This is a genomic window from Terrabacter sp. 2RAF25 (genome assembly GCF_052115265.1).
Taxonomy (GTDB): domain Bacteria; phylum Actinomycetota; class Actinomycetes; order Actinomycetales; family Dermatophilaceae; genus Terrabacter.
In genome coordinates, this window is record NZ_JBFRGJ010000005.1 from 171,781 (window position 1) to 287,123 (window position 115,343).

Sequence of the window (115,343 nt, forward strand, 5' to 3'; positions counted from 1 at the left end):
TCGTCCAACGCCCGCACCGCTCTCGACTGGGCCTTCGAGCAGGTCGGCGGCGTCGGGCTCGAGGGCACCGGCACCGGCACTGGCACCGGCACTGGCAAGGTCCTCTTCCTGCCCGACCAGCACCTCGGGCGCAACACGGCCGTGCGCGAGCTCGGCCTCTCCCTCGACGACTGCGTGGTCTGGGACCCGCACCGCCCGAACGGCGGCCTGACGCGCGAGCAGCTCGAGGCCGCCCGGATGATCCTGTGGCGCGGCCACTGCTCCGTGCACGGCCGATTTTCCGTCGAGGCCGTCGAGGCAGCCCGTCGCGAGATCCCCGACGTCAAGGTGATCGTCCACCCCGAGTGCCGCTACGAGGTCGTCGACCTCGCCGACGAGGTCGGCTCGACCGAGAAGATCATCCAGACGATCGCCGCGGCGCCCGACGGGACGTCATGGGTCGTGGGCACCGAGCTCAACCTCGTGCGTCGCCTTGCCGCGCAGTTCCCGAACCAGCGGATCTCCTTCCTGGAGAAGAACGTCTGCTACTGCTCCACGATGAACCGCATCGACCTTCCGCACCTGGTGTGGGCGCTCGAGTCGCTCGTCGAGGGTCGGGTGGTCAACCCGATCCGCGTCGACCCGACCGTCGCGGCCGAGGCCCGCGCCGCGCTCGACCGGATGCTCGCCCTTCCCGGCAAGACCCACAAGGACTGAACCCGTGGCGCTGCCGCTCGACCGCATCGCCGTCATCTCCGACGTCCACGGCAACGTCACCGCCCTCGAGGCCGTCCTCGCCGACATCGAGGCGCGCGGCATCACCCGGGTGCTCAACCTCGGCGACGTGGTCGGCAAGGGTCCCCGCGGCGCCGAGGCGATCAAGCGGACGCGTGACACGTGCGAGGTCACGGTTCGCGGCAACTGGGACTCGCTCATCGGGGACTGGGAGGGCTTCGTGGCCCGCGGCGACGTGCCGCGCTTCGTCGCCGGCCGGTGGACGCGCGACGAGCTCAGCGACGAGGACGCCGAGTGGCTCGTGTCGCTGCCCAACGCGTACGACCTCGTCATGAGCGGCAAGCGCATCCGCCTGTTCCACGCGTCGCAGACGAGCGAGTTCGTGCGGGTGCGCTGGGAGCACACGATGGACGAGTTCCGCGGCATGTTCACCAACACCGACTTCACCGGCCCCTGGGCCCCCGACCTCCAGGGGCACCCGTCCGACGCGTGGCCGGAGGGCACGACCCCGGACGTCGTCGGCTACGGCGACATCCACGGCGCCTACCTCGAGGCCGACGAAGGGCTGCTGCTCTTCAACGCCGGGGCCGTCGGCAACCACCTCGACGGGCCCACCGCGCCCTACTGCATCTTCGAGGGCGTCACCGACTCCCTCGTGCCGCAGAGCTTCTCGGTCAACTTCGTCCGCGTGCCCTACGACATCGAAGCCGAGGTCGCCGCGGCCCGCGAGCTCGGGATGCCCGACGTCGACGCGTATGCCCTCGAGCTGCGCGAGCAGCGCTACCGCGGCGCCAGCAAGCCCACCTCCTGACGAGGCGGGCCGGCCGGGCGACCTGCGGGTCAGCCGCGCGGCAACGCCCCCAGACGGGCGAGGAAGACCGCCTCGGCCACGCAGACCTTCTCGAACTCGCCGAGGTGCAGGGACTCGTTGGCCCCGTGGGCACGCGTGTCGGGGTCCTCGACGCCCGTGACGATGATCGCGGCCTCCGGGAAGCGCGCAGAGAAGTCGGAGATGAACGGGATCGACCCGCCGACGCCCATGTCGACCGGCTCGGTTCCCCACGCGTCGGCGAACGACGACCTCGCCTGGTCGTAGACGGGCCCGTCGGCGTCGGCCGCGAAACCAGCGCCGTGCTCCTCGAGCTCGATCGACACCCGGGCGCCCCAGGGGGCGTTGGCCTCGAGGTGCTCGCGCACGCGCTCGAACGCAGCCATCGGGTCCTGCGTCGGAGCCAGGCGCACCGAGATCTTCGCGGCGGCCTTCGCGGACAAGGTGTTCGAGGCCTTGTCGATGCTCGTCGCATCGATGCCGATGGTCGTGATCGAGGGCTTGTTCCACAGGCGCGAGAGGATCGAGCCTGAGCCGATGAGCGAGACGCCGTCGAGCAGGCCGGACTCGCTGCGGAAGCGCTGCTCGTCGTACGCGATGTCGGCAGCCTCGCCCGCGTCGAGGCCCGCGACGGCCACGTTGCCCGCGTCGTCGTGGAGTGACGAGAGCAGGCGCACGAGGGCCGTGACCGCGTCGGGTGCGGCACCGCCGAACATGCCCGAGTGCACGGAGTGGTCGAGCGTCTGCACCCGGACGACGACGCGGATGCCGCCGCGCAGCGTCGTCGTCAGCGCCGGTGTGCCGATGTCCCAGTTGCCGGAGTCGGCGATCACGATCGCGTCGGCCGCGAGCCGGTCGCCGTGCTTCTCCAGGATGGTGCCAAGCGACGGGGAGCCGGACTCCTCCTCGCCCTCGACGAAGACCGTCACGCCGACAGGCAGGTCGCCCGAGTGCGCCCTCAGGGCCGCGATGTGCGCCATCACCCCCGCCTTGTCGTCGGCCGCGCCGCGCCCGTAGAGCCTGCCGTCGCGCTCCTCCGGCTCGAACGGGGCGCTGTCCCAGTCGGTCTCGTCGCCCGGAGGCTGTACGTCGTGGTGGGCGTAGAGGGTGACGGTCGGGGCGCCCTCGGGCCCGGCGATGTGGCCGATGACGGCCGGACGACCGCCCTCGACGACGACCTCGACGTCGAGGCCCTCGCGGCGCAGCAGCTCCGCCACGGCGTCGGCGCTGCGGGCGACGTTGCTCTGGTCGAACGACGCAGCCGAGACGCTCGGGATGCGCACGAGCTCCTCGAGGTCGGCGCGGACCTGGGGCATCAGCCCCGCCACGCGGTCGCGGAGCTGCTGGATCTGGTCGGGGGTGAGTGCGTCGGTGGTCACGGAGCGACCCTACCGAGGCGGGCCCGGCCGCCGTGGGTGGTGGTGTGTACGTTCACCCGATGGCAGACAACACGTTCCTGGCCGGCCAGCGACCCTGGCTCCAACGGCTGGGCAACCTCCGCAACGTCGTCCGTCAGGAGATGGTCACCCGGCAGCTGGCCGCGCACCTGCCTCGCGGTCCACTGAGGGTGCTCGACGTCGGCGCCGGTCAGGGCACCCAGGCGCTGCACCTCGCGCGGCTCGGGCACGCCGTGACGGCCGTCGAGCCCGACGGCCGGATGAGGGCTGCGTTCGAGGAGGCGGCTCGGAACCTGACCGACTCCCAGCGCGACCACGTGACGCTCCTCGCGTCCGACCTGGCCGGGCTGGCCAGCGTGACGCAGCCGACGGCATACGACGTCGTCATGTGCCACGGCGTGCTGATGTACCTCCCCGAGAGCCGACCTGCCGTCGCGGCGCTCGCCCGAAGGGTCGCTCCGGGAGGCATCGTCTCGCTGGTCGCCCGCAACGGCGACGCCATGGCCTGGCGTCCAGCGGCCCGCCACGACTGGCCGGCTGCCCTCGCGGTCCTCGAGGAGGTGCGCCGCGCGGTCGAAGAGGGCCGAAGCGCCGACTACCGCAACGAGATCGGCGTCGACGCCCGCGCCGACACCAGGGCGTCGCTGACGGCTGACTGCGAGGCGGCCGGGCTCGAGCTCACCGCCTGGTACGGCATTCGTGTCGCGAGCGACAACGTGCCGGTCGACGAGCCGGCCCCCGAGGGCGACCACCTCGCCGTCCTCCTCGACGTCGAGGAGCGGCTGGGGTCGACCGACCCCTACCGCGCCCTGGGCAGCCTCGTGCACGTCGTCGCCCGCCGCAGGGGCTGACTGGGCCGCCCTGTCGTGCTTGGCTCGGAGCATGGACGCCGTGGATCCCGTCGCCGCCGCCTTCGAGGCGGTGCGGCGCGAGGGGTTCCTGCCCCGCAGGGCACGGTCACGGGCCGACCACGACGGCCCGATCCTCATCGGTCACGGGCAGACCAACTCGCAGCCGCGCACCGTCGCCGACATGCTCCGCCTCCTCGACGTGCGCCCGGGCCAGCGGGTCCTCGACGTCGGCTCCGGCTCAGGCTGGACGACGGCGTTGCTCGCCCACCTGACCGGTCCGGAGGGCGCCGTCGTCGGCGTGGAACTGGAGCCCGACCTCGCCCGATGGGGGGCCGAGAACGTCGCAGCCGTGGGTATGCCGTGGGCCAGCGTGCGCGAGTCCCTGCCGGGTGTGCTCGGTGACCCCGAGCACGCGCCGTGGGACCGCATCCTCGTCTCCGCCGAGGCCGACGAGCTGCCACCGTCACTGGTCGGGCAGCTCGCCGACCCGGGGCGTCTCGTCATCCCCGTCGCCGGCACCATGACCCTCGTCGTGCGCGCCGGCGGCGACGTGTCGACGAGCGGGCACGGTCGCTACCGCTTCGTCCCGCTGAGGCAGCCTCGCCCCGGCGGGTCCTGAGGCCCCCGTGCCGCGGGTCGGGCACGCCCGGCTCGCGATCAGCACCGACCACCCGGCGGGACGCCAACGGCGCCGTGGAGCAGAGGGAGACGCGACCCGGGTGCCGGGCCGAGCTGGTACGCCCTCCGTCACCACACCGTCCTCGCCACCTGGGCGCGATGCGGGGCTACCGCGCGGTTCGGCTTAGAGTGGCTCCGTGTTCGGACGCAAGAAGACCCTCAACGACGAGCTCGCCACCCAGGTCGAGACCGACCCGGCCCGGCCCGGCGCCAAGAACCGGCCCACGCCGAAGCGGCGCGAGCAGGAGGCCCTCAACAAGCGTCCGCTCATCGTCACCGACCGCAAGGCGGCCACGAAGCAGGACAAGACCGCGCGACGCGAGGCGATGGCCAAGCAGCGGGCCGGCATGCTCGTCGGCGACGAGAAGTACCTCCCGGCCCGCGACAAGGGTCCACGCCGGCGCTTCATCCGCGACTCCGTCGACTCCCGCTGGAACATCGGCGAGTTCATGCTGCCGATCATGCTCATCGTGCTGCTGCTGAGCTTCGTCCGCACGAACTGGGCGCTGCTGCTCGTCTTCGTGCTGGTCTACGGCCTGATCCTCGTGGCCATCGGCGACGCACTGCTGATGTGGCGCCGCACCCGCCGCAAGGTCGAGGACAAGTTCGGCCAGGCCGAGAAGGGCGACGCGTGGTACGCCATCATGCGCGCCTTCCAGATGCGCCGCACGCGGATGCCCAAGCCGCAGATCGACCGCGGCAACCCCCCGGCCTGAGCCACCCCCGCAGCCGCCGCAGCTCCCCCTGCGGGGCGGCCAGTGAGCGGTCAGCTCATCAGGTCGGCGAACGCGAGGGGCTCTCGCGTGACGGCATACGTGGCGAAGTAGAGCTTCTGGACCGAGCCGTCACCGTCCCGGACGACGTCGAGCACCTCGCCGCGCTCGCGGCCCTCGACGGCGCGGTAGCGGTCGGGCCCCTCTGCGGCATACCTCGTCTCCGCCAGGGGGTCGTCGTCGCCCAGCCGTGACCACAGCTGGCCACCGCGCACGAAGAAGGTGAGCGGCGAGCCCTCGGACCACCAGAGCCCGAGCAGCTCGGTGAGCGCGGGCTGGTCGGCCTCGGGGACCCAGGCGTCCTGCAGCGGCGGCTCGGCGTCGACGACGGCCTCGACCAGGTCGGTCGCGAGGGCCAGGGTCAGGGCTCCCGACGTTGCGTTGGCGAAGACGACGGCCCCGATGCCCTCCTTGCGGCGCACCCGCAGCCCGGTGAGGAAGCCGGGCATCGCTCCCCCGTGCCCGACGAAGACCCGGTCGCCGCGCCGGCCCATGCCGAAACCGAGGCCGTAGGCGCCGCTCCAGCCGTCGACGTCGGTCATGATGATCGGCCGGCACATCTCGTCGATCGTCTCGGGCCTGACCACCCGGTCGTCGGGCGTCGCGACGTAGGCGGCGTAGCGGGCCATGTCGGCCACGGTGGACCAGAGACCTCCGAGCGGCGCCGTGGCGTTGAGGATGAAGAGCGGCTCCTCGCGGGCGGTGCCGGCATACGGGTCGACCTGGTAGCCGAGGGCGCGGTCGCCGGCCGGCGCCAGGCCCGTGCGCGTCATGCCGAGCGGGTCGAGCACCCGCTCGCGCACGACTGCCTCCCAGCCCTGTCCGGTGACGCGCTCGACGACCTGGCCGAGCAGCCCGTACGCGAGGTTGGAGTAGTGGAAGGCGTGGTGGGCGGGCAGCACCTGCTCGGCCTCCTCGACGCCCGCGAGGAACGCCTCGCGCTCGGGCGCCTCGAGGGTCTCCCAGATGTTGCCGACCGGCTCGCGCTGCAGGCCTGAGGCGTGGGCGAGCATCTGCCGCAAGGGAACCCGTGCGTGCCTGCTGCCGGGGACGTACGCGTCGAGGGTGTCGTCGAGCGACAGCCGGCCCTCGTCACGCAGTGACATGACCGCCAGCGCCGTGAACGTCTTCGTGACGGATCCGATCATGAACTGGGTGTCGTCACCGGCCGGCGCCGGCGTGTCACCGAGACGCGCCGACCCGACGTGGGCCGACCAGACGAGGGCTCCGTCGCGCACGACGCCGACGCTGACGCCGGGCGCACGCCAGGACCGCTGGGCGGTGACGACGCGGGTGAGCAGGTCGCGCTCGAGGCCGGCCGACAGCGCCGCGGTCGCCGGTCGGCTCACTCGGACGCCCGCAGGCTCATCGGGCCGTAGACGACGGTGCCGTCCTCGCGCAGCGTGACCGCCTCGACACCGCCCTCGAGCAGCTCTCGCCACGACTCGCCGAGATAGCTCTCGGCATCGCTCTGGGTCGGGAAGCCGCTCGTCGTGAGCCCCTCCCCCTGCATCGGCTCGCCGTGGGCGTCGAGGAACAGCCAGGTCCAGTCAGCGCTCATGCGGCCACCCTAGACGGCGCCGTGTTTGACGTGTGGCGGGCCACCGTGCCACGGTTCGCCTAACCGAAGGACGATGGGGCAAGCCGGTGCGACTCCGGCGCTGACCCGCAACCGTGATGCCGACCCCTGCCGCTGCGCGGCCCGGGCCGACCAGCCGGAAAACCCGCGTCCCACCGGCTCCTTTGTCAGTCTGTCGTGGAATGCGGACCGGAGTCACCCGCCGGGCCGGCAGCAGCCACCAACCCGACACGGTGTCCGACCCGCGAGGAGGAAACGTGTCCGCTGTCCATCGTGCCCGTCGTGCCCCGTTGCGAGTCGTGCTCGCCGCCCTCGTGGCGGCCGGCCTCGCGGCCCTGACCGTCGCCCCGGCTCACGCCGCAGCCTTCCGGTTCTGGGGCTTCTACCAGCTCACGAACGGTGCCTGGGCCTTCGCCCAGAAGGGCTCGGACCAGACCGTGCCCAAGGACGGCAGCGTCGACGGCTGGCGCTTCGCCGTCGCCGACGAGGCCTCGACCCGTTTCCCCCGGGCCGTGCTGACCTTCGACCAGATCTGTGCCACGACCCCCGCCGAGACGGGCAAGAAGCGCGTCGGGGTCGTCGTCGACTTCGGGCGGGCCGCCGACTCGTCCGACAACGCGACGCCCCCCGAGCCCAGGGCGCTGTGCGCCGTCGTGGCAACGGACGCGACGAGCTCCGTCGTGCTCGCAGCCGCGGGCGAGGTGCGCACCGAGAAGGGTCTCGTCTGCGGTGTCGCGGGCTTCCCGGCGACGGAGTGTGGCGCGCCCGTCAAGACCGTCACCCCGGAGGCGAAGGCCGCGGACCAGCCCGTGACGATCGCAGCGCCCGCCGCGACACCTTCTGCAGCCGCGTCGACGCCGGCGTCGGCGGGCACCGGCTCCGACGTCGCCGGGGCACCCGCCGCGGCGAGCTCGGGGACGAACACGACGGCATACGTCATCGCGGTGATCGTGCTGCTCGCACTCATCGGCTACCTCGTCGTCCGCTCGCGCTCCCGCGCCCGCCGGGACGCCTGAGACCGCGGAGGCGACGCCGGCGTGACGCAGCAGCGTGCTCGGCTCCAGCACCCAGCAGCCTGGTGGCTGTGGGGGCTGGGCCTCGCGACCGCAGCGTCACGCACGACCAACCCGGTCGTGCTCCTGCTCGTCATCGGCGTCTGCGTGCTCGTCGTCAGCGAACGTCACGACCCGGCCACGCCGAACCCGCTGCCCGCCTTCCTCGTGATCGGCACGGTCATCCTCGCGTTCCGCCTCGTCATGACCGCCGTGCTCGGCAACGGCATCGTCGGTGACACGGTGGTCGTCACCCTCCCCCGTGTCCCGCTCCCCGACTGGGCGGCGAACGTCCGGCTGGGCGGCGCGGTCACGCTCGAGGCGCTGCTGTATGCCGCCTACGACGCCCTCCGGCTCGCCGCGATCCTCGCGTGCCTCGGTGCCGCCAACGCCCTGGCGAGCCCGCGCCGGCTCCTTCGCTACCTGCCCGCCACGCTCTACGACGTCGGCACCGCAGTCGTGGTCGGCCTGACGTTCGCGCCGCAGCTGCTCACCGACGCGCGCGACGTCCGGGCCGCCCGCACCCTTCGCGGTCGCGACGGCCGCGGCCTGCGCGAGACGGCCCGGCTCGCCGTGCCGGTGCTCGAGACGGCGTTCGAGCGGTCGCTGGGGCTTGCGGCGTCGATGGAGTCGCGCGGATACGGGCGCGCCGTCAGGTCGTCGTCCACCAGCCGCCGCACGGCCACCGGTCTGGCGCTCGCCGGACTGGTCGGGGTGCTTGCCGGGCTGTACGGGCTGCTCGACGCCTCGGCCGGTGGCCTGCTCGGCCTGCCGGTGCTGGTGCTGGGGGCGGCCCTCGCGACGGCGAGCCTCGTGGTGGGCGCCTCGCGCGACGTGCGCTCGGGCCACCGCCGTGACCGCTGGGCGTGGACCGAGACCGTGACCGTGGCATCCGGGCTGGTGCCGGCGGCGGTGCTCGTCGTCGGGTCGGTGCGGGGCTGGGACGGCGTCGTGCCGTCGCAGCAGGCCGAGCTGCCGGCCCTGCCCCTGCTCGCGGTGGTCGCCGTGCTGGTCGCCGCCATCCCCGCCTGGGTGACCCCACCGCCGCGAGAGGCCGTGCCGTGATCACCTTCGACCACGTGTCGGTCCAGTACGCCGACGCTGCGTCCCCGAGCCTGCACGACGTCACGCTCGAGATCCCCGAGGGCGAGCTGGTGCTCGTCGTCGGGCCCACCGGCAGCGGCAAGTCGACGCTGCTGCGCACCGTCAACGGCCTCGTCCCGCATTTCAGCGGAGGCACCCTGACCGGCCGGGTCACCGTCGACGGCCTCGACACCGCCGAGCACCGCCCTCGCGACCTCGCCACGGTCGTCGGTCTGGTCGAGCAGAACCCGACATCGACGTTCGTCACCGACGTCGTCGAGGACGAGGTCGCCTACGGCATGGAGACGATGGGTCTGGACCCGACGACGATCCGCCGCCGCGTCGAGGAGACCCTCGACCTCTTCGGGCTGACGCCGCTGCGCGGGCGGTCCTTGCGCGCGCTCTCGGGCGGCCAGCAGCAGCGGGTGGCGATCGCAGCCCTTTTCGCTGCGGGTCCGCGGGTCCTCGTGCTCGACGAACCCACCTCAGCACTGGATCCCGTTGCGGCAGAAGAGGTCCTCGCGTCGCTGCACCGCATCGTCCATGACCTCGGGGTCACCGTCGTGCTGGCCGAGCACCGCCTCGAACGGGTGGTGCACCACGCCGACCGGGTGCTGCTCGTCGACGACGGCCACGTGTCCGAACTGCTCGAGCCCGCCGAGGCCATGCTCCGCTCGCAGATCTTCCCGCCCGTCGTCGGGCTCTCGCGGCTCGTCGGCTGGTCGCCCACCCCGCTGTCGATCCGGGACGCCCGTCGCAAGGCTGCCTCGCTGCGTGAGGCGCTGGGAGGCTCCACACCCGTCACGACGTCAGACCTTCGGGTCATCGGTCCCGACGACGCGGTCGTGCTCGACGGGGTGCGGGTCGTGCGCGGCGGCAGGACGGTGCTCGACGCGATCGACCTCACCGTCTCGCGAGGCTCGGTCACCACGCTCATGGGCCGCAACGGGGCCGGCAAGTCGACCCTGCTCGGCGCCGTCGCCGCCCAGCACCGGGTCGCCGCCGGCCGCGTCAGGGTCGGGGCCGCGGCGACGGACCCCCATGCCACGCCGCCCAGAGACCGGGTGCGCACCGTCGGGCTGGTGCCGCAGCAGCCCGAGCTGCTTCTCTACGCCGACACGGTGGCGAGCGAGTGCGCCGCGGCGGACGCCGACTTCGGCGCAGCGGCCGGCACCTGCCGGGCGCTCCTGGACCGCATCTCCGGAGGCATGGACCCCACCACGCACCCTCGTGACCTGTCGGAGGGACAGCGTCTCGAGCTCGCCCTCGCGGTGATCCTGTCCGGCTCCCCCGAGGTGCTGCTGCTCGACGAGCCCACCCGCGGGCTCGACTACGGCGCGAAGCGGCGGCTCGGTGAGGTGCTGACAGGGCTAGCCGCGGGCGGCACCACCGTCGTGCTCGCCACCCACGACGTGGAGCTGGCTGCGGAGATCGCCGACCGCGTCGTCATCCTGGCCGACGGCGAGGTCGTCACCGACGGATCCGCCCGAGAGGTGCTCTCGTCCTCGCCGGCCTTCGCCCCCCAGGTGACCAAGGTGCTGCTCCCCCAGACCTGGCTCACCGTCGCAGAGGTCGCGGGCGCCCTGGAGAAGATCGCATGACCACCCGTCGCGTCATCCCGCTGCGCTGGCCGGCCGTCGCGGCAGTCGCGGTGGTCGGGGTCGTCGGGCTGGTCGCGTTCACCTGGCCCTTCTTCGTCACGGGCGACTTCGCCCGCGACCACGGCAACGACGCGCCGTGGCTGTTCGCGCTGCTGCTGGCCCTGCTCGCCGTCGTGTGCCTCGCCGAGGTCACCGCCGGACGCCTCGACGCGAAGACCATCGCCGTGCTCGGCGTGGCGGCCGCCGCCGGTGGCGCGCTGCGTCTGCTCAGCGCCGGGACGGCCGGCCTCGAGCCGATGTTCTTCATCGTGATCGTCGCGGGGTGCGTGCTCGGTCCCGGGGTCGGCTTCGTGTCCGGCGCGCTGGCCGTGACGACCGGCGCCCTGCTGACCGGCGGTGTGGGGCCCTGGCTGCCGTTCCAGATGATCTGCGCGGGCGGCATCGGGCTCGGGGCGGGGCTGCTGCCGGTGCGCGCGGGCGGGCGCGCCGAGCGCTGGGTCGTGGCGGCATACGCCCTCGTGACCGGGCTGGTCTACGGCGTCTTCATGAACCTCTGGTTCTGGCCCTTCCTCGGCACGAGCGCGCCGACCGGGATGGGCTTCGTGCCCGGCGCCTCGCTCGCCGACAACATCGGTCACTACGCGCTCTTCTACGTGACCACCTCCCTCGGTTGGGACCTTCCGCGCGGAGTGCTCAACGCCGTGCTCGTGCTGCTGGCCGGTCCAGCCCTGCTCCGCGTCTTCCGTCGGGGCGCCCGACGTGCCGCGTTCGGGGTGCCCGTCGTCTTCGCACCCACAGTCGAGAAGCCCTTGCAGGACGCCGGAGGGCCGCGATGACCACCGTGCCGCCGCGTCGGGCCGTCACCACGACCCTGGTCACCGGACCCGTGCGCAGCGGGAAGAGCCGCCACGCCGAGGACCTGCTGTGGCTGTCCGAGTCGGTCACCTACGTCGCGGCCGGCCGCCGCGCGACGCCTGACGACCCCGAGTGGAGCCGTCGGGTGGCAGACCACCAGTCGCGCAGGCCGGACTCGTGGCGCACCGTCGAGACCGCAGACGTCGCGGCCACGATCGCGGCCACCGCAGGGCCCCTGCTCGTCGACTGCCTCGGCACCTGGCTGACGGCCCTCGTCGACGAAGCCGGGTGGGACGACCTCGAGGCTGCGGCCGAGGTCGTCCGCGCTGCCGGTGACCGCCTCGTCGAGTCACTCTGCGCCACCACTGTTCCGGTCGTCGTCGTCACCAACGAGGTCGGCTGGTCGCTCGTCGCGACGACCGCCTCCGGGCGCTTCTTCCAGGACGAGCTCGGGCGCCTGAACGCGCAGGTCGCGTCCGTGGCGGCGGGCGTCCACCTCGTGGTGGCCGGTCGCGTGGTCGACCTGTCGGACGCACCGGTGGTGCCGACGCAGCCACGCTCGAGGACGCTCGATGCGTGATGCCTGGCGGCTCGCGCTCGGCACCTTCACCGCCCTCCGCATCGGGCCGCCGCGGCGAGTCGACGGGCGAGCACTTGGTGGGGCGATGCTGCTCGCACCGCTCACGGCTCTTCCCGCCGCACTCGTCTGGGCCGGTCTCGGGCTGCTGGCAGGCGTCTCGGTGCTGCCGGCCGCAGTCGCGGCAGCCCTCGCGCTCGTGGTGACCGCCCTGATCTCACGAGCCCTGCACCTCGACGGCCTCGCCGACCTCGCGGACGGCCTGACCTCCGGCCACGACTCTGCGCGCTCGCTCGAGGTCATGCGTCGAGGCGACACCGGGCCGGCCGGCGCTGCTGCCCTGGTGCTCACGCTGCTTCTCCACGCTGCCTGTCTCGCAGCGCTCTTCAGCACGGGCGTCGGGTCCTCGCTGGCAGTCACAGCCCTGGTCGCCAGCAGGCTCGCGTGCGCGTTGTGTGCCCGACACGGCATACCAGCCGCTCGGCCTGAGGGACTGGGACAGGGCGTGGCCGGCACCGTCTCCCGGCGCGCCCTGGCAGTCCTGGTCGGCGTCGCCGGTGTCATCGCCGTCGGTGCCGGTGCGCTGGTCGGGCACGCCACCGCCCAGTCGCCGTATGCCGTCGCGGGAGCTCATGCGGTCGTCGTGTCGGTCGCCGTCGGTTGCGCAGTCGTCGTCCGTCGGCACGCCGTGCGGCGGCTGGGAGGCGTGACCGGCGACGTCATCGGCGCGGGGATCGAGATCTCGCTGGGCGCTGCCCTCGTCGCCGCCTCGGTGGTCGTCAGCCGCCTGGCCTGACGGACTGGGCGACACGCAGCGAGCCCGACCGACCGTCGGGAGATCACGAGTGTCCGCCTCATCCACATGGAGAGGTCACGGGTGGGCGCGGCCGCGCCCACCCGGCATACGGCCTCGGCGCCCGGCGTCAGCCCTCGCGGACCTGCACCTGGACGAACGGCGGCTTGACGACCGTCGCCTCGAGCGCGCGACCGCGCACGTCGATCGAGACGGTCTCACCGTCGGCGACGTCAGGGTGCAGCAGCGCCAGGGCAATTCCCTGCTTGAGGGTCGGCGAGAAGGTGCCCGAGGTGACCTCGCCGACGCTGTCTCCGTCGCGCGACACCGCGCAGTGCGCCCGCGGGATGCCGCGCCCCGTCACGAGCAACCCGCGCATGAGACGGGTGGGGTTGGCCTTCTCCGCCTCGAGAGCCTCCTTGCCCCAGAAGGCGTCCTTCTTCCAGCCGACGGCCCATCCTGCACGGGCCTGGACCGGTGAGATGTCGAGCGAAAGGTCTTGTCCGTGAAGGGGATAGCCCATCTCGGTGCGCAGCGTGTCACGTGAGCCCAGACCGCACGGCTTGCCCTCGAACGGCTCGATGGCCGCGACGAGCGCGTCCCAGAGGGCGGGGGCGTCGTCCCAGCGCGGCACGAGCTCGTAGCCACGCTCGCCGGTGTAGCCGGTGCGGCACACGATGACCGGGTGACCCTGCCAGTCGGCCTCGACGAACGACATGTAGTCGTGGCCCGTCGGCAGCCCCAGCGAGCCGAGGACCTCGTCGCTGTCGGTTCCCTGGACCGCGATGACGCCGTAGTCCCGGTGCAGGTTGGTCACGGTGATCCCCTCGGGCGCCGCCGCCTCGAGGCGTCGCACGACCTCGGCAGTGTTGGCGGCGTTGGGGATGAGGAAGACGTCGTCGTCGGACTTGAGGTAGACGATGAGGTCGTCGACCACGCCGCCCGACTCGTCGCAACAGAGGGTGTACTGCGCCGAGCCCGGCTGGATGCGCCGCAGGTCGTTGGTGAGGCAGGAGTTGACGAAGTCGGCCGCACCGGGGCCCACCACCGATGCCTTGCCGAGGTGGCTCACGTCGAAGACGCCCACTCGCTCACGCACCGCCGTGTGCTCCGCGACGACGCCCCCACCGGGGTACTCGATCGGCATGTCCCAGCCACCGAAGTCGGCCATCTTCGCGCCGAGGGCGACGTGGCGGTCGTGCAGGGGTGAGGTCAGCGGGGAGGTGGTCCCCGACGTCGCTGTCGTCATGGGCGCCAACCTACCGCTCGCCGAGAGTGCCGCTCCCGCTCGTTATCATCGAACGCCGCCACCAGCGGCAGCATGGTGCGCCCGACCTCGGGCGCACGCGCACCCCGACGCATCCTGAGGGCGCGCCCTCATCGCCGTCCGGACGCACACCCGACAAAGGAGTCCTCGTGGCCAACCTGACCATCTCGAACCGCTCGGCCGCCGACACGCCCTGTGACGCGCTCGTCGTCGCGATCGTGCCGGGCGAGAGCGGCGCCGGCCTGGCTCCCGGGCACGGGCTGCCGCGCAAGACGGTCTCTCACCTCAAGTCGGTCGTCGCCGACCTCGGGCTCGCCGGCAAGGTCGGCGAGGTCACGACCCTCGCCGCGGTGCCCGAGGTGACGGCCAAGATCGTGGTCCTCGCCGGGGTCGGCGCCCTGTCGTCCGCGCCCGCGGCTCTCGAGGAGGTGCGCAAGGGCCTCGGCTGCGCCGTCCGCGGCCTGGGCAAGAAGAAGAAGGTCGCGGTCGTCGTGCCGGGCACGTCGGTCGAGCTCGTCTCTGCCGTCGCCGAGGGGGCTGCCCTCGGCGCGTATGCCGTCTCGAAGGCGGGCACGACCAGCACCGACGCCGTCGGCGTCGTTGCGCTCGTCGGTCCCGCCGACGCGGCCTCGCGCAGGGCCGTCAAGCGGGCCGCGGCGCTGGGTGACGCCGTCGCCTACACCCGCGACCTGGTGAACCTGCCGCCCAACCTGCTCTACCCCGAGACGTTCGTCGACTCGCTGGCCGAGCGCATCAAGGGCACCAAGGTGAAGCTGAAGTCCTACGACATGAAGGCCCTGCGCGCCGGCGGCTTCGGCGGCACGGTCGGCGTCGGTCAGGGTTCGGCGAACGAGCCGCGCATCGCCGTCCTGAGCTACTCCCCCAGCCGCCCGAAGGCGTCGATCGCCTTCGTGGGCAAGGGCATCACGTTCGACTCCGGCGGCCTGTGCATCAAGCCGGCCAACGGCATGCTCACCATGAAGTGCGACATGGCCGGTGCCGCAGCCGTCGCCGGGGCCGTCCTGGCCATCGCCGAGCTCGGCCTGCCGATTGCCGTCACCGGCTACCTCGGTCTCGCCGAGAACATGCCGAGCTCGACGGCCCAGCGCCCGAGCGACGTCGTGACGATGCGGGGCGGCAAGACCGTCGAGGTGCTCAACACCGACGCCGAGGGTCGCATGGTGCTCGGCGACTGCATCGCGCTGGCCTCCGAGACCATGCCCGACGCGATCGTCGACGTCGCCACCCTGACCGGCGCGCAGGTCATCGCCCTGGCCAACACGGCAGCCGTCATGTCGAACGACGACGCGTTCCGCGCTCGCGTGCTCGACGCGGCACAGTCGGTCGGCGAGGCCATGTGGCCGATGCCGCTCCCGGTCGAGCTGCGCCCCGGCCTGGAGTCGATCAACGCCGACCTCGCCCACAAGGGCGGCCCCGAGGGGGGCATGCTCACGGCCGGCCTCTTCCTGCAGGAGTTCGTCGGCGAGGGCATCCCGTGGAGCCACCTCGACATCGCCGGTCCGGCCTTCAACGACAAGGCCCCCGCCGGCTACTGGCCCAAGGGCGGCACCGGCTTCGGCGTGCGCACCCTGGTCGGTGTCGCCGAGTCCTACCTCTGACAGCCACCTCAACCGTCGAGAGGCCACTCGTGGCCCTCTCGTGACAGTCGAAAGGCCAGGACGCGCGGCGCGTCCTGGCCTTTCGACACCGGTGAGGCGACACATCGTGGCCTCTCGACGGTTGAGGAGCGGGCTCTCAGCCGCCCGACTTGCGGCGGAACATCTGCTGCGCCTTGGCGGGCCCGTGCGCGCCGTGCACCTTCGAGCGGTCGTTGTCGTCGGAGACGTCCTTGCCGCCGTGCGCGTGCTTCTTGTCGAGCGCCGCACGGAACTTGGCCTTCATCTCTTCGCTCGGGCCGCTCTCTGAGCCGTCCTGCTGGGACATCGGTGGACCTCCTGTGTGCTGTGCGCCGGATCCGGCACGGACTGAACTCTTTTCACCCTGTCAGGCAGAGGCGGACGGGTCCACCCCTTTAGGTCACGCGTCGCCCTGCCGGCGACGCTTGCTCCACTCGCGCATGCGGTTGGGGTAGCCGGTCTTGTTGACGTCGTAGACGGGGACTCCCAGCTTCTGGCTGATCTCGAAGCCGTCCTTCGCCGACCCGACCGCGCGGCGGGTCCATTCGCCGTCCCAGGCGATGAGGACGATGGTCGTCGTGGTGACGCTGGTGGCGGGCTCGACGTACGCCTCCACGCCGCGCTTGGACTCGACGAAGGCGCGCAGGTGCGCCTCTACCGCCTTGCGGTCGATCGCCATCTGCGGACCGTCGGACCGGCCCTGACGGCCGTCGCCCTTGCGGCTGCCGCGTCGCGAGAACCAGCCCATGGCCGCACTGTACGTGGTCCGACGGTGCCTTCGAGCAGACCTCGCCGCGAGGCGTGACCTGCCTGTGACGTCCCAGACGATCAATGACAAGATGCTGTGTGCACGCCCACCCGTACGTCCATTCGCACGTCCCGGACTCCGCTGCACGACGGTCGGAACCGGCGATCCACCAGAAGGAGCCCATGCATGTCGGCTGATGCCGCAGGCGACTACGACGTCGTCATCCTCGGTGGGGGGTCGGGCGGCTACGCCTGTGCCCTCCGGTCGGCAGAGCTGGGCCTCTCGGTGGCCCTCGTCGAGAAGGGCCGGTTGGGCGGCACGTGCCTGCACCAGGGGTGCATCCCCACCAAGGCCCTGCTGCACGCCGCAGAGGTCGCCGATGTCGCTCGTGAGGGCGCCTCCTTCGGCGTCAAGACGACCTTCGAGTCCGTCGACATGTCCGGCGTGAACGCATACAAAAACGGTGTCGTCACCCGACTCCACAAGGGTCTGCAGGGGCTCGTGAAGGCCGCCAAGATCGAGTACGTCGAGGGCGCCGGTGTCCTCGACGGGCCCCACACCGTCGTCGTCGGCGACCGACGCGTCACCGGCCGCAACGTCGTGCTCGCCACCGGCAGCTACGCGAAGTCGCTGCCCGGTCTCGAGATCGGCGGCCGCATCATGACGAGCGAGCAGGCGCTCTCGATCGACCACGTTCCGGCGCGGGTGGTCGTGCTCGGCGGCGGGGTCATCGGCGTCGAGTTCGCCTCTGTCTTCAAGAGCTTCGGCTCCGAGGTGACGATCGTCGAGGCGCTGCCGCGGCTCGTGGCGGCTGAGGACGAAACCATCAGCAAGCAGCTCGAGCGCTCCTTCCGCAAGCGCAAGATCGCCTTCAAGACCGGAGTCCGCTTCGCCGGCGCGACCCAGCAGGGCGACGTCGTCACCGTGTCGCTCGAGTCGGGCGAGACCCTCGACGCAGACCTGCTCCTCGTGGCCGTCGGCCGAGGCCCGGTCACCGAAGGCCTCGGCTACGAGGCCGCCGGCGTGAGCGTCGACCGCGGGTTCGTGCCCACCGACGAGCGCCTCCGCACCAGCGTCGCGGGCGTGTATGCCGTCGGCGACATCGTCCCCGGGCTCCAGCTCGCCCACCGGGGCTTCGCCCAGGGCATCTTCGTCGCCGAGGAGATCGCGGGACTCGCACCCGCCGTCATCGAGGAGTCGGGCATCCCCCGGGTCACCTACTGCGACCCCGAGATCGCCAGCGTCGGCCTCACCGAGGCCCAGGCGCGCGAGAAGCACGGCGACGTCTCGACCTACGAGTACAACCTCGGCGGCAACGGCAAGTCGCAGATCCTCGGCACGCAGGGCTTCGTCAAGCTGGTCCGCCAGGTCGACGGCCCCGTGGTCGGGGTCCACATGATCGGCGCCCGCATGGGCGAGCAGATCGGCGAGGCACAGCTCATCGTGAACTGGGAAGCGCACCCCGAGGACGTCGCCGGTCTCATCCACGCGCACCCCACACAGAACGAGGCGCTCGGCGAGGCACACTTGGCCTTGGCGGGGAAGCCCCTGCACGCACACGCTTGAGCCAGACACTGGGAAGAGGAGAAAACACGTCATGTCAGAACGCGTGACCATGCCGGCCCTGGGTGAGTCCGTCACCGAGGGGACCGTCACCCGCTGGCTGAAGAACGTCGGTGACCAGGTGGAGATCGACGAGCCGCTGCTCGAGGTCTCGACCGACAAAGTCGACACCGAGATCCCGTCCCCCGTGGCGGGCACGCTGCAGGAGATCCTGGCCCAGGAGGACGACACCGTCCCCGTGGGCGCCGACCTCGCGGTCATCGGCGACGGCGCAGCCCCCTCCGGCGGGGGCGACGCGCCAGCGGCCGAGTCGGCTCCCGAGCCCGAGGCAGCACCTGCTCCGAGCGCTCCCGAGGCGCCCAGCACCGAGCAGGAGCCCCAGGCCGCCACGAGCGAGCCCGAGGCGGCCCAGGCGGAGCAGCCGCAGGCGGGCGCGTCGTCGTCCGAGGGCGGCGAGGGCCAGACGGTGACGATGCCCGCCCTGGGCGAGTCGGTCACCGAGGGAACCGTCACCCGGTGGCTCAAGGCCGAGGGCGACGAGGTCGCCGTCGACGAGCCGCTGCTCGAGGTCTCGACCGACAAGGTCGACACCGAGATCCCCTCTCCCGTCGCCGGCACCCTGACCAAGATCCTCGTCCAGGAGGACGACACCGTGCCGGTCGGCGCGGACCTGGCCGTCATCGGCGGGGCCCAGGGTTCTGCTCCCGCTCAGGAGGCTCCGGAGCAGGAGGCCCCCCAGCAGAAGGCCCCCCAGCAGAAGGCCCCCCAGCAGAAGGCCCCCCAGCAGGAGGCCCCCCAGCAGGAAGCCCCCCAGCAGGCAGCGTCGGCGCCGGCCGACTCGGCAGCCGCGCAGCAGGCCGCCGCCCCGTCGCCGGCCGCCCAGGCACCTGCTCAGGCAGCAGCCGAGTCGGGCGAGCAGCAGGCAGCCGGTCTGCCCGCGGACGCAGCGCGCCCGGCGGCGCAGCAGTCGCCCGAGACGGACGCACCCGCCGCGACCTCCTCCCGTGACGACGCGGCCGCATACGTCACTCCCCTGGTGCGCAAGCTCGCCTCCCAGCACGGTGTCGACCTCGGCTCCATCACGGGCACCGGTGTGGGCGGACGCATCCGCAAGCAGGACGTGCTCGACGCCGCCGAGGCCGCCAAGGCCGCCAAGGCCGCCAAGGCCCCGGCCGAGCCCGCCCCCGCCGCGGCCCCGGCTGCCGCTCCGTCGGCCGCGCCGAGCGCTCCGGCGGCCGCTGCGTCGCAGGTCTCGCCCAAGCGAGGCACCCGCGAGAAGATGAGCCGGCTGCGCAAGGTCATCGCGACCCGCATGGTCGAGTCGCTCCAGGTGTCGGCGCAGCTGACCACCGTGGTCGAGGTCGACCTCACGAAGGTCGCCCGTCTACGGGCCAAGGTCAAGAACGACTTCGAGGCCCGCGAGGGTACGAAGCTCAGCTTCCTGCCGTTCCTGGCCCTGGCCGCCACCGAGGCGCTCAAGGCGCACCCGATGGTCAACGCGAGCATCGACGGCGAAGAGATCGTCTACCACGGCACCGAGAACCTCTCGATCGCCGTCGACACGGAGAAGGGCCTTATCGTCCCCGTCGTCAAGAACGCCGGAGACCTCAACATCGCCGGGCTCGCCCGGGCCATCGCCGACGTGGCCGCTCGCACGCGCAGCAACAAGATCACGCCCGACGACCTCGCTGGTGGCACCTTCACCATCACCAACACGGGCAGCCGCGGTGCCCTGTTCGACACGCCGATCATCAACCAGCCGCAGGTCGCGATCCTCGGCACCGGCGCGATCGTCAAGCGACCCGTGGTCGTCACCGACGCCGACGGCGGCGAGACGATCGCGATCCGTTCGATGATGTACCTCGCCCTGTCCTACGACCACCGCATCGTCGACGGTGCCGACGCCGCCCGCTTCCTCGGCACGATGAAGACACGGCTGGAAGAGGGCCGCTTCGAGGCCTGAGGCCCCATCCCAATGAGGAGCACGCCATGACGAGGCGCGTCGCCGTCACCGGATCTTCCGGGCTGATCGGCGGCGCGCTTCGCCGTCATCTCGAGGCGCGGGGCGACGAGGTGCTGCGCCTGATGCGACGTCCGCCGAACGGGCCCGGCGAGGTCGAGTGGGACCCCCCGAACGGCCGTCTCGACGAGGCCTCTCTCGAGGGCGTCGACGCCGTGGTCAACCTCGCCGGCGTCGGCATCGGCGACCGGCGCTGGAACGACGAGCACAAGCGAGCGATCGGACAGTCGCGCACCGACGCCACCGGCACCGTCGCCCGCGCGCTCGTGGCCCACCGTGAACGCACGGGTCGGTCGATCCGGCTCGTCAACGGCTCCGCGGTGGGCTACTACGGAGACCGTGGCGATGAGGTTCTCACCGAGCAGAGCCCGCCCGGGCAGGACTTCCTCGCAGACCTCGTGACCCGCTGGGAGCACGCGGCACAGCCCGCCGTCGATGCCGACATCCCCGTGGCCTACGTGCGCACCGGTCTCGTCATGGCACCGGACGGCGGCGCGTTCAAGCCGGTCGTGCTGCTCGGCCGGCTCGGCCTGGGGGGTCCCATGGGCTCCGGTCGTGAGTGGTGGCCCTGGATCACGCTCGACGACGAGGTTCGCGCGCTGACCCACCTCATCGACCGTCCCGAGCTGGTCGGGCCCTTCAACGCCGCCGCGCCGGGAGCCGCTCGGCAGAAGGAGATCGCCGCGACCATCGGTGCGGCGCTGTCACGACCTGCAATCCTCCCCGCCCCACGCTTCGCGCTGCGGGCCGTCATCGGCGAGTTCGCCGACTACGTCGTCGCGAGCCAGCGCCTGCAACCAGCAGCGTTGCTCGCCAGCGGCTTCACCTTCGAGCATCCCGACCTCTCGGAGGCCGTCACGTGGCTGGTGCGGTCGTGATGTCCGTGAGCCGCCAGCCCTGAGGTCCGCGGGCCAGGCTGAAGTCGAGCAGGCGGCCGGTGTCGGCCGGCCGTTGCGAGCGCGCACCGTCGCCCGACACGACGACGTATGCCGTCCAGTCGACTCGGGCGCGCAGCACTGCGTGGGCTTCGTCCCCCGAGACGTAGGACGCCTCGGCCACCTCGAGGCGGAGCCCCTCCCACCGCACCCGTGAGTCGCGCAGTCGCGTCAACAGCCCCGCGTCGCTGGTGGCGCTTGCGGAGTGCGGCGCATGGACGGCGGCCAGTGCGCGCTCGTCGAGGCTGAGCAGCGCGCCGCCCCGCCGGTCGCTGAGCGCCTGGAGGAGGTCCTCGGGCCGCTGCGCGGGACTCGTCGGGTCGAGGACGAGCTCGTCGGTGGAGCGCGAGGCCGACCCCGCCGCTGGCCCTCGGGCGCTGCTCGTCGGGTGCGAGGCGGCTTGAGGGGCAACGCTGGTCGCGGGCGCGGCGGGTGTGCGCAGCGCTGCGGGAGCGGTGGCCGGCGAGCTCGAGGGCCTCAAGGGCGTCGAGGTCGATTGCACCGCCGGGGGCGTCGTGACCACCGCGTCAGGCCGGGTGGGCCCGGGCTGCCTGGCGGCGAGGGCCCACCCGGCGAGGCCCAGCGCGGGAACGGCCACCAGCGCTGCGGCGAGGAGGCGCGTGCGCCAGCGCGCGCCGACGGCGACCGCCTCGCCAGGAGCGTCCCGTTCGGCGTCGGCGCGGAGCCGGTGGGTGAGGGCAGAGGCCTGGTCGGCCCCCACCACGACCTCGACGGGCTCGGCGGGCGCCGCCTCGTAGAACCGGAGCGCGAGTTCGGCGGCTCCCGGACGACGCTCTGGCTCGGGGTCGATGGCCTGGGCGATGACCTCTGCCAGCTCGGCACCGACGTGGCTCACGACCGTCTCGAGGTCGAGCCTGGCCATCGTGTCGGGCGCACCGTTGCCGGTCAGGCAGAACCACGCGACGGCGCCGAGCGCGTACACGTCGGCTGCGTCGCCCGGCGCGTCGCCGAGCAGCACCTCGGGTGCCACGAAGCCCGGGGTGCCGTGGACGGCGCCCGGCTCGCGGCCGGCGACGCGAGCCGCCCCGAGGTCGAGCAGGACGGGTCGGCCGGCGCCGGTGAGGGTGATGTTCGAGGGCGAGATGTCGGCGTGGATGCCGCCGGCCGAGTGCAGGTGGGCCACCGCCTCGCAGATGGGCGTGAGCACGGTGACCACCTCGCCGGGGCGCAGGTGGCCCCGGCTGCCCACCATCGCCCGCAGCACGGCGCCGCGCACGAGGTCGAACACGAGTGCCTCGCGCCCGTCGGGAAGGGGCACGACGGAGCGCAGTGGCACGAGGTGCTCGTGGTGCACCGCCGTCAGCACCTGTTGCTCGACCAGCGCCTGGTGGGCGTCCACCTCGTCGCGGACCCGGTGCGGCACCTTGACCGCCACCGGGCGGCCGGTGGCGTCGACGCCGGACCAGACGACAGCAGACGCTCCTGCGCCGACCACCGCGTCGAGGCGGTGGCCCGGCACGTCAGGGACGTCCAGCGCGTCCGGCACATCATGGACGCCCGGCACGTGACGCCTGTCAGCGATGTCGCCGTGCAGGTTCGGGGTCGCCTCCGACGCGCTCTCGTTCACCCGCTCATGCAACCAGCGTTCGCGCGACCCGCGGGCGCGCCATCCACAGGGCCGCTCAGGGCGTCTGCCCGGGCGTGACGACGTCGACCACGCGCCGGTCGCGCGCGCTGATCCGGGCGGCGTCGATGACCGCGAGCACGTGGACGGCGTCACGCGGGTCGACCGGCATGGTCACCTGGGGGTCGGCGCCCGCAAGGGCCGCCGCGACGGCCCGGTAGAAGTCGGCCTGGTCGGCACCGGTCACGACCGGCCCGGGCTCGCGCTCGTCGCCCCTGACGACCCAGCCCACGTGGTCACCGTCGTTCTCGAACTCGGTGAACGAGCTCACCTCGTCGAACTGGCGACCTATGACGTAGGCGCCCGCGGACCCGCTCACCCGGGCGCGCGGGCCCGGGGCTCCGTTGACGGCGCTCGACATGATGTGGCTGACGACGCCCGAGGTGTGACGGCAGGCGAGGAAGGTGTCGTCCTCGGCCACGGTCGTGCGCGAGTCCACCTCGGCGTAGACGGACTCCACCTCACCGTGGAGCAGCACGGCCTGGTCGACGAGGTGGCTCTGCAGGTCGAGCAGCACACCGCCGCCCTCGCTCGCTCGGGTCTGGTCGCGCCAGACCTGCCTGGCCACGGGGCGCCAACGGTCCCAACGGTATTCGGCACGCCAGATCTCACCGACGAGCTCGCCGTCGCGGACGGCGCGCAGGGCGGCGAGCTCCGGGTCGAAGCGCCGGTTGTTGAAGACGGTGAGCGGCACGCCGTGGTGGGCGGCCTGGTCGACGACGTCGAGGGCCGCGCTCGCCTCGACTGCGAGCGGCTTGTCGACGACGAGCGGCAGGCCTGCTTCGATGACCCTCCCTGCCTGCTCGGCATGCACCCCGCTCGGCGACGCGAGCACGACGAAGTCGAGGCCGTCGATGCCGAGCAGCGCCTCGAGATCCGGCACGACGCCGGCCTCGGGCAGGTCGGCCCGCACCTGGTCGGCACGGGACGCGTCGGACGTCGACACGGCGGCGACCGTGAGCCCGGCGCGGGCCAGAAGGGGGGCGTGGATGCGTCGGCCGGCCATGCCGTAGCCGACGAGCCCGACACGCAGGGAGGTGGACGGGGCCGGCTCGACTGGAGGCATTCCGGCATCGTATGCCGCACGGCGTACCCTGACCGCATGCGTCTCGTGCACCTCGGCCTCGACCCCGACTTCGTCGACTACGAGCAGGCCTGGCAGGTGCAGCGCGACACTCACGCGAGGGTCGTCGCCGGTGAGGAGCCCGACACCGTCTACCTGCTCGAGCACCGCGCGGTCTACACGGCGGGCAAGCGCACCGAGCCCCAGGAACGGCCCAACGACGGCACCCCCGTCATCGACGTCGACCGTGGCGGCAAGATCACCTGGCACGGTCCGGGCCAGATCACCGGCTACCCCATCGTGCGCCTCCCCGCGCCCATCGACGTCGTCGGCTACGTGCGCCACCTCGAGGAGATGATGATCCGGGTCTGCGCCGACTTCGGCGTCGAGGCCGGGCGCGTGCAGGGCGAGAGCGGCACGTGGATCGCCGAGGACGACCGCGGACCGCGCCGCAAGATCGGGGCCATCGGCATCCGCGTGAGCCGGCAGGTCGCGATGCACGGCTTCGCCTTCAACTGCAACCCCGACCTGTCGTGGGGCGAGGTCATCATCCCCTGCGGCATCGTGGGCGCGGGCGTCACGTCCTTGTCGTTCGAGCTCGGCCGTGACGTCCCGGTCACCGAGGTCCTCCCCCACGTCGAGAAGCACCTCGCCGACATCCTGCCGACACTGCATCCCAACCGCCGCGCACTCGCCTGACCGACCCCTTATGGTGGCGACCACCAGCCGGTCGACCCAGGGGGATCGATGGACGCCGCCGTCCGCACCGTCAACCTACGCAAGACCTACCTTTCCCGTGGCTCGCGCCGGGTCGCCGTCGCCGGCCTGTCGATGGCGGTGCCGCTCGGAGGGGTGCACGGCTTCCTCGGACCCAACGGGTCGGGCAAGACGACGACCATCCGGATGCTCCTCGGCTTGGTTCGGGCAGACTCCGGCACGGCCGAGCTCTTCGGCGAGGCGGTCCCGAGGCGACTCCCCCACGTCATCGACCGGGTCGGCGCGATCGTCGAGTCCCCCAAGTTCTTCCCCGGCTTCACCGCCCGGCAGAACCTCGGTCTCCTCGCCGGCGCCATCGGCAGTCCCCGGCAGCGGGTCGACGAGGTGCTCGAGGCCACCCACCTGGGTGACCGAGGCCGCGACCGGTATGCCGGCTTCTCCCTCGGCATGAAGCAGCGCCTCGCGATCGCGGCGACGCTTCTCAAGGACCCCGACCTCCTGATCTTCGACGAGCCCACCAACGGCCTCGACCCAGCCGGCATCCGCGAGGTCCGAGACACCATGAAGTCGCTCGGGGCTCGAGGCAAGACCGTTCTCGTCAGCTCCCACATCCTTGCCGAGGTCGAGCACGTCGCCGACACCGTCTCGATCATCGGCCACGGCGCCCTTCTGGCCGAAGGACGCGTGGCCGACATCCTCGGCGGACAGGGCCACGCGCAGGTGCGCGTCCGTGTGGCCTCCCCCGAGCGCGCCGCGCAGATCCTCCAGGCCGAGGGCTTCACCCTCACCCGCGACGGGCACGAGCTGCTCGTCGGGGCCGAGGACCCGTCCGCCATCACGCGGTCCCTGGCCGGTCACGGCCTCTACGTCAGCGAGCTCGTGCCGGTTCGCCCCGACCTCGAGTCGGCCTTCCTCGCCCTGACCGAGGACCAGGGTCTCGGGAGCGAGGCCGACCGGGCGGCCGGTGGCGCCACTGCGAGCGGCACGACCGGAGGTGGTGCGGCGTGAGCGAGACCCTGCTCCCCTCGGACGAGCGACCGCGCACGCAGCGGCGCCCGTCCGGCACGTCGTTCGCCGGTCTCGTGGGTGTCGAGCTGCGCCGCCTCTGGTGGCGACGCCTCACCAAGGTGGCCGTCGTGGCGCTCGTGCTGTTCACCGGGGCCGCCGTCTACAACGCCTACAGCTCGAGCACGCCGGAGCGCCTGGCCCAGCAGCTCGACGACTACAAGGCGCTCGTCGCGGACACGAAGCGCCAGCAGGCCGACTTCAAGGAACAGCTGCCCCAGATGCTGGCCCAGTGCCGTCAGGACCAGGCGGCCGAACGGCAACGGTCCGGCGACCAGTCCGTCGACTTCGGGTGCGACTCGATCGCCGGGCCCACCGAGCCCACGCTCGAGCAGTTCGGCCTGGTGCCACCGGTGGCCGACGTCATCACGGCCGGCATCGCGACCTCCGCCGCCTACCTCGTCGCCTTCCTCGCCTTCGTGCTCGGCGCGAGTGCCATCGGGGCCGAGTTCACCACCGGCTCCATGGGCAACTGGCTCACCTTCCAGCCACGGCGCACCCGGGTGGCGTTGACCAAGCTCGCCGCGGTCGCCCTCGGCGGCGCCGCCCTGGCGGTGGTCTTCGCGCTGCTCACCAACCTCGGTGCGCGGATGATCGCCGTGGTCAACCGGCCGGGCGAGGAGCTCGTGCTGCCCGAGCCCGCCACGGCCACCGACTCGGTCCCCCAGCTGCTCCTGCGCGTCGGGGCGGTCGCCGTCCTGGCCGGGATCTGCGGGGCCGCTCTCGCGCTGGTGCTGCGCTACACCGCCGGCGTCGTCGGGGTGCTCCTCGCGTATGCCGTCGGGGTCGAGCTCATCGCGGCGCAGGCGTTCCTGCAGGGCCGGCTCAAGCCCTGGACGGTCGGCACCAATGTCGAGGCGTTCCTCGGCAAGGGCACCACGTACTTCGCCGAGAGGTGCGAGGGCAGCACCTGCTCGTTCGCCTCCCAGTCGCTCTCGTACACCCATTCCTGGATCTTCCTGCTGGTGGTCGGGCTGGCCCTCACCGTCGTGGGCGTGCTGACGTTCCACCGGCGCGACGTGTCCTGATCGCAGCGAGATCGTCCAGCAGGAGCCGTCGATGGCGACGGGATCCGTTCGTCGTAGGGGTAGCCGGGACAACCCGGCAGACAAACGAACCAAGGAGCGACCGACATGGCCAAGTACCTCGTCCTCATCTACGGCAGCGAGCAGGAGTGGGACGCCCAGACCCCCGAGGAGTCGCAGGCCAAGGAGGCAGGCCACATCGCCTTCTCCCGCGCCGCCGGCACCGGACGACTGAGCGGTGAGGAGCTCGAGTCGGCGACGACGGCCACGACCCTGCGCGCATCCGGCAACGGCAGCCCGATCGTCACCGACGGCCCGTTCATGGAGACGAAGGAGGCGCTCGGGGGCTTCTACATCGTCGACGTGCCCGACCTCGACGCCGCCGTCACCCTCGCGCGGATGCTGCCCGAGCTGCGTGAGCAGCACGGGGCCGTCGAGGTGCGTCCGATCGTCGACCACGGCTGAGCCGGCCGTCATGACGCCCGCGCCGGCACCCGAGGTCGCCGCCGCCGTGGCGCGCGCGCACCGGGAGGAATGGGCGCGCGTTCTCGCCTCGACGGCCCGCATCACGCGCGACCTCGACATCGCCGAGGAGTGCACGCAGGACGCGTTCGAGCGAGCCCTCGAGCGGTGGCCGGCGGACGGCATACCGCAGCGGCCCGGCGGCTGGCTGACCACCGTCGCCGGCAACCGGGCCCGCGACGTGGTGCGTCGGGAGGCGCACGGCCGGCGTCTGCTCCCGATGCTCGTCGTCGACGAGCAGGAGGCCGAGCCGTGTGCCGTGGCCGAGCGCACGGTGCCCGACGACCGACTGCGCCTCGTGTTCACCTGCTGCCACCCGGCGCTCGCACCGGAGGCGCAGGTCGCGCTCACCCTGCGCCTCGTCTGCGGCCTGTCGACCGCGGACGTCGCGCGGGCCTTCCTCGTGCAGGAGACGACGATGGCCGCCCGGATCACTCGCGCCAAGAAGAAGATCGCGGCTGCTCGCATCCCGTATCGCGTCCCACCTCCCGAGGAGCTGTCGGCCCGCCTCGGACCTGTCACGGCCGTCCTGCACCTCGTGTTCACGACCGGACACACGGCGCCGAGCGGCGGTGCCCTCGTGCGCCAGGACCTCGTGGACGTCGCGATCCGCATGGGCCGGATGCTGCACGGCCTCCTGCCCGGAGCGACGGGCGTGACGGGTCTGCTCGCGCTCATGCTGCTCGCCGATGCGCGACGCGACACCCGGGTCGACCACGACGGAGCGCTCGTGCTGCTCGCCGACCAGGACCGGTCACGGTGGGACCGCGAGCTGGTCGCCGAGGGGGCCGCGCTCGTCGGCGAAGCCCTCGCCCAGGGGCCGCCCGACCGGTTCACGGTCGAGGCGGCCATCGCCGCGGTCCACGCCGAGGCCCCGACCTGGGAGGCGACCGACTGGGGCGAGGTCGTCGGCCTCTACGACGTGCTCCTCGGCCTCTGGCCCTCTCCGGTCGTGGCGCTCGGCCGAGCGGCCGCGGTCGGTTTCCGCGACGGACCGGAGGCCGGACTCGAGGCGATCGCACCGCTCCTCGACGACCCGACCGTGGCCACCTACCCGTACCTCAGCGCCAGCCGGGCCGACCTGCTCCGCCGCCTCGGGGCCTGGTCGGAGGCAGCGACCGCCTACGAGGAGGCGTTGGCCCTCGCGGGCAACGACGCCGAGCACGCGTTCCTGTCTGCGCGCCTCACGGAGGTGCGCGCGCACCGGGACGGCTGAGCGGGCCCGACGGCATACGGGCATGGTCGGGGGCGTTGTCGATGAGGCGTAACCTGTCCGGAGCAGCAAATCCCGACCAAGGAGCCCCTGTGTCTGTCGTTCCCGACGGCCGTCGTCTGCTGCGCGTCGAGGCGCGCAACGCCGAGACCCCCATCGAGCGCAAGCCCTCGTGGATCCGCACGACCGCGAAGATGGGCCCCGAGTACACCGCGCTCCACTCGATGGTGAAGTCCGAGGGCCTGCACACGGTGTGCCAGGAGGCCGCGTGCCCCAACATCTTCGAGTGCTGGGAGGACAAGGAGGCCACCTTCCTCATCGGTGGCGACGTCTGCACCCGGCGCTGCGACTTCTGCGACATCGCGACGGGCCGTCCCACCTCTCTGGACCTCGACGAGCCCCGCCGCGTGGCCGAGTCCGTGGCCCAGATGGGCCTGCGCTACTCCACCGTCACCGGCGTCGCCCGCGACGACCAGCCCGACGGCGCCGCCGGGCTCTACGCCGAGACGATCCGCCAGATCCACCTGCTCAACCCGAACACCGGCGTCGAGATCCTGCCGCCCGACTTCGGTGCCAAGCCCGAGCTCGTCGGCCAGGTCTTCGACGCGCGCCCGGAGGTGTTCGCGCACAACCTCGAGACGGTGCCGCGCATCTTCAAGCGCATCCGCCCCGCCTTCACCTACGAGAAGTCGCTCAAGGTGCTCTCGATGGCGCGCGAGGCGCAGCTCGTCACGAAGTCCAACCTCATCCTCGGCATGGGCGAGACCGACGCCGAGATCGAGGAGGCGATCCGCGACCTCCACGACGCCGGCTGCGACATCCTCACGATCACGCAGTACCTCCGGCCCTCGAAGCTGCACCACCCCATCGACCGGTGGGTCAAGCCCGAGGAGTTCGTGCACTGGTCCGGGATCGCCGAGGAGATGGGCTTCAAGGGCGTCATGGCCGGTCCGCTCGTCCGCTCGTCCTACCGCGCCGGCCGGCTCTGGGCGACCGCGATGCGCAAGTGGGGCCGCGAGATCCCGGCTCACCTGTCGCACCTCGCCGAGGCCGCCGAGTCCCCCGCGCGCCAGGAGGCGGCGTCGTTGGTGGCCCGCGCTCAGAGCGCCGTATCCTGAGCACCATGGCACGCAACAAGGACGGCGACGCGACGAGCTCGCCCCAGGAGAAGAAGCAGGGACGGCTGTCCCAGATCCGTGACGTTTTCCGGATCTCCAGGCAGGCTGACCCGCTCATCGGCTGGTACATGCTGCTGTCGTTCCTCGTCGTCTTCGGGGTGCTCCTCGTCGTCGGCTTCATCGTCAAGCTGCCCTGGATCTTCGGCATCTTCGGCGTGCTGTTCGGCGTCCTCGCCGCGACGATCGTCATGAGCCGTCGCGCCGAGCGCGCCGCCTACAGCCAGATCGAGGGCCAGGCCGGCGCTGCCGGCGCCGCGCTCACCTCGATCCGCCGCGGCTGGTACACCGACCGCGAGCCGGTCGCCGCCGACGTCGCCCGCGCGGGCGACATCAGCTCGGCCGCCATGGTCTACCGCGCCCTGGGCCGCCCGGGCGTGGTGCTCGTGGGCGAGGGGCCGACCTCGCGCGTGCAGAAGCTGCTCGCGGCGGAGAAGAAGCGCGTCGAGCGTGTGGCTCCCGGCGTGCCGGTCACCACCATGCGCGTCGGCACCGGCGAGAACGAGGTGCCGCTGCCGAAGCTCGCGAGCAAGGTCCAGCGCCTCAAGCCGCAGATCACCAAGGACGAGATGGCCATGGTCAACAAGCGCCTCAAGGCGCTCGGCGGCATGCGCGCTCCGCTGCCGCCCGGCGTCGACCCCGCACGCGCCCGGATGGACCGAAAGGCCTTGCGCGGCAAGTGACTCCGCCAGGCGGCATACGCGAGCCCGCCGACGAGCCCTATACATCGAGAAAGCGATCCGTCCGATCGGACGGATCGCTTTCTCGATGAAGGAGGCAGGTCTTGTTTTGGGGCGCGCACTCGATGGTCAGCGGGTGCGGACGACGACGGTGCCGGGCACCTTGTCGTGCAGTCCCCGCCCGTCGCGGTCCCACACGACCGCCGGGATGAAGATGCCCAGCAGGATCGTGCGCACGAGCGCCTGGACCGGCATCACCCGACCGGTCGTCAGCGACCGGACCTGCAGCCCGGCGACACGGTGACCGATCGTGTAGCCGAGGGTGCCGACGAGGAGCAGGTGCATGACGGCGAACACGCCGAGCACCACGAAGTTCTGACCACCCGTGGCCGGGGGCTGCGAGAACGGCAGCGGCACGGAGAACAGACCTCTCGCGATGAGGGAGGCGACGCCCCAGTCGACGAGGACCCCGACGAGGCGGATGCCGAAGCCGGCGACCGACCCCGGCCCCTTCTCGGGGAGCCCGAGGTCACGGCCCCGGTACTGCCCGTCGGTGCTCGTGCGTGCTCTGGGGCCCTCGAGCCAGGAGCCGAAATCCTTGCGGTCCACCACGGCACCAGCGTAACGAGACGCGAGCCGCGCCCTTTGCCCGACCCTGTGCTTCCGTAACACCCGCGAAACATCCGGGTCACTGCCGAGAAATCGCCGGTCGATAGTGTCGTCGACGACAGCACGGGGCCGTCCCTCGATCTCGGGCGCTCGAACGAGTGCCCGGAGGCCGGGTGACGACCTCGCCCCACATAGGAGGTTGGATGTTCAGCTCAGCTGACGAGGTCCTCACGTTCATCAAGGACGAGGACGTCAAGTTCGTCGACATTCGGTTCTGCGATCTGCCCGGTGTCATGCAGCACTTCAACGTGCCGGCTGAGTCGGTCGACGAGGACTTCTTCACCGTTGGTCAGATGTTCGACGGGTCCTCGATCCGCGGCTTCCAGGCGATCCACGAGTCCGACATGAAGCTCGTGCCGGACCCGGCCACGGCGTTCATCGACCCGTACCGCGCCGAGAAGACGCTGGTCATGAACTTCTCGATCCTCGACCCGTTCACCGACGAGCGCTACAGCCGTGACCCGCGCAACATCGCGAGCAAGGCCGAGGAGTACCTCAAGTCGACCGGCATCGCCGACACCGCCTACTTCGGTGCCGAGGCCGAGTTCTACATCTTCGACGACGTCCGCTTCGAGACGAAGTCGAACGCGTCCTACTACTACCTCGACTCCATCGAGGCCGCGTGGAACACCGGTCGCGAGGAGGAGGGTGGCAACAAGGGCTACAAGACCCGCTACAAGGGCGGCTACTTCCCCGTCTCCCCCGTCGACCACTTCGCGGACTTCCGCGACAAGATCTGCCTCGAGCTCAAGGAGGTCGGTCTCAACGTCGAGCGCAGCCACCACGAGGTCGGCACGGCGGGCCAGATGGAGATCAACTACCGCTTCAACACGCTGCTCCACTCGGGCGACGACCTCATGAAGTTCAAGTACGTCGTCAAGAACTCCGCCTGGGCGCAGGGCCACACGGCGACGTTCATGCCGAAGCCGCTGTTCGGTGACAACGGCTCGGGCATGCACACGCACCAGTCCCTCTGGAAGGACGGCGAGCCGCTCTTCTACGACGAGCGCGGCTACGGCGGCCTGTCGGACCTGGCACGCTGGTACATCGGCGGCCTGCTCAAGCACGCCCCGTCGCTGCTCGCGTTCACGAACCCGACCGTGAACTCCTACCACCGACTGGTCCCCGGCTACGAGGCCCCGGTCAACCTGGTGTACTCGGCCCGCAACCGCTCCGCGTGCGTGCGCATCCCGATCACGGGCACGTCGCCGAAGGCCAAGCGCATCGAGTTCCGCGTGCCCGACCCGTCGGCCAACCCGTACCTCTGCTTCGCGGCCCAGCTGATGGCCGGTCTCGACGGCATCAAGAACCGCATCGAGCCGCCGGAGCCGGTCGACAAGGACCTCTACGAACTGCCGCCCGAGGAGCACGCTGCCATCGAGCAGGTCCCCGGTTCGCTGCCCGAGGTCCTCGCCGCGCTCGAGGCCGACCACGACTACCTCCTCGAGGGCGACGTCTTCACCGCCGACCTCATCGAGGCCTGGGTCGAGTACAAGCGCAAGAACGAGGTCGACCCGATCCGCTTCCGCCCGCACCCGCACGAGTTCGAGATGTACTTCGACCTCTGAGCGGAGCGCAGCACGTCCCGAAGGGCGGTCCACCACTGGTGGGCCGCCCTTCGGCGTCGGGTAGGAGGGAGGTATGAGCGACGACCCCTTCGACCTCGAGCGCTTCGTGCAGGTGCAGGACCGGGGCGGCGCGTTTGCCGCTGCCCTCGCCGAGCTGCGTGCGGGCCGCAAGCGGGGGCACTGGATGTGGTTCGTCCTCCCGCAGGTGGCCGGCCTGGGACGCAGCGACATGGCGAGGACGTATGCCGTGTCGGGCCTTCCCGAGGCTCGCGCCTACCTGGGCCACCCGGTGCTCGGCCCACGCCTGCACGAGTGCGTGGCAGCGCTGGACGCCCTGGAGGCGACCGACCCGGTCGAGGTGCTGGGCGGCATCGACGCCACGAAGCTGCGGTCGTGCCTGACCCTCTTCGAGCGTGCCGCCCCGGACGAGGCGGGCGCGAGGCCCTTCGCGCGCGCGCTCGACCACTTCTTCGGCGGCCGGCGCGACGACGCGACGGAAGGGATCCTCGGCTCGTGAGAGCCGACGACGGCCAGGCCGCGGCTCCGGACGACGCCGCCGACCCCCGCCGCTGGCGCGCCCTGTGGGTCTGCCTCGTCGCCGGCTTCATGACCCTGCTCGACGTGAGCATCGTCAACGTCGCCCTGCCCTCGATCCAGACCGGCGTCGCGGCCACGCCGAGCGACCTCCAGTGGGTGGTCTCGGGCTACGCCCTCGCCTTCGGCCTCACCCTCGTGCCGTCGGGGCGCATCGGCGACGCGCTCGGTCGGCGCACCGTCTTCGTCGTCGGTGTGGTGCTCTTCGGGCTGTCCAGCCTGGCCTGTGGGCTGGCCCCGAGCGCGGGCCTGCTCGTCGTGGCCCGGTTGGCGCAGGGCGCTGCGGGAGGCATCCTCAACCCCCAGGTCTCGGGCCTGATCCAGCAGCTGTTCCGCGGCGCCGAACGGGGTCGGGCCTTCGGCCTGCTCGGTGCGACCATCGGCATCTCGACGGCGGTCGGCCCGGTTGTCGGTGGTCTCCTGCTCGACGCGCTCGGACCGCAGTCGGGCTGGCGGTGGATCTTCTTCGTCAACCTCCCCGTCGCGGCCGCCGCCGTGGTGCTCGCGATGCGCTGGCTTCCTGAGCCGGCGAACCGGGTCCGCGGCCGGCGCATCGACGTCGACCCGGTCGGGGTCGTGCTGCTCGGTGCGGGCGTGCTCGGCGTCCTGCTGCCGGTCGTCGAGTCGGGGCGCGGCGCGGGGAGCGTGCCGTGGTGGGTGGCTCTCGTCGGAGTCGCCTTCGTGGCGGCCTTCCTGGCCTGGGAGCGTCGCTACACCGACACCGGCGGGGAGCCGCTCGTCGACCTCTCGCTCTTCAGGGTGCCGGGATACCCGTCAGGCGCGACGGTGGGCACGATCTACTTCGGCGGGTTCACCGGCATCTTCTTCGTGCTGACCATCCACGTGCAGCAGCAGCTGAACTACTCACCGTTGCTGGCGGGCCTGACCGTGACGCCGTTCGCTCTCGGCTCGGCCGTCACGTCCGCCCTCGGTGGGCGTCTCGTGAGCCGTTACGGGCGCCTCCTGGTAACCGTCGGACTCGTGGTCGTGCTCGTCGGCGTCATCGCCGTCGATCTCACGGTCGCAGCCGTCGACGGAGCCGACCTCGGCTGGTGGCTGGTGGCGCCGCTGCTCGTGGCCGGCATCGGCAGCGGCCTCGTCATCTCCCCCAACATCACGCTCTCGGTCGACGGTGTGCCGGTCGAGCGGGCCGGGACGGCCGGTGGTCTGCTGCAGACCGGCCAGCGGATCGGCACCGCCATGGGGGTCGCCCTCGTCGGCGCCGTGTTCTACTCCGGTGCGGTCGGGACCGGCCGCCTCGACCCCGGCGGCGCCCTCAAGGTCTGCGCCGTCCTCGTCACCGTGGCGCTGGCTGCCAGTGCGTTCGACCTGCGCAACCGACGGCGGGCGCCGGGGCCCGCCTGACGGCATACGTGGTCGGCGGGGTGACCAGCCGACCGTCGACGCCGGCCCGCCCGCAGCACGGAGGACGACACGCGATCTACAGCACCTGCGGTAATCCGTCCTCGGCCTCGAGCGGGTCGTGCTCGCGGCGGTGTCACCGCACGATGGCGCCATGGGAGCACCGGTGGTCACGTCGCTCGGACATGCGGGGCTGCGCATCGACGCCACGCACCTGACGCTGCTCTGCGACCCGTGGATGTCGCCGCAGGGCGCCTTCCTCGGGTCGTGGTTCCCGTTCCCCGACAACTCGCACCTGCTGCGGCCCGACGTGCTCGACGCCGACTGGGTGGCGATCTCGCACGAGCACCTCGACCACCTGGACCTCGACCTGCTGGCCATCCTGCCCTCGCACGTGCGCATCGTGATCCCGCGCTATCCCGCACCGGAGATGATCTCGCGCATCCGTGGCGCCGGGATCCGCAACGTCGTCATCGAGCTCGACCGCTGGGAGCGGCTCGCCCTCAACCGGCTCGGTGACTGGATGACCGTCATCCAGGAGCAGTCGCCGATGTGCCACGACGCCGCCGTGCTCCTGTCGGTGGCCGGGCACGCGATCCTCCACACGAACGACGCGCGGCTGACCCCCGCCCAGCTGCGCCGGGCCGTCGAGGAGGTGGGCCGGCCGATCGACCTCATGGGCGTGCAGATGTCCGGGGCGTCGTGGCACCCGATCTGCTACGAGTACCCGCCGGACGTGGTGGCCTCGATGAGCGCCGACAAGCGTCTCGGTAAGTTCAAGGCCGTCAGCCGGCTGCTGCGGGCCGCACCCCCGAGGGTCGTCATGCCGTATGCCGGCCCACCCTGCTTCCTGGACCCGACCCTCGCCCACCACAACGACCGGATCGCGCCTCCCGGGATCTTTCCCGACACGGCCCAGGCGGCGGCGTACCTGCGCTCGCGCCTGCGCGACCAGTCGGTCGTGCGCCTGCTGCCCGGCGACCGCATCGACGTCGGGACGGGCGCCGTCGACCCGGACCCGCACTGGCACGGCTTCCGGCTCGCCGGCGACCACGCCGACCTCGGGTCCGAGGGACGGCTGCCCGACGACCTGCACGCCTACCTCGACGACTACGCCGAGCGACGGGCGGCCGACGTCGCGGCGGTCTACGCGGCCTTCCCCGACCCACCCCGCGGCAGCGGCCTGGCCCAGCGCTTCGCGACGCACTTCGAGCAGCTCGGCGCCCTGTCTGACTACTTCCTGCACCGCATCGGCATGACGGTGCGCTTCGTCGTCGCGGGCGATGACGGGGGCACGTGGGACGTCGAGCTCGGACCGACCCGGTGCAGCGTCGACCTGACCGGCAGCGCGCCCGCGCCCGGCTACCGCATCACCGTCGAGGCACGCTGGCTCGACGCCGTTCTCACCGGGCGGGTGCGCTGGGAGGACCTCTTCCTGTCACTGCGGATCTCCTGCTGGCGCGACCCGGACCGCTACAACGACTACCTCGTCGGGCTGCTCAAGCACGCGGACGCGGCAGCACTGGACGAGGTGGAGCGCTACGAGACCGAGCGCGACCCCGACGACACGGTGACGCTCGCCGAGCGGTGCGCGGACGGCAGGCGCGAGTGGGAGGTCAGCCGCTACTGCCCGCACGCCGGCGAGGACCTCGCTCACGGGGCAGTGATCCGCGACGGCGTGCTGCGCTGCCTCGCGCACAACTTCGAGTTCGACCTCGGAACCGGCGAGTGCCTCAACGCCCGGTGCGACCCGCTCGTCAGCCGTCGAGCCGGATCACGGGCGGTCGCCCCGTGACCAGGTAGCGCGCGGTCCACGCCACGACTCGCAGGGTCGCCCACAGCGACGGACGCCGCAGGAACGTCAGGTCCACCGCGACCCGGCGGGGCACGAGCTGCTCGACGTACCAGCGCTCCAGTGCCTCGGGATCGGGCGCCCCCGACGGCACCCGCCCGTCGGGCACGGCCAGGACGGAGACGTCGTCGCGAAGGCTGATCTGGGCGGGGCCGGTGAGCCCGGGCGTCTCGTCGAGCACCCAGGCGACGTCGGTCGGGTAGCGCTCGGCCAGTGCCGGCGTCTCGGGACGTGGGCCGACGAGGGTCATCTGGCCGGCCAGGACGTTCAGCAGCTGGGGCAGCTCGTCGAGGCTCGTCTTCCTGAGCAGACGGCCGGGGCCGGTCACGCGCGGGTCTCCCCTGCCGGTCACCTCGGGACCGCCGGTCCCGACACGCATCGTGCGGAACTTGTACAGCGTGAAGGGCTTTCGGCCACGGGTGAGCCGAACCTGGCGGAAGATCACCGGCCCCGGGCTGGACACCCGCACCGTGACGGCCACGGCCACGAGGACGGGCGCGAGCACCGCGAGACCGATCAGGGCGACCGCCACGTCGAGCACTCGTCGCTGCCAGGAGATCGCGCCGACCCGGGAATCGGGCTGAGCCGCAATGGATCTCGCGGGGATCTGCGCAACCTCCCTGTCGACGCCTCGACCGACACGTGCTCCTGGCGACGTCGGTTCCGGGACAGCGGCACTCGTCATCATGGGATCACCCCGTTCCCGACGCGACCAGCACGCCTCTGAAGATCGACACTGCTGCGGCGACGTCCTGGTCCAGGCCGACCTGGAGCGACGACGGGGTCATGTGGGTCCAGAGCTCGACACCGCGCCGGCGCCGGTCGAGCAGCGCCGCGGTGAGGGCGTTGGGCGCCAGCCTGGGGTCGGTCAGCGTGTACGTGCCCCCCTTGTAGGGCTGGCTCCACGTCCAGATGTCGACGGCGTGCGCGCCGTGTGCGAGGGGCACGTCGACGTAGGTGTGCACGTCGGCCTCGGCCGACTCGCGCGTCCCCTGGTACGCCCCGGGGTGCGCCAGGGCCTTGCGTGCCTGGAGCCGCACCGTGCCACCCCACCGCCGTGAGGCCTCGTCCCAGGCAGCCGCCATGGCGGCGTCACGCGTCGTGCCCCATGCCGCGTACTCGGCGTTGGTGCGCAGTCCGGCGCTGAGGTCGAGGACATCGAGACCGCCTTGGGCCACGTAGCGGTCGACGGCCGCGAGCGCGACCCCCGGGTCGCGGGCCGTCGCGTCCGAGCCGCACGTGCCGCGGCTGGTCGCGGAGGAGGGGCCCACGACCGAGGCGGGGACGCCGGCCCAGCTGAGACAACCGAGCTCGGGGACGATGAGGTCGACGGCGACCTTGAGGCCGGGCAGCCGCTGGTGCAGGGCCCGCGTGGTCGCAGTGAGGAAGGCGAGGTCCGTCTTCGCGTCGGTGCCGTCCTGGTAGCCGAGCTCGTCGGCGATCTTGATGCCGGCGACCCCGGGCCGACCTGCCAGCGCGACGACCGCGTCCATGACCGACGCGTAGCGGGTGGGGCCGGCGACCCATGCCTTGAGCAGGTCTGCCTCGACCCAGGGCTTCGCGCCGTGCGAGGCGACGGCGGCGGCGAGGGCTGCATACTGCGGCCGCACGGTTGCCGACGCGCTCGGTGGCCTGGACGGGGTCGCAGCGGAGCCCGACGTGCAGGCTGCCGCCCCGAGGACGACGGTTGCGACGACGGCTGCGAGCACGGCGCAGCGACCGGGTGCCGCCGCTGGGCGGGTCGGTCGTGCCGACAGCTGCCGGCTCACGTCGACCTCGCAGAGATCCGGCGCCACGCCGAGATCAGGAGGATGTCGGTGACGAGGTAGGCGACGGCGCTCGCCCACGCAGCTCCGAGCGACCCGTGCCGCGGGATGAGGATCAGGTCGAGGGCCAGCGTGACGAGGAAGCCGCCCCCGAGGATCACCGAGCTGAGCCCGGGGCGCCCGGCCCCGAGGAGGTAGCCGGACCCGACCCCGGCCGCGGGCTCGAGGACGAGACCGAGGGAGATCCACACGGCGGGCCACACGGCGTCACGGAACAGCTCGCCGTAGGCGAAGGGCAGCACGACGGCGGCGCTCGAGGCGACGAGGACCGCGGCCACCGCCCCGAGCGCGACGAGGCGGCCGACCCGAAGCCACTCGTGGTGCCACGCACCACCCTGGCGGCCGGCGAACTTGGGATAGGTGACCCAGGTGAGTGCGAGGCCGGGCAGGCGCAGCAGCTCGGCGTACTTCGAGGCGACGACGTAGACGCCGACCTGCGCCGGGCCGGTGAGGACGCCGAGGACGACGACGTCCAGACGCAGGTTGAGCAGGTTGAGGATGCCGCCCACCTGGCTTCGGGCACCGAACGCAGCGACGCGACGGGCCAGTGCGAGGTCGGGCCGACCGACCAGGCGGCCGCCCCGCTCGCGGACGCGACGTCCGATCCGCGCCCACGCGTACGCAGCGACGACGAGGTCGGCGAGGAGCAGGGAGGTGACCAGCAGCGCTCCGCCACGCGACCCGAGCGCCCAGAGCGCCACGAACGCGGGGACGAAGACGGCCTCCTCGGCCGCGGTGACGATGTTGGAACCGCGCGGGTCACCGAGGGCCTGCAGACACGACTTGCCCACCGCGACGGGCAGCTGCGTCGCGACGGTCGCACCCGTGGCCAGGACGACGAGGGTCGTGGTGGTGGGCATGAGGCGGTCGTGGACGATCGGTGTCAGCAGGAGCCAGGCGCCCGTCCCGAGGGCCGCACCGAGCAGCATCAACGAGATCACGGTCGGCCAGAGGCCGGGGTGCCGGGAGTCCGCCCCGGCCACGAAGTAGCCCATGGCGCCGGGCAGGCCACAGGTGGCGACGACCCCGACGAGCCCCGGAAGCACCCGCATCAGCGCGAGCAGGCCGACGTCGTCGGCCCCACCCACACGCGCCACGAGCACGGTCACCGCTGCGACGGAGAGCAGCGCGACCACGCGAGCGCCGACGTTGCCGAGGACCGACCTCGCCGTCTCGCCCCGCAGGACGCCGGGTCGCATCTCGAGCGTGCGGGTGCGGATCATCGTCGCCACCAGGTCCGCGGCACGTGCAGGAGGCGGTCCGTGGTGGCACCCGGGTCGATGCCGGCGATGAGCCCCAGGAAGGCCCAGACGTGCCGGAAGTGCAGCACCTCGTAGAACAGGGCGCCGACCGCGAGCGCGCAGCCGAGACCGAGAAGCACCTCCGGGCGGGGCACGAGCTCGCGCACCCACGCGGACTGCCGCCCGGTGACGACGCGTCCAAGACGTGCGGCCACGGCGAGGAGCAGGACGACGAGTCCCGCCCCGCCGAGGGCGCCACGTTCGACGAGCGTCGCGAGGTAGTCGTTGTGGGCCTCCTTGACGTAGGCCGCCCCGGCTCCCTTGAGCGCGGCCTTGGTCTGGCCCGGGCCGACGCCCACGAGGTCGCCACCCAGGTAGAGGCCGATGGTCTCGTTGGCCAGCTCCTCCCGCGACCCGCTGGACTCCCCCGAGCGGCCCAGCGAGTCGCGGAGCACCTGCGCGCTGTCGGACGCCGTGGCACCGATGCGGTTCAGGTCGACGTGCGGCACGACGAGCGCCACACCGGCCAGGAGGAGCAGCGACGTGGCGGCCGCGGCAAGCACTCCGCGCCGACGGCCCAGTGCGACGACGAGGCCGACGCACGTCATCGTGGCCAGGCCGACCGCCGCCCCGTTCGAGCCGGTGAAGACGAGGGCGAGCAGGATGACGACGGCCGCGAGGACGCGAACCAGCCGCCGACGCACGACCGACGTGGCCACGAGCAGCCCGAGTCCGATCAGGAAGTAGTTGGCGGCGAGGTTCGGGTCGTCGAAGGTCAGCGAGGCGCGGCCGCCGTCCTTGGCCGAGGTGCCGGCCATCCAGCTGATGCCCGCCATGCGTCCCGTGCTGAGCACCGCCGCCCAGAGCACGCTCGACCACACCCAGACGCGGAGGACCACCTCGAGGAGCCAGCGGCGCCGGCGGACGGCGTTGGCGACCGCCGCGCCCCACGCGAGGAGGAACAGGTCCTGCAGCACCGGCAGCAGGGCCACACCGACCTGCACGTGGTAGGCGGCCACGGAACCCGCGACCATGAGCAGGCTGACCGGCAGCAGGTAGGGCACGAGCACCGGGACGCCATCGCGCTTCAGCCAGACCACGACCCCCACGACCACCACCACCATGCCGACGTCGGCGACGGCCGTGTTGCCCGGTCCGCTCGGCACGAGCAGCGGGAGCCCGGCGAGGGCCACGCCCAGCAGGTACGCGATGTGGCGGGGTGCGCGCGAGAAATAGGAGGCATCGAGCGGGTAGCCGTCGGCGGGGTGGGCCCCGCGCGGGGCCGGTGCCGCGCCGCCCGTCACGGGTCGTAGTCCTTCGGTCAGCAGCATCGGAGCAGCTCCGCAGCGAGCGCGAGGTGCCGGCGCGCGAAAGCGGGCTCGTCGGCGACCGCGGCGACCTCTGCGGCCGCGATACCCAGCGCCTCACGCCAGCGCCCCGGGTCCCTCCCGGTCCGGCGCAGGTGGCCCGCCACGACGGCCTGGACCAGCTCCGAGAGCCAGCCGGCGCCGGAGGCCGCGAAGCGGACCGGCTCACCCCACGGGCCGGCGACGAGGCCGGGGTGGCCACTGACCGGGCGTCCCGGATCCGTGTGTCGGTCGAGGTAGAGGAGGTAGGCGAGCACGAAGCGGGTCACGTCACGCAGCGCATCCCCAGCGACCTGCGCGTGCTCCCAGTCGACGACACCGGTCACCCGGCCGCCCGTGCGCAGCACGTTCCCGCACCAGAAGTCGCCGTGCACCATGGTGCGGGGCAGGCCGGGGGGCAGTGCGAGCTCGCGGGAGAGGCCCCGGACGGTGGCCTCGACCGTTCTCGCCTCGGCGTCGCCCGGCCAGCGGGCAGCCACCAGCGCGGCCACCGCGGCGGGGTCGGTCGGCACACGGTCGGTGGGTGCACTCGTGGCCCGGTCGGGCACCGGCACACGGGCGAGCTGCTCCAGCCAGGAGACCGCGGCGTCGAGATCGCCCCGGACCGTGGTGGGGCGCGCGGTGTGTCGCCACCGGTGGTAGTCCACTGCCATCGGCACGCCGGGCACGACGCTCGTGACGAGGACGGCGCTGTCCGGGGCGTGACGGCAGTCCAGGACACGGGGGACGGTCCCTCCCACCAGGTCCGGCCCGAGCTGTGCGGCCGCGGTCAGTGCAGCTGCCTCGGCGAGAACGGCCGGCACCGCTCCCGGCACCATCGCGACCTTGAGCGCGAGGGCCGGTAGCGCGTCGGTGGGCCGGAAGACGAGGACCGTGGCCTTCGGGTGGTCGTCACGGGAGAGCCCGACCACGAGCAGCCGCCTCGGGCCCGGACCCACGTGCTCGCGCAGCGTCGTCCGCAGCAGGTCGGCCGCTCGACCCTCGACGAGCGCGGTCGTCATGTCCGTGTCCCGATGACGAGCCGACCGGGCACCACGGCTGACACGAGGAGCCGCACCGCGGCCGCACCGCTCGGGTGGGTGACCGCGCTCCGCGCCAGCCTGCTCATGCCGTGGACCGCCGAGTGGCCGAGGGCGACACCGGGTGGCGGGGCCAGGAAGGTCTCGACCAGCCACGCAAGGGGTCTCACGTCGTCGCTCATGACGAACGAGGCCCGCCGCCAGCTGGGCAGGACCACGAACTCGTCGTCGATGCGGACACCGAGCCGGGTCGCGGCCCGGCGCAGGCGCCGTCGCCCTCCGGGCCGGCCGTCGGCCAGCGCGACGACCGTGCCCGCAGGAGCCCGCCGGACGCGTACGCCGTCGGCGGGGTCGGACGGCCAGGCGACCACCGCCCCGGTCGGCACGAGGAGACCTGCTGCTGGGGGCAGTGTCACGACGCACGCCCCAGCTCGGCACGGACGAAGAGGTGGCTGCGGCGGCTCGGAGCCTGCGAGTAGACGTGGTCGAGAACCTCCCCGGCGGTGCGGGAGTCGTAACGCGCGCCGAGGTGCTCGCGCGCCCGAACGGCCCACGCCCGCGCCTCTTCAGGATGCGCCAGCGCATGGTCGAGCGCTGCCGCCAGCAGGTCGGGTCTGGCGGGCGGAACGAGCAGGCCCGTCTCCCCCGGGACGACGACGTCCGGCACGGCGTTGACGGCCGTGGCCACGACGGGGATGCCGCACTGCTGGGCCTCGACGATCACGCAGGGCAGACCTTCGTAGCGGCTGGCGAGGGCGAAGACGTCGAACGCCGGGAGCAGCTGTGCGACGTCGTTGCGGTTGCCCAGCAGGTGCACCCGGTCCTCGAGCCCCAGGCGGCGTACGTCGGAGGCCGTGCGCCCCGCCAGCTCGCCGTCGCCGACCCAGACGAGCAGCGCGCGGGTGCGCATGCGGGCCACGGCGTGCAGCAGGTGCTCGGGCGCCTTCTGGTGGTCGAGGCGACCGACCGTGCCCACGACCTGCGCCGCTGCCGGGATCCCGAGGGCCGCGCGGGCCCGTGCGCGCGTCCCCGGGTCGAGGACGACCGTCGGGTCGTCCACGACCGGACCGACCGTGTGCAGCTGCTCGGGCCGGGCGAGTCCCCGACGGAGGGCCTCCACCGCCACTCCGGTTCCGACGGCCAGGTAGACGTCGGTGATCCTCGAGAGCCGTCGCTCGACCGCGACGTAGGCCGCGTGCGGCGCCGGGTTCTGGAACTCGTGGAACGGGAAGCCGTGGAGGGTGTGGACGATGAGGCCCACGCCGGCACGATGGGCGGCGAGGCGTCCCAGCACGCCGGCCTTGGCGGAGTGGGTGTGGACGACGTCCGGGGCGTGCGTGCGCACCAGTCCGAGGATCCGGCGCAGCGCAGCCGCGTCGTCCGAGGGCCTGATCTGGGGCACGAGCTCGGGCACGACGACGACCTCGACACCGGCGGCGCGCGCCCGGTCGAGCAGCACCCCTTCCCGCGTGCCGGTGACGAGGATGCTCTCGTAGCGCTCGGGATCCAGCGCGGTGGCGCCGCGCACGACGACCCCACCAGCGCCCGCGACGCACCGGGTGACGACGTGCATGATGCGTCGCCTCATGGCCGCCAAGCCTCCTCGCCGGTCAGCACCGGCATCGAGCGTACGCGGGTGACGAGCTCCTCGAGGGTGAGGCCGGGGCGGGAGGGCAGTCGGACCTCGTAGGCCGGCAGCCGCCTCGCGAGCCGGTCGGACACCTCGACGACCGGGGGGTGGGCCGGACCTCGCCCCGTGGCGAGGGCCAGGGTGGCGGCGAAGGCCCAGTAGCGGCGCAGCTCGCCCGCCGCATAGGTGCCGCCCACGAGCTCGCGGGCCGCCGCCTCGGGGTCGAGGTGACGCACGGTGGCGTCCTCGGTGTCCCCACGCCGCAGCACGAGGATCGTGTCCGGCACGACGGCGTCGCAGTGACGGACCCAGCCGGACTCACGCCGACCGTGCGGCATCCGTCGACCCATACCGGAGGTGGTGCGTGCCGGCTCGAGCAGGCCCTGCAGCTCGGTGCCGTCGGTCGTGCAGATGTTGTCGCTCACGGGCGCCCCGGTGGCGGCGTCGAGCGTGGCCACCAGGGTCGACTTGCCGACACCGCCGGGGCCTGCGAGCACCACGCCGTGTCCTGAGACCGTGGCCGCCGAGACGTGCAGCGGAGCTCGGCCGTGCACCCCCGCCCACCACAGCGCGGGAAACTGCAGCAGGACCGCCCGGTGGAGCAGCAGCCGCCGGTCGGGGGCCGCGAGGCCGAGCGCACGGTGGCGCCAGGCCGGCGCGGGGTGGACGACCACCTGGAGCCGTGATCCGTGCGGATGCAGCACCAGGTCCAGCCCGCTCGAGCAGGCGTCCTGCAGGATCACCTCGTGCCCGTCGGTCCAGGCCCCACGCGTCACCAGCCGGTGCCGCGCGCTCGGGACGACCGGCTCGCCCTGCGCCACGGTGACGACGACGTCGACGGCCCGGGCCCGGGAGGAGGACTCCGGGCCGTCGAGCTCCTGGTGGCCGAGCCCCTCATCCTCGAGCTCCTGGCCGGCGCAGGCTTCGCGCACGACCCGGGTCCAACGCGTCGCCGCGGGGCCGACGGCGGAGACCTCGACCGTGAGCCCGGCGGTTCGCAGTCGCACGCTCATCGCTGCAGCACCTCCCCCGGATGCGTCGCGTTCCAGTGCTCGCCGTGGTCGACGCCGTTCTGCGCGGTGCCGACCGGTTTCGCGGTGCCGGCCGGCTTCGTGAGGACTGGCATCGAGGGGACGGGCATCGTGGGGACGACGGGTTCGGGCCGCCGGGTCTTCCAAGGGCGGACGGGCGACGGCACGCCGGCCGCGACCGGCTGCTCGTGCTTCGCAGCCGCACGCCTCAGGGTTCGCCGCTGCCAGAACCACCGGCGTGGGTAGCTGATCATCCCCACGACGGGCCAGCCCAGGGCGTCGACGAACGACATGGTGTCGACGAGGGCGCGCACCTTGACGTGACGGGGTGACAGCACCGCGATGACGGGTGACGTGCCGGGCTCGACCCAGTCCCGGCCGACGACGGAGCAGGCGACCCGGTGCCGTGCCTTCTCGCCATCGGGACCGAGCAGGGTGGCGACCGGTCTCGCCGCCGGCTCGTCCCGCGGGTCCACGAGGACGGCAAGGGTGTTGCTCGCGTCGTACCTCCGGGCCAGCAGGGCCAGCCGGTCGGCGACCGGGCCGGCCGCGCTCGTGGTTCGGCGTGACAGGTCGAGTCGCGGCAGGTGGCCGATGTGCGGCACCTCGAGCGCCCGGGCGATGGAACGGCTCGAGCGCAGCCGCGGACGCAGGGCCTCGAGCCCCGCTGCGAGCCCGCCGCCGACGAGCGCCCCGATGAGCGCCGCGAGCACGGCTCGCTGCAGGTCCTGCCTCGGCAGGGCCACGCTCGGCACCCGCACCGGGTCGAGAAGGACCGCGTGCGAAGGGGAGGGCGCGGCCAGGTTGAGGTCGGACATCTGCCGCTCCAGCTCGGCCTGCGCGGTCGTCAGGGACGTCAGCTGCGCCTGGATCGACAGGGCCGCCCCGCCCTTCGGGTCGACGTTGTTCAGCTTGGCGGCGAGCCGGTTGCGCTGGCGGGCGAGGGAGTTGAGTTGGCTCTGGACACCCTGTCGCCGTTGGTTGCTCGTGGGCTGGTCACCGACGTTGGAGACCCTGATGACGTCGTTCGTGATGGACTTCGCGATCGTCGCCGCACGTGTCGGGCTCGTGTCTGTCACCACGATCTCCATGACGGGCGAGACGCCCACCCGTCGCACGTCGATGTAGTGGGCCGCGAAGTCGTTGGCGTCCGCGCGCAGTCGGGCCTTGTCGAGCGCGGAGCGCACGACACCGGGGCTCGTCGCGATGCCGAGGACCCGCTGGCTGGTGGCGTCGGCCTGGACGTTGGAGGCAGCGAGCTCGGTGCCCATCTGGACCCGGGCCACCGCCTCGTAGACGTCGGGCTCGCCGCGGCTCACGTACGACACGACACCGTAGGGAGCCACGATGCACAGGAGGATCAGCAGCCAGTGTCCCCGGATGACCCGGCCGAACGCGTCGTCGATCGTCAATGTCCCCACCCTCTCAATGCCGCACTTGTCTCTTCCGACGCTAGGTGCCCCCTTCGGGAGGGTCATCGCGTGCCGAGGGGACAGCCGCCTACGTCGAACGACGGACCCCCGCAGGGCGGCCACGCGCGCCACCGGTTCCCGGGCTCGGGCGCTCGCTCCACCGACGTGCTGGGCGGCGCACCTGCGCTGCCCACGGCGCGCGCCGTGGGCAGCCGGCGACGGCCCGTAAGCGACCGGCGGCCGCCCGTGCGCGGGCGGGGGGCGACCGGGGCGACGCTCCCACTGGGGGGTTGGGGAAGTGGTCGTCGCCCCGGCCGCGCTGGGGGGGCACGCACCATCCGGGCCCGGCCCCCTGGACGGGGGACCGCCGCCCTCTCGGTGCGCTACAGCCGGAGTTTCGCGGTGGCCGTGTCGGTCTGGCCGGTGTCGTCGGTCACCGTGACGCGGGCCGTGATGTTGTTACCTCCGACGGCATACGTGCAGGTCGCGGTGCGAGCCGTCGTCGGGCCGACGACCGTCCCGTTGCCGCACGCGTACGTGTACGTCAGGGCGTGCTTTTCGGGGTCGACGGACCCGGAGGCGTCCAGGGTGGCGACCGTGGGCGCCCGCGGCGCCGAGAGGGTCACGACGAGGCTCGCGACCGGGGGCTTGTTCGCCGCGACTGCCACCGTCACCGTGGGGCTCGTGGCCCTCTGACCGGCGTCGTCCGTCACCGTGACGCTCGCCTTGAACGAGCCGCCCGCGGGGTAGCTGCAGGTGGCCGTCGACCCGCTCTGCGGCCCGACCGAGGTCCCGTTGCCGCAGGCGAAGGTGTAGGTGAGTGCCCGGCCCTCCGGGTCACGCGACGCGGACGCGTCGAAGCGCGCCGTCGTCGGCGCCACGGAACCGGGTGGCGTCACCAGGCTCATCGACGCGGTCGGTGGCTTGTTGGCGGCAGCCGTCACGGTCGTCGTCGCGGTGGCGGTGCGCCCGCTGACGCTGCTGAGCACGGTCACCGACGCGGTGAAGGTCCCTGTCTTCGCGTAGCTGCAGACCGTCGTGGGCGAGCTCTGGGCCGTGCCGGTGCTGCCGGTGGCGCAGGTGAACGTGTAGGTGAGGGTGCCCCCTTCGGGGTCGGTCGACGCAGCCGCCGACAGCGTCACCGCGAACGGCACGACACCCGACGGGGGTGACGCCGACAGCGCAGCCTTCGGCGGGGCGAACGGGGGCGACACCGGAACGGGCGTCGTGGCGGTGGAGTCGAGGCCCAGCTGGTCCACGACCCGCACCGAGGCGGTGTAGCTGCCTGCGACGGCATACGTGCACGAGGCCGTGGCCGTCGCCTGCGGACCGACGGTCGCGCCGTTGCCGCAGGTGAAGGTGTAGGTCACGAGAGGGCTGTCGCCCGCGGTCGAGGAGGCGGCCGAGAGCTGGACGGTGAGGGGCACGCGGCCGGTGGCCGGCGTTGCCGACAGGGCGGCCGTGGGTCCGGTGGGCTGGAGCGAGCCGTGGTACTCGAGGGCGCCCCGGTCACCGTATGCCGGTGTGCCCGCCCCGGTGTCGGGGATCACTGGCACGTCCACGGGTGCGATCCCGTCGTGGTCGGTCGCAGCAGCCCCGGCGACGCCGAGGTCGGCGCTGTCGACGGCGGGCGACGTGAGCGTCAGCGCGAGGTTGCGGCCGGTCAGGTCCGCGAACCGCGGTGCCGCAGCGAGGTCCTTGCCGCCCTGGCCGCTGGCCGTCCTGAACGTGGCCACGGTCGTGTAGGGGGCCGAGTTCCACTCGTAGAGAGGGCCGCCCGCAGTCTGGTAGACGAGGTTGCTGTCCACCGTCGATCCCGGTGCCGAGCTCTCGTCGAGTCTGATGTCACCGATGGTCCGCGTGCTCGCGACAGCGTTGTCGATGCTGACGTTGTCAGCCACGACCGACCCGAAGCAGCCTCCCTCGAGGTTGATCCCGGCGGTCGAGTTCCCGACGACCGTGTTGCCGACGACGTGGTCCCCGAGCGAGCCGAGGCAGTCGAGGCCGTGGTCGCCGTTGTCGTAGGAGACGTTGCGCCGCACCGTCGCGTTGTCGGAGCCGGTGTAGATCTCGATGCCGGAGTCCTGGTTGGCATACGTGGTGTTGCGCTCGACGAGTGCACCGGTGGAGCCCAGGCTGACGTCGATGCCGTCGGCGAGGCGCTGGGTGAGCTGGACGTTGTCATGGGCCACGTTCCCGGAGACGGTCGCGCCGGTGCTCGTCTGGATGCTGATGCCGTGGAAGCCGTTCGAGAACGTTGCGTTGCCGGACACGACGGCGTCGGGGCTGGTCGCGATGCGGATCCCGATGGAGCCGTTGTCCGTCGCCGTCGCCCCCGAGACGGTCGTGCGGCTGGAGCGGTCGGACGAGATGCCGTAGCTCGACTCGAGCCGGGCCACGGCCGATGAGACGACGACGTCGGACGAGTCCTGGATGCTGACGCCGGGGCCGTTCTGTCCTTGTGTCGTGAAGCCGTCGACGACCACGGAGCGCGCGTTCCAGAGCTTGAAGCCGTAGGTGCGGGTCGACGCCTCCAGGGTCGTCCCGTCTGCCGGGTTGGCCCCACCGGCGTCGACGTACAACGTGCTCGTGGCGGCGTCGTAGAAGAACGTGCCGGCCGTCGTCGTGGTGCTGCTCGAGGCGAGCGCCAGTCGCGTGCCGTTGCGCAGCACCTGCGTGACCGGGGCGGAGCTCGCGACGGACGCCTTCCAGGCGTTGGTGGACGTCGCGGTCCACAGCGAGCCGGCGGACAGGTCGGACGACCCGAGGAGGCGGACGACGCCGTGCGCCCGGAAGGTCAGCGGAGCGGTGGGCATTCCGGTGTGCAGGGGTGTCACCTGCTCGCGGTAGTCGCCGGGCTCGACGAGCACCGTGTCCCCCGCCAGGGCGACGGCAGCCGCGCGGCCGATGGAGCAGAACGGTGGCGACGTGCCGCCGCCCGCGTCAGAGCAGGTGGGGTCGGCCCCGTCGACGTGGTACACCACGAGGGGTCGGTCGGTCAGGGTGACCGTGACCTCCGACGTCCCCGTCAGTCCCCCGATGTCGGTCACGATGACGCGCACGACGTGCGTACCCACCGACGCGATGTCGTGCGACGCGACGGCCGAGGCCTGCGGCCCGATCACCGTCCCGTCACCGAAGTCGAACGTGTAACTGGCGATCCCCTGCCCGTCCACGTCGCTCGAGCCGCGGGCGTCGGCCGTGACCGGCACCGAGGGCGGCACCTGGCCGGTCGTGGCGGAGAGGACGAGCGCGGCGTGCGGTGCGTTCGTCGCCGAGTCCCCCGACTGCGGAACGCGTTCGAAGGCACCACGGTCCGCGTACGCGGGGGTTCCGGTTCCGCTGTCGACGACGGTGGGGTCGTCGACCGGGGCCTGTCCCGCGGCGTCGTTGCCCTCGAAGCCGGAGGCCGTCACGTCCGCCGAGTCGATGGCGGCCGACTGGGCTCCGAGGCGGAAGTCGTGGGCTGCCGCGTCAGCGAACATAGGGTCGCTCCCCAGACCTGCGGACTCCAGGCCCGTCGCGGCCCGCAGCTCGGAGACGGTCTGGTAGCGCGACAGCCCGATGCGCGCGGCCGGCACCCACTCGCTGTTCCACAGCAGGTCGCTGTCGGCCGTCAGGCCCGTGGCAGACGTCTGCTCGACGTAGAGGTCGTGGCGGCCGGTGGACAGGCCGTTGTCGACGCTGATGTTGTCGCGCAGCGTGGCGCCGGTGCTCTGGCCCTCGATCGAGATGCCGTCGTCGTGGTTGCCGTATGCCGTGTTGGACAGGTAGCGCACGTCCGTCGACGCGAGCGTGTCGAAGCCGTGGTTGCCGTTGCCCCAGCTGACGTTTCGCAGCACGAGTGCCCGGGCGGAGGAGCCGTAGACCTGGAACCCGCTGTCCTGGTTGCCGTGCGACACGTTGCCGCGCAGCACGGTGTCCGTCGAGCCGGAGCTGACGTCGACGCCTGCTGCGGTGGCGGTGCCGGACGTGACGGCGTTGTCGGCCGTCTCGGAGTACTGGACGACGTTACCGGTCGACGCCTGCAGCGAGATGCCGTGGTTGCCCGACGCGGTGACCTTGGCCCCGGAGATGGTCGAGGCCGTCGTCGCACTCAGCTTGATCCCGATGGAGGCCGACGACGTGACGCTCGCACCGGAGACCGTCACCGCCGAGCTGGACGACTCGAGCAGGATGCCGTAGCTGGCACTGACGGCGCTCGAGTCGTCACGCAGCGTCACGGAGCTGCTGCCGCTGACGCGCAGCCCGACGCCGTTCTGGCCGGTCGTGGCGAAGCCGGCGATGGTGACGTCCGTGCGCCCGACCACGTTGAAGCCGTACGTCTGGGCTCCCGCCCGGATGGCGCGCCCGCTCGGGGTCGAGCCGCCGAGGTTGACGTGCAGCACCTTGGCCGTCGCGTCGTAGTAGAACGAACCGGCCGCCAGGGTGCTCGCGCCCGTGCCCGCTGCGAGGCGGGCGCCGTCGACGAACACCTGCTTGGGGGCGCTCGGAGGTGCGAACGGCGTGCTGAACGTGCCTCCGGTCGTCGGCGTCCAGGCTGCGGTCGAGAGGTCCCGCGTGCCGTCGACGACCACGCCGGGAGCCGCGGCCACGAAGGTGACCGGCACGCCGCCCGCCCCGGAGGCACCGACGGTGACCTGCTCGGGGTAGGTGCCGGGACGCACCGTGACCGTGTCTCCGGGGGTGACCGCCTTCGACGCGGCAGCGGAGATCGTGCAGAACGGCGTCGTGGCGCTGCCGGGACCCGTGTTGCTGCATCCTGCCGCTGTGTTGTCGACCCACCAGGAGGTGGCCGCGGACGCGGGCGGTGCCGCAGTCAGCTGCCAGCCGAGTGCCAGGACGGCGGCGGCCGGTGCCGCGAGCGCCACTCGAAAATGCATGGTCGGCTCCTGGTACGTGGTCGAGGTGTGCGTGAGGGGTCTTGGGTCGGTGACGTGCGTCGGTGAGGTGCGTCGGTGAGGTGCGTCGGTGAGGTGCGTCGGTGAGGTGCTCAGTGCAGGACGGCGAAGGGGCGCATCCGTGCGACGGGACGCACGATGCGGTGCCGGGTCAGCACCGACAGGGCGGCGTCGACGCCGTGGTCGTCGAGGTGGGGTGTCTGGGTCGGGGCCGTGTCGCCGTAGCGGTAGCGCCGGGTCGCGTGCCCGGCGACGTGCAGCGTGGAGCGCCCGTCGGCCTCGAACTGGTCGATCACCGTGCCGGCGCCGTGACACGCGGAGTGGAGGCTGTCGGCGGACCGCTCACCGGCGACCGCGAGGTAGGACGACGTCCGGTGCGTGCCCGGCAGGAGGACGGCCTGGCCGGTGGTCGCGAAGACCGAGCCCGACGGCATACGTTCTGCCGGGAAGGCGCGGCAGGAGTTGTGCCGGTGCACGACCGCGACCCGGCCGTCGACGTGCTCCTCGTAGATCGAGTTGTGCGGCGAGTCGACCACGAGCTGCCCCGGGTCACCGCCGAAGACCCGCAGGGCGATCGAGCGCAGGGCGGCATACGTGGCCAGGCGGAAGGCGAAGCCGTAGTTCATCGCCGCGGCGTTGGCGAGCATGAGCCGCTGACCCTCGTCGCTGCCGAGCTCGACGGGCACGCAGCCGCGGGCGAAGTAGAGGCGCATCCGCTCGCGCAGCTGCCCGGCGGAGCGGGCAGTGGCCAGGTGGAAGAGCGGCTTCTGCACGGCCATGGCGGCCTGCATCACCCGGGCCGTGTCGCGCCGCCGCTGGAAGAGGTGGCCGATCTCGCCGGTCAGCACCCCTCCCCCAGCGTGGTACTGCAGGGTCACCTGCCCTTCCCGGATCCCCAGCAGCTCGGCCGCGGCGGGGTCGAGCACCTCCTCCACCTGCTGCAGCTCGATGAAGTGGTTCGTCGGACCCACCGTGCCGAACCGCAGTCGGGCGAGCTGCCATGTCAGCGCCGGCACCTCCCGGCGCAGCCGCGTCGCGCCGCCCCACTGTTCGAGATCGACGCGCCCTGACTCCTCGATGCGCTCCAGCTCGTCCGGGTCGACCCCCCAGCGCTCGGCAGCGAACGCGGCGCCGTCGGTGGCCGCGGCGACCACCTCTGAGCCGGTCAGCTCGCGGCCCCCGCGGGTGGGGTAGGGGTAGCGCTCCCGCACGGCGCGGTAGAACTCGTCGACCGCGCGGTCGTCGGGACGGTCGGTACCGAGGCCGATCAGCGCCATCCCGCAGTTGACCGACGAGCTCGTGAAGGTGGGGCGGATCGTGCCCCGAGTGGCCACCGCGATGCTCGACGGCATCTCCATCGTGCGCTTGTGGTGGAAGTCCGGCAGCACGACCGGTGGCGCGGCGAGGTCGAGCCCCGCGGCCCCCATCTCGAGGGAGTGGAGCGTCGCCTCGTCGGCCCGCAGCCCGGGCGCGTCGAGTACGGTCGCGGCGTTCGGTCGTCGCGTGGGACGGGGCGTCGCGGGGGCGTCCGGCCCGGTGGCGGCGATGACGGTGAGATCCACGGTTTCCTCTTTCGTCGGGAGGTTTCAGAAGTCGTCCGGGTAGGGGGCCAAGGCGATATGGGCCGTCGGGCCGGTGGCCACCACGTAGTTGTCGAGCATCACGCCGAGGGCGGCCTTGACGTCGGTGACGGCGTTGCGCGACGCCGCGTCGAACAGCTCGTCGAGGTGGACGTCGAAGTCGGGGTCGAGCGGCGCCGACGACGTGCTCGAGATGCGTGGGTGCGAGGTCGACTCCCTCGCCTCGTCGTCGGCGAAGAGCGCCTCGTGCAGCTTCTCCCCCGGCCGCAGGCCGGTGTATCGGATGTCGACCTCGTCGATCCCGAGCTGGCGCGCATAGCTCTCGACGAGGTCGACGATGCGGACCGGCTTGCCCATGTCGAGCACGAACGTCTCACCGCCGCGGGCGAGGTGCGCGGCCTCGAGCACCAGCCCGACCGCCTCCTCGATGGTCATGAAGAAGCGCGTCACGTCCGGGTGGGTGACGGTGAAGGGCTCGTCGTTGCGCAGCTGCTCGGCGAGCACCGACAGCAGCGACCCGCGACTCCCGAGCACGTTGCCGAAACGGACCGCGGCGACGACGGTGCCGTCCCGCCCCGTGGCGGCATGCTTGGTCACTCGCTCCGCGAGCTGCTTCGTGGCCCCCAGCACCGAGGCGGGGTCGGCGGCCTTGTCCGTCGAGATGAGGATGAAGCGTCCGACGCCGTGGGTGACCGCGGCCTGCACGACGTTGAGGGTCCCGAGCACGTTGGACTTCACGCCCTCACAGGGGTGGCGCTCCAGCATCGGCAGGTGCTTGAGGGCCGCAGCGTGGAAGATGATGTCCGGCTGCACGTCCGCGATGACTTGGGCCACGCGGTGGGCGTCGCGGATGTCGGCGACGACCAGGTCGTCCGTGTCGAGCAGCCCGGCACCCGTGAGCTCGAGCTGAAGCCGGTGCAGGTTGGACTCGTCGTGGTCCAGCATGACGAGTCGGGCCGGCCCGAACCCGCTGACCTGCCGACACAGCTCGCTCCCGATCGACCCACCGGCGCCCGTCACCAGCACGCGTGCACCGCGGATCGTCCCCTGGACGTCCGGCGAGACCACGTGCATCTCCGGCCGCCCGATGAGGGCCCCGATCTCGAGGGAGCGCAGGTCGGTGCCCACGACGTCGCGCTGCAGGAGCGAGACGAACGAGGGCAGGTGGCGCACGCTCGCACCCACGCGGGCCGCCGTCGTCGCGAGCAGGCGGACCTGGGCCGCTGGCAGCCCGGGGATCGCGAGGAGGACGACGTCGACGCGCTGCACCGTGATCACGGCGAGCAGGTCGCTCAGCGCGCCGAGCACCGGCAGCCGGCGGACCACCCGCTTGGTCGTGTCGTCGTCGAGGAAGCCGATCGGCGCCAGCCCGAAGTCGGGCACTCGCTCGAGGTCGCGGGCCAAGCCGCGGCCGGCCGTCCCCGCACCGACGATCAGCGTCCGCAGCCCCTTCTGCAGGGACGGGATGAAGCCGATCTCTGCCGGTGTCCATGCGTAGTTCAGTGTTGTGCTCACCGAGCATCTCCCCTCTGTGTGGCCCGCACCAGTGCGGCGCAGACCAGGTCCACCTCGTCGTCGCTGACGACCGCATCCATCGGCAGCGAGAGGATGCGCTCGAACACCCCGTCCGCGCCCGGCAGGCCTCCCGCCGGCATCACGCAGTGCCGCCCGAACCAGGTGAGGCGGTGCAGCGGGATGAAATGGACCGACGTGCCGATCCCCTGCTGGCGCAGGCAAACGATGAGCGCATCCCGGTCGATGCCGTAGTCCGCCTCGATGCGCACCGCGTAGAGGTGCCAGGCGTGACGGCCGGCCGAGGGCCGCAGCGGCAGCCGGATGCCGGGCACCTCGGCCAGTGCCGCGTCGTAGCGTGCCGCGACGGACGCCCGGCGAGCCTGGTCGACCTCGAATCGGCGCAGCTGCGCGCGGCCGATGGCTGCCTGCACATCGGTCATGTTCGCCTTGAGACCGTCGAGGGCGACGTCGTAGCGCCAGCCGCCGCCCGGCAGGTATCGCCGCCACGCGTCGGCCGACATGCCGTGCAGCCGGGTCTGCCTGATGCGGTCGGCCACGTCGTCGTCGTTCGTCGTCACCATGCCGCCCTCGCCGATGGCGAGATTCTTGGTGGCGTAGAAGCTGAAGCAGGTGGCCCGCGAGATGGTGCCGACGGGCGCGTCCCCCACGACCGTGCCGAGCGCGTGCGCCGCGTCCTCGACGACGTGGTCGAGATCGACTCCTGCTGCGTCTGCGAGCGCGACGACATCGGTGGGCAGGCCCGCGAGGTGGACGACGACGAGCGCGTCGACGCCGCCGCACTCGGCTGCGGCCGCCGCCAAGGTGCGTGGGCTCGGCATCGCGGTGAGGTCGTCGACGTCGGCCAGGACCGGGACGTGGCCGGCGTGGAGGATCGCCGACGCGGCCCCGCAGAAGGTGACGGCCGACATCAGCACCTTCGACCCGGGTGGCAGTGCGAGCGCTCGGAGCGACAGCTCGATCGCGGCGGTGCACGAGCTCACGGCGACTGCGTGCCGGACCCCGAGGTGCTGCGCGAACTCCCGCTCGAACGCCACGACCTGCTCTCCGGACGTGACCCAGCCGGAGGCGAGGACGTCGACGACCGCCTGCTGCGCCTCCGCGCAGATCCGGGCTCGGGTGAAGGGGACGACGAGCGCGGGGGCGGCCGGGTGCGGGTCGGTGCCCGGGAGCGCTGGCGGCGGGGCCGCGATCTCGGGCACTCCGGACGCGTCCCTGGCCGTCGGCATGGGCGAGGGCTGCGGACGGCGACCGGTGTGCCTCCGGCGCGCGACCTCAACCATGACGGACGCTCGTCGCCAGCTCCACCGCAGCAGGTGCGGAGTGCACGTGCAGCTTGCGCAGGATGCGCCGGACGTACGTGCGGACCGTGTTGTCGGAGAGGTTGAGCGCCGTCCCGATGTCGTGTCTGGTCATGCCTGCGGCGAGACAGTCGAGGACGGCCGACTCGCGCCCGGTCAGGACTTCGGTCCGGAGCGGTGCCGAGGCCGGGGGGCGCGCAAGCGTGGCCGCGACGAGCGACCGCACGGGTTCGGCGGGCAGGTGCGCGTCACCGCCTGCCACCTCCTCGAGTGCCTCGAGGAGCTCCTTGACCCCGGAGCGCCGAAGGACCCAGCCTCTGACGCCGCCCATCAGGGCCTCGAGCAGCAAGCGTTCTCCGTCGGGCCCGACCAGGGCGACCACGCCCACGTCCGGCGCGGCCGCGCAGAGCCGCCCGATGTCCTCGACCCCGTTTCGCTCGTCGAGGCCCAGGGCGATGACGTCGCAGCCACGGGTCAGGCCGCGAGCGACGGCGGCGTCCACCGACGGGGCGGCGCCGGCGAACTTCAGGCGCCGATGCGCCTGGAGGACCAGCGCGAAGGCGTCGATGAAACCTTGGCGCGAGTCCACGAGGACCACTGCGGCATCCTGCTTCATGTCACTCAGGGTGGCGTGGCGGCCCGGGCACCGGACCCCTCGCGAGGGGTACCTCCGCCTACGTCAAACGGATTACGCCCTGCCCCGTCCGGTGACGGGATCGCAAGTGCGTCAGGCTCGCCGGACGTGAGGCGGCCAGTTGATGTCGGCGCCGTGGGCGGCGACGAGGGCCACCGCCTGGAGCCGGGAGTGCACGCCGATCTTCGTCAGGAGGTTCTGGACGTGGGTGCGCGCGGTGCTTCGACGCACGTTGAGGAACGAGGCGATCTCGTCGGTGCCCAGTCCGTCGGCGATGCAGCGCAGCACCTCCCACTCGCGGTCGGTGAGGAAGCTCAAGGTCCAGAGCGGGTCGTCCGCGGCGTCCACGGTGCGCAAAGCTGCCTGCAGGGCACCCGGCTCCACCGCCAGGTGCCCACCGATGGCGAGATCTATCGCCTCGATGAGGTGGAGCAGCCCGCGGTCCTTGCGCACGTATCCGGACGCACCGAGCGCGATCGCCGTGCGCACCGCACTGCTCGAGGTGTCCGCCGAGAAGATGAGCACCTTGGTGCCGGGAGAGGCCTGTCGGATCAGCGGGAGGACGTCGAGGCCCGACCCGTTGGGGTAGTTGACGTCCAGGAGGCAGGCATCGGGCTGCATGTCGCGCACGGCCTCGAGGCCCTCGGCCGGGCTGTGGGTGGTGACCACGTCGTAGCCGAGTCCCGAGAGTGCGGCGCCCAACGTGTCGAGAATCAGCTCGTGGTCGTCGCACAGAACCAGTTTCATGACGGCCGGCCGTTCACAGGGCTACGGCGTCGGGCTCGGATCTCGACTGCAGGACGATGTCCGCCGCGGCGCCGCCATCCGGCCGCGCCGCCAGCCTGAACCGACCACGGCAGGCCGCGACCATGGCCCGGGTCGTGGCCAGTCCGATCGACGTGCGTGGAGCGAGGCGCCCCAGACCCGGTCCGTCGTCGAGGACCCGGATGTGGAAGGCGTCGTCGCAGCTGCCCACCCAGATGAGGACGTGGCCCGCCGGCCCGGCCGCCCGGACTGCGTTGTCGACGAGGCAGCCGAGGGCGCGGGCCAGCGCGACCGGCCGCGCCAGGACTCGACACTCGCCGACGACCTCCACGTCGATCGTCGTGGTCGTCGACATCCGCGCCCGGCCCGCGACCTCGTTCGCGAGCGCGCGGGCGTCGATGTCGGCAACGTGGTCTCCCGCGGCGCCTTCGAGGCTGGCCGCGACCACCTCGGCAAGCCAGGAGGCCTGCTCCTGGATCGAGACCAGGCGCTCACGGACGTCTCCTTGCGACGTCTCCGAGAGCAGCAGGATCGCGGCCAGCGGCTCTCTCAGGTCGTGCAGCAGTGATCTGACCGGATCTGTGTCCGGACCTCGCCACGCCACGATGTCATTTCGTCCGACGACGTCGTCGACCATGTTCTCCCACCCCCAGGCATCAAAGCCCTCCTAGCCAAGGGAGACACACCTGTTTCTCCGGTGGAACTCCCCCCGACCTGTTTCCCCGCCCCCCGAGGCACGCACCGGTCGATGGCTTCAGGCTACGACTGGACCGCTCTGAAACAGGGGTTTAGGCCGGAACTCTCAGCCTTTTTCCATTTAGGCGCAATGCATTTCGTGCTTCCAGGGTGCCTTGGCAGCAGATGACGGACATGTGCTGGCCCGAGCCTGAGGGCCACCTGAGAGCAGGGTCGGTTTGCGACCGGTCCCCGGCGTGTCGATCCCACCGTTTTGGCGTTGACTGTGCAGTAACCGGACAAATGGGTTCTAATTGCCCCACCCGCGTTCGCGGCCCCCTGTCGGCCCCTCTCCACGCAGCCGGGACACAACACAACACCCCTCGCGCCCTGCCGCCCTGCCTCGCGCTCGGGTGGATCCCGCACACCCTGTTTCGGAGACCCCGTCATGAACCATGCCACCTCGCCGCGACGCCGTTCGCGGCACGGCACCCTCAGCCTGCTGCTCGTAGTCGTCGCGGCCCTGGCCCTGTTCTGGTCGGCGGCGCCGACCGCGACCGCCGGAGGGGCCCCCGCGCCACGCGTACCTGCCACGCCCACCGGTCTGCCCAAGGCCATCGAAGGACTCGCGCCGTACGTGCCGGGCGTGGCCTGTGACATGCGCAACCGCACCGGAACGATCAAGCTGGCCGAGCTGGTCAAGACGACGTACGCCAACACGTACGGGCTCGTGCGGTCCTGCACCTCGGCGACCAAGCCGTCGGAGCACTACGACGGCCGCGCCGTCGACACCTTCTTCAACGTGCGCGACACGACGCAACGCACCAACGCCAACGCGCTCATCTCGTGGCTGCTCGCCACCGACACGGCGGGCAACCCCTACGCGAATGCCCGTCGCCTCGGCGTCATGTACATCATCTGGAACAACAAGATGTGGAGCTCCTACCGCACCGCCGAGGGTTGGCGACCGTACAGCACCTGCGCGACGACGCCGTCGACCGCGTACGACACGACGTGCCACCGGAACCACATCCACATCTCGCTGTCCTGGGAGGGGGCCCTCGGGCGCACCTCCTTCTGGAGCAAGCAGGTCGCGCCTGTCGACTGGGGCCCCTGCCGACTGCCCGACCTGAACTGGTCGATCGGCTGGGGCGCGCCCAACCCCCAGCGCTGCCCGACCTACCCCGTGGTCGCGGCCCCGGCCGGCGCGAGTGCCCTGCTCAAGGAGATGGTTCCGCGCTCGGGCATGGTGCTGAGGCCGGGCATGTCCGGCCAGGCAGTCACGACGCTCCAGAAGGTCATCGGCGTCTCCGCCACGGGCAACTTCCTCTCGACGACCACGACCCGCCTCAAGGCGTGGCAGACCGCCCACCACCTGCCCGCCACCGGCATCACGTGGCCGGCGACGTGGCGGGCCATGCTGGCCGCCAACGGAATGCACCGCTGACCCATCGCATCGCCGGGCCCGCGCGTGAGCGCGACACCTCGCAGCGACCTCCCGGGCAGCTCAGGCTGCGTGGGAGGTCGTCGGCGCGTAGGCCCGGTCGACGGCGGTGCGCACCCGACGGTGCGGCCAGGTCGCGGCGAGCACGGCCACGAGGGCCAGGCACGCCGCCGCGCAGATCGTGACGCCCCAGTGGGCGTTGGTGTGCTGGCCGACCCACCCGGCTGCGAGGTACGAGGCACCGGCCGCAGCGATGGAGACCGACCCGGCCAGGCTGAAGATGCGACCACGCAGCTCGGGCTCCGTGACGAGCGCGAAGGTGGCCTGCAGCGGCACCATGAAGGCCTGCAGCATGCCGGAGCCGAAGAAGAGGACGCCCACCACCCACGTCGGAGGGTGCAGCGCCGTGAGCAGAAGCGGCAGCGGCATGGCCAGCGCGAGCGGCACGATCGACCGGTTCTGCTGGTGCACGTCCCATCGACCGATGAGCAGGATCCCGACCACGGCACCGACGATCGGGGCTGCCATGAGCACCCCACCCCAGCCGTTCTGGCCGGCGATCGGGATGGCCAGCGCCTCGGGGGCCGCGATGCCGAGACAGGCCACGGCGCTCAGCGTGACGAGCCGCGCCAGCACCGGGTGCCGGGCAAGGTCGCCGGCCGCAGTGGACAGGTCACGCACGAAACCACGCAGGCCCTTGCCGCGTTCGCCCGACACAGGTCGCAGCGGCGCGACGAAGAGGATGACGAGTGCGGCCACGACGAACGTGACGAGGTCGAAGAGCAAGCCCGTCTCTGGACCGAGCAGCGCCGCCAGCGCGCCGCCGAGCGCAAGCCCGATGGCCTGGTTGAACTGCTCGGACATCGCGCCGAGACCGACGGCCCTGGCATAGAGGTGGCGGTCGTCGAACAGGTCGGTCACGAGCACCATGTTCGACGCCGACGAGGCGCCCCCGATGAGCTCGAGTGCGAACAGGACGAGGAACATCACCCAGAGGGCAGAGCCCTGCATGACGAGCCACATCAGCCCGAGCACGCACGCGGCCCGCAGCAGGTGCGACCAGATGAGCACCCATTTGTAGGGGAACCGGTCGACGATCGGCCCGATCAGGCTGCGTCCGAAGAAGGTCGGCACGAGGCTGACCGCGAGGGTGGTCGCGGTGGCCAACGGCGACGAGGTGCGCTCGAAGACGACTGCGGCGATCGTGACTCGCGCGATGTAGTCGCCCCACATGGACAGGGCGTTGGCGAGGAAGATCGGCAGGAACCGCGGGACGCCGAGGACGGCGGCATACGTCGGCACGACGCTGCCGGCCCCCTGACTGGAACTCACGTGATGACGCTACCCCTAGGTGGTGAGTCGTAAAAGTTGAAATCAGTCGCGTGGCGCGAGCGGCGGGCCACGCGCCGCCACAGCTCCCCCAAGGCGGCCCCCTCACCCGCCGAACGCCCCATGATCCGGCCGATGCCGTCGAGGTCGCGGACGTCGGACGGCACGCTGTCGATCGGCCTCCCCCGCCACAGCACGCCGGCGTTGCGCATGAGTGAGCCGAGTCGCCACGCCTCGCGCAGGTCCTTGACGTCCTCCGCCGACACGAGTCCCTCGGACGCCAGCGCCGACAGTCCGTCCATCGTGCCGGTGACCCGCAGGGCGGGGCGGGCGTACGCGTGCTGGAGCTGGTGGAGCTGCACCACCCACTCGACGTCGCTGAGACCGCCGCGGCCCAGCTTGAGGTGCGTGCGGGGGTCGGCGCCCCGCGGAAGGCGCTCGCTCTCGACACGAGCCTTCATGGTGCGGATGTCACGCACCTGGCTCTCGTCGATGCCCCCCTCGGGCCAGCGGAGCGGGTCGATGAGCTCGAGGAATGCGTCGGCGAGTGACTGGGGCCCGGCGATCGGGGTGGCGCGCAGCAGCGCCTGGAACTCCCACGTCAGGGCCCACCGCTCGTAGTAGGTGCGGAACGAGTCGACGCTGCGCACGAGCGGGCCGGCCTTGCCCTCGGGTCGCAGGTCCGGGTCGAGGCCCAGCACCGGGTCGGGCCCCGACCCGGACAGCAGCTTGCGCAGCTCCTGCACCACGAGGGTGGCCCTGGCCTGGACCACCTGCTCCTCGGAGCCGGGGTGCGGCTGGTGCACGAACATGACGTCGGCGTCGGAGGCGTAGCCCAGCTCGCGCCCGCCCAGGCTCCCCATCCCCACGACGAGGACGTCGCCGCCTATCGGCTCGCCCTCGCGGAGTTCCACCTCCCGGACGGCCACGTCGAGCGCGACCTGGATGGTGGCGCCGGTGAGGTCGCTGAGGGCCGCCCCCACCCCGGGCAAGTCGATGACGCCGACGAGGTCACCCATCACGATGCGCAGCAGCTCGTGGCGGCGGATGGCCCGCACCGCGGCCCCCGCATCGGCGGCGGACTCGCGACGCCCGGCAGCGGACTGCATCGTCGAGGTGATCGCCTCGCGCGACCTCGGGACCAGGCCGTTGTCGTCGCCGAGGATCGACACGCTCTCGGGCGATCGCACGAGGAGGTCTGCGGCATACCTGCTGCGGGCGAGACAGTGCGCCAGGCGGTCGGCGGCGCGGCCCTCGTCGCGGAGCATCTTGAGGTACCAGTGGGTCGTGCCCAGCTCGTCGGACACACGCCGGAACGACAGCAGACCGGCGTCGGGGTCGGCCTCGTCGGCGAACCAGCCGAGCATGACGGGGAGCAGCGTGCGCTGGATCGCCGCTCGCCGGCTCACCCCGGTGGTCAACGCCTCGATGTGGCGCAGCGCGCCGGCCGGGTCGCGGAAGCCGAGCGCGAGCAGCCGCTGCTTGGCGGCCTCGGGGCTGAGGCGCGCCTCCGTGGGGCTCAGCTTGGCGGCCGCCGCGAGCAGGGGTCGATAGAACAGCCGCTCGTGCAGCCGCCGCACCTCACGCGCCGACGCCTGCCGGTCGGCAACGACCGCGCGCTCAGGATGCGTGCGGTGACCCATCGCCCGCCCCAGCCGGCGCAGGTCGGCCTCGGCGACGGGCATGAGGTGGGTGCGCCGCAGCCGGTGGAGCTGGATGCGGTGCTCGAGGCAGCGCAGGTGGCGGTAGGCGCGGTCGAGGGTCGCCGCGTCGTCCCGACCGACGTAGCCGCCGCGAGCCAGGGCGGCCAGCGCCTCGAGCGTCGTGGCGGAGCGCAGGCTGGGGTCGGTGCGACCGTGGACGAGCTGGAGCAGCTGGACGCTGAACTCGACGTCGCGCAGGCCGCCCGGCCCGAGCTTCAGCTGTCGCGCTGCCTCGTTCGCCGGGACGTTCTGCTCGACCCGGCGGCGCATCGCCTGCACGTCCTCGACGAAGTGGTCACGGCCGGCCGCCTCCCACACCATCGGCGAGATCTCGGCCTTGTAGCGCAGCCCGATCTCCTTGTCTCCGGCGGAGACCCACGCCTTCAGGAGGGCCTGGAACTCCCACGTCTTGGCCCACCTCTCGTAGTACGCCTTGTGGCTGCTGATGGTGCGCACGAGCGGGCCCTGCTTGCCCTCCGGCCGGAGCGCCGCGTCGACCGGCCAGAGGCTCCCTTCGGGCGTGGGCGTCGAGCAGGCCCGCATGGTGGCCGTGGCCAGAGCCGTGCCCACCTGGAGCGCCGTCTCCTCGTCGACGCCGTCGGCGGGCTCGGCGACGAAGATGACGTCGACGTCGCTGACGTAGTTGAGCTCGCCGCCACCGGTCTTGCCCATGCCGATGATGGCGAGACGGCAGGCCTCGTGGCCCTCGCCGTACTCCTCGCGCGCGATGGCGAGGGCGGCCTCGAGGGCTGCCTCTGCGAGCTCGGCCAGCGCCTCGCCCACGGCCGGCATCTCGGAGAGGGGGTCGGCCGCGGTCACGTCGAGAGCCGCGATGCGCAGCAGCCCCCTCCGGTAGGCGACGCGCAGGGCGTCGAGCGGTGCGCGGTCGCCACGTCCCTCGGTCACCGCGTGCACGAGGTCGCTGCGCACCTGCTCGCCCGGCCGTCGCTCCGCGTTGACGCAGTCGACCCAGTGCTCGGGGTGGCGAACGAGCTCGTCGACGAGGGCCGTCGAGGCGCCCAGCACGCCGAGGACGCGCTTGCGGCCCACCCCGCCCGTGGAGAGCTCGCGAGCAAAGGTAGAGATGCCCCAATCCGTTGGGTCACCCTGGGCCGCAAGGGATTCCGCGACCCTGACGAGCCCCAGCAGTCCCTGGTCGGGATCGGCCGTGTCACCGACCACGGCGACGAGGTCGTCGAGCTGGCCCTCAGGGAAGGCGGCCCGCAGCGGCAGCAGCGCGCGGTCGTCGAGCAGCCCGGCCGCCCGCTTCGGGTCGGCGAAACCGAGACGCGCGAGGGCTCCCTCTGTGGTGCTGGTGCGTGATGACATCGGAGGCGGGCGCGTCACAGCCTGGGCAGGTAGCGGTTCAGCTCGAACTGGCTGATCTCGTGGCGGTAGTCGAGCCACTCCTGCCGCTTGTTGCGCAGGAAGAAGTCGAAGACGTGCTCACCGAGCACGTCGGCGACCAGCTCGCTCTCCTCCATCACCTCGAGCGCCCTGCCGAGCGAGGCGGGCAGCGGCTTGATGCCCATCGCGCGGCGCTCGGCATCGGTGAGGCTCCAGACGTCGTCCTCGGTCTCCGGCGGCAGGTCGTAGCCCTCCTCGATGCCCTTGAGTCCGGCACCGAGCATCACTGCGAACGCGAGGTACGGGTTGCAGGCGGCGTCGAGCGAGCGCACCTCGACCCGCGTGGACTGGCCCTTGTTGGGCTTGTGCATGGGCACGCGTACCAGGGCGGAGCGGTTGTTGTGACCCCAGGTCAGGTGGGCCGGCGCCTCTCCCCCGCCCCAGAGACGCTTGTAGGAGTTGACCCACTGGTTGGTCACGGCCGCGGTCTCGGCGCCGTGGCGCAGCAGCCCGGCGATGAACTGCCGGCCCACCTTGCTCAGCTGGTAGGGCGCACCCGCCTCGTAGAACGCGTTCGAGTCGCCCTCGAAGAGCGAGAGGTGCGTGTGCATGCCCGAACCCGGGTGCTCCGAGAACGGCTTCGGCATGAAGGTCGCGTAGATGCCCTGGGTCAGGGCCACCTCCTTGACCACGGTGCGGAAGGTCATGATGTTGTCGGCAGTGCTGAGGGCGTCGGCGTAGCGCAGGTCGATCTCGTTCTGGCCGGGCGCGCCCTCGTGGTGGCTGAACTCGACAGAGATGCCCATGTTCTCGAGCATCGTGATCGCCGCGCGTCGGAAGTCGTGGCCGGTGCCGTGGGGAACGTGGTCGAAGTAGCCGGCGTCGTCGACCGGCACGGGGCGGCCGTCGGGCCCCCGTCCCTGCTCGAGGAGGAAGAACTCGATCTCGGGGTGCGTGTAGAAGGTGAAGCCGAGGTCGGCGGCCTTGCCGAGGGCGCGCTGCAGCACGTGCCGCGGGTCGGCGAAGCTGGGTGTGCCGTCGGGCAGCTGGAGGTCGCAGAACATGCGGGCCGTGCCGGGCGGGTCGCCGCGCCACGGCAGGATCTGGAACGTCGAGGGGTCGGGCTTGGCGAGCATGTCGGCCTCGAACACGCGCGCGAAGCCCTCGATCGCCGAACCGTCGAAGCCGATGCCCTCGGCGAAGGCCCCCTCGAGCTCGGCAGGCGCGACGGCCACCGACTTCAAGGTGCCGAGCACGTCGGTGAACCAGAGACGGACGAAGCGGATGTCGCGCTCTTCGATCGTGCGCAGCACGAACTCTTCCTGACGGTTCATGTGTCGATCCTGCCGCATCGCTGTTTCGTGCATGTGACGTGACACGTTTTGTGGACGCCGTTGCCCCGTATGCCGTCTGCCGCCGCCCAGGAGGCCAGGTCGTCGGGAACTGGGCGCTCGATGGACGGGGCAGGGACCGACCCCGTCGAGTGCCCACTAACCGACACGAGGCCCGCCCGTCGGGAACTGGGCACTCGATGGACGGGGAGGGACCGACCCGTCGGGGACTGGGGCTCGTGGTAGGCGAAGGGGCCCCCGGGGGTTTGTCCCCGGGGGCCCTCGCCGTCATGACCGAGAGGTCACTTGAACTTGACGTCGACCTGCAGCTCGTTGCCGCCCTGTCGGGTCTTGGCCACGGTCATCGTCGTGCCCGAGCCGGCCACCTTGGTGGACGCCCACGGGTTGTCGGCCGTCCAGTAGCGGTTGGGGTCGCGGTCGTCGAACGTCGGGAGAGCCGGCTGCGACGGCACCTTGGTGGCGACGCCGTTGCGGTGGAAGGTCACCGCGTCGGTCTTCTCCTGGCCGAACGTGGCGTCGAACGGCTGGCGCCGGTTGCCCAGCATGGTGCGGGTGCCGTTCGCGTTGTTGAGCATGATCGGCGCCGGGCGGGCGTCGACAGGCAGGACCTCACCGGCACCCGGGTGGGCCGACGTGTTGTTGTCGGTGTACTCACCGTTGGCGAACCAGACGAGCATGCCGTTCTGGTACGGGAAGCGCTCCACCCAGTCGGGCTTCGTCGTGCCCCAGCCGAAGTTGTACGGGCCGGACTTCAGCGTTGCGTCGTAGCCGCTGTAGACGCGGTTCTCGGCGAAGTAGAAGTCGTTGACCTGCTTGGAGGTCGTGCCCGTGCTGATCGTGAAGCCCTTCGCGGTCCACGCACCGGCGCCGGACTCGACGTCGTCGACCGTGCCGACCACGCCGTCCTTGGTCAGCGTGATGTCGTCGATGAACGCCTCGCTGGAGACGCCACCGTCGGTCATGACGTGGAAGCGGAACAGCACCTTCTGGCCGGCGTACGCCGAGAGGTCCCAGGTCTTCGGCGACCAGGCGAACTTGCCGGAGTCCTCGGAGAGCTGCTTCCACGTGGTGCCGTTGTCGGAGGACACCTCGCCGTAGAGGAAGTCGTAGCCAGCTTCCAGGTTGCCCTGGACGTAGGCGCTGAGCGAGGCGGACGTGGCCCCGGCCAGGTCGACCGGGCGGGTCAGCGTCGAGTTGAGGTTGTCACCGAAGCCACTCCACCACTCGCCCTTGCCCGAGTGCGGCGTGTTGCGCTTCGTCGTCACCGTGCGCTCCGGCAGCGGGACCACGAGGGCCTGCACCGAGTCGCTCTTCGTGGCGAGGTCGGCCTGGCTCAGCTTGACCGTGGTGTTCTTGCCGTACGGCACGACCGTGTGGTCGAGCCAGCCGAGCTGCAGCTTCTCCCACGGGCCCATGTAGCCGGGCGTCGTGCCGATGGAGTCCTTGCCGTGGTTGAGCCACGAGCCACCGCTCATGAGGGTCCAGAAGGCGGTGCTGTTGTCGCCGCCCTGGGTGTCGTAGAGGTCGGGCAGGCCCAGGTCGTGGCCGAACTCGTGGGAGAACACACCGAGGCCGCCGTTCTCGGGCTCGGTCGTGTAGTCGCCGATCCAGATGCCGGTGTCGCCGATCTGGATGCCACCGAGCTTGTTGCCGTCGGGGCCGGCCTTGCCCTGCAGGTTGGAGTAGGCGTACCAGCGGTGCGACCAGATGGCGTCCTCACCCTCGGTGCCGCCGCCGGCCTCCTCGCCCTCACCGGCGTGGATGGCCTGGAAGTGGTCGATGTAGCCGTCGGGGCGGTTGTAGACGCCGTCGCCCTTGGAGTCGTAGCGGTCGACCTTGTCGAACTGCTGCAGGTAGGTGCGGATCTCGGCAGTGGTCTTGCCGGACGCCTTCTGCGCGTTGAACCAGGCCTGGGCCGAGTCGTTGATGTAGCTCCAGTAGCCGTCGGCCTCGCTCGTTCCGTCGCCCTTGACGGGGTTGTGGCCGTAGCGCGCCTCGTTGTAGGGCACGGTGACCCAGTCGGAGACGTCGCCCTTGGCGAGGAAGCGGCCGTTGGACTGCTTCTGGTAGAAGTCCCGGAACGACTCGCCCTGCCCGAACATCATGTCGAGGTAGTGCTGGCGGTTGAAGTCCTTGGTCCAGTACGTGGAGTTGTTGTCGGTGGCGTCGCCGTCCCACTTGCGGTCGGGCTGCGCGATCTGGTTGTGCACCGGACCGGCCGCGCCAGCGGTGGCGGGCATCGTCTTGTCACCGAAGTCGGTGAGGATCGTGAAGATGTCCTCCTCACGGTTCACCGGGTAGTTGACGTACTTCGACTTCTTGGGCTTGCCGCTCTTGTCGGTGCCCTTGCTCTTGACCTCGATGACGCGGTTGCCGTTGATCGTCCTCGTGGTCGCCTCGCCCTTGAGCAGCTTCGAGATGGCGTCCTTGCGCTCGGCTACCTGGGCGTCGGCGAGGGGGTTGGGCAGGTTGTCGTGCCGCGAGGCCTGGGCTGCTGCGGGGTCGCCGCTCACCGGTGCCTTCGCGACGGGCGTTGCCTGAGCCTGCATCGGTGCGGTGAGGCCGGTGACGACGAGCGCCCCCACGGCCAGCCCCGAGACAGCGCTCCAGTGGCGCTTGTTCAAGATGATCCTCCTGGTCACAGGCGCCGCACATCCGGCGCCTCAGGTATGACAACACAGACATCGGACAATGTGGCCCCTAGCCCCCTAAAAAACGAAAAAAGTTGTGCCACAGGGCAGTTCAGCCCAAAGAACGTAAATTCTTCGTAAAGAGCCGGACTCGAACCCTTCCCAAGATGCCTCTGGGTCAGATACAGAACGCATCTGTCACAGAGGAATCAGGGACGACGACCACAGGCCGACCGGTCCTCGGAACCCCCGCCGTTATGCTCCGAGCCATGAGCACTGACGCGCCCGAGGAGCAGAGTCCCTACGGCACGGGCAGCCGAGCCGGCGAGCCGGCCGCCCCGTCGGGCGCGTCCGGGCCCGTGCCGCGCCGCGTACGCATCCCGCACCTGCAGTCGATGAAGACCGAGGGGCGCCGCTGGGCGATGCTCACGGCATACGACATGTATGCCGCCCAGATCTTCGACGAGGCAGGCATCCCGGTCCTGCTGGTCGGTGACTCCGCCGGCAACAACGTCTACGGATACGAGACGACCGTTCCGGTCACGCTCGACGAGATGGTGCCGCTCGTGCGCGCCGTCTCGTCGGCGGCCCGGCGGGCCCTCGTCGTCGCCGATCTGCCGTTCGGCTCCTACGGCGCGTCGATCGAGCAGGGCTTCGCCAGCGCCGTGCGACTCATGAAGGAGGGGCTGGCGCACGCCGTCAAGCTCGAGGGCGGCACCGCGATGGTCCCTCTGGTCAAGGCCCTCACGGACGCCGGCATCCCGGTCATGGCCCATGTGGGCTTCACGCCCCAGAGCGAGCACCAGCTCGGTGGCTATCGCGTGCAGGGTCGCGGCGACGCCGCCGACGCGCTCGTCGACGAGGCCCGCGCGCTGCAGGAGGCGGGTGCCTTCGCGGTGGTGCTCGAGATGGTCCCGGCCCCCGTCGCGGCCCGCGTGACCGAGGTGCTCGCGATCCCCACCATCGGGATCGGCGCCGGCAACGGCACGGACGCCCAGGTGCTCGTGTGGAGCGACTTCGCGGGCCTCCGCAGCGGCAAGGCGCCACGCTTCGTCAAGAAGTACGCGGACCTCCGCGGCACGCTGCTCGACGCAGCCAGGGCGTATGCCGCCGACGTCGAGTCGGGCACCTTCCCCGGCCCGGAGCACTCGTTCGAGTCCTGAGCAGCGGCTCGTCCGCCCGGTCAGCGACCCGGCGGACGAGGCAACGCGGCGGCGTCAGGTCGTCGGGCCGTCGCTCGCTCCGGAGCCTCCGCGCTCGTTCCACTCACGATCCTCGGCGTCCCAGCTCTCGGTCTTCTTGTGTGCCGTGTCGAGGGCGGCCCTCGCCTCTGCCTCCGACGCGTACGGCCCGAGCACCTGCTCGCCCCGGCTGCGGTTCTCGTCTGTCTCGACCTGGCCGGTGTCGACGTTGTACCAGAAGCTCACGTGCGCACTCCTTCTCTCGGGATCTCGTCACGGATGGGGTCGCTGGACGAGGGTCCGTCTCGTGGGCGCCCGTCGTGGACGTCACCCGCGGACGACCTAGACTCCACCGTATGCCGTTGCTCCACCCGCGGGTGTCCCCGCACGCCGTCAGCCCGCGCCGAGCAGTGCCGGCAACGATCGAGCGCCCCCACTACGTCGACGTGGTCAACCCGCGCGAGGACGGCGACGTGCACATCAAGGACGCCGAGCTCGTCGAGAAGATGCGGGTGGCCGGTCGCATCGCCGCCAACGCGATGGTCGAGGCGTCCAAGGCGATCGCGCCGGGAGTGACGACCGACGAGCTCGACGCCGTCGCCCACGCGTACCTGCTCGCCCATGGGGCCTACCCCTCACCGCTCGGTTACAAGGCCTTCCCCAAGTCGGTGTGCACGAGCGTCAACGAGGTGATCTGCCACGGCATCCCCGACTCCCGCCCTCTCGAGGACGGCGACATCGTCAACATCGACGTGACGGCATACGTCGACGGTGTGCACGGCGACACCGACGCCACCTACCTCGTCGGCGACGTCGACGAGGAGTCGCGCCTGCTCGTCGAGCGCACCCACGAGGCGATGATGCGGGGCATCCGCGCTGCGCGCCCCGGACGCCAGCTCAACGTCGTCGGCCGCGTCATCGAGAGCTACGCCAAGCGCTTCGGCTACGGCGTCGTGCGCGACTTCACCGGTCACGGCATCGGCCTCGAGTTCCACTCGGGCCTCATCGTGCCGCACTACGACGCGGCACCCCACCACGACACCGTCATCGAGCCCGGCATGACCTTCACCATCGAGCCGATGCTCAACCTCGGCACGCACGAGTGGGACATGTGGGACGACAAGTGGACCGTCGTCACCCGCGACGGCTCCCGCTCCGCGCAGTTCGAGCACACGATCCTCATCACCGAGGACGGCAACGAGATCCTCACCCTCGCCGACGGCGCCCAGCCCTAGGTCCGTCCACCGGCTGCCTTGACGCACAGTCGGACTCACCCACTCGCACCACCCGGAACGACCTCAACGTCCTCGACAAGGAAGCAGGGACCATGGCCAAGAAGGGCACGCCTCTCGGCATCGACATCGGAGGCAGCGGCATCAAGGGCGCACCCGTCGACCTCAAGAAGGGCGAGCTCGCCGGCAAGCGGCTGCGCATCGACACCCCACTGCCGGCGACGCCCGACGCAGTGGCCGAGGTCGTCGACGAGATCGTCGACCACTTCGCCGACGTCACGGGCGACTCCCCCATCGGCGTCACGATTCCCGCCGTCGTCATCCGGGGCACGGTCCTGTCCGCGGCCAACATCGACCCGACGTGGATCGACACGGACGCCGAGGCGCTGATCAAGGAGCACACCGGCCGCGCCGTCACGGTGCTCAACGACGCCGACGCCGCAGGCCTGGCCGAGCTCTACTACGGCGCCGCCAAGGGTGTGAAGGGCCTCGTCATCCTCACGACCCTGGGCACCGGCATCGGCTCCGCCCTCATCCACGACGGCCGGCTCGTGCCCAACTCCGAGCTCGGCCACCTCGAGATCGACGGCTACGACGCGGAGGACCGGGCAGCCTCGTCCCGCAAGGACATCGAGAGCCTCTCCTGGGACGAGTACGTCGAGCGGCTGCAGGTCTACTACGACACGATAGAGAAGCTCTTCTCCCCCGACCTGATCGTCGTCGGCGGCGGCATCAGCAAGGACGGCGACGAGTTCATCCCGAAGCTGAAGGCCCGCTGCCCGATCGTCGCCGCCCAGCTGCGCAACCAGGCCGGCATCATCGGCGCCGCCCATCTCGCCGTCGACCTGGCCTGACCCGACCACCAACCGGCCACCAGCCGGCCTCAGCCGCTCCAGCGGCCCGACCGACCGTGTGCGAGGTGCTGACAGGAGGGCATCGTGACCGAGCAGCCTGACCTGGTCATCGCCGGGCGCTACCGCCTGCTCGAGCGCATCGGGGCCGGCGGCATGGGACACGTCTGGCGCGCTCGCGACGAGCGGCTGGGCCGCACCGTGGCGGTCAAGCTCCTGCACTCGCCCGTCGGCCTGCCCGACGCGGAGGCCGACATGGCCAGGCAGCGCGCCATGCGTGAGGCGCGCATCACGGCACGCCTCCAGCACCCCAACGCCGTCCCGGTCTTCGACGTCGTCGACCACGACGGGCGTCCCTGCCTCGTCATGCAGTACCTGCCGTCGCGCAGCCTCCAGGACGTGCTGGCCGAGGCTGGCACTCTCCCCGTGGACGAGGTCGCCCGCCTCGGCAGCGAGGTCGCCGCCGGGCTCGCCGCCGCACACGACGCCGGCATCGTCCACCGTGACGTCAAGCCGGGCAACATCCTGGTCGGCGACGACGGCACGGCCCGCATCACCGACTTCGGCATCTCGCACGCGCTCGGCGATGCCTCGCTCACCTCGACCGGGCTGGTGACGGGCACTCCCGCCTACCTCGCCCCCGAGGTGGCCCGCGGAGCCGCGTCGACCTCGGCCTCCGACGTCTTCTCCCTCGGGTCGACCCTGTTCGCCGCTCTCGAGGGGGCACCTCCCTTCGGCCAGGCCGACAACGCCATGGCCCTGCTGCACCGGGTCGCCACCGGCAACGTCACCGAGCCCAGGGCGAGTGCGGTCTCACCGTTGTTGGTGCGCATGCTCGACCCCGACCCGAGCCGGCGGCCGTCGATGGACGAGGTGGCCCGGTCACTGACCGCGCTGGCCGCGGGTCGCACAGTGGCGTTCGAGGCCGCGTCGGGGCACACCAAGGTCCTGCCCGCGGCTCCTCCGGCGCCATCGCGCCCGCCGGCTGCGGCGACGCGTCCAGAGCCGGTCGCAGCGCCTCGAGTCGCAGCGTCCCCGTCGGGACAGCCGCCGGGCCGCCAACGCCCGGAGCCGGCGCCGGCTGGTCCGTCCGGCGAAAGTCACTCTCGCACATGGCTGCTCACCGCCCTGATCGCCCTACTGCTGGTGGCCGGCGGCATCGCGTTCGTCCTGTCGCGGAACGGGAGCACCCCGAGCGGCACGGCCGCGCCGCCGTCGTCCAGCTCGGTCGCCTCGTCCAAGCCGTCGCCGTCGACGTCACGCGCCAGCTCTCCACCGACCAGCAGCGCGGCAGCACCGACGACGCCGGCCCCACGCCCGACGACGCCGGCCCCACGCCCGACGACCACGTCCACGTCCACGACCCAGGCTCCGCCGCCGGTCACCGCGCAGGACCTCGAGCGTGCGGTGCGCGACTACTACGCGCTGCTGCCGGGTGACCGCGACGCCGGCTGGGCGCGGCTCTCCGCGCGGTACCAGCAGACCACCGCCAAGAACCGCGAGACCTACGAGGCGTTCTGGACGTCGGTGGACAAGGTGAGCACCCACCAGGTCCGGGGCAGCTCACCCGACTCGGTGACCGCGACCGTGCGATACGACTTCGGCGACGGGCGACGGGTCGAGGAGGTCACCTCCTACACCTTGGTGCGCCAGGGCGACGCCCTCCTCATCGACAGCTCGACGGTCCGCTCCAGCCGGCCTGCCTGAACCGGAGCGGCGCCGTCGCGAGGTCCCCCCGGGCGGCCGCGCCGGGCGCACGGCATACGGCATGTGACACACGGCATACGGCATACGGCACAAAGGTGCTCGCGCCACCCAGACAGCCGGGTGCCCCCGGTCCGTGCGGACCCGGGGCACCCGGTCGTGCTGTGTCAGGCAGTGGGGGCCCCGACGGGCAGGGCCCCCACCCGGCTCACCGGGCCGTCACGAGGTTGGACCTCGCGGAGGCCGCGCTGTTGCCGGCGACGTTGACCGCCTGCACGCTGAACCGGTAGTTGCCGGCGGCCAGCGTCACTGCGGCGGTGCGGAGCGTCGACCCGACGGTGACCACGGTCGGCGCACCGACCACGGTGACGCCGTCAGCTGCCATGCGGAACGCCGACACCCGGTAACCGGTGATCGCCGAGCCGCCCGTGGCGGCCGGGGCCGTCCAGTTGGCGGTGGCCGTGATGGCGCCACCCACCGCGCCCGAGGCAGCCGTTCCGATGACCGGGGCACCGGGCACCGTTCGCGGAGTCGCCGTGACTGCGGTCGACAGAGCGCCCGTGCCGAGAGCGTTGACTGCCCGAACGCTGAAGGTGTACGCCAACCCGTTCGAGATTCCCGTGACGGCGAACGACGTGGCAGTCGGAGCAGCCGTGACGGTGCCGACGTTGACCGTGCCGTTGTTGCGCGTGATCACGATCTCGTACCGCAGGATGGCCGACCCTCCGTTGCTCGGCGCGACCCACCTCACCGTGACCACGTTCGGTCCCGGCGTGCCCGTGACACCGCTGGGCGTGCCGGGCAGACCGCGCGGGGTGATGGCGGCCGACGTGACCGCCGGGCCCGCACCGGCCGCGTTGACCGCGTTGACCGACAGTGTGTAGGTGTTGCCGTTCGACAGCCCGGTCTGCGTGCTGCTCGTGGCCGTGGGAGCGATTCCCGTCACCGTGCGCACCACGGTGGTGCCGACCCGGATCACGACGGTGTAGCTCGTGATCGGAGCGCTGCCGTTGGGCAGCGGCGCCAGCCAGTTGATCGTCGCCGCCCCAGTGGTCGTCGCACCGGAGGTGGCGGTTGCCGTCACGCTCCGAGGTGCGCCGGGCACGCCGCCGACAGGAGTGACCGCGTTCGATGCCACGGCCGTCCCGCTGCCGAACGCGTTCACCGCGGAGACCGTGAACGTGTGCGCGGCACCGTTGGTGAGCCCCGTGGCCGTGAAGGTCCGCAGGGTCGAAGCAACCGTGTTCGTGCTCACCAGCGTTGCACCACGACGGACGACGACGGTGTAGCTCGTGATCGCCGAACCTCCGTCAGCGGCGGGTGCGACCCAGTTGACCGTCGCCTGGGCGTTGCCGGCGGTTGCCGCCACACCCGTGGGCGCACCGGCGAGACCTCGCGGCGTGACCGCGTTCGAGGTGCCCTCCGGCCCGGTGCCGAGCGCGGTGACCGCGCTCACCGACAGCGTGACCGTGGTGCCGTTGACCAGTCCGGTGACCACGCGGCTCGTCGCCGTCGCAGGGATGCCGGTGATGGTCTGGACCACGGTGGCGCCGTTGCGCACGACCACGGTGAAGCTGGTGATCGGCGAGGCCGTCGCAGCCGGAGCGGTCCAGTTGACGGTGGCCGTGCCGGTCGCGGTGGCGCCTGCGCTGGCCGTTGCCGTGACGTTCGTCGGCGCGTTCGGCACCGTGAGGGGCACCGTCCCGTCGGAGAACTTCAGCAGCTCGATGTTGCGCAGGGTGTCGATACCGTCGCTGACCTTCTGCCCGACGACGTTCGCACCGGTCTGGGTGACACGGATGCTGGCGAGCGTCGTGCCGGAGGCGGCGACGGACGTGATGCTGTAGTTCGACAGCGGCCCGCTGAACACCGCGGTGTCGCAGTTGACCGAGGTCGCCGTCGGGGCCGGAGTGGTGGTCGAGCAGTCGGACGGCGCCGTGGCCGCACTGATCGAACGCACCGCGACCAGGTTGCCCGGGTCGACGAGACCGGCGAAGACGGCCTGCTGCAGGGTCATGCCCGCGGTCCCAGGACCGAAGGTGCCGGTCTGGGCCGTGCGCTCCATGAGGTCGGTCGAACCGAGCTCGACACCGGCGGCGTTGCGGACGCTGATCCTCACCGTGAGGGCCTTGTCACCGTCGATGATGTCGTCGGCGCCGCGTCCCTCGAGGGTGTCGTTGCCGGCACCGCCGATGAGGATGTCGCCGTCGCCCCAGACCGGACCGGTCACGGGGCAGAACCCGGCGGCCGAGGCCGCGATGACCGGAGCCGCGTCACCCGTGAGGGTGGGCAGCAGGGGCGCGAGCCCGCTGATCCGGTTGAGGCCTGCCTGGTCGAGCACGTCGCAGCCCGCGAAGCCTGCGCCACCGATGGTGATCGGGGCCGTGCTCGTGCCACGGATGACATCGTTGAACGCGGAGCCGGAGTTGGCCTCCACCTCCTGCCAACGGTCACGGTTGACGACCACCTGGATCGGCACGCCGACAAGGTTGTTGTTGATCTCCATGTCGTCGTCCGCGCCCACGGTGTCGTACTGGTGGATCGCCCAGTCGAAGCCGGCAGCACCGGCGTTGCGGTCGATGGCCGCGTTCTGGGACATGATGTCGTCGCCACCCTCGGCGTCGTAGTCGTTCTCACCGACCTGACCGACGAAGATGTCGTTGCCCGGCGCAACCTGGCCCGGGTCGTCGAAGAACGGCGCCCCGTGGTCGCCCTGGAGCAGGTCCTGGCCCGAACCGCCTTGGATCCAGTCGTCGCCGCCGTCTCCGAAGACGGTGTCGGCACCCTGGCCGGCGATGATGAAGTCGTTGCCGGGACCGGCGAACGTCTCATTGTCGTTGGCGCCACCGTTGATGAAGTCCTGGCCGTCGCCACCCATGAAGATGTCGTCGCCGATTCCTCCGTCGATGGCGTCGTTGCCGGGTCCGCCCTTGAGGACGTCAGCACCGCTCAGGTCGGTGATGATGTCGTTGCCGTCGCCGCCGAGCGCCACGTCGTCGCCGCCGTTGCCCTCGATGACGTCGTTGCCGGCGCCACCCCAGAAGGTGTCGTTGTCGTTGCCGCCGTTGATGCGGTCGACGGCCGAGGTGCCGTTGTAGACGCTCTGGCCGTTGATGCCGGGCGGGTCCACAGCGTTGACGGACCGGTACTGGATGGTGCCGTTCGGCTGCTTCAGCAGGAGCAGGTTCTCGTCACAGTCGGGCGTGTTCGGGTCGTCCACGACCGACCCCGCGCCGGTGATGCTGGCCGGGACGGTGGGAGTCGCCGCACGCACGAGCGTGTTCGGAGAGCTCGACGGCAGGTTGAGGAACGACATCTGGAACTTGCAGTCGGCCGTGCCGAAGGCGTCGGCCTTGAGCGAGTTCGTGCCATCCGTGTTGCGCTGGATGATCTCGGAGAAGCTGTTGCCCTCGAGCTGGGTGCGCAGGTTCATGCCCGGCGTGCGGTTGAGGTAGTACAGCCGGTCGAAGTCCTGCAGGTTCTCCATGGACGTCTGGAACACGTAGTTGTGCGTGCTCCCGAGCAGGCCACCGAAGAGGTTCGTCACCTCGGCGAGGCCACCGACCCACAGGTCGACGCTATCGAGGCCCGTGGTGGTCACACCGCTGGCGGGCGTCGCCCACGCACCGGTGCTGAACATGAAGTCGGCAGCGTCGGCCGGCGGAACAGCACCCGCCGGCGGGTCGACGATGAGCTGCGCCGCGGCCCGCTTGGCGGCGAGCGTCGTCACGTCGTCGGCGGTGCCGAGCACCCCGTCAGGACCCGAGTCGCGGATCGTGGGGTGCGTGCCGTAGGCGGCGACGAAGTTGACCAGGGACGCGTGGTGCTTCATGTGCTGCCCGTAGTCCGTCCAGCTGGTGTACGGCGCCAGCTGGCCGTCGTTCGTCTGCGCGAAGATCTGCCGACGCACGTCGTTGAGCGGCGGGATGCCCTCGGACCGGGCGCGCGTCATGTTGATCGCGGCGAGGTCGAGCGGGAGCCCGAGCAGGTTGTTGCGCAGGGTCTCGGTCACGAACTCGTCGAGCTCGTTGCCGACCTGGTCAGCGGAGCCCATGACGATCTGTCCGGCCGCCTGCTGCGGCGTCAACGTGCCCGTGATGCCCTGACCGCCACCGTTGTAGTACTCGGGTGGGTTGAGGAATGCGGTCAGCAGCGGGATGTTGTTCTGCGCTCCCGTCACGACGTTCGTCCGAGCCACGTCGTCGTCGAGCATCGAGTGCCCGAAACGGTAGACGGCGTGGGCGAACTCAGCCGGGATCGCCGCGTTCACGTCCGGGTTGTAGACGTGGAACGGACGGATGAGCGGCTGCATCTTGCGGCCGAACTCCTCGAAGACCAGGTGCTGGTACTCCATCTCGGTGACGAACCGGGCCGCCTGGAAGAGGCGCTCGCCGTTCCAGCCTGCGGCGCCGGCGGCGGTCTTCCACTCGGCGAGCGCGGCGACTCCGGTGGTCGACGTGTCGTTCGTCAGGGTGTTCTTGATGTCGTCGACGAGGCGGTCGTGCTCAGAGTGGAAGATCTGGTGGATCGCACTCAGCGCGATGTTCTCGTTGCAGCGACCGTCGCCACAGGAGAAGTGCATGTCGAGCATCTCGTTGTCGTACGTGCCGGCCGGCTGGGCGGCGAAGTTCGCCGAGGGCACCGAGTCGGCGTCCGGAACCGGCGCCACGGGCGGGGTGGCCGGGTTGTTGTCCGTGTCCACGGGGCTCGGGTCCGCGTTGTGCGCGATGTCCGTGAGGAACGGCGTGTCGAAGTGACGCACGTTCGCAGGAACGGGAACCGGGTTGCTGAGGTTGCCCTCAACGAGGGTTCCAGCGGTCGTGACGTACTGCGGCAGCCCGTTGGGGCCGGGGATGAACTTGCCGTAGGGGTCGGTCGCGAGCATCGGGATGTTCGTCACGTCGGCGTCGGTGAGCCGGAGGCCCAGCATCGCCGCGGCCTGCTGCTTGACCGACTTCCACGTGCCGATGCCGTCGCGCCCGTCGGGCGACCCGACGTACTGCCCTCCGGCAGCGAGGCCGCCGAGGAGCTTGCCCGTCGAGACCGGCTTGCCACCGACGAGGGCATATTCGCGCAGGAAGACCTGGTGCGAGGGGTGCGAGGTGTAGGTCTGGCTCTGGTCGACCCAGGGCGAGTCGGTGTTGTTCGCGTCCTGGACGTCGTCGGACGTGCCGAGGACGCCGTCAGGGCCTGGCTGGTTCTGACCGCGGGTCAGCACCATGAAGGCCTGGCTCGCGGGCACCTCGTCACCGGTGCCGGCCTTGCCGTCCGGGCCGAGGGTGCGCAGCGGGTCGTCCGCGCGGAGCGGCACGAAGACCGTGCCTCCGCTCTTGACCGTCTGGTCGACACCGTGGTCGAAGAACTGGCCGAAGAAGGTGAACAGCGAGTTGTAGGGCGGCGAGAGTCCGACGTCCGTCGTCACGTTCGGGATGAAGAGGGTCTGGTGCGACGGCGTGCAGCCGGCCGGCACCCCGACGACGGGCGGGACCGCTGTCGGGTCGGGGTCGGTGGTGCAGGGAACGACGCCCGTGTTGCCCTGGGTGCGCACCGGGAACCCAGCGGCCTGCACGGCTGCCGGGTTGGTCGACGTCTGGTCGACGATGAGGTTGCTGATGACACGCGGCTGAGTGTCGAACACCAGGTTGTTGTTGAGCTTCTGGGTGTAGCCGCCGTTCGCCGGGATGACGCCGCTGCCGGGCCCGAAGAAGTTGTTCGGGCTGGCCTCGGCGTTGCGGAACTTCGCCGTGGTCAGCCGCGGGAACGGCTGGTCGGCGGCGGCGAAGGTCTCGCGTCCCGGGAAGAGGTTGTTGCAGGAGCCGTCGACGGTCCGGAGCCCGTAGGCGGACAGCCGGTCGGGGATCTGGTCCGGCCCCGGGCCGACCAGGGTGCCACAGGGGTTGGCCGCGGTCAGCGTTGCTGCGTGGTGCTCGGCGATCTTGATCTGCTTGAGGATGAAGGCCAGGTCGGACGGCGTCACCGTGAAGCCCTGGCCGACGGGGGCGACTGCGGCGCTCGCCATGAGCGAGGCGGAGGGGGCGAGCATGGCCATCGGGATGGCCACCGCCGCCCCTGCGGCGACACGACGGAAGCGCGTGGCCACCGTCGGATGCCACGCTGCGCCCACATGTCGGCGCACACCCCAGAGAGACCGCGTCTTCGGCACTCCGGGCGACCTGCCAGTGATCCAGTTCATGGCATCCCTATCTCGTGAGAACTGCTGTGTGGCGTTGTGAGTTGGTGACAGAGGGCACCGGTCGGCGCCCACGGGTGATGGGCCGCGCGCCCGAGTCGGTGCGCGGCGGGGCGACGGTGTCGGCGCGGGACAGGCCCCGCAGCAGCGCGTCGATGTTGCGGCGGGCATCCTCGATGGAGGGACCGCCACCGTCGAGGGCAGTCGGCAGGCCGGCCATCTGGGTCGGGACGTCGCCGGCGATGGTGACGTAGAGGCAGATGACCGACTCGATGAGCTGAGCCAGGTCGGGGGCCGTCTCGGACGGTCCGCCGAGCAGCCGGGTGTAGATCTCCTGAAGGCGCGGGCCGGGCTGGCAGCCGAGCTCGTCGGCGAGGTGTCGGCGGCACTGCTCGTAGGACCGGAGGCCGTCGGCGTGGCGACCCTGCACCTCGGCGCTGCGCAGCAGGGCCCACCAGGCGCTCTCGTCGAGCGGGTCGAGCTCGACCGCCGCACGCGCCCACGTGGCTGCGTCGGCGGGTGCGACGTCGACGACCTTCTCGGCTGCGGCGACGAGCCAGGCGCGCACCTGTCGACCGTGCCTCCAGCGGGCGTCCTCGAGCCACGCAGCGTCACCCTCTCCGGGAAGGAACGGGCGCAGCAGCTGGGAGAGCGATGACCGCAGCTGAGCGAGGGCCGCCTCGGTGTCGGCCTGCGACAGCGCGCGTTCCACGAGACGACGGTGGCGGTGCAGGTCGAGGTCGACGACGTCGGCGTCGAGGCGGTAGCAGCCGGAGCCCGTCTCGATCGGGCTCCATCGCGGGGCGCCGACCGGACGCAGCCGCTTGCGCAGAAGGCAGATGTAGGTCTCCAACGTTGCGCCGCAAGCGGATCCGCGGTCACCCGGCCAAAGCATCGAGATCAGCTCGTCCTTCGGGACCGGCACTCCGTCGGCGAACAGCAGGGCGAGGAGCAGGTGGCGGATCTTGGTGCCGCCGATGTCGCGGGGGCCCATCTCGCGGTCGTCCACGCGCACGCTCACCCCGCCCAGGAGCTGGACAGCGATCGCTTCGTGCACGTCGATCGCGTCGCTCGCCACTGCGCTCATCGGCCCTCCCCGCCCATGTCGCCCGGACGTGTGCGTCCGGCTCCTCCCGGGGGCGGCCGAGCTGGTCGGCTACTCCCCCGGCCCCGGATGGCGCACGGGGCACCACCCAAGACCCTCGACGGGAGACGTTCGGAGTGCTTGTTCCTGGAGGAACGGCATGGCATGACCCAGCGTCCGCGCGCCTTCGTGTCCCCCACGGCTGCTTGCGGTCTGGGTGTCGCCCCCGCGACTCGTTCCCCCAGGGAGCCCAAGGCCCCTCTGTCCCCGTTTTCCTTCCATGCTGTTGTCTGTTCTGCAGTGTGCTCTCAGTCACATCACAGCCGACGCAAAACAAGAAAATTGCTTCGCGTGAGTTGGGCCGGATCGGTTGCGGCAGTGAACAATTCGGACATTAGGTACCTACCGGCACGCCGCTTCCGCTTCCGACGGCGTTCAGAAGCGGCGAAGGGAGGAGAGCAGCTCAGGCGCTCGACGGTCGTAGACGCGGGCCCCCCACCCGTTTCCCAGCACGGCCACCACGGTCCCGACGGCGATGCCCACCAGCGCGGTGCCCCACGAGGCCCAGCCCACGACGCCATCGCCACCACCCCAGGCCACAGCGGCCAGAAGCAGCGCCGGGGACGAGAGGAGCAGCGTCGCGGCGCTCGCGACGGACTGCGCCACGATCGCCATGCCGGCCGCCCCCGGCGGCGTGCCGAAGGGGCTCGCACCGGGCTCGGGCACCGGGTAGGGCAGCGCGACGCTAATGATACTGGAGACGGCGATCCCGGCACCCAGCAACGCCGCGGACGCGCCCAAGGCCGCTGGAGCCAGCCCCCAGCTACCGGTGACGCCCACTCCGACCAGCGTGTACGCGGGCACCAGCACGAGCGCCAGGAGCAGGTCGGGGACAGACCGGCCCCGGCGGTCGTCGGTGCCCGACGTGCCGGCGACGATGTGCAGCCACAGCGCGTCGGAGTCGTAGGACACGGCGTTGTGGCCGCTCCACCCGATGAGGAAGGCCAGGAGCGGCCCCATCAGCAGGGGCGGCCACTCCATGCCGCTCGCGAAGAACGGGATGAGCAGGGCAAGGGGAAGCACCGGCGTCATCGCCATGCTGGTCTGGTAGCGCGGGTCGCGCCTCCACGAGATCAGGACGCGCGCGGCCACGGCGCCCCACGGGGTTCCCGGGAGCCGCGCGAGCAGCCCGAGGTCGTCACCGGCTGAGGCTCCGGAGTCCGAGCGCGAGACGGCTCGTGGGTTCTCGACCTGGGCCCGCAGGACCCGGGACCACAGGGCGCCCACGACGGCGAGCAGCGCCACAGCAAGGGCGAGCCGGAGGGCGCCGGTGAGCGGTCGGCCAGCAGCCACGTCCCCCGGCGCGGCCCACGCCCAGCCGAGCGGTGACCACGCGACCACCCCTGACACCGTCCGCGCTGCAGGCCCGAGCCCTCCCCCGAGGTCGGCCACGATCGTGACCGCCGGCGCGACGAACCCGAACACGACCAGGCCCAGCACGCCGACGACGTCACGTCCGCGGCGACTCGAGAGGGCGTTCGTCAGCAGTGCGCAGACCCACCGGCTCGTCGTGATGGCCGTGAGCAGCCCGACAGCGGTCGAGACGACAGCCACGAACGTCGACGCCACCGTGTGCGACCACGCGAAGACGACCCCCGCCGCCAGCACGATCGATGCGACCGACGGCAGGCCCACCAGCGCCGCGACGACCAGCCCGACGACGAGGTCGCGGTGCGGCACCGCGTAGGTGGCGAAACGGCCGGGGTCGAGCGTCGGGTCGGAGCCGAACGAGAACAGTGGGAGCACGGTCCAGAGCACGGTGCCGGCTGCCCCGGCCAGCGGGATCACCACCTGCGCGGCGCCGAGGGAGCCACGGAAGGACGCGACGATCAGCGCGAGGCCGGCCACGAGGACCGAGAAGTAGACGATGCCGACGACGGCCCCGATCGCCTGGGTTCTGCTGCGACGGAACATGTTTCGCAGCAACGCCAGCTTCAGCCGGACGAGATGCCCAACCACGACAGCCCCACCACCTCGGTGGATCCGCCCACGAGGTCGACGAACCGCTCCTCGAGCGACCGGCCCTCACGCACCTCGTCGAGCTCGCCGGCCGCGAGCACGACCCCGTCGGAGATCACCGCGACGTGCGTGCACGTGCGCTCGACGAGGTCCATGACGTGGCTGGACAGCACCACGGTGCCCCCGGACTCGACGTAGCCCGAGAGGATCCGGCGGATCGTGGCAGCCGAGATCGGGTCGACGGCCTCGAACGGCTCGTCGAGGACCAGCACTCGCGGAGCGTGGACGAGTGCCGAGGCCAGGGCCACCTTCTTGGTCATCCCCGCCGAGTAGTCGACGACGAGCTTGCCCTGCGCCTCCGTCAGGCCGAGGGCGGCGACGAGCTCAGCGGCCCGCTCGGACGCCAGCTCGCGCGGCATGCCGCGCAACAGGCCGGCATACGTGATCAGCTGGAGCCCGGTAAGGCGGTCGAAGAGCCTGAGCCCGTCGGGGAGCACCCCGATCAGGCGCTTGGAGCCGACCGGATCGGCCCACACGTCTCGGCCCAGCACGTACGCGTGTCCTGCGTCGGGCCGCAGGAGGCCGGTGACCATCGACAGGGTCGTCGTCTTGCCGGCCCCGTTGGGGCCGACAAGGCCGAAGAAGGAGCCACGCGGCACGTCGAGGTCGATGCCCTTGACCGCGACTAGGTCATCGAACCGCTTGCCCAGCCCGCGCATGGCGATTGCCGGGCCTTCGATCGGGCTGCCATGCGGCGCAGGCAGATCCATGGCGTCACTCACCGCGGCCCCCTCAGCGCAGTCAGAACGTCGCCGACTCTGAGTCGCGGAGCGGGGTGTAGGTCAAGCCGTCGACCCCGGCGAACTGCTCGATGTGGCCGGAGTACATCCGGTGCCCCACGTCGCTGAGGAGTGCGTCGTGGATGGGGATGAAGACCTTGGGCGCGATGCGACCGACGAAGGCGATCGAGTCGCGGCTGGCAGCCCACGGGGCGCTGAGAGGGTGGGCCAGCACGTCGACGTCGCCGGGTTCGCCGTCATAGGCGTCGCCAGGATGGAACAGCGACGGCTCCCCGTCGGCACGCAGCACCACGCCGATGTTGGGGATGCGCGGCATGTCGGGGTGGTTGAACGCGTGGAGCTCACCCACTGGGCTCACCACCACGTCGCCGACCGCGAAGTCCTCGCCCTGTCTCGAGGGGACGGCCGCGAGTCCGTCGTCACGGAGCTTCTGCGCGGTGAGGGGGTCGGTGTGGACGGTGGCCGACGGGTTGGCTCGCACGAGCGCGGCCGCCCGGTCGGCGTCGAAGTGGTCGGCGTGGTTGTGCGTCACGAGGATCGCGTCGAGGTCGGTGAGCTGGTCGAAGCCGCTCGAGAAGCTGCCCGGATCGATGAGGACGCGCCGGTCGGCGAGCTCGACGAGGAGGCAGGCATGTCCGAGATGAGTCACGCGCATGTGACCACCTAACCACGACGCCCCGAGGACCCGGGCGACCTGGAACGGCGCCGCGGTCGTGCCCACGGATGACACACTCGTGCCAAGACCGGCTCGCCAGCCCGGTCGTGCCGGATCGGGGTGACGTCGATGGGTGACGAGCTCGAGCTGCTACGGGCGCACGAGCCGGTAGTCCGACTCACCAGCGGCGAGTACTTCGTGCCTGTCGCCGTCGACGCGTGGGTCCGGCACGCCCGTCTCGTCAGCGACATCGCAGGTGAGACCGACATCCTCGCCGAGCCCGGAACACTCGACCTCGCCGGGCTCGCCCGGATCGGGGCCGAGCACGAGGGGCCCGGCCTGTCCCTCTCGGGAATCGCCGAGCCCCGTTCGGTCCTCGACCGCCTGCGACGTGCCCTGCCCGGGACCCGGCCGTCCTTCCGGGCCGGCAGCAGGCTGGCCCAGGTCGGCCTCACCGGCCGCACGGTCGACACGCTCAGTCGCCTCTCGCTGCTGCTGCGCGGCTCGGTCCCCGGCGGCAGTGCGGCGGCCGCCTACGCGGTGCAGCAGGACCACCTGTCCCCCGAACGCCCGACCTACTACGGCAGGGTCGTCCGGACCGGTGACTGGCTGGTCTGCCAGTACTGGTTCTTCTACGCGTTCAACAACTGGCGCTCGGGCTTCTCCGGCGTCAACGAGCACGAGGGCGACTGGGAGCAGGTGACGGTCTTCCTCGACGGGAGCGGGACGCTCGACGAGGACGGCCTGCCGCCGCCTCGGTGGGTCGTGTTCAGCGCCCATGACGAGACGGGCGACGACCTGCGGCGACGCTGGGACGACCCCGACCTCAGCACCGTCGCGGGACGACACCCCGTCGTCTTCGCCGGCGCCGGGTCGCACTCCGGCGCCTACCTCTCCGGTGACTACCTGATCACCGTGGTGCCGCCCTCGTGGGGTGGGCTCGTCCCGGCGGCCCGCCGGGCCGCCAAGCTTCTCGCTCCGTGGGCCCGCGCCGCCCAGGGCTCGGGCCTCGGGATCCCCTACGTCGACTATGCACGCGGTGACGGCCTCACGATCGGGCCGGGCACTCCGCTGACGTGGCACCCGGTCGTCATCGACGACGACACGGCCTGGGTCCGCGACTACCGCGGGCTCTGGGGCCACGACACCAAGGACCGGCTCGGCGGTGAGCGCGGCCCTGCCGGGCCCCGCTACGACCGCGACGCCACCGTGCGCCCGTCCTGGGGCGACCCCGTGGGTTGGGCCCACCTCGCGAAGGTCGCCCCCAGCCCGGAGGCGGAGTCGCGGCTGGTGGCCGAGCGCATCGCCGAGATCGACCGGGTCCTGAGCAGGGCGTCCGAGGCCGAGTCGGCCGCTGCACGCGACCTCAGCACGCGCGCCGCCGGGCTGGGGCCCGACAGCCCCGAGGTCAGGGCCCTCACGGCCGCGGAGGAAGAGCTGACCGCGATGCGCATGGAAGCCGTGCGCGTACGCGACGAGCGGGCCCGGATGGAACGCGTCCTCCGCGACGGGGTGCCGACGGCTCCGCCGCACGCCCACCTGTCGCACCGCCGGACCCCGATCACGGCCAGTGAGCGCTCGCGGGACCGCCTGCTCGGCGCGTGGGCCGTCGTCAGCACCCCGATCGTCATCTACCTGCTCGCCGGTTTCGTCAGGCCCGGGTCGACGGAACGCCCCGTCGGGGCGCTCGTCCTGCTCGTCCTCGTCCTCGCCGTCGAGGCCTTCACGCGCGGCTACCTCGTGGACTACGCCGTCCGCGTCGCCGCGGGCGCCGGGCTCGTCGTCCTCGTCGGCGCCTTCGCGTCCCACTGGCAGCCGGTGGCCTACTGGACGATGGTCGCGCTGGCCGCCGTCGTCCTATTCGTCAACCTCCGCGACGCCAGCAGGCGCTAGCCGACCTGCGGCAGCGCACGCGGTGCCCACGTCAGGCGGTGGGCCGGGGCCGGTGCCGGCGGCCCCCGTCGACGGGGCGACCCACGGCGAGCCTCAGGTGGCGGCTGCGCGCGCGCCCGGACCGCGAAGACCCTGCCAGCCGACGGTCGAGCTCGGCGGCCGGCCACGTCCAGCAGAAGGGGTCGGGGTCGGGCCCCGCCGCCCGGCACCGTTCGCCATCTCCCATCGGACGCCTCCCGCCGTCGCCGCCTGTCCGGACAACGACGACACCCCCCGCGGGGTCACGGCCGGGTGCGGCCTCCCGGGTCACGGGCAGGCGCGACCTCCCGCCGAGGACGCCGTCAGTGGGGCCGACGCTCCGCCGCCTCCACGACGGCTTGCTTGTCGAGGTCGGTCATCGAACGCGTGTCGCGGGGCTCCGCGAACGGCTCGAGGTCCTCCGGCACGCCGGCCGCAATGGCACGACCGCGGTCCAGCTCGGCGTTGACCTCCGCCCCGAGCAGGATCGCGATGTTGGTGAGCCAGAGCCACACGAGGAAGACGACGACACCCGCGAGTGAGCCGTAGGTCTTGTTGTAGGAGGAGAAGTAGGCCACGTAGACCGCGAAGAGGCCCGAGACGACCAGCCAGATGAGCACCGCGATGATGCCGCCGGGGCTGATCCACTTCACGCCGCCCTGTCGGGCGTTGGGGCTGGCCCAGAAGAGCACCGCGAAGAGCACGGAGACGAGCAGCAGCAGCACGGGCCACTTGAGGACGTTCCAGAGCATCAGCCCGGTGTCGCCGGCGCCGACGAGCTGGCCGATCTGCCGAGCCACCGGGCCGCTCACGACGACGATGACGGCGCTGAGCACCATGACGACGACGGCGAAGACCGTCACTCCCACGCGGATCGGGATCGTCTTCCAGATCGGGCGGCCCTCGGGGCTGTCGTAGATGACGTTGGAGGCGCGCATGAACGCCGAAACGTAGCCCGAGGCGGACCACAGGGCGACGAGCAGGCCGATGACGGCGCCGAGCCCGGCGCTGGTCCGGTTGGCCTGCGCCTGCGTGATGAGCGTGCGGACGAAGTCCGCGCTGGACCCGGGTGCCACCGCGGACACCTGGTCGACCACTTGCGCGGTCGCGTCCCTTCCGAGCAGGCCGAGGGCGGCGACGAGCACGACGAGAGCAGGCGCGATGGACAGCAGCCCGTAGTAGGTCAGCGACGCGGCGAGATCGGTGAGGTTGTCGCGCTTGAACTCGCGGCGAGCGCGTTTCACGACCGCGACGAGGGAGGGCTTCGAGAGGTCGGCGGGCGACTCCGGAGTCTGTTCGGTTCGGGAATCGGGCTCAGGCTCGGTGGCGCTGGTGCGGGGGCGGCTGTCGCCGCTGGGGGTCGCTGACATACCGGTGGCGTACCCGGTGGGATGACGGTCTCACCGACCGGGGCGCCCCAGCGCTGGGACGTCAGCCCGAGCAGTCACTGGCAGCGCCACATGCCCGACGAGCGACCGGTCTGGCTGGCCCGGTGGCGGCGGCTGCGCACGGGGGCCACCACGCTGGTGGCGCACGCCTGGGTCAGGCGCTCGATCATCGCTGCACGCTCACTTCCGGTCATCGCGGTCACGGCGGTGTCGTCGTCAACCAGCGTCGGTGCGCTCATGCGAGATCTCCTGCTCGGGTCGGCCGGCTGGGGGCTTGCCGGTGCTGGTGCAAGGTGTACCAGTCGAAATCGGCATCGAGGTCCCGAATGCCCGAGTTGGTGCAAGAAAGTCCCAAGAAAGGTGCAAGTGGACGGATCGGGGGTTGCGCGAAACCCCCGCCCGGGCCGGGGCGGCGTGGCACCGTTGTCCTGTGCCTCCGCACGCCCCAACGGCGTGAGGACCACCGGATGAGGGCGCTGCGGGCAGCGACCGCGCCCCGACGGTGGAGGTGGGCGCTGCCGACTCCAGGGGCAGGGAGTCGGCAGCGCTGCCGCTGTCGGCGTACGCCACGGCCCGATCGTCCGATCACCTGCTGAGGGTGACCCGGTCGACCCCGGCCGCTCCTACCGTGCCTGTATGAGGTTCGGTCCGCTCGTGCCCGCCGCGCTGCTGACGGCCGCCGTCGTCTCCGTAGGAGCCTGCACGTATCAGCCCGACCCCGTCCAGGCCCGGATCACGAACCCGGCGCGAGGCACGAGCGTCAATGCCGAGGCGGGACGCATCCGTCTGCTTGCCACTCGGATCGACGCGCCCGAGGACCGCAAGCTGCTCGGCGGCACGAACACCGGCCTGTTCACGACTCTCGCCAACGACGGCGACCTGCCCGACCGCCTCGTGGCCGTCAGCACCGTCTACGCGCAGCAGGTCGTCATGCGACAGGGGACGGACGGGACGGAGGCCGCGGTCGCCGTCGCCGTTCCGGCCAACGGCGTCGTGTCGATGCAGTACCCCGGTGGGCTCCATCTCGAGCTGGTCGGCCTGAAGCTGGACGTGCGGGCCGGACGCCTGCTCCCGGTCGCCTTCCGCTTCGAGAAGTCCGGCACCGTCACGGTCAACGTCTTCGTCGACGGCTTCGGGTTGCCGACCGTCTCGCCCGCCACGGTGGCCACGCCGGGAGGCTGAGGCGGCACGCCCCGTCATACGACGCCGGTTACGGTGGGACGTCGTGCGGGTCGGGGTTCGACGCGAAGACGTTGAGCCCCAGCGCCCTGCTCAGCGACCGGGTGACCAGCTGCCCGCGGACGCTGTTGCCCGCGGCGTCGAGAGGTGGCGACCACGCCGCCAGACCACCTTTGCCCGGTGCCACGGTCAGCACGGCGCCACTGACCCCGCTCTTGCCGGGCAGGCCGACCTCCCAGAGCCAGTCACCCGACAGCTCGTAGAGTCCGGCGGTTGCCATGGCCGCGAGCACCCGGGCGCACGTGCCGTCGGACACCACGCGCTCCCCCGTGACCGGGTTCACTCCCCCGTCCGCCAACGTGGCCGCCATGACTCCCAGGTCATGGACGTCGACTGCGAGCGAACACTGCCGTGTGTAGAGGTCGACGGCGACCTCGGGCTCACAGTGGATGCGGCCGTAGCTGCGGAGCAGGTGGGCGATGCCACGGTTGCGCAGGTTGGTTTCGGACTCGCAGGCGTAGACGTCGTCGTCGACCTCGAGCCGCCGCCCTGCGAAGGCCGACAGCCCGTCGCGGGCCGATGCCCAGGCCGCCTCAGTGTCGGGCACCGACGTTCCCGGCGAGACGCGCGCGACCTCCTGCAGGAGGCTCGACGCGGCGATGGCTCCGGCGTTGACCATCGCGTTCATCGTGCGGTGGTCGTGCACCTCGACGGCAGTCACGGAGTCGAAGGGCAGGCCGGTCGCGTTGGCGCCCAACAGTTCTCGGGCTCGGTCAGCACCCAGTGCCTCGATGACCAGAGCGAGCACGAACGGCTTGGACACGCTCTGGATCGAGAAGCGCTCGTCGCTGTCGCCGACGTCGAACGAGCGGCCGGTGACGGAGACCACGGAGGCTGCGCACCAGCCGGGGTCCGCTCTCGCCAGCTGTGGGATGTAGGTCGCGACGTGGCCGTCGCGGACGTCGCGGTGCAGGGCGTATGCCGCCTGCAACAGCGTCGTGACCGTGGCGTCGTCGGGCAGGTGCCCGGTCGAGACCCTCTCGAGCGGCCCGTCCGGAGACACGGCCGACGTCGCCGAGGACCCAGCCGGTCCCGGTGCCGCCCTGTCGTCCACGTCGTCCCCGTCCTGCACGTCGTCCCACGTCGTTCCACGTCGTCCGTCGAAGTCCGTCGCTCTCAGTTGAGGTGCACGGGGGCGCTTGGCCCCCAAGGGATTCCGATCACGTACCAGAGGACGAAGAAGAGGATCCAGGTGACGAGCACGATCGCCGTGTACGGGATCATCATCGACACCACGGTGCCGAGCCCGGCGCGACGCTGGTAGCGCTGGCAGACGAGAACGATGAACGGCAGGTAGACCATGAGCGGCGTGATCACGTTCATCGGCCCGTCGCCCACGCGGTAGGCGGCGATCACCGTCTGTGGGGCGATCCCCAGCCGGTAGAAGAGCGGGATGAAGATCGGCGCGAGGATCGCCCACTTCGGGATGACGCCGGGCATGATCAGGTCGATCACGGCCACGAGCAGGATGAACCCGATGAGCAGGGCGAGCGCTCCGATGTTGGCGCTCTCGAGCAGGTCGGCGAGCCCCGTCGCAGCCAGCTTCGAGATGTTCGAGTAGTTGAAGTAGGCGATGAACTGGGCGATCAGCAGCATCAGGAAGATCAGGCCGCCCAGGCCGTTGAAGGTCTTGACGACGGCGTTGATGACGTTGGTGCTGCCCGTCAGCGTCTTCGCTCCGCGGCCGTAGCCGAGCCCGGCCGCGAGGAAGAGCATCGAGATGATGAAGAGCAGGCTGCTCATGAACGGGGACGACCCGAAGATCTCACCGGTGTCGGGGTTGCGCAGGGGTGCGGAGGGCAGGGCGGTGAGCAGGGTGACGACGGCGACCGCGACGACGATCCAGATCAGCGACATCCGCAGGCCCTTCGACTCGAGGGCCATCTCCTCGTCGGTCGGGATCGTGTCGGCGGGTGCGTCCGTGGGCGCCTCGGACCGGCTCCACCTGCCGAGCCGCGGCTCGAGCAGCCGCTCCGTCACCCAGGTCATCACCAGGGCGCAGAAGAGCAGCGACGCGGTGCTGAAGAAGAAGTTGTGCGTCACGTTGAGCTCGACGTCAGGCGCCACCAGCGCGATCGTCTCGTTCGTGACCTCGGTGATGATGCCGTCGGCGGGCGTGATGAGCACGTTGACGAAGAACGCCGCGCTGACCCCGGCGTAGGCCGCGGCGATGCCGGCGAGCGGATGTCGTCCGACGGACACGAAAGCGGCTGCCCCCAAAGGGATCAGCACCAGGTAGCCGGCGTCCGACGCAACGCTCGAGATGCCGCCGAGGAGCACGATGATGAACGTGATCGCACCGCGCGGGGCCACCTTGACCATCTTCCGGATGAGGGCTGCGATCAGTCCGGCCTCCTCGGCCACGCCGACGCCGATCATCGCGACGAGGATGACTGCCACGACGCCGAAGTCGTTGAAGTTCTGGACGGCCGTCGTGAAGATGAAGCGGATGCCGTCACCGGTGAGCAGGCTGTTGGCCGTGATGGTCTCGCGCTCGATCTGGTAGTCGGGAACGACACCCGTCGGCGGGTGCGGGTAGCCGGGGAGGGCAGTCCCTCCCTCGTAGTCCGGCACCGCCGGCACCGACCCCGGCTCAGCGACGTCGGTCGTGACGCTCGCGCCCGTGAGGTAGAGGACGTGCGAGAGCACGATGACGCCGACGATGAGTCCCAGGAAGATCAGCGCGGGGTGGGGCACCTTGTTGCCGAGCCGTTCGATCCCGTCGAGGAAGCGCTGCATCCCCCCGCGCTGGCCGCCGTCCGAGCCCTGCTCGTCGGCGGCTGACTCCGGCGACGGCGCGACGGCGCTCATCAGGCGCCTCCCCCGGGTCTTTCGAAGCTGCACGCCAGCTCGACGAGGAGCCGGCTGCCGAAACCGGTCGCGCCCTTGTTGCGCCACGACCTCGCCTCGGGCAGCTGCGCCGTGCCCGCGATGTCGATGTGCGCCCACGGCACCTCGCCGACGAACTCGGCGAGGAACAACGCCGCGGTGATCGACCCGGCGTTCGGTCCTCCCATGTTGGTGAAGTCGGCGATGGGCGAGTCGAGCTGGCGCCGGTAGGGGCGGTGCAGGGGCAACGGCCAGACCGGCTCGTCCACGGCGTCGCCGGCCCGGCGCACCTGGTCGACGAGCGCGTCGGAGCTGCCCATGACGCCGGCGATGTCGACCCCGAAGGTGCGGAGGCACGCACCGGTCAGCGTCGCGATGTCGACGATGGCATCGACCCCGAGCTCGACCGCGAGGGACAGCGCGTCGGCCATGACGAGTCGGCCTTCGGCGTCGGTGTTGAGGACCTCGACCGTCTTGCCGTTGCGCATCCGCAGGACGTCACCGAGCTTGAGGGCGGACCCCGACGGCATGTTGTCGGTGCACATGAGGTAGCCGGTCACCTCGGTCTGACAACCGACGTCGCGCAACGCCGACATGGCGGCCAGCACGGTCGCGGCACCCGTCATGTCGTTCTTCATCTGGGCGTGCGATTCGTCGCTCGGCTTGAGACTGATCCCGCCCGAGTCGTACATGATGCCCTTGCCGACCAGGGCGAGGTGTCCTCGCGAGGTGCCCTCGGGTCGGTAGTGCAGCCGCACCATCCTCGGCTCCTCGGCGCTGCCGAGGTTGACACCGAGCAGACCACCGCAGCCCATCTCGGTCAGCGACTCACGACCGTCGACCTCGACGTCGAGGCCGGCATCGCGTGCCACCTCCTCGGCGACCTCGGCGATGCGTGTGGCCGTGAGCGTCGCTGCCGGGCAGTTGGCGAGGTCGCGGCCGAGGGCCGCGGCGCGGGCGAGGATGCGGCCTCGGCGCGTACCTTCTCCAACGGCCTCGGCGTGCTCGCTCGAAGCGACGACGACGAGACGGTCGAGGTGGGGCGCATCGTCAGCCGCACCCACGTGGAACGACCAGCGTGCGAGCAGGACGCCCTCCGTGACGGCTTGCGCGAACTCTCTGGGCGACAACGAGGTTCCCCGTGTCGGGAGACGCACGGCAAGGCCCCGATGGCGCGGGACCGCGCGGGCGAACGTGCCGGCGAGGTCGCGGACGGCGGCCGCGTCGAGGTCCCCCGCGGGCCCGATGCCGAGGGCCACGAGGGCGCGTCCGGGTCCGGTCGGGATGACGAGCGTCTCTCCGCGGGCGCCGGTGAACCCGGCGGCCGCGAGGGTGGCCGGGTCGTGGCCGAGCGCCTCGGATGCGTCGGCACCCTCGGCCACCGGGACGGCCACGGCCCCGACGACGTCCGGGCCGGGGAGCTCGTCGACGACCTCCACCGTCACCGACGTCCGGGCCGACGGGATGGGGTCCAGTGTGCGCATGGCTGGGGTGCTCACGCCGACTCCTTGCATGACGAGGTCAGGTGCCTCCGAGCATGACCCGCCGTCGACCGACCCCGATTCACCCGCCGAGGGTGACCGCAGACGCGGGCCGCCACTGAAGCATGGGACGTGAGCGCTGGTGCAGGACCACGTGGGAGCGCTGCCGGGAGCCCGCCTCCGTGTGCCGGCCGCGCCGACCGCCCTTCACGCGAAAGGGGACCCGATGGGATCCAGCCGCCGGACGTGTGGACTGCGCAACGGCCGGGCGGAGCGCCCTCTGGCGCGCGGCTGCCCGGTGTGCTGCCCGTGAGCCCGGCGGCCACGAGCTTGACCGTCCTCGCCGCGACCGTCGTGCTCTTCGTCTGGAACCGCCTTCCGGTCGGCTCGGTGGCCGTGCTGACCTGCCTGTCGCTCTACGCGACCGGGCTGGTCGACTCCGACACGGCGCTGTCGGGCTTCGGGGACCCCGTCGTGGTCTTCATCGCGTCCCTGTTCGTCGTCAGCGAGGCCATCGACTCGGCCGGCGTCACGACGTGGGCCGGCCGGCGGCTCGTCGAGGTCGTCGGTGACGGCGTGGTTCGCCTCACCGTCGCGGTCCTGGCGCTCTGCGCGGTCCTGACCGCCGTGATCACCCTCAACGGCTCGGTCGCGGCACTGCTGCCGGTGGTGCTGGCGCTCGCGCTTCGCATCGGCCGCTCGCCCTCGCTGCTCCTGATGCCGATGGCCTTCGCCGGGAGTGCCGGTTCCCTCCTCGCCCTCACCGGCTCGCCGGTCAACGTCATCGTCTCCGAGGCCGCCGTCGGCGCGGGCAGCCCGGCGTTCCGCTTCTTCGACTTCGCCGTGGTCGGGGTGCCGCTGGTCCTCGGCACGATCGCCGTGGTCGTGCTCCTGGCCCCGCGGGTCCTGCCGCAGCGCCCGTCGTCCGTGCCCGTGCGCGACCTCGGCCGGCACGCCAGCCGGCTGGCCGCCTACTACGAGCTGCACGAGGGCTTCTACCGCCTGCGGGTGCGGCCCGGTTCACCCGTGGTCGGGATCCCTGCGGGCCATCTCGACCTCGCGGCATACCCAGGCGTGACGTTGATCGGCATCCAGAGTGTCGGCGGCCACGCAGTGGCGGCCGAGGAGGCGGTCGCCGAGGACGACGTCGTCGTCGTCAGCGGCGACAGTGATGCGGTCAGTCGGCTCGTGCCGGAGCTGCGACTGTCGGTGGCGATGCGTCCGATCACGACGGAGTCGAGCGGCATCATGAACCGCGAGACGGGGGTGGCCGAGGTGGTCGTTCCCCCGCGTTCGCCGCTCGTCGGCGAGACGTCCTTCCCGGGTCAGCTGCGCGCGGCCGACCTCGTCGTGCTGGGGGTCAGGCGTCTCGGCAAGGACGTCGGGCCCAGGCCGGTCGAGCTGGTGGCCGGCGACAGTCTCCTGCTCCACGGCACGTGGACGTCGATCGAGGAGCTCGTGCACGACCGGGACGCGCTCCTGGTCGATGCCCCCGATCTCGTTCGGCGACAAGCAGTTCCGCTCGGTCCGCGATCGGGCCGGGCCATTGCCGTCCTCGTGGTGATGGTCGCCTTCCTCGCGGCCGGCGTCGTGCCGCCCGCGGTGGCGGGGCTCGCTGCAGCGACGGCGATGGTGCTGACGAGGGTGATCACCGTCAACCAGGCCTACCGCGCGGTGTCCTGGCAGACCGTCGTGCTCATCGGCGGCCTCATCCCGCTCTCGACCGCCATCCAGTCCAGCGGCGCAGCCGACCTCGTCGCCCGCGGGCTCATCGGCATCGTCGGCAACGGCCGGCCCTACCTGCTCCTCGTCGCGATCTTCGCCCTGACGGCGGTGCTCGGCCAGGTCGTGAGCAACACGGCAACGGTGCTGATCGTCGTGCCGATCGCCGTCGCGGCGGCCCAGGACACGGGGGCATCGGTCGCGCCCGTGCTCATGCTCGTGGCCGTCGCAGGAGCGGCATCGCTGCTCACGCCGATCGCCACCCCGGGCAACATGATGGTGATGGGCCCCGGCGGGTACCGGTTCGGCGACTACTGGCGCCTCGGGCTGCCCGTCCTGCTGGTGTGGATGGTGGTCGCCGTGGGCATCATTCCGCTCGTGTGGCGGCTCTGAGGGGCCGGGCCTCGGTGGCGTGGTGCCGTCGCCACCACCCCAGCGTGATCGCCCCTGTCACGAGAGGCACGAGCAGCCAGCAGACCCGGAACACGACGAGACCGGCGACCGCCGAGGACTCCCAGGGTCCCTGCTCGAGGCCGAGGACGGCGAGCACCGCCGCGTCCAGCACGCCCACTCCGCCGAACGGCAGCGCCGTCAGCGGGTAGGCGACGAGCAGGGCCACGATGACCGTCGCGGGCGGGGCGACCTCTGCAGGGACACCCGCGAAGCGCAGTGACAGGAGAAGGAGCAGCGCCTCACTGAGGACGAGCGCGACCTGGCACGCCATGGCGCGCAGCCATCCCCGACGCAGCACCGTTCCGACGCGCCGCACGAAGTCCGCCGCGCGCTCGGACCATGCGGCCGGGTCTGCCGAACGCACGATGCGGCGCAGCCGGGCTGCCAGCCACCCGGCCGCAAGAGCAGCAGGACGCTCGCCGCGTGAGGCGACGACGAGACCGGCGACCACGGCGAGGCTCACCGCGCCGCTCGACACAGCCGTCCAGACGTATGCCGTCGCCGTCTCTCCGACGGCCATGGCAAGTCCCACGCCGAGCAGCGGCGCGCCGAACCGCGCCACGTAGTACGTGAGGGTGTTGAGCGAGATGCCGGCCAGGCCGGCAGCGGAGTCGATCCCCCACGACCGCAGCATCGCGACCCGCAGGACGACGTCGCCGGGCGGTGGCGCGACGGTGGCCACGAGGTTGGCCGACAGGTCGTTGGCCACCGCCCGGCGCAGGCCCAGGGACGGGACGAAGACCGTGAGCGGGCCGGCGTTGAGGCACTGGCGCAGCGCGACGACGAGCAGCAGAGCGCCCACGGCGGCGAGTGAGAGGGTGGCCATCGCGACCCAGACGGCCGGCCAGTCGACACTGCGCACGATCCGGGTGAACCACCAGGCGGCCACGGCCGTGACCCCGACCTTGAGCAGCGCGACGAGCACGGTCCGACCGCGTGACGGACCGGCCCCCGAACGCCTGGTCGGCTCGGTCGAGGGCTCCGGCGCGTGGCCGTCCGGGGGCTGGGGTGTCGGCATGTCAGTCGGGCAGACGACGCAGCTCGAGCAGGGTGAGGCCGAGGTCCTGGATCCGGTCGAGGATCCCGTGCAGGTGCGGGGTGTCGACGACGTCGCCGTACATGATCGACCCCCTGTTGCCCAGGGCGACCCTCGACTCCTCGAGCTCGGGAAAGGCGACGTGGGCGGAGTCGGTCAGCTGCTCAGCCAGGATGAACTCGTAGCGCACTCCGCCTCCTCGTGATCCGTCAGGGGCCGCCGAAGCACCTGACTCGATCGTGACGCACGCGCAGCGCGCCGGTGTCACCCCGAAGGGGTGACATCTGCGAGCGGCCGGAGGAGGGCCGAGCGCCTCTCGCGGCTACAGCAGTCCCAGCCGGCGGGCCGCAGCCACGGCGTCGCGACGGCTGCGCACGTCGAGCTTCTGGAAGAGCGAGCGCAGCTGGGTCTTGACGGTGTTCGGGCTGACGGCCCGGGCCGCCGCGATCTCCGCGACCGTGAGCAAGGACGGGAGCTCGCGCAGGAGGCTGAGCTCGCGGGCGCTCAGGGCCACATCCGTCCGGGCGGCTACGGGCAGCGCCCATCGTCGCCGGTGCTCGATCAGCCGCTCGGCGAACTGTTCGAGCTCACCGAAGCGCCCGGCTCCCGCTCTGAGAACGTGCAGGACGTCGGGAGCTGCGCCCACGACGAGCCGGAGGCCACCGTGGCGCGCGTCCTTGGCCAGCGCAGTGAGGAAGGCCTCATGAGCCACCGTCGGCTGGTCGTTGCGGTGCGCGAGCACGGACTGGACGACCCGCGCCTGCACCTCCAGGCGCAGCGGGAGCCCGGAGGTCCCACGGGCGAGCACCGACGAGACGGCCCGGCGCGCAACCGAGTCGGAGCCCACGCGCAGGTGACGCAGAGCCGCCAGCACCGCGAGACCGTCGTCACCCAGCGTGCCCCCGGGCTCCTCGAGGTACAGGTCCTCGACCTCGAGGGCGAGCCGGGGAGAGCCGGCGGCCAGGAGCAGCTGGTGCGCGAGGTGCAGCTCGCTCTTCGCCAGTCCACGGGTCATCGAGAGAGTCTGCACTTCGCGCACGTCGGCCATGACCCGGGCTGCCACCGACTGCCGGCCACCAGGCTCCTCAACGGACTCGGCGAGGTCGAGGGCGGCCCCCAGGGTGCGCGCCAGTCTCGACAGCTGCTGGAGACCGCGTCGCATCACGGAGTCCGGGTCGGCCGTGAGGTCGCCATCGGGACCTGCGGCCAGGGCCGACGCGATGATGCCGGTCGCGACGACACCGCGCGCCCTCGCCGTGTCGTCGTCGAACCGGTGGAAAGCGGCCCACGCTCCGAGGACGTGCGCCGACACGAGGCGGGGGGACGTCGCCCATGGCGTGTCCCGGGACTCCTCGAGCACGCGCTCGCTCCAGGAGGTCATGCCGGCAAGGTCCTCCTGGGCACTGCACACCGTGGCGAGCCCGGTCATCGCCTCCAGCGCCGGGAGGGGGTGCCGTGTGCTCCGCGCCGCGTCGAGCGCCGACGTGTAGGCCCGGTGCGCCTCGTCGAGGCGACCGGCTCCGAGGAGGACTCCACCGCTGGTCAGTCGGTCGAGCAGGAGCAGGTCCGCCTCCTCGTGAGGGAGGTTGTCGAGAGGCTCCTGGACGACGGGTGCGGCTACAGGTGACCCGCCGTCCGGCGCGGCGTGGGCCGGAGAACCGTCCGCCGTCCGCTCGGCGCCATCCGGCACACGCCCCATCGGCAGGTCTTCGAGCGACCAGGCGTCGAAGGTCGCGAGAACCTGCTTGGCCAAGCCGTGCGCCAGCGGCGCCCCGGCAGATGTGGTCTCCTCGGCCAGGCTCGCCCGTGACAGGTCGCCGCCACCCAGCAGGGCCAGCCAGCGCAGCCCCACGGCCACCAGCCTGTCGACGGTGGCATCGGTGTCGCCCGAACCGTCACCGCCTGCGCTCCCCGGCTCCTCCGGCGCGTCGCGTGAGTCCGGGACCTGGAGCGAGGCGAGGGCTTTCCGCGCCGCCGCAGGGTCGGCGAGGTCGAGCCGTGCCAGGGCGGCGAGCGCCGTCAGCACGGGATCGCCCGGCTCGACGACGCGCAGGGCCGCGTCGAGGTCGGGCCCCCTCCCGTCGAGGAGCAGGTGCAGCGCGTGGTGGTGCAGGACGTCGCTGACGAGGTCGAGGTCGCCGGCGGCCTCGGCGTGCCGAAGGGCTCGGCTGGGCCCGTCGTGGGCCGAGTACCAACGGGCGGCCCGTGCGTGGACCTCACGGGTCCGGCGGAGGCTGCGCGCCTCGAGCGTCGCCGACAGGTAGCTACGGAGCAGCAGGTGGAAGCGATACGTGGGAGTGCCGACCGTGTCGGCCGCGACCATCGCGCTGTCGGACGACAGCTCGGCGAGCAGCTCGCCGGCGTCGTCCCGTCCCGACACCGCTGCCGCCAGGTCAGGGGTCATCTCCTCCAGGACCGACGTGGAGAGCAGGAAGTCCCGAGTCCTCTCGTCCACGCTCGCGAGCACCTCCTCGACGAGGTAGCCGGACATGGCCCGGTCGGTGCTGGCGAACTCGTGCAGGAACGTCTCCGGGTCCCGCCCCCTGGACAGGGACACCGCAGCGAGGGCCACCCCGGCCGGCCAGCCCTCGGTCAGCGTCTGCAACCTCTCGACGTGCTCGGTCGCGAGCGCGAGGTCGTGGCTCTCCAGGAACCGACGGGTGTCGTCGAGCGAGAAACGCAGCTGCTCCTGGCGGACCTCGACGAGGCGCTCCTCGAGCCGCAGCCGCGCGACGTGCAGACCCGAGTCGGCGCGCGTGGCGACGACGACGTGCAGGCGCGGGGAGGCCTGTCGTACGACCCGGTCGATGAGGTCGCGGGAGCGGGAGTCGCGCACGAGGTGCAGGTCGTCGAGCAGGAGCCACGTGTCGGCGGGAGCAGCAGTCAGCAGGTCGATCAGGCCCGCGACGAAGACGTGCGTCGGCAGGCTCGCCGGCTGAAGCTCCGCCAGCCGCGGCAGGGCATCGTCGAGCGCGGCCACGAGGGCGCCGTGGACTGTCTCGGCGAGGACATCGGGGTCGTTCTCCTCAGGACCCAGGGTGGCCCAGCCGACGCGGTCCCCCCGCCGGGCGAGCTGTGCGGCCCAGGTCGCCAGCAGGGTCGTCTTGCCCGTGCCGACAGAACCCGCGAGGAGCACCACGGTGCCCGTGTTGCGCTCGGTGGCTGTGACCAGGGGCTCTGGCGTCGCGATGGTCGCCCGGTACACCGTGCGCGCCGTCAGCACGGGCGCCCGGTGCTTGGCAGGCAGGGGGCGACCGCAAGGTCCTGGAGCCGGCTCGCGTCCGGTGCTCGTGGTCCCCGAGATCACGAGGTCAGTCCCTGTTCGAGCCGGCGTGGCCGGGCGGAACCGGGCGCGGCCGTCGGTCTCGGTGGGTCGTTCGAGCGCCTGACGGAGGGTCGTCATCATGCACATCCTCGGTGACACCGTGCGACGCGCAGACGGACCGGTCGTGCCCCGCCCTTCCTCCCAGGCGGCGCCGGGCACCTACGAGCCGTCTTTACGGTACTCCCGCCTGGCGTCGGGGCGCGGATCGTCCCGCAGCCCACGCGTAGGCGTCCACCTCACCCACGCGCACGCGTCCACCTCACCCACGTGTACGCGTCCACCTCGCCCACGCGCACGCGTCTGCCGCCGGGCATGGGCTCCGCCTGTCACGGCAGGATGTCGACGTCGCCCCCTGCCACCACCGCCCTGAGGCTCCGGTCCTTGACGGTCAGCGTCGCCTTCCACGTGCCGCTCAGGGGGAAGGTGTAGCGCGCCTCCCAGAGCCCGTCCCTGAGGACGAGCGGGACCGGGATGGCACCCACCCCCCGCTTCGGGTTGCCCAGCTGGAGCGCGACGCTCGTCACCGCGGCGGGCGCGCCCGTACTGGTCGTCACGAGGACGCGCAACGTGCTCCCCCGCGTCGTGGCCGGCAGGACGGCGAGCAGTGCCGCGCGGCCGTCGCCGAGGGAGATCTTGACCTGCCGGTTGGCGTCGACCGGGGACGTCACACCCTGCTGCCCGCTGACGGTCGCGGCCGCGACGGTCGGTGGTGGTGTCGTCGTGCCGAGGGCGGCCGTGACCGCGAGGACTCCGACGGTGAGCAGCGCCTCGGCCCGCACCGAGAGGAGCGGGGACGCGCTGCGCGCGACCTGACGGCGTGACACCGCAGCGGCCGCCAGGGCGCTCGCCACGAGCGCCAGCTTGCCCAGCAGGAGCAGTCCGTAGCGCGTCAGGAAGAGCTGCTCGATCGCGTGGACGTGCTGGAGCGAGTTGAGCACCCCGGTCGCGACCAGGGCCAGGACGGAGACCATGGCCAGCCGTGAGAAGTCGAGCAGCGCACGTCGTTCGACGGAGCGTCCCACGACGACGAGGACGACGAGTCCCCCGACCCAGACCGCCGCCGTCAGGGCGTGCACGGCGACGACCGCCAGGTCGAGGGGTGCGCCCGACGCCGCCCCGTGACCCGACGCCGCGATGGTCACCGCGACCCCGGCCGTGACGACGGGCACGAGGCGGCGTCGCGCTCCGTCGGTGATGGCCGGCACCCGCCAGGCCAGAGCCGCCAGGACGCCGTACAGGGCGACCCTCCACAGGGTGGCCATTCCGAACGACGTGCCCAGGGTGCCCCGAACCAGCTGCGGGTCGAGGAGGTCGGCGAGCGGCCGCGCTGCCGCGTACGGCCCCTGGACGAGCAGGCTCGCCACGGCGAACACCGCGCCGCCGACGATTCCCGCGCGCGCCATCCGCTGGAGGGTGGGGTCGTGGCGCGCGCCCGGCCCGCACCACAGCAGGAACGCAGCGACGCCGGCGAACGCGGCGAGCGACAGGTAGCCGCCCAGCCGGGCCAGCACGACGTATGCCGGAGCGGTCGAGGCCTGGGCCGAGGACGAGGCGCCGACGGCGTCGGGAAGGGCGGGCGGGGCGGCACCGATGCCGAAGGTGAAGGCGCCGTCGACGGGGTGGCCGTCCGAGGAGACCACGCGCCACGTCACGACGTAGGCCCCCTTCGCCAAGGAGGACGGCATCGGCCAGCTGACCCAGTGCCCGGCCTTGACGGGCTCCGGAGTGGCGAGCGTGGCCCCGGTGCTGTCGAGCAGGCGCAGGCCACCGTCGACGAGGTCGACCGACTCGGTGAAGGTCAGCTCGACCGACCGGGGGGCCACCTCGAGGCGCGTCCCGTTCGCAGGCGTGCTGCTGACGAGCTCTGCGTGGGCCCAGGCCGGCGTTGCCAGGGTGATGGCCGAGAAGGCCAGTGCGAGTGCGGCAAGGAGCAGCCGCACCAGTCGTCGTGAGCGTCTCATGGTCGTGCTCCCCACCGGATCAGGGCCGCGCATCCTCAGGCGCTCGCTCCGGTGACGTCCCGGGCGCCCCTCCCGCCACGGGGGCCGCAGCCGCCGGCGTCGCGGTGACGGGCGCAGCGGAACGGCCGCGGCGCCACGCGAGAACGGCCGCCAGGAGCGACACGAGCAGGGCGGCCCCCGAGAGGGCGAGCGAGGCGGTCCCGGACCCTGAGTCAGCCGACGTGGCGGCGCTGCCGACCGCTGCGACCGCGGTCGTGTCGGAGGTGGCGCCGGAGCCGGAGCCGGTGGCGGCTCCGCTCGCGTCGGGTGTGGCCGCCGCGCTCGCCCCCCGCGTGAGCTGCAGGACCGGGGCCGGGTGCTCGGGCTCGGTCGTCTTGTCGGCACTCACCTCGTTCCAGTTGACGGTCTCGCCGCCGGAGTAGGTCTGCACCGCGGAGAAGATGAGCTCACCCGACTCGGGCAGGGGTCCGAGGCTGAGGTTGAAGTCCTTGTACTGGCCCGGGCGGATGCCCACGCCGTCGGTGGACGTCCAGGTGACCTGCGAGACGACCGTGTCGACCTTGCGGCCGAAGACGTCGATGGGCGTGGCCAGCTTGCGGGTGGCGGTGGTCGCCTTCCACCCCGGCATCTCGGTGGTGCGCACCGAGCCGATGGGGTTGTCGGCGGGCAGGACGAGCCGCAGCCGGGTCGTGCTCGCGTCGTCCCGCTCGTTCGGCACGCGGACCGCGATGACGGCGCCCTCACCACCCTCCACGGTGCCGGGCTCGATGCTCACGTGGGCCGAGGCGATGCCCGGCAGGGCGAACGTGGCGGCAAGCGCGATGCCCGCGCCCGCTCCGATGCGGGTGACGTTGCGGCGCAGGGTGACTCGTGACTTCTGGAACATGACAAGGCTCGATTCTGGCGAAGGTCCGAAAGGGTTCGTAGCCGGGGACGGCTGTGCGCCACGCACCCCTGTCGACGCGCCAGGATGCGGCGGGTCACGGGGAGCGGACGAAGCCACCCGTCGGCGGCCCCCGCCGCCTGTTGCCGGACCCCGCCGGATCGATCGCGAGTGGTACGGCCACGGCGCACACCGTCAGGCAACGCGGTCGTGCCAGGACGAACGGCGTCGCGAAGGCCGCGCTCAGGGCGTGGCGCACCCTGAGCCAGGCGGTCGCCATCGTGCCCGCCGCCAGCCTGGCCAGCGACCAGAGGGCCCGCTCGCCCGCCGCCAGCCACGCGCCGACCAGCAGTGCGGCCCCGAGGTGGGCCGCCAGCATGCGGGCGTCGGCACTCCACTCCGTGAGTGCCCGAAGAGCCGCCACGCCAGGGTCGGTGCGCAGGTGGACCCCGTCGCCTCCGGCCAGGTGCCCCGGCATGCCGGTCGGCACGGCCGGTCCGGCCGGTCCTGCCCGTCCTGCGTGTCCCGGGAGAAGCTGGAGGGCACCGTGCAGCGCAGCCTGCCCCGCCAACAGCATCGCGGCAGACCACCACCACGACAGCGGCCGACGGAGCAGGGCGGCCGACGAGAGAGTCACCAGCGCGCACAGGGGCACCAGCATCGAGGGGTCGGGCAGCGTGCCCCCGCCGGCGATGTGGGCAGCCAGCGTGCTCGACACGACGAGCAGCGACAGCACCGCAGCACGCACCCAGCGCACCATCGTCAGGTTCCCCACCGGCTCCACCCCCTCGAAGCGGCCCGACGGGATCGACGGTACGGGGGCGACCTTGAGCCTTTCTTGAGTTCCTCAGGCCGAGGAATGGACCGATTATCACTTGGCGTTTGGCGTCCTATAACGTGGAGTTCGCGAAGGGTGTTCGCGTGACGGACCTCCTGCAGCGCTCCTCGGCCTGCTGCCGGCCGCCTCCTGAGTCGCCTCCTGAGTCGCCTCCTGAGTCGCCTCCTGAGTCGCCTCCTGAGTCGCCTCCTGAGTCGCCTCGCGAGTCGACCGCGACCGCGTACCCGTCGCGCCCCTCTCCCGCCGTGCACCGATGCCGGCGGGCAGGCCAGAGCCGCGCCCTCGTCCGCGCGCGCCCCGGCTTGCCGTGCCCCGATCCAGAAGGAACTCGCATGAACCTGTCCCGCCGGACGCTGACCGCTTCCGTCGTCGCTCTCGCCGCCCTGTCGCTCGCCGCGTGCGGCGGTTCGTCGGCCGGCGCGGGCTCCGCCGACAACCCCTACGACCTCCAGCAGGCCGGCGTCCTGCGCGCCGGCACGCTGACGGACGCCCCGCCGAACGTCTTCCTCAAGAACGGCACGTTCACCGGCTTCGACAACGACCTGCTGACTGCTGTCGCCGGCAAGCTCGGCCTCAAGGTCGAGTTCGTCGGCACCGAGTTCAGCTCGCTGCTCGCGCAGGTCAAGACCCGCAAGTTCGACGTCGGTTCGTCGTCGATCAGCATCACCGAGGCCCGCAAGAAGACGGTCGCCTTCACCAACACGTACGACTTCGGGTTCCTCGGCCTCGACGTGCCGAAGGGCTCGACCATCACCTCGTTCGACCAGCTCGCCGGCAAGCGGGTCGCCGTCGTGCAGGGCACCGTCCAGGACGACTACGCCACGCGCTCGAACCTCAACCCCGTGCGCGTCCCCGACTACAACGCCGCGCTCAACCAGCTGAAGGCCGGAACCGCCGACGCGTGGATCACGCCCGCCGAGATCGGTGAGAAGACCGCCGCCGACTCCGGTGGCAAGGTCCTCTCGGTCGCCAAGCAGCTCGACCCCGGGGGCATGGCGTATGCCGTCGCGCCGGGCAACGACAAGCTGCGCGCCGCGCTGGACAAGGCGATCGACGAGGTCGTCGCCGACGGCACCTGGGCCAGGCTGCAGAAGCAGTACTACCCCGGCCGTGAGATCCCCGCGGACTTCAAGCCCGGCAGCGGCACCGCTGCCGAGTAGACACCCGACTGCACCCGACACCCCGAGAGGAGGGCCGGATGGATGCCCTGAACACCGTGTGGGAGACGTTCTTCGACGTCGAGGCCATGCGCGCAGCACTGCCTGACATGCTTCGCATCGGCCTGCCCAACACGCTCGTCCTGGCCCTCTTCTCGGCGCTCATCGGCACCGTGCTCGGCATGGTGCTCGCCGTCTGCGGGCTCTCGCAGCGCCGTGGGCTGCGGTGGCCGGCACGGGTGTTCACCGACGTCTTCCGCGGGCTGCCTGCGGCCGTGACGATCCTGCTCATCGGCGTCGGGCTCGCACCACTGGGCCTGGGGATCTGGGGGCCGAACCCCTATCCCCTCGGCATCCTTGCCCTGTCGCTCATCGCGAGCGCGTACATCGGCGAGATCTTCCGTTCGGGCATCCAGAGCGTCGACACGGGGCAGCTGGAGGCAGCTCGAGCACTCGGGTTCAGCCGACCGTCCGGCATGCGGCTCGTCGTCATCCCGCAGGGTGTGCGACGGGTGCTGCCGGCCCTGGTCAACCAGTTCATCGCCCTGATCAAGGAGTCGTCGCTGGTCTACTTCCTCGGCCTGCTCGCGAGCCAGCGCGACCTGTTCCGCATCGGCCAGGACGCCGCGGCCAACACGGGCAACCAGTCGGCGCTCGTGCTCGCCGGGCTCTTCTACCTGGTCATCACCGTGCCCCTGACCCACGTCGTCAACGCCATCGACCGGCGGCTGCGTGACGGGCGCAGGGCTGACGGCGCATCAGCCGAGAGACCCGGTGGCGCAGCCGATCTCGCGCCCAGCGCCCAGCTCGCGACCAGCCAGGAGTCCCGATGACCCAGCAGACCCACGTGACCGACGGGTCACGCACCGCCTCACCCGCGAGCGGGGTCGGTGTCGCCACCCGCGACATCCACCTCTCGTTCGGTTCGAACCACGTGCTCCGTGGTGTCGACCTCGACGTCCCGGCCGCCTCGACCGCCTGCGTGATCGGCCCCTCGGGCTCGGGCAAGTCCACCCTGCTGCGGGTCGTCAACCGGCTCCTCGAACCCGACAGCGGCGATGTGCTGCTGGACGGTCGCAGCGTCCTCGAGGACGACCCAGACGTCCTGCGCCAGCGGGTCGGCATGGTGTTCCAGCACTTCAACCTCTTTCCGCACAAGACGGTTCGCGCCAACATCACCCTCGGGCTGACCCGCCTCAAGGGCCTGTCGAAGGACGAGGCCGCCGAGCGCGCGCTCGTCCACCTCGACCGCGTCGGTCTCGCCCACAAGGCCGACGTCAGGCCCGGGAACCTCTCCGGTGGCCAGCAGCAGCGGGTCGCCATCGCCCGCGCCCTCGCGATGGAGCCCGAGGTGATGCTCTTCGACGAGGCCACGTCGGCCCTCGACCCCGAGCTCGTCAAGGGAGTGCTCGCGACGATGGCCGATCTTGCCGCCGAAGGGATGACGATGCTCGTCGTCACGCACGAGATGGGCTTCGCACGGTCTGTCGCCCAGCAGGTGCTCTTCATGGACCACGGTCGCGTCGTCGAGTCCGGCGAACCGGGCGCCGTCTTCGAGGCGCCGGGGACCGAGCGCCTCCAGCGCTTCCTCTCGCAGGTGCTCTAGCCCGAGTCGTCACGTCTCCCGAGCTCCCTGCGTATGCCGTCGGGGCCCGTCCCGGCGAAAACTCCTTGGTGCGCTGCAGTCCGGCGGGTGAGCATGGGCGCGTGGACCTGCGCCCCAGGCTGCCCCTGCAGGGTGGGCTGCCACCCAGCACGACGGCCGACGCCCCGCGCCTGCCGGTCGTCGAGGTCGCCTGCGACGAGTCCGGGTTCTCGGGCACGAACCTCCTCGATGCCGCCACGCCGGTGTTCACCCACGCCAGCGTGGATCTCGGGGTCGACGAGGCGGCCGCTCTCATCGACGAGCTGAGATCCGGGTTCCCTTGGCCGTCGAGCGAGTTCAAGTCCGGGCAGCTGTTGCGCGGGCCACGCGGGCGCGACTCACTCGAGTGGTTGCTGGCCGCTCTCGCCGACCGGGCGAACGTGCAGGTCGTCGACAAGGAGTACTTCCTGGCAACCCGCGTGGTCGACCTCTTCCTGGCCGAGCCTTCCTATGCTGCGGGCACGAGCCTCAGCCAGCACCTGCGCCCCGCTGCACTCACGCTCTACCGGGCGGGACGGGCTCGCGGGGCGGACTGGGACGCCTTCCTGGCCGCCTTCGTCGACCTGGTGCGCACCAAGAGGAGACGGCAGCCCGGGCAGCGCGTCGTCGACGGCTTCTTCCGGGCGCGTGACGCGCTCGCGGAGGGCCTCCACCCCGAGGCCGCCGCGGTGCTGGCGGGGTTGACGCGAACGCGCACTCGGGCGGTCCTGCGCCGACTGGACCACGACGTGTCCATTCCCCCACCGCTCGAGCCGCTGCTGCCGGCGCTGGCCGACACCGTGCTGTTCTGGAGCGGTGGTCGCCGGCAGGTGCTCGTGGTCCACGACGAGCAGAGTGCGCTCACCGCCACTCGTCTCCGGCGTCTGCAGCAGGCGCTCGCGCATCACCCCGCCTGGGTCGGGCGCCCTGTCGAGCCGAGCGCCGCCGCCGACCCGCCCGGCACGTCCGCCGAGCAGGTGTCGCCGCTGGCCGGTGTGGTCACCGTCGACTCGAGGGACGACCCGCGGGTGCAGGTGGCCGACGTCCTCGCCGGCGTCGCAAGGCGGTCGCCGGACCTCGAGAGCGACCCGCTGCTGCGGCCCCTGCTCTCGCCCACCTCGCTCCGGCACGCCGGCGTTCGCAAACCGCTCGGCTCCAGCGTTCCGGACCCTCAGCCGTGACTGCGGCCGCCCCTGCGGATCTTCGGGACGTCCCGGCCCAGGAGCCACTCCTCGACCTTCTGCAACGTGACCATCAGCACCAGCCCTGCCACTGGTGTCGCAAGCGTGATCATCGACATGTCGCTCCTTTCGTCCCGAGCACCGCGCCTGCTGGAGGCACGTTCGCCCGGACTCCTCACCCTGACGACGCCCCGGACGGCAGTGCATGACGTGAGCGCGGGAGCACCGCCCGTGCAAGGTGTCGGTCAGCGGCGCGTCGATGCCGGCAGCGCGAGGGTGAAGGTGGCCCCGCCGCCGTGGGTCGGGGTCACCTCGAGGGAGCCGCCGTGGTGTCGGACGATCTGCGTCACGAGCGCGAGACCCAGGCCGAACCGGCGGTCGGGCGTGTCGCGCCGCGCTCGCGCGAACCGGCGCGTCAGGGCCTCCAGCTCGTCTGCCGCCACCCCCGGGCCGTGGTCCACGACCTCCAGCCGCACCTGGCCGCCGTCGGTGCGCGCGGCGAGCTCGACCGCCGCACCCGGGCCGGAGTGGGCGACGGCGTTGTCGACGAGGGCGAGGATCGCGCGCCGCAGGCTCGTCGACACGCCCTCGACCAGTGCCTCCCCCCTGTCGCCGTCGACCCCGCCGACGCGGCTGGCGTCGCCGCGACCGCTCCCCCCGGATGGTCCTCCCCCGGCCACGACGCCGCGCCACTCGAGCGCCACCCCGGACTCGGCGGCATACGGCCGGAGGGAGATGACGACGTCGCGGGCCAGGCCGGCGACGTCGACGAGGTCGCGTGGCGCCTCGCCGGCGTCCAGCTGTGCAGACAGCAGCAGGTCGGACAGGACCTCTCCCATCGCCTTGGTGTCGTCGACGAGCTGGTCCACCTCGCGACCCATGGCGCCGCCGACGCCACTATCCGTCGCGGCACGTTGGGCGCGAATGCTACGGCGCAGCAGCTGGGCCCGGGTGCTGATCACCGCCAGCGGGGTGCGCAGCTCGTGGCTGGCGTCCGCGATGAACTGGCGCTGCAGGTCGAGCGCCTCGGCCAGGGGCCGCACCGCCCGGCGCCCGGCCAGCAGCCCGGTGAGCGCCGACAGGACGACGCCGAGGAGGCCCGCGACACCCATGGCCACGAGCAGGCTGCGTTCCTGCGTGGCGTGCAGCCGCACGTCGTAGACGGCGGCAAAGAGTCGGTCGTCACGCTTGACCCCCGCCGCGGGCCAGTCCCGCCCGTCGGCGACGACGACGAGGGGGAACGACCGGTTCTGGCCCGTTCCGTCCGGTGTGCCCTCGGTGCCTGACGGCACGGAGCGAAGAGCCGCCTCGGCGGCAGCCGCCACCGGCGCCGGTGTGCCCGTCGTCGACCGCGTCCCGTCCGGCGCGACCTGCACGAGCCAGATGCCGACGGGAGCATCGACCACGTCGTCGACCGTGGCTGCCGATGCATCGACCTGTCGCCGGATGTCGGCAGCCTGCTGGCGGTCGAAGAGGAACCCGGCCCCGATGATCGCCACGAGCACGACGACGGCCGTGGTCACCCCCACCCGCGCGGCGATCGAGTGGGCCGCTCGCCTGACCGGGTCCGCCGGTGCGGCCGTCGGTCTCATCACGAGGGCCCCAGACGGTAGCCGACGCCGTGGACCGTCTCCACGACGCCCCGGCCCAGCTTGCGCCGCAGGTAGTAGACGTAGGTGTCGACGGCGCCGAGCGTGTCGGCGCGGGTGAAGGCGGCGTCGAGCAGCTCGTCCCGCGTGAAGACCCGCGTCGGCCGACGGGCGAGGACCTCGAGGACGGCCGCCTCCCGCGTCGACAGCAGCACGTCCTCCCCCGCGCCGACGACACGGTGCTCGCCGACGACGAAGCGGCGAGCCCCGAGCGCGAGCTCCTCGGACAGCGCCCCTGGCGGGCGGAGCAGCGACCGCAGCCGGGCCAGCAGCTCGTCGACGTCGAACGGCTTGACGAGGTAGTCCTGGGCACCCGCATCAAGCCCCGCCACGCGGTCGGCCACCGTGCCCCGTGCCGTGAGGAAGAGCACCGGCGCCACGAGTCCCTTCCTCCGCAGCCGGCTCACGAGGTCGAGCCCCTCGATGCCGGGCAGGCCACGGTCGACGACGAGCACGTCCCAGTCCGCCACGAGGCCCTGGTGGAGTCCCGCCTGCCCGTCCCGGGCCGTCGTGACGGCATACCCCTCCTCGCTCAGAAGGCGCGTCAGCATCGACGACAGCTCTCGGTCGTCCTCGACGAGGAGGAGCCTCGGGGCCGAGAGGCCGGCCGAGATCTCGGCCACCGGCGCGTCGGCGCCGGCGGCGGCGTCCTCGGTCATGCACCCACCCTCTCCCGTGCGTCTCATAACTTTCTGAGATCCGCTGCGGATCATCAGCTGCGTGAGCAACACGATGACATCCCACCCGCCGACGCGCCCGGGCACGACCGAGCGCGTCCGGCGTGCAATCGGCCGAGGCGTGGCCTTCCGGCGCTGGCGGCACCGGGTCGCCGACCTCCTCGAGGCGCTCGCCGTGGCAGCGTTGATGGCCGTGATCGTCCAGTTCCTCCTCGGAGGTGGTAGCCACGACCTGCTGACCGGCGGGGCCGGAGCACGGCTCACGGCGGTCGGCCGACTGACCGGCCTGGTGGCCATGAACCTGCTCCTCGTCCAGCTCGTCCTCGCGGCCCGGGTGCCGCGGGTCGACCGTGTCTACGGCATGGACCGCGCGCTCAAGGCCCATCGGGTGCTCGGGCGCGTCACGGTCCCGCTCGTGCTCGTCCACGTCGGGACGATCGTCGTCGGTGCCGCCATCGGCGACGGCCGCACCGGCGTGGGTGGTGCGGTGCTCGAGCTGCTCTCGATGGTCACGGGCGGCGACGACCTGCTGATGGCCGGGGTGGCCACGCTCCTCCTCGTCGTCATCGCCGTCACGTCCGTGCAGATCGCCCGTCGCCGCCTCGCCTACGAGACCTGGCACCTCGTCCACCTCACCGCGTATGCCGCTGTGGTCCTGTCGATCCCGCACGAGCTCTCGCAGGGCTCGGACTTCACCGCGTCGGCCTGGACGCGTGCCTACTGGTGGGCGCTGTGGGTGCTCGTCGGGGGCAGCATCCTCCTGTGGCGCGTCGCCGTGCCCGTCCTGCGCAGCGCGCGACACGGCATCCGCGTCGACCACGTCGTGGAGGAGGCCGACGGCGTCTGGTCCGTGGTCATGCGCGGCCGGAACCTCGACCGGCTTGGCGTGCGTGCCGGCCAGTTCCTCAACTGGCGCTTCGTCACCCCCGGGCTCCTCCTGTCCGCACACCCGTGGTCGCTCTCGGCCGCCCCGAACGGCCGCTCCCTGCGCATCACCGTGCGTGGGCTCGGCGACCACTCGGCGGCCGTCCGCGACCTGAGGCCGGGCACCTTCGTGCTCGCCGAGGGTCCGTACGGAGCCTTCACGACGCGGGCGCGGGTGCGTCACCAGGTACTGCTCATCGCCGCCGGCATCGGTGTGACGCCGGTCCGCGCCCTCCTCGAGGAGCTCGTCACGGAAGAGCACGCACTACCGGGTGACGTCCACGTGCTCTACCGCGCGGACGCACCCGACCAGCTGCCGCTCCACGACGAGATCGAGCGGCTCGCCGACCTGGCCGGTCACCGGCTCCAGACCCTCGTCGGCCCGCCGGTCCGGGGCTCGATGCTGCCGGCGGGCGCCGGCGGGACCGGTTCGGACGCAGAGCGTCTGGGTCGACTCGTGCCCGGGCTCGCCGAGCACGAGGTCTACCTGTGTGGACCGCCTGTCTGGATGTCGTTGGTTCACAAGGCAGTCCACCGTGCAGGCGTTCCGACCACCCACATCCACGACGAGAGGTTCGGCTGGTGAGAAAGTCGACATCGGTCATCGTCGGCGTCGCGAGCGCCACCGCCATCGGCGCCTCCTGGGCAGCCGGGCTGGCCCCGAAGCACGACAGCGTGGGCGGGGTCACCCTGTCCGCACCACCCCCGGTCGGCAGTTCCGCCACCGGGGCACCACGCAGCGGGAGCAGGCCCAAGCCTGCGGCCAACCTGCCGCGGCGCGCCCACGCGGGCCCGAGCAGTACGCCGAGTGGGACCCCGAAGGCCTCTTCCCGCACCGTCGACGGCGGTGTCGCGCACACCGAGTTCGGCGACGTGCAGGTGCGCATCACCGTCGTCGGGCACCGGATGACCGACGTCACGGCGCTGCACCTGACGGACAGCTCGCGTCACTCGGTGCGCATCAGCGCGCAGGCCGCCCCGGTGCTGCGCTCCGAGGCGCTCGACAAGCAGTCCGCCCAGATCGACATGGTGAGCGGGGCGACCTACACGAGCGACGCCTACCGGCAGAGCCTCCAGTCGGCCATCGACGCCGCCCACCTGGCCTGACGACATCTCGACACCTCACCGCGTCAGGTTGGGATCGTCCGGGCGGCGCGCTTACTTCCCGGGCCCCGGCGAAGCAGGTGCGTGGACGTGGGTAGGTGTATGCCGTGACCGCTCGCCTCTCCCCCATCGGGCCCGCGCGCCCGCACCGTGACCGCGACCGCTTGACCGACGGCACCGACGGAACCGGCGGCACCGGCTCGATGGGGCTGTCGGACGCTCCACCTCGAGCAGTCGGGGCCGTGCTCGCGGGCGCTCTCGGCGCCGTGGCCGCGATCACGCGACGCAAGCCGCTGCATGCCGTCGGCACGACGTGGGAGGCAGAGCTGCGGGTCGACTCGCCCCTGCCGGACCTCGGGGTCGCGGTGTTCGAGGACCGGGGCGCGCACGCGTGCACCGTGCGGGTGTCACGGGCCCTGGGCACGCCGAGTGGCTGGTGGGACATCGGTGGACTGGCCCTGCGGCTCCCCGGCGCCGGACCGCAGTGGGGACCGGCCGACCTGCTGTTCGCGACGACAGGCACCGGACGCGCCACACGGCACCTGCTCCGGCCGGTCCGCCACGCCACGGAGCGACCCCTGACGACGCTGCTGCCCACCAGGGCGGCCGGGCGCTCCCTCGTGCTGCTGGCGCGACCCACGAGCGGCGACGACGAGCCACGGCAGTACGAGCTGTCCGTGGGGGCCGATGGTGCCGCCTGGCGGCCGGTCGGTCTCATCGACCTGCTCCACGAGCGGATGGACACGCCGACGCGGTTCGACCCGATCGTCAACGAGCTGTCCGGCACCACGCCGCCGTCCTGGGTGGTCGCGGTCCGTGAGCCGGCCTACCGGTGGGCCCGGCGCCTGGGCCGGCGTCGCTCGCGCGGGGCTGCATGGCCTTCTTCCTGGTCTTCGGACGATGGCGGGTAGGCCTTGTCGGCGAGGCGATGCGAGATGGACGGCGTTGGCGGCCGGCGCTGCTACTGCCGCCCGTGGTGGCCTCCCCGCGACCCCGTCGTGTCGAAGGCCATCCTCGGGTCAGGCACGCGGGACCGCCCGTGGACGAGGCAGAACGCGTGTCCCGCGGGGTCGAGGAAGACCCGGTAGCCCGTTTCGGGAGATCCCGAGGCCCGCGTCGCGCCGAACTCGATCACGCGGGCCTGCGCCACATCCACGTCATCGACTCGGATGTCGAGGTGCAGCTGTTGCGGGAAGGCCGGGTCCGGCCACCGCGGCGGCACCCACGGCTCGACGCGCTGGAACGCGAGCTCACGCATACCGGGCTCACGACCCAGCACCACCCAGTCGGGCGCGTCCTCGATGACCCGCATGCTCAGGAGGCGCGCGTAGAAGTGCGCCAGCCTTCGGGGATCGGGACAGTCGACGACTGTCTTCTCCAGCTGGGCCCGCATGGTCAGTGGGTGCGCAGGGCCGGGACGATGTCCTTCTCGGTCATCGTCGACCGGCCCCTGAGGGTGATGTCGGGTCCTGGCGCGGCATGGCGCCTCCTTCGAGTTCGATGTCCCGGAACGGGCTTACCCGGCGCGGCGCCAACCATGCAGGTCGGCCGCGCCCTGACCACCCCGACGCTCATTCGTGGTTGCGTCGAGCGGCGTCGTCGCCGAGTCGGGTCAGGCGCTTCACCAGCCGGGAGCCCACCCCGGCGCGGGCCTCTCGGCCTTCGACCGTACGAGCGCCTCCCCGGGACGGTGGGCCCGGGAGCAGCCGCCCGGCCAGGCCCATCATCCGCGTGGTCGTCCCGGGAGCCAGGCCACGCACCCGGATGCCCAGCCACGCAAGTGGGGTCAGCACGACCATCGGTTTGCCGGCCAGCACCGCGTCGACGATCCTCCGAGCGGCACGTCCTGCGTCGACCGACAGCAGCGGCAAGGAGGCGGCCGGCGCGAACCACGAGTACTCGGCCGCCGCGTCGCCCCCGAACCTCGCGTGCTCGTGTCCTCCCGTACGCATGAGGCCCGGCACCACCGTCGTCGCGGTGACCCCGGTGCCGCTCAGGGCGGCTGCGAGGCCGTCGGAGAACCCCACGGCGGCGAACTTCGCCGTCGCGTAGGGCAACAGGTGAGGGGGCGAGACCATGCCACCGATCGAGGTGACCGTCCCGATGCGCCCGCGACCGCGTCGACGCATGTGGGGCAGCACCGTCATCGCGGCGTTGATCGGACCCCACGCCATGGTGTCGAACGCATCCTCGAACTCGTGCAGCACCAACGACTCCGCGGGTGCGGCCTGGATGACCCCGGCGACCGTCACGAGCACCTCGATGGGCCCCAGCGTGTGCTCCACCCGACCCACGAGGTCGCCGACGTCGTGGCGGTCGCGCACGTCGCACGTCTCGCCGGTCACGGCACCACGTGCACCCAGGTCGGTGACGGCCTCGTCGACCTCCGCCCGGCCGCGGGCCGCCAGGACCACGTGGTGACCGCGGTCGACCAGCTCGCGAGCGACCAGGAACCCGAGGCCGCGCGATGCCCCGAGGACGACCGCCACCGGCCTGCTCGCGCTGGTGGTGTCGCTGTGGGCCTCAGCCTCGGTGGGTTGCTTCGTCATACCTGCCTCCTCGGCGTTGCTGGGGCGACCCCTCGTCCGGTCGCCTCTGGGCGTTTCCGTCGCTCGGGACGTGGGTAGGGGGCCGACGTGAGAGCACTGACCTGGCAAGGCATCGAGGACGTCCGTGTGACCGACGTACCCGACCCACGGATCATCGACACCACCGACGCGATCGTCCGCGTGACGTCGACGGCGATCTGCGGCTCCGACCTGCACCTCTACAAGGTGCTCGCGCCGTACCTGGAGCCCGGCGACATCCTGGGGCACGAGTTCATGGGCGTCGTCGAGGAGGTGGGCCCGGACGTCGTGACCCTCACCGTGGGCGACCGGGTCGTCGTCCCCTTCAACATCTCGTGCGGACGGTGCTGGATGTGCCAGCGCGGACTCTTCGCGCAGTGCGAGACCACCCAGAACACGGCGGCGGGCAAGGGCGCGAGTCTCTTCGGCTACACCAGCCTCTACGGCGCGGTGCCGGGCGGTCAGGCGCAGTACGTGCGGGTGCCGCACGCCGACTTCGGCCCGATCGAGCTGCCGCAGGATGGTCCCGACGAGCGCTATCTCTACCTCTCGGACATCCTGCCCACGGCGTGGCAGGCGGTCGACCATGCCGACGTCAACGGCAGCGACACGCTTGCGGTCCTCGGGCTCGGCCCGGTCGGTCAGCTGGCCGTGAGGAGCGCCCTGCACCGCGGCGTCGGCCGGGTCATCGGAGTCGACCTGGTGCCCGACCGCCTGGAGCTCGCCCGACGCACCGGCGCCGAGGTGGTCGACGCCTCCGACACGGACGTGGCCACGGCTCTGGTCGACCTGACCGAGGGACGCGGGCCCGACGCCGTCATCGACGCGGTCGGGATGGAGGCTCACGGGAACCCGTTCGCTGAGAAGGCGATCGGCGCGACGAGCCACCTGCCCAAGCCGGTGGCGAGAGAAGCGGTGGAGCGGTTCGGCATCGACCGGCTCGCCGCGCTCCACACGGCCGTCGCGGCAGTGCGGCGGGGCGGCACGCTGTCGATCAGCGGTGTCTACGGTGGCATGGCCGACCCGATGCCGATGATGGAGCTCTTCGACAAGGGCCTCACCGTCCGGATGGGCCAGTGCCACGTTCGCCGCTGGAGCGACGAGCTGCTCGACATCGTGCGCGGTGACGAGGACGTCTTCGGGCTGGAGTCGTTCGCGACCCACCATGCCCCGCTCGAGGACGCTCCAATGCTCTACAAGCTCTTCCAGGAGAAGCAGGACGGTTGCCTCAAGGTCGTCCTCTCGCCCTGAAGACGGACCGCGACCGCGTGCGCCGTGAGAAGAGGCTCAGAACACCGCTCCGCCGCCCGTGACGCCGACGACCGTCCCAGACACGTAGCTCGCGTCGGACGGCGAGGCGAGGAACACGTACGCCGGGGCGACCTCTCCGGGCTGACCGGCACGACCCAGCGGGGTGTCCGCCCCGAACGTCTCGATCTTCTTCTCGTCGCGGGTCGCCGGCTGAAGCGGCGTCCAGATGGGGCCCGGAGCAACAGCGTTGACGCGGATTCCCTTGGGCCCCAGTGCCTGTGCGAGGTTGACGGTCAGGTTGTTGAGAGCCGCCTTGGTCGCTGCGTAGTCGAGGAGCGCCGGTGACGGGTCGTAGGCCTGGATGGAGGTGGTGTTGATGATCGATGACCCGGGGCCGAGGTGCGGCAGCGCCGCCTGGCAGAGCCAGATCACCGCGTGCAGGTTGGTGCGCAGAACCCGCTCGACGTGGTCGGGCTGCAGGCCCTCGAGACCGCTCGGGTCCCGGTCCCAGTGGTAGCCGGCGTTGTTCACCAGCACGTCGAGGCCACCGAGACCGCGCACCGCGTCCGCGACGACCTGAAGGCACGCCTGGCGCTCCACGAGGTCGGTGGGGAGCAGCACGCACCGGCGTCCGGCCTCCTCGACGAGGCGGGCCGTGTCCTCCGCATCCGACTGCTCGGGCGGTAGGTAGCTGATTGCGACGTCCGCACCCTCACGGGCGTACGCGATGGCGATTGCGCGCCCGATACCGGAGTCACCACCGGTCACCAGGGCCCGCAGCCCCTCGAGGCGTCCGTGACCGACATAGGTCGTCTCACCGTGGTCGGGCACGGGATCCATCTCGCTCGTGAGGCCGGGCGGCTGCTGCTGCTGCGCTGGGAACCCGCCCTTGTCGTCGTGGCGCACGAGCTGCTCAGCGCGGACGGCGATCTCGGACACGGCACGTCCTCCCTGCTGAGTCGGATGGTCCCCGATACCCGTACCCAGCGGCATACGGCCCATTCGGGCACCACTGCGCACATTGCCGCCATTGCGCCGATCCCGATGTCGTGACAGGCTCGAGGTGGCCGAGCGGTCCAACACCAGCGCCGACTCCGTCGCCCATTCGATGGGAGATGAGTCATGGCGTCCCCAGGCTCAACCGACCCCGCCCACCTGCGTCCCTCGTTCGCCGAGCGTGACGCCGAGACCGCCACCTTGTTCGAACGACTCTCCACAGCCTCGGACTACGAGGCCGAGCACGTGGTGGAGGAGATCACCCTGCTCTACCTCGACCTGTGCAACCGCATGGCCGCCCGCTACGACGGTCGCGGCATCGAGCACGACGACCTCGTGCAGGTCGCCAGGCTGGCCCTCGTCAAGGCGATCCGGCGTTATGAGCCCGGACACGCCCCCTCGTTCGCCGCCTACGCGGTGCCGACCATCAGCGGCGAACTGAAGCGGTGGTTCCGTGACCGCGGCTGGGTCGTCCGGCCGCCCCGTCGGCTGCAGGAGCTCCGGGCCGACGTCAACGCGACGCGGGCGGTCCTGGAGCAGGCGTCCGGCGGCACCCCGAGCGACGCCGAGGTTGCCGACGCCGTCGGTGCCTCCGTGGAGCAGGTGCGT

General features: G+C 71.8%; 95 protein-coding genes (2 of these 95 only partly in view). 43 read left to right on the forward strand and 52 right to left on the reverse strand.

Annotated elements, in window-relative coordinates; translation table 11 throughout:
- Window positions 1-696, forward strand: the 3' portion of a protein-coding gene (gene nadA / locus AB4091_RS14515; RefSeq protein WP_442292456.1) for a quinolinate synthase NadA. Its footprint begins 525 nt before the window's first position; the window shows 696 of its 1,221 coding nt (coding positions 526-1,221); the start codon falls outside the window, past its left edge; the stop codon is at window positions 694-696.
- Between the two features lie 4 nt (window positions 697-700).
- Window positions 701-1,525: a metallophosphoesterase family protein gene (locus AB4091_RS14520; RefSeq protein ID WP_442292457.1), complete on the forward strand. Its 825-nt coding sequence runs from the start codon at window positions 701-703 to the stop codon at window positions 1,523-1,525.
- Between the two features lie 29 nt (window positions 1,526-1,554).
- Here the strand turns inward: AB4091_RS14520 and AB4091_RS14525 are convergent, their stop codons facing one another.
- On the reverse strand, window positions 1,555-2,922 hold the full coding sequence (locus tag AB4091_RS14525; protein ID WP_442292458.1) for a dipeptidase: 1,368 nt from the start codon (window positions 2,920-2,922) through the stop codon (window positions 1,555-1,557).
- 59 nt (window positions 2,923-2,981) lie between these two features.
- On the opposite strand from AB4091_RS14525, the gene AB4091_RS14530 reads away from it, so the two are divergent.
- The 3 genes from AB4091_RS14530 (at window position 2,982) to AB4091_RS14540 (ending at window position 5,185) form a co-directional block, all read left to right on the forward strand.
- Window positions 2,982-3,791, forward strand: a complete 810-nt coding sequence (locus AB4091_RS14530; protein ID WP_442292459.1) for a class I SAM-dependent methyltransferase — start codon at window positions 2,982-2,984, stop codon at window positions 3,789-3,791.
- Window positions 3,792-3,822: 31 nt separating this feature from the next.
- Entirely contained in the window at window positions 3,823-4,410 is a 588-nt protein-coding gene (locus tag AB4091_RS14535) for a protein-L-isoaspartate O-methyltransferase family protein (RefSeq protein WP_442292460.1), read from the forward strand.
- 196 nt (window positions 4,411-4,606) lie between these two features.
- The gene (locus AB4091_RS14540; RefSeq protein WP_442292461.1) at window positions 4,607-5,185 is read left to right on the forward strand and encodes a DUF3043 domain-containing protein; all 579 of its coding nucleotides are present in this window, start codon (window positions 4,607-4,609) and stop codon (window positions 5,183-5,185) included.
- A gap of 50 nt (window positions 5,186-5,235) precedes the next feature.
- Here AB4091_RS14540 and AB4091_RS14545 read toward each other — a convergent pair whose 3' ends face one another.
- On the reverse strand, window positions 5,236-6,591 hold the full coding sequence (locus AB4091_RS14545) for a serine hydrolase domain-containing protein (protein WP_442292462.1): 1,356 nt from the start codon (window positions 6,589-6,591) through the stop codon (window positions 5,236-5,238).
- Window positions 6,588-6,803 carry a hypothetical protein gene (locus tag AB4091_RS14550; RefSeq protein WP_442292463.1) on the reverse strand — a complete coding sequence of 72 codons (216 nt, stop codon included), beginning with the start codon at window positions 6,801-6,803 and terminating at the stop codon, window positions 6,588-6,590. Before AB4091_RS14550 ends, AB4091_RS14545 begins: the two co-directional genes overlap by 4 nt.
- Window positions 6,804-7,078: 275 nt before the next feature.
- On the opposite strand from AB4091_RS14550, the gene AB4091_RS14555 reads away from it, so the two are divergent.
- From AB4091_RS14555 to AB4091_RS14580, 6 genes are read left to right on the forward strand one after another with little or no spacing between them, the layout of a single operon-like run.
- Complete coding sequence (locus AB4091_RS14555; protein ID WP_442292464.1) at window positions 7,079-7,837, forward strand: SCO2322 family protein; 759 nt, start codon at window positions 7,079-7,081, stop codon at window positions 7,835-7,837.
- A gap of 21 nt (window positions 7,838-7,858) precedes the next feature.
- Window positions 7,859-8,938, forward strand: a complete 1,080-nt coding sequence (locus AB4091_RS14560) for an energy-coupling factor transporter transmembrane component T (RefSeq protein ID WP_442292465.1) — start codon at window positions 7,859-7,861, stop codon at window positions 8,936-8,938.
- Window positions 8,935-10,557, forward strand: coding sequence for an ABC transporter ATP-binding protein (locus tag AB4091_RS14565; RefSeq protein WP_442292466.1), 1,623 nt, complete (start codon window positions 8,935-8,937; stop codon window positions 10,555-10,557). The genes AB4091_RS14560 and AB4091_RS14565 overlap by 4 nt, the downstream gene beginning before the upstream one ends.
- Window positions 10,554-11,393: an ECF transporter S component gene (locus AB4091_RS14570; RefSeq protein WP_442292467.1), complete on the forward strand. Its 840-nt coding sequence runs from the start codon at window positions 10,554-10,556 to the stop codon at window positions 11,391-11,393. Before AB4091_RS14565 ends, AB4091_RS14570 begins: the two co-directional genes overlap by 4 nt.
- On the forward strand, window positions 11,390-11,992 hold the full coding sequence (locus AB4091_RS14575) for a bifunctional adenosylcobinamide kinase/adenosylcobinamide-phosphate guanylyltransferase (RefSeq protein ID WP_442292468.1): 603 nt from the start codon (window positions 11,390-11,392) through the stop codon (window positions 11,990-11,992). The genes AB4091_RS14570 and AB4091_RS14575 overlap by 4 nt, the downstream gene beginning before the upstream one ends.
- Window positions 11,985-12,785, forward strand: coding sequence for an adenosylcobinamide-GDP ribazoletransferase (locus tag AB4091_RS14580; RefSeq protein WP_442292469.1), 801 nt, complete (start codon window positions 11,985-11,987; stop codon window positions 12,783-12,785). The genes AB4091_RS14575 and AB4091_RS14580 overlap by 8 nt, the downstream gene beginning before the upstream one ends.
- A gap of 127 nt (window positions 12,786-12,912) precedes the next feature.
- Here AB4091_RS14580 and gcvT read toward each other — a convergent pair whose 3' ends face one another.
- Entirely contained in the window at window positions 12,913-14,031 is a 1,119-nt protein-coding gene (gene gcvT / locus AB4091_RS14585) for a glycine cleavage system aminomethyltransferase GcvT (RefSeq protein WP_442292470.1), read from the reverse strand.
- Between the two features lie 167 nt (window positions 14,032-14,198).
- Between gcvT and AB4091_RS14590 the strand changes: the two genes are divergently transcribed.
- Window positions 14,199-15,668: a leucyl aminopeptidase gene (locus AB4091_RS14590; RefSeq protein WP_442292471.1), complete on the forward strand. Its 1,470-nt coding sequence runs from the start codon at window positions 14,199-14,201 to the stop codon at window positions 15,666-15,668.
- Between the two features lie 136 nt (window positions 15,669-15,804).
- Here AB4091_RS14590 and AB4091_RS14595 read toward each other — a convergent pair whose 3' ends face one another.
- Both AB4091_RS14595 and AB4091_RS14600 read right to left on the reverse strand, forming a co-directional pair.
- Window positions 15,805-15,993 carry a DUF5302 domain-containing protein gene (locus AB4091_RS14595; protein WP_442292472.1) on the reverse strand — a complete coding sequence of 63 codons (189 nt, stop codon included), beginning with the start codon at window positions 15,991-15,993 and terminating at the stop codon, window positions 15,805-15,807.
- A 93-nt stretch (window positions 15,994-16,086) separates the two neighbouring features.
- Window positions 16,087-16,434 carry a hypothetical protein gene (locus tag AB4091_RS14600; RefSeq protein WP_442292473.1) on the reverse strand — a complete coding sequence of 116 codons (348 nt, stop codon included), beginning with the start codon at window positions 16,432-16,434 and terminating at the stop codon, window positions 16,087-16,089.
- Window positions 16,435-16,620: 186 nt separating this feature from the next.
- Here AB4091_RS14600 and lpdA point away from each other — a divergent pair, with 186 nt between their 5' ends.
- From lpdA to AB4091_RS14615, 3 genes are read left to right on the forward strand one after another with little or no spacing between them, the layout of a single operon-like run.
- Window positions 16,621-18,000: a dihydrolipoyl dehydrogenase gene (gene lpdA, locus AB4091_RS14605; protein ID WP_442292474.1), complete on the forward strand. Its 1,380-nt coding sequence runs from the start codon at window positions 16,621-16,623 to the stop codon at window positions 17,998-18,000.
- A 31-nt stretch (window positions 18,001-18,031) separates the two neighbouring features.
- Complete coding sequence (gene sucB, locus AB4091_RS14610) at window positions 18,032-19,960, forward strand: 2-oxoglutarate dehydrogenase, E2 component, dihydrolipoamide succinyltransferase (protein ID WP_442292475.1); 1,929 nt, start codon at window positions 18,032-18,034, stop codon at window positions 19,958-19,960.
- Window positions 19,961-19,986: 26 nt separating this feature from the next.
- Window positions 19,987-20,895 (forward strand): TIGR01777 family oxidoreductase, encoded by a 909-nt coding sequence (locus tag AB4091_RS14615; RefSeq protein WP_442292476.1) that lies wholly within the window; start codon window positions 19,987-19,989, stop codon window positions 20,893-20,895.
- Here the strand turns inward: AB4091_RS14615 and AB4091_RS14620 are convergent.
- Window positions 20,873-22,540: a protein kinase domain-containing protein gene (locus AB4091_RS14620; protein WP_442292477.1), complete on the reverse strand. Its 1,668-nt coding sequence runs from the start codon at window positions 22,538-22,540 to the stop codon at window positions 20,873-20,875. The genes AB4091_RS14615 and AB4091_RS14620 overlap by 23 nt on opposite strands.
- Window positions 22,541-22,595: 55 nt before the next feature.
- Complete coding sequence (locus AB4091_RS14625; RefSeq protein ID WP_442292478.1) at window positions 22,596-23,663, reverse strand: Gfo/Idh/MocA family protein; 1,068 nt, start codon at window positions 23,661-23,663, stop codon at window positions 22,596-22,598.
- A 36-nt stretch (window positions 23,664-23,699) separates the two neighbouring features.
- Between AB4091_RS14625 and lipB the strand changes: the two genes are divergently transcribed.
- The 7 genes from lipB to AB4091_RS14660 all read left to right on the forward strand — a co-directional run bounded on the left by lipB (window position 23,700) and on the right by AB4091_RS14660 (window position 30,060).
- Window positions 23,700-24,359 (forward strand): lipoyl(octanoyl) transferase LipB, encoded by a 660-nt coding sequence (gene lipB / locus AB4091_RS14630; protein WP_442292479.1) that lies wholly within the window; start codon window positions 23,700-23,702, stop codon window positions 24,357-24,359.
- 48 nt (window positions 24,360-24,407) lie between these two features.
- Window positions 24,408-25,385, forward strand: a complete 978-nt coding sequence (locus AB4091_RS14635) for an ABC transporter ATP-binding protein (RefSeq protein ID WP_442292480.1) — start codon at window positions 24,408-24,410, stop codon at window positions 25,383-25,385.
- Window positions 25,382-26,470 (forward strand): ABC transporter permease subunit, encoded by a 1,089-nt coding sequence (locus AB4091_RS14640; protein ID WP_442292481.1) that lies wholly within the window; start codon window positions 25,382-25,384, stop codon window positions 26,468-26,470. The genes AB4091_RS14635 and AB4091_RS14640 overlap by 4 nt, the downstream gene beginning before the upstream one ends.
- 105 nt (window positions 26,471-26,575) lie before the next feature.
- Window positions 26,576-26,932, forward strand: coding sequence for a YciI family protein (locus tag AB4091_RS14645; protein ID WP_442292482.1), 357 nt, complete (start codon window positions 26,576-26,578; stop codon window positions 26,930-26,932).
- 10 nt (window positions 26,933-26,942) lie between these two features.
- The gene (locus tag AB4091_RS14650) at window positions 26,943-28,205 is read left to right on the forward strand and encodes an RNA polymerase sigma factor (protein ID WP_442292483.1); all 1,263 of its coding nucleotides are present in this window, start codon (window positions 26,943-26,945) and stop codon (window positions 28,203-28,205) included.
- Between the two features lie 89 nt (window positions 28,206-28,294).
- A complete protein-coding gene (gene lipA, locus AB4091_RS14655; protein WP_442292484.1) occupies window positions 28,295-29,320 on the forward strand; it encodes a lipoyl synthase in 1,026 nt (341 codons plus the stop codon).
- A 5-nt stretch (window positions 29,321-29,325) separates the two neighbouring features.
- On the forward strand, window positions 29,326-30,060 hold the full coding sequence (locus AB4091_RS14660; RefSeq protein ID WP_442292485.1) for a DUF4191 domain-containing protein: 735 nt from the start codon (window positions 29,326-29,328) through the stop codon (window positions 30,058-30,060).
- Between the two features lie 126 nt (window positions 30,061-30,186).
- On the opposite strand, the gene AB4091_RS14665 is transcribed toward AB4091_RS14660, so the two are convergent.
- Complete coding sequence (locus AB4091_RS14665; protein ID WP_442292486.1) at window positions 30,187-30,669, reverse strand: RDD family protein; 483 nt, start codon at window positions 30,667-30,669, stop codon at window positions 30,187-30,189.
- Between the two features lie 200 nt (window positions 30,670-30,869).
- On the opposite strand from AB4091_RS14665, the gene glnA (AB4091_RS14670) reads away from it, so the two are divergent.
- The 4 genes from glnA (AB4091_RS14670) to AB4091_RS14685 all read left to right on the forward strand — a co-directional run bounded on the left by glnA (AB4091_RS14670) (window position 30,870) and on the right by AB4091_RS14685 (window position 36,045).
- Window positions 30,870-32,294 carry a type I glutamate--ammonia ligase gene (gene glnA, locus AB4091_RS14670; protein ID WP_442292487.1) on the forward strand — a complete coding sequence of 475 codons (1,425 nt, stop codon included), beginning with the start codon at window positions 30,870-30,872 and terminating at the stop codon, window positions 32,292-32,294.
- Window positions 32,295-32,367: 73 nt separating this feature from the next.
- Window positions 32,368-32,811 carry a DUF1810 domain-containing protein gene (locus AB4091_RS14675; RefSeq protein ID WP_442292488.1) on the forward strand — a complete coding sequence of 148 codons (444 nt, stop codon included), beginning with the start codon at window positions 32,368-32,370 and terminating at the stop codon, window positions 32,809-32,811.
- Entirely contained in the window at window positions 32,808-34,253 is a 1,446-nt protein-coding gene (locus AB4091_RS14680; protein ID WP_442292489.1) for an MFS transporter, read from the forward strand. The genes AB4091_RS14675 and AB4091_RS14680 overlap by 4 nt, the downstream gene beginning before the upstream one ends.
- Window positions 34,254-34,404: 151 nt before the next feature.
- A complete protein-coding gene (locus AB4091_RS14685) occupies window positions 34,405-36,045 on the forward strand; it encodes a Rieske 2Fe-2S domain-containing protein (protein WP_442292490.1) in 1,641 nt (546 codons plus the stop codon).
- On the opposite strand, the gene AB4091_RS14690 is transcribed toward AB4091_RS14685, so the two are convergent.
- From AB4091_RS14690 to AB4091_RS14765, 16 genes are all read right to left on the reverse strand, one after another.
- On the reverse strand, window positions 36,008-36,790 hold the full coding sequence (locus AB4091_RS14690) for a sugar transferase (protein ID WP_442292491.1): 783 nt from the start codon (window positions 36,788-36,790) through the stop codon (window positions 36,008-36,010). The genes AB4091_RS14685 and AB4091_RS14690 overlap by 38 nt on opposite strands.
- Before the next feature lie 4 nt (window positions 36,791-36,794).
- Complete coding sequence (locus tag AB4091_RS14695; RefSeq protein ID WP_442292492.1) at window positions 36,795-37,871, reverse strand: hypothetical protein; 1,077 nt, start codon at window positions 37,869-37,871, stop codon at window positions 36,795-36,797.
- A complete protein-coding gene (locus AB4091_RS14700; protein ID WP_442292493.1) occupies window positions 37,868-39,151 on the reverse strand; it encodes a lipopolysaccharide biosynthesis protein in 1,284 nt (427 codons plus the stop codon). The genes AB4091_RS14695 and AB4091_RS14700 overlap by 4 nt, the downstream gene beginning before the upstream one ends.
- Window positions 39,148-40,500 carry an O-antigen ligase family protein gene (locus AB4091_RS14705; RefSeq protein WP_442292494.1) on the reverse strand — a complete coding sequence of 451 codons (1,353 nt, stop codon included), beginning with the start codon at window positions 40,498-40,500 and terminating at the stop codon, window positions 39,148-39,150. Before AB4091_RS14705 ends, AB4091_RS14700 begins: the two co-directional genes overlap by 4 nt.
- Complete coding sequence (locus AB4091_RS14710) at window positions 40,491-41,537, reverse strand: phosphotransferase family protein (protein WP_442292495.1); 1,047 nt, start codon at window positions 41,535-41,537, stop codon at window positions 40,491-40,493. Before AB4091_RS14710 ends, AB4091_RS14705 begins: the two co-directional genes overlap by 10 nt.
- Complete coding sequence (locus tag AB4091_RS14715; RefSeq protein WP_442292496.1) at window positions 41,534-41,971, reverse strand: hypothetical protein; 438 nt, start codon at window positions 41,969-41,971, stop codon at window positions 41,534-41,536. Before AB4091_RS14715 ends, AB4091_RS14710 begins: the two co-directional genes overlap by 4 nt.
- Window positions 41,968-43,143: a glycosyltransferase gene (locus tag AB4091_RS14720; protein WP_442292497.1), complete on the reverse strand. Its 1,176-nt coding sequence runs from the start codon at window positions 43,141-43,143 to the stop codon at window positions 41,968-41,970. The genes AB4091_RS14715 and AB4091_RS14720 overlap by 4 nt, the downstream gene beginning before the upstream one ends.
- Entirely contained in the window at window positions 43,140-44,198 is a 1,059-nt protein-coding gene (locus AB4091_RS14725; RefSeq protein ID WP_442292498.1) for a hypothetical protein, read from the reverse strand. The genes AB4091_RS14720 and AB4091_RS14725 overlap by 4 nt, the downstream gene beginning before the upstream one ends.
- Window positions 44,195-45,628: a hypothetical protein gene (locus AB4091_RS14730; RefSeq protein ID WP_442292499.1), complete on the reverse strand. Its 1,434-nt coding sequence runs from the start codon at window positions 45,626-45,628 to the stop codon at window positions 44,195-44,197. Before AB4091_RS14730 ends, AB4091_RS14725 begins: the two co-directional genes overlap by 4 nt.
- Before the next feature lie 383 nt (window positions 45,629-46,011).
- Window positions 46,012-50,511: a right-handed parallel beta-helix repeat-containing protein gene (locus tag AB4091_RS14735; RefSeq protein WP_442292500.1), complete on the reverse strand. Its 4,500-nt coding sequence runs from the start codon at window positions 50,509-50,511 to the stop codon at window positions 46,012-46,014.
- 110 nt (window positions 50,512-50,621) lie between these two features.
- On the reverse strand, window positions 50,622-52,091 hold the full coding sequence (locus AB4091_RS14740) for an RtcB family protein (RefSeq protein ID WP_442292501.1): 1,470 nt from the start codon (window positions 52,089-52,091) through the stop codon (window positions 50,622-50,624).
- Between the two features lie 24 nt (window positions 52,092-52,115).
- A complete protein-coding gene (locus tag AB4091_RS14745) occupies window positions 52,116-53,624 on the reverse strand; it encodes a polysaccharide biosynthesis protein (RefSeq protein WP_442292502.1) in 1,509 nt (502 codons plus the stop codon).
- Complete coding sequence (locus AB4091_RS14750; RefSeq protein ID WP_442292503.1) at window positions 53,621-54,871, reverse strand: DegT/DnrJ/EryC1/StrS family aminotransferase; 1,251 nt, start codon at window positions 54,869-54,871, stop codon at window positions 53,621-53,623. Before AB4091_RS14750 ends, AB4091_RS14745 begins: the two co-directional genes overlap by 4 nt.
- A 46-nt stretch (window positions 54,872-54,917) precedes the next feature.
- Window positions 54,918-55,559, reverse strand: a complete 642-nt coding sequence (locus AB4091_RS14755) for a LuxR C-terminal-related transcriptional regulator (RefSeq protein WP_442292504.1) — start codon at window positions 55,557-55,559, stop codon at window positions 54,918-54,920.
- A gap of 111 nt (window positions 55,560-55,670) precedes the next feature.
- Window positions 55,671-56,324, reverse strand: coding sequence for a response regulator (locus tag AB4091_RS14760; RefSeq protein ID WP_442292505.1), 654 nt, complete (start codon window positions 56,322-56,324; stop codon window positions 55,671-55,673).
- Between the two features lie 13 nt (window positions 56,325-56,337).
- Window positions 56,338-56,979 carry a sensor histidine kinase gene (locus tag AB4091_RS14765; RefSeq protein ID WP_442292506.1) on the reverse strand — a complete coding sequence of 214 codons (642 nt, stop codon included), beginning with the start codon at window positions 56,977-56,979 and terminating at the stop codon, window positions 56,338-56,340.
- A 486-nt stretch (window positions 56,980-57,465) separates the two neighbouring features.
- On the opposite strand from AB4091_RS14765, the gene AB4091_RS14770 reads away from it, so the two are divergent.
- Window positions 57,466-58,464 carry a peptidoglycan-binding domain-containing protein gene (locus tag AB4091_RS14770; protein WP_442292507.1) on the forward strand — a complete coding sequence of 333 codons (999 nt, stop codon included), beginning with the start codon at window positions 57,466-57,468 and terminating at the stop codon, window positions 58,462-58,464.
- A 60-nt stretch (window positions 58,465-58,524) separates the two neighbouring features.
- Here the strand turns inward: AB4091_RS14770 and AB4091_RS14775 are convergent, their stop codons facing one another.
- The 4 genes from AB4091_RS14775 to AB4091_RS14790 form a co-directional block, all read right to left on the reverse strand.
- Complete coding sequence (locus AB4091_RS14775) at window positions 58,525-59,793, reverse strand: MFS transporter (RefSeq protein ID WP_442292508.1); 1,269 nt, start codon at window positions 59,791-59,793, stop codon at window positions 58,525-58,527.
- Window positions 59,790-62,822 (reverse strand): bifunctional [glutamine synthetase] adenylyltransferase/[glutamine synthetase]-adenylyl-L-tyrosine phosphorylase, encoded by a 3,033-nt coding sequence (locus AB4091_RS14780; protein WP_442292509.1) that lies wholly within the window; start codon window positions 62,820-62,822, stop codon window positions 59,790-59,792. Before AB4091_RS14780 ends, AB4091_RS14775 begins: the two co-directional genes overlap by 4 nt.
- 14 nt (window positions 62,823-62,836) lie before the next feature.
- Window positions 62,837-64,174 (reverse strand): type I glutamate--ammonia ligase, encoded by a 1,338-nt coding sequence (gene glnA, locus AB4091_RS14785; RefSeq protein ID WP_442292510.1) that lies wholly within the window; start codon window positions 64,172-64,174, stop codon window positions 62,837-62,839.
- 299 nt (window positions 64,175-64,473) lie between these two features.
- The gene (locus AB4091_RS14790; RefSeq protein WP_442292511.1) at window positions 64,474-66,816 is read right to left on the reverse strand and encodes an immune inhibitor A domain-containing protein; all 2,343 of its coding nucleotides are present in this window, start codon (window positions 66,814-66,816) and stop codon (window positions 64,474-64,476) included.
- A gap of 275 nt (window positions 66,817-67,091) precedes the next feature.
- On the opposite strand from AB4091_RS14790, the gene panB reads away from it, so the two are divergent.
- A complete protein-coding gene (gene panB, locus AB4091_RS14795; RefSeq protein ID WP_442292512.1) occupies window positions 67,092-67,985 on the forward strand; it encodes a 3-methyl-2-oxobutanoate hydroxymethyltransferase in 894 nt (297 codons plus the stop codon).
- Between the two features lie 54 nt (window positions 67,986-68,039).
- Here the strand turns inward: panB and AB4091_RS14800 are convergent, their stop codons facing one another.
- Window positions 68,040-68,249 carry a methionine aminopeptidase gene (locus AB4091_RS14800; RefSeq protein ID WP_442292513.1) on the reverse strand — a complete coding sequence of 70 codons (210 nt, stop codon included), beginning with the start codon at window positions 68,247-68,249 and terminating at the stop codon, window positions 68,040-68,042.
- A 110-nt stretch (window positions 68,250-68,359) separates the two neighbouring features.
- Between AB4091_RS14800 and map the strand changes: the two genes are divergently transcribed.
- From map to AB4091_RS14815, 3 genes are all read left to right on the forward strand, one after another.
- Window positions 68,360-69,238, forward strand: coding sequence for a type I methionyl aminopeptidase (gene map / locus AB4091_RS14805; protein WP_442292514.1), 879 nt, complete (start codon window positions 68,360-68,362; stop codon window positions 69,236-69,238).
- Between the two features lie 92 nt (window positions 69,239-69,330).
- Complete coding sequence (gene ppgK, locus AB4091_RS14810) at window positions 69,331-70,089, forward strand: polyphosphate--glucose phosphotransferase (RefSeq protein ID WP_442292515.1); 759 nt, start codon at window positions 69,331-69,333, stop codon at window positions 70,087-70,089.
- 84 nt (window positions 70,090-70,173) lie between these two features.
- On the forward strand, window positions 70,174-71,793 hold the full coding sequence (locus AB4091_RS14815; RefSeq protein ID WP_442292516.1) for a serine/threonine-protein kinase: 1,620 nt from the start codon (window positions 70,174-70,176) through the stop codon (window positions 71,791-71,793).
- Between the two features lie 205 nt (window positions 71,794-71,998).
- On the opposite strand, the gene AB4091_RS14820 is transcribed toward AB4091_RS14815, so the two are convergent.
- From AB4091_RS14820 to AB4091_RS14840, 5 genes are all read right to left on the reverse strand, one after another.
- Window positions 71,999-77,890: a peroxidase family protein gene (locus tag AB4091_RS14820; protein ID WP_442292517.1), complete on the reverse strand. Its 5,892-nt coding sequence runs from the start codon at window positions 77,888-77,890 to the stop codon at window positions 71,999-72,001.
- A 100-nt stretch (window positions 77,891-77,990) separates the two neighbouring features.
- A complete protein-coding gene (locus AB4091_RS14825; protein WP_442292518.1) occupies window positions 77,991-79,067 on the reverse strand; it encodes an AfsR/SARP family transcriptional regulator in 1,077 nt (358 codons plus the stop codon).
- 432 nt (window positions 79,068-79,499) lie between these two features.
- Window positions 79,500-81,038, reverse strand: coding sequence for a hypothetical protein (locus tag AB4091_RS14830; RefSeq protein ID WP_442292519.1), 1,539 nt, complete (start codon window positions 81,036-81,038; stop codon window positions 79,500-79,502).
- Window positions 81,039-81,058: 20 nt separating this feature from the next.
- Window positions 81,059-81,853: an ABC transporter ATP-binding protein gene (locus AB4091_RS14835; protein ID WP_442292520.1), complete on the reverse strand. Its 795-nt coding sequence runs from the start codon at window positions 81,851-81,853 to the stop codon at window positions 81,059-81,061.
- A 31-nt stretch (window positions 81,854-81,884) separates the two neighbouring features.
- Complete coding sequence (locus AB4091_RS14840; RefSeq protein WP_442292521.1) at window positions 81,885-82,538, reverse strand: MBL fold metallo-hydrolase; 654 nt, start codon at window positions 82,536-82,538, stop codon at window positions 81,885-81,887.
- Between the two features lie 129 nt (window positions 82,539-82,667).
- Here AB4091_RS14840 and AB4091_RS14845 point away from each other — a divergent pair, with 129 nt between their 5' ends.
- Complete coding sequence (locus AB4091_RS14845) at window positions 82,668-84,431, forward strand: hypothetical protein (RefSeq protein ID WP_442292522.1); 1,764 nt, start codon at window positions 82,668-82,670, stop codon at window positions 84,429-84,431.
- Window positions 84,432-84,772: 341 nt separating this feature from the next.
- Here the strand turns inward: AB4091_RS14845 and AB4091_RS14850 are convergent, their stop codons facing one another.
- Both AB4091_RS14850 and AB4091_RS14855 read right to left on the reverse strand, forming a co-directional pair.
- Window positions 84,773-85,819 carry a YihY/virulence factor BrkB family protein gene (locus tag AB4091_RS14850; protein ID WP_442292523.1) on the reverse strand — a complete coding sequence of 349 codons (1,047 nt, stop codon included), beginning with the start codon at window positions 85,817-85,819 and terminating at the stop codon, window positions 84,773-84,775.
- A 74-nt stretch (window positions 85,820-85,893) separates the two neighbouring features.
- Window positions 85,894-86,076, reverse strand: coding sequence for a hypothetical protein (locus AB4091_RS14855; protein WP_442292524.1), 183 nt, complete (start codon window positions 86,074-86,076; stop codon window positions 85,894-85,896).
- A 397-nt stretch (window positions 86,077-86,473) separates the two neighbouring features.
- Here AB4091_RS14855 and AB4091_RS14860 point away from each other — a divergent pair, with 397 nt between their 5' ends.
- Window positions 86,474-87,019 (forward strand): copper chaperone PCu(A)C, encoded by a 546-nt coding sequence (locus AB4091_RS14860; protein ID WP_442292525.1) that lies wholly within the window; start codon window positions 86,474-86,476, stop codon window positions 87,017-87,019.
- 28 nt (window positions 87,020-87,047) lie between these two features.
- On the opposite strand, the gene glsA is transcribed toward AB4091_RS14860, so the two are convergent.
- From glsA to AB4091_RS14875, 3 genes are all read right to left on the reverse strand, one after another.
- Window positions 87,048-88,079: a glutaminase A gene (gene glsA, locus AB4091_RS14865; RefSeq protein WP_442292526.1), complete on the reverse strand. Its 1,032-nt coding sequence runs from the start codon at window positions 88,077-88,079 to the stop codon at window positions 87,048-87,050.
- 113 nt (window positions 88,080-88,192) lie between these two features.
- Window positions 88,193-89,887: an AbgT family transporter gene (locus AB4091_RS14870; RefSeq protein ID WP_442292527.1), complete on the reverse strand. Its 1,695-nt coding sequence runs from the start codon at window positions 89,885-89,887 to the stop codon at window positions 88,193-88,195.
- Window positions 89,887-91,404 (reverse strand): leucyl aminopeptidase, encoded by a 1,518-nt coding sequence (locus tag AB4091_RS14875; protein ID WP_442292528.1) that lies wholly within the window; start codon window positions 91,402-91,404, stop codon window positions 89,887-89,889. Before AB4091_RS14875 ends, AB4091_RS14870 begins: the two co-directional genes overlap by 1 nt.
- Before the next feature lie 291 nt (window positions 91,405-91,695).
- Between AB4091_RS14875 and AB4091_RS14880 the strand changes: the two genes are divergently transcribed.
- On the forward strand, window positions 91,696-93,501 hold the full coding sequence (locus AB4091_RS14880) for an SLC13 family permease (RefSeq protein ID WP_442292529.1): 1,806 nt from the start codon (window positions 91,696-91,698) through the stop codon (window positions 93,499-93,501).
- Here AB4091_RS14880 and AB4091_RS14885 read toward each other — a convergent pair.
- From AB4091_RS14885 to AB4091_RS14910, 6 genes are all read right to left on the reverse strand, one after another.
- Entirely contained in the window at window positions 93,476-94,486 is a 1,011-nt protein-coding gene (locus AB4091_RS14885) for a lysylphosphatidylglycerol synthase domain-containing protein (RefSeq protein ID WP_442292530.1), read from the reverse strand. The two genes, AB4091_RS14880 and AB4091_RS14885, sit on opposite strands and share 26 nt — an antisense overlap.
- A gap of 94 nt (window positions 94,487-94,580) precedes the next feature.
- Window positions 94,581-94,787 carry a hypothetical protein gene (locus tag AB4091_RS14890; protein ID WP_442292531.1) on the reverse strand — a complete coding sequence of 69 codons (207 nt, stop codon included), beginning with the start codon at window positions 94,785-94,787 and terminating at the stop codon, window positions 94,581-94,583.
- 132 nt (window positions 94,788-94,919) lie between these two features.
- Complete coding sequence (locus tag AB4091_RS14895; RefSeq protein ID WP_442292532.1) at window positions 94,920-98,000, reverse strand: AAA family ATPase; 3,081 nt, start codon at window positions 97,998-98,000, stop codon at window positions 94,920-94,922.
- 248 nt (window positions 98,001-98,248) lie between these two features.
- Window positions 98,249-99,883: a copper resistance CopC/CopD family protein gene (locus tag AB4091_RS14900; RefSeq protein ID WP_442292533.1), complete on the reverse strand. Its 1,635-nt coding sequence runs from the start codon at window positions 99,881-99,883 to the stop codon at window positions 98,249-98,251.
- 19 nt (window positions 99,884-99,902) lie between these two features.
- Window positions 99,903-100,769: a YcnI family copper-binding membrane protein gene (locus AB4091_RS14905; protein ID WP_442292534.1), complete on the reverse strand. Its 867-nt coding sequence runs from the start codon at window positions 100,767-100,769 to the stop codon at window positions 99,903-99,905.
- 94 nt (window positions 100,770-100,863) lie between these two features.
- Window positions 100,864-101,541 (reverse strand): hypothetical protein, encoded by a 678-nt coding sequence (locus tag AB4091_RS14910; protein WP_442292535.1) that lies wholly within the window; start codon window positions 101,539-101,541, stop codon window positions 100,864-100,866.
- A gap of 395 nt (window positions 101,542-101,936) precedes the next feature.
- Here AB4091_RS14910 and AB4091_RS14915 point away from each other — a divergent pair, with 395 nt between their 5' ends.
- The 4 genes from AB4091_RS14915 (at window position 101,937) to AB4091_RS14930 (ending at window position 105,566) form a co-directional block, all read left to right on the forward strand.
- Window positions 101,937-102,764 carry an ABC transporter substrate-binding protein gene (locus tag AB4091_RS14915; protein ID WP_442292536.1) on the forward strand — a complete coding sequence of 276 codons (828 nt, stop codon included), beginning with the start codon at window positions 101,937-101,939 and terminating at the stop codon, window positions 102,762-102,764.
- A gap of 38 nt (window positions 102,765-102,802) precedes the next feature.
- Window positions 102,803-103,594, forward strand: a complete 792-nt coding sequence (locus AB4091_RS14920) for an amino acid ABC transporter permease (protein WP_442292537.1) — start codon at window positions 102,803-102,805, stop codon at window positions 103,592-103,594.
- Complete coding sequence (locus tag AB4091_RS14925; RefSeq protein WP_442292538.1) at window positions 103,591-104,367, forward strand: amino acid ABC transporter ATP-binding protein; 777 nt, start codon at window positions 103,591-103,593, stop codon at window positions 104,365-104,367. Before AB4091_RS14920 ends, AB4091_RS14925 begins: the two co-directional genes overlap by 4 nt.
- Window positions 104,368-104,468: 101 nt before the next feature.
- Entirely contained in the window at window positions 104,469-105,566 is a 1,098-nt protein-coding gene (locus AB4091_RS14930; RefSeq protein WP_442292539.1) for a DUF3800 domain-containing protein, read from the forward strand.
- Here AB4091_RS14930 and AB4091_RS14935 read toward each other — a convergent pair.
- The 3 genes from AB4091_RS14935 to AB4091_RS14945 form a co-directional block, all read right to left on the reverse strand.
- Entirely contained in the window at window positions 105,557-105,685 is a 129-nt protein-coding gene (locus AB4091_RS14935) for a hypothetical protein (RefSeq protein ID WP_442292540.1), read from the reverse strand. The two genes, AB4091_RS14930 and AB4091_RS14935, sit on opposite strands and share 10 nt — an antisense overlap.
- Before the next feature lie 126 nt (window positions 105,686-105,811).
- Window positions 105,812-107,158, reverse strand: a complete 1,347-nt coding sequence (locus AB4091_RS14940; RefSeq protein ID WP_442292574.1) for a sensor histidine kinase — start codon at window positions 107,156-107,158, stop codon at window positions 105,812-105,814.
- Window positions 107,158-107,874 (reverse strand): response regulator transcription factor, encoded by a 717-nt coding sequence (locus tag AB4091_RS14945; protein WP_442292541.1) that lies wholly within the window; start codon window positions 107,872-107,874, stop codon window positions 107,158-107,160. The genes AB4091_RS14940 and AB4091_RS14945 overlap by 1 nt, the downstream gene beginning before the upstream one ends.
- 61 nt (window positions 107,875-107,935) lie before the next feature.
- Between AB4091_RS14945 and AB4091_RS14950 the strand changes: the two genes are divergently transcribed.
- The 3 genes from AB4091_RS14950 to AB4091_RS14960 all read left to right on the forward strand — a co-directional run bounded on the left by AB4091_RS14950 (window position 107,936) and on the right by AB4091_RS14960 (window position 110,831).
- Window positions 107,936-109,402, forward strand: coding sequence for a ferredoxin reductase family protein (locus AB4091_RS14950; RefSeq protein WP_442292542.1), 1,467 nt, complete (start codon window positions 107,936-107,938; stop codon window positions 109,400-109,402).
- Window positions 109,399-109,923, forward strand: coding sequence for an FMN-binding protein (locus AB4091_RS14955; protein ID WP_442292543.1), 525 nt, complete (start codon window positions 109,399-109,401; stop codon window positions 109,921-109,923). Before AB4091_RS14950 ends, AB4091_RS14955 begins: the two co-directional genes overlap by 4 nt.
- 104 nt (window positions 109,924-110,027) lie before the next feature.
- Entirely contained in the window at window positions 110,028-110,831 is an 804-nt protein-coding gene (locus AB4091_RS14960) for a phosphodiesterase (protein ID WP_442292544.1), read from the forward strand.
- A 50-nt stretch (window positions 110,832-110,881) separates the two neighbouring features.
- Here AB4091_RS14960 and AB4091_RS14965 read toward each other — a convergent pair whose 3' ends face one another.
- Window positions 110,882-111,313: a VOC family protein gene (locus AB4091_RS14965; protein ID WP_442292545.1), complete on the reverse strand. Its 432-nt coding sequence runs from the start codon at window positions 111,311-111,313 to the stop codon at window positions 110,882-110,884.
- Between the two features lie 178 nt (window positions 111,314-111,491).
- Complete coding sequence (locus AB4091_RS14970; RefSeq protein WP_442292546.1) at window positions 111,492-112,469, reverse strand: SDR family NAD(P)-dependent oxidoreductase; 978 nt, start codon at window positions 112,467-112,469, stop codon at window positions 111,492-111,494.
- Window positions 112,470-112,556: 87 nt separating this feature from the next.
- Between AB4091_RS14970 and AB4091_RS14975 the strand changes: the two genes are divergently transcribed.
- A complete protein-coding gene (locus AB4091_RS14975) occupies window positions 112,557-113,738 on the forward strand; it encodes a zinc-dependent alcohol dehydrogenase (protein ID WP_442292547.1) in 1,182 nt (393 codons plus the stop codon).
- A 36-nt stretch (window positions 113,739-113,774) separates the two neighbouring features.
- Here the strand turns inward: AB4091_RS14975 and AB4091_RS14980 are convergent, their stop codons facing one another.
- Window positions 113,775-114,677, reverse strand: coding sequence for an SDR family oxidoreductase (locus AB4091_RS14980; protein WP_442292548.1), 903 nt, complete (start codon window positions 114,675-114,677; stop codon window positions 113,775-113,777).
- Window positions 114,678-114,860: 183 nt separating this feature from the next.
- On the opposite strand from AB4091_RS14980, the gene AB4091_RS14985 reads away from it, so the two are divergent.
- A protein-coding gene (locus tag AB4091_RS14985; protein WP_442292549.1) for a sigma-70 family RNA polymerase sigma factor crosses the window boundary here: on the forward strand, window positions 114,861-115,343 show its 5' portion. It continues 366 nt past the right edge of the window; the window shows 483 of its 849 coding nt (coding positions 1-483); its start codon is at window positions 114,861-114,863; its stop codon lies beyond the right edge, outside the window.

Excerpts from the sequence above, each read along its gene's own strand:
- AB4091_RS14530 (WP_442292459.1), top strand. The coding sequence starts at position 2,982 with ATGGCAGACAACACGTTCCTGGCCGGCCAGCGACCCTGGCTCCAACGG.
- AB4091_RS14535 (WP_442292460.1), top strand. The coding sequence starts at position 3,823 with ATGGACGCCGTGGATCCCGTCGCCGCCGCCTTCGAGGCGGTGCGGCGC.
- AB4091_RS14550 (WP_442292463.1), bottom strand. The coding sequence starts at position 6,803 with ATGAGCGCTGACTGGACCTGGCTGTTCCTCGACGCCCACGGCGAGCCG.
- AB4091_RS14570 (WP_442292467.1), top strand. The coding sequence starts at position 10,554 with ATGACCACCCGTCGCGTCATCCCGCTGCGCTGGCCGGCCGTCGCGGCA.
- AB4091_RS14575 (WP_442292468.1), top strand. The coding sequence starts at position 11,390 with ATGACCACCGTGCCGCCGCGTCGGGCCGTCACCACGACCCTGGTCACC.
- AB4091_RS14580 (WP_442292469.1), top strand. The coding sequence starts at position 11,985 with ATGCGTGATGCCTGGCGGCTCGCGCTCGGCACCTTCACCGCCCTCCGC.
- gcvT (WP_442292470.1), bottom strand. The coding sequence starts at position 14,031 with ATGACGACAGCGACGTCGGGGACCACCTCCCCGCTGACCTCACCCCTG.
- AB4091_RS14595 (WP_442292472.1), bottom strand. The coding sequence starts at position 15,993 with ATGTCCCAGCAGGACGGCTCAGAGAGCGGCCCGAGCGAAGAGATGAAG.
- AB4091_RS14600 (WP_442292473.1), bottom strand. The coding sequence starts at position 16,434 with ATGGGCTGGTTCTCGCGACGCGGCAGCCGCAAGGGCGACGGCCGTCAG.
- lpdA (WP_442292474.1), top strand. The coding sequence starts at position 16,621 with ATGTCGGCTGATGCCGCAGGCGACTACGACGTCGTCATCCTCGGTGGG.
- sucB (WP_442292475.1), top strand. The coding sequence starts at position 18,032 with ATGTCAGAACGCGTGACCATGCCGGCCCTGGGTGAGTCCGTCACCGAG.
- AB4091_RS14615 (WP_442292476.1), top strand. The coding sequence starts at position 19,987 with ATGACGAGGCGCGTCGCCGTCACCGGATCTTCCGGGCTGATCGGCGGC.
- AB4091_RS14625 (WP_442292478.1), bottom strand. The coding sequence starts at position 23,663 with ATGCCTCCAGTCGAGCCGGCCCCGTCCACCTCCCTGCGTGTCGGGCTC.
- lipB (WP_442292479.1), top strand. The coding sequence starts at position 23,700 with ATGCGTCTCGTGCACCTCGGCCTCGACCCCGACTTCGTCGACTACGAG.
- AB4091_RS14635 (WP_442292480.1), top strand. The coding sequence starts at position 24,408 with ATGGACGCCGCCGTCCGCACCGTCAACCTACGCAAGACCTACCTTTCC.
- AB4091_RS14645 (WP_442292482.1), top strand. The coding sequence starts at position 26,576 with ATGGCCAAGTACCTCGTCCTCATCTACGGCAGCGAGCAGGAGTGGGAC.
- AB4091_RS14650 (WP_442292483.1), top strand. The coding sequence starts at position 26,943 with ATGACGCCCGCGCCGGCACCCGAGGTCGCCGCCGCCGTGGCGCGCGCG.
- AB4091_RS14660 (WP_442292485.1), top strand. The coding sequence starts at position 29,326 with ATGGCACGCAACAAGGACGGCGACGCGACGAGCTCGCCCCAGGAGAAG.
- glnA (WP_442292487.1), top strand. The coding sequence starts at position 30,870 with ATGTTCAGCTCAGCTGACGAGGTCCTCACGTTCATCAAGGACGAGGAC.
- AB4091_RS14675 (WP_442292488.1), top strand. The coding sequence starts at position 32,368 with ATGAGCGACGACCCCTTCGACCTCGAGCGCTTCGTGCAGGTGCAGGAC.
- AB4091_RS14685 (WP_442292490.1), top strand. The coding sequence starts at position 34,405 with ATGGGAGCACCGGTGGTCACGTCGCTCGGACATGCGGGGCTGCGCATC.
- AB4091_RS14690 (WP_442292491.1), bottom strand. The coding sequence starts at position 36,790 with ATGATGACGAGTGCCGCTGTCCCGGAACCGACGTCGCCAGGAGCACGT.
- AB4091_RS14700 (WP_442292493.1), bottom strand. The coding sequence starts at position 39,151 with ATGATCCGCACCCGCACGCTCGAGATGCGACCCGGCGTCCTGCGGGGC.
- AB4091_RS14705 (WP_442292494.1), bottom strand. The coding sequence starts at position 40,500 with ATGCTGCTGACCGAAGGACTACGACCCGTGACGGGCGGCGCGGCACCG.
- AB4091_RS14710 (WP_442292495.1), bottom strand. The coding sequence starts at position 41,537 with ATGACGACCGCGCTCGTCGAGGGTCGAGCGGCCGACCTGCTGCGGACG.
- AB4091_RS14720 (WP_442292497.1), bottom strand. The coding sequence starts at position 43,143 with ATGAGGCGACGCATCATGCACGTCGTCACCCGGTGCGTCGCGGGCGCT.
- AB4091_RS14725 (WP_442292498.1), bottom strand. The coding sequence starts at position 44,198 with ATGAGCGTGCGACTGCGAACCGCCGGGCTCACGGTCGAGGTCTCCGCC.
- AB4091_RS14735 (WP_442292500.1), bottom strand. The coding sequence starts at position 50,511 with ATGCATTTTCGAGTGGCGCTCGCGGCACCGGCCGCCGCCGTCCTGGCA.
- AB4091_RS14750 (WP_442292503.1), bottom strand. The coding sequence starts at position 54,871 with ATGCCGACGGCCAGGGACGCGTCCGGAGTGCCCGAGATCGCGGCCCCG.
- AB4091_RS14755 (WP_442292504.1), bottom strand. The coding sequence starts at position 55,559 with ATGAAGCAGGATGCCGCAGTGGTCCTCGTGGACTCGCGCCAAGGTTTC.
- AB4091_RS14760 (WP_442292505.1), bottom strand. The coding sequence starts at position 56,324 with ATGAAACTGGTTCTGTGCGACGACCACGAGCTGATTCTCGACACGTTG.
- AB4091_RS14765 (WP_442292506.1), bottom strand. The coding sequence starts at position 56,979 with ATGGTCGACGACGTCGTCGGACGAAATGACATCGTGGCGTGGCGAGGT.
- AB4091_RS14770 (WP_442292507.1), top strand. The coding sequence starts at position 57,466 with ATGAACCATGCCACCTCGCCGCGACGCCGTTCGCGGCACGGCACCCTC.
- AB4091_RS14780 (WP_442292509.1), bottom strand. The coding sequence starts at position 62,822 with ATGTCATCACGCACCAGCACCACAGAGGGAGCCCTCGCGCGTCTCGGT.
- glnA (WP_442292510.1), bottom strand. The coding sequence starts at position 64,174 with ATGAACCGTCAGGAAGAGTTCGTGCTGCGCACGATCGAAGAGCGCGAC.
- panB (WP_442292512.1), top strand. The coding sequence starts at position 67,092 with ATGAGCACTGACGCGCCCGAGGAGCAGAGTCCCTACGGCACGGGCAGC.
- map (WP_442292514.1), top strand. The coding sequence starts at position 68,360 with ATGCCGTTGCTCCACCCGCGGGTGTCCCCGCACGCCGTCAGCCCGCGC.
- ppgK (WP_442292515.1), top strand. The coding sequence starts at position 69,331 with ATGGCCAAGAAGGGCACGCCTCTCGGCATCGACATCGGAGGCAGCGGC.
- AB4091_RS14825 (WP_442292518.1), bottom strand. The coding sequence starts at position 79,067 with ATGAGCGCAGTGGCGAGCGACGCGATCGACGTGCACGAAGCGATCGCT.
- AB4091_RS14830 (WP_442292519.1), bottom strand. The coding sequence starts at position 81,038 with ATGTTCCGTCGCAGCAGAACCCAGGCGATCGGGGCCGTCGTCGGCATC.
- AB4091_RS14835 (WP_442292520.1), bottom strand. The coding sequence starts at position 81,853 with ATGGATCTGCCTGCGCCGCATGGCAGCCCGATCGAAGGCCCGGCAATC.
- AB4091_RS14840 (WP_442292521.1), bottom strand. The coding sequence starts at position 82,538 with ATGCGCGTGACTCATCTCGGACATGCCTGCCTCCTCGTCGAGCTCGCC.
- AB4091_RS14845 (WP_442292522.1), top strand. The coding sequence starts at position 82,668 with ATGGGTGACGAGCTCGAGCTGCTACGGGCGCACGAGCCGGTAGTCCGA.
- AB4091_RS14850 (WP_442292523.1), bottom strand. The coding sequence starts at position 85,819 with ATGTCAGCGACCCCCAGCGGCGACAGCCGCCCCCGCACCAGCGCCACC.
- AB4091_RS14855 (WP_442292524.1), bottom strand. The coding sequence starts at position 86,076 with ATGAGCGCACCGACGCTGGTTGACGACGACACCGCCGTGACCGCGATG.
- AB4091_RS14860 (WP_442292525.1), top strand. The coding sequence starts at position 86,474 with ATGAGGTTCGGTCCGCTCGTGCCCGCCGCGCTGCTGACGGCCGCCGTC.
- AB4091_RS14870 (WP_442292527.1), bottom strand. The coding sequence starts at position 89,887 with ATGAGCGCCGTCGCGCCGTCGCCGGAGTCAGCCGCCGACGAGCAGGGC.
- AB4091_RS14895 (WP_442292532.1), bottom strand. The coding sequence starts at position 98,000 with ATGACGACCCTCCGTCAGGCGCTCGAACGACCCACCGAGACCGACGGC.
- AB4091_RS14900 (WP_442292533.1), bottom strand. The coding sequence starts at position 99,883 with ATGAGACGCTCACGACGACTGGTGCGGCTGCTCCTTGCCGCACTCGCA.
- AB4091_RS14905 (WP_442292534.1), bottom strand. The coding sequence starts at position 100,769 with ATGTTCCAGAAGTCACGAGTCACCCTGCGCCGCAACGTCACCCGCATC.
- AB4091_RS14915 (WP_442292536.1), top strand. The coding sequence starts at position 101,937 with ATGAACCTGTCCCGCCGGACGCTGACCGCTTCCGTCGTCGCTCTCGCC.
- AB4091_RS14920 (WP_442292537.1), top strand. The coding sequence starts at position 102,803 with ATGGATGCCCTGAACACCGTGTGGGAGACGTTCTTCGACGTCGAGGCC.
- AB4091_RS14925 (WP_442292538.1), top strand. The coding sequence starts at position 103,591 with ATGACCCAGCAGACCCACGTGACCGACGGGTCACGCACCGCCTCACCC.
- AB4091_RS14935 (WP_442292540.1), bottom strand. The coding sequence starts at position 105,685 with ATGTCGATGATCACGCTTGCGACACCAGTGGCAGGGCTGGTGCTGATG.
- AB4091_RS14940 (WP_442292574.1), bottom strand. The coding sequence starts at position 107,158 with ATGAGACCGACGGCCGCACCGGCGGACCCGGTCAGGCGAGCGGCCCAC.
- AB4091_RS14945 (WP_442292541.1), bottom strand. The coding sequence starts at position 107,874 with ATGACCGAGGACGCCGCCGCCGGCGCCGACGCGCCGGTGGCCGAGATC.
- AB4091_RS14965 (WP_442292545.1), bottom strand. The coding sequence starts at position 111,313 with ATGCGGGCCCAGCTGGAGAAGACAGTCGTCGACTGTCCCGATCCCCGA.
- AB4091_RS14970 (WP_442292546.1), bottom strand. The coding sequence starts at position 112,469 with ATGACGAAGCAACCCACCGAGGCTGAGGCCCACAGCGACACCACCAGC.